Below are 108010 nucleotides of genomic sequence, written 5' to 3'. Positions count from 1 at the left end.
GGTTCGTCCGCGGCACGATGGATGTGAGCGAGATCCTCCGCCCTGCGGCAGACCTCCGCCATTACGCCCTCGAACCTGGCAAAGAATGCGGCGGCGACGTCCTCCCCCATCACTTCGACGAGGAAGGCGGCGGCCAGGCCGGTTTCCGCGGCACGCGTCTCCGATTCCGTTGCTGCGTCCCGTCGCCGATGGTCGAAGCCGGACGAATCCGAGCCATCGACACGCTGAGGTCGTTTCATCGCGCTGTTTCCCGGGCCGGTAGAGAATTTGGGCGCCCCTGAAGGGCAACATCTCCTGTTAGGTCCTGTCGCGCTAGCGCCCGCAACGCCGACCGCCCCATCGGCCAAGGCATGAGCCGCGCCTCCAAGCCAAGCCGACAAGTCCACCCACGGACGGTGTCCGGACAGCGTCGGTGGCAATTTGCGGCTTGGATGACGACCAAGGCGCGGGCCCGCTCGGGTGGCTCCACGGCCTGAATGCGAAGAGATGCCGTGTCGTCCTGCCATACCGATTCGATCCCGGGCGCCTGTGTCCGGCGTCCTCGGCAGGCACGCGGTCTGGTTCGGTGCAGTCCGCACGGGGATTTCTCCGGGTGGCGGGGCGCGGCTCCCCGGGAGGGCGCCAAACGGTGCACAAGGTCTGCTCGACAATCGTGCACGCCCCCTCTTGCATCGTGTCGTCGATTGTTGACAATCGATCACCAGCGAGGCCGCATGACTGCTCGACCTGCGAAAACTCCCATGGACGGCTTCTCGCGCGTGGCGAAGCACACGTTTCGCAGCCGCATCGCCGACACTCTGCGCGACGCGATCCTGAGCGGGAACATCGAGCCCGGGTCGCAGCTCGTCGAAACCGCACTCGCCGAGCAGTTCGGTGTCAGCCGCGGTCCTTTGCGCGAAGCGATCCGGCAATTGATCGAAGAGGGAATCCTCGAGACGGTCCCTTATACCGGGACCTACGTGATCGATATCACGGTCAAGGATGTCGACGAGATCTACTCGATCCGCCGCAATCTGGAAACGTTCGCGTTCGAGCAGCTTTGGGACCGGCGCGGCGAGGGTTTCCGGAGCGAGCTCCTTCGCCGGCACGAGGCCCTGACGGCGACGATCGATGCTGGCGACGACAAAGCCAGCATCCTCGCCGAACTCAGCTTCCACGGCGCCGTGTACGAAGCCACCGGGCATTCGTTTCTGCTGCGCATCTGGCAGAGCCTTCGCGGCCGGCTGCAGCTCTACTGGGCCGCGCATCACCGTGCCCATGGCATTCGCGGACCCCGGCGGGACGGTCACGACGCGTATCTCCGTCTCGCTCTCGGCGACGACCTCCAGGCGATGCGCGGCGAGATCGAGAGCCACATGCGCCGCGGCGCCGAGCAGACGAAGGCGTTCCTCGAAGGACGCGAGCCGAGGCCGGGGAGACGGGCGTAACCGTCGCCGCGCACCGAAAACACCGATCAGCATCAGGAGAACTTCCATGACCCGTCGACGCGACGTTCTCGCCCTCGCTCTCATCTCGGCGGCGACGGCCGCCGGCCTGCGCCCCGTGGGGGCGCAAGGCCGGACGTCGCTCGATCGCGTCAAGCAGAGCGGAAAGCTGCGCATCGGGGTCACTTCGGCCGAGCCGTGGTTCTTCAAGGATCCGATGGCCGGGACCTGGAGCGGCGTCGGCATCGATCTCGGAACCCAGCTGGCGAGCGACCTCGGCGTCGCGATGGTGCCGGTGGAGACGAGCTGGGCGAACTGCGTCGCCGCGATCCAGGCCGACCAGATCGACGTGATGTTCGTGCTCGATCCGACCGAGGAGCGTCGCAAGGCGATCGACTTCCCGGACAGCCCGCTCTTCTACTACGCGGCCGGGGCGCTGGTACGGCCCGATCAGGCGGCCACGTCCTGGAGCGACCTCGACAAGCCCGGCATCCGCATCGGCGTGACGCTCGGCACCTCGGTCGACCGCACGGTGACCGAGACCCTGAAGAGCCCCAGCATCAGCCGTTTCTCGAACAACGACGAGGCGGTGGCCGCCTTCGTGGCCAAGCGCGTGGATGTCGTCGCGCAGTTCCACCCGGCACTCGTCGTCCAGTATGCCCGGCTCAAGCTCGGCAAGGTGGTGCTGCTCAAGCCGGTGAACCCGGTCGCCACGAGCGCCGGCATCCGCCGGGACGCCGATCCGGCGTTCAAGGTCTGGCTCGGCGAGCGCTTCGCCGCCCTCTACGCCGCGGGCAAGCCGCAGGAATATTTCGCGAAGTACCTCCAGGCCCGCGGCATCGACCCGGCGACCGTACCCGGCCTCGTGCGGGAGAAATGGGCCTGACGCCCTGACCCGAGGAGGACGGTCATGACTTATGCCTGGGACTTCATGCCCGTCCTGCGCCATCTCGACATGCTGGCGCTCGGGCTCGTCAACACCGTCAAGATCGCGGCGGCGTCGATCGTGCTCGGCGTCGCCATCGGGCTCGTCCTCGCCCTGATGCGGCTGTCCCCGTCCCGGCTCGCGCGCGCGCCTGCCACGGCGTTCATCGAGTTCTACCGGAACACGCCGCCGATCGTGCATTTCTTCTGGTTCTTCTATGCGCTGCCGGTCCTGGCCGACATCAGCCTCGATCCCCTCGCCGCGGCGATCCTCGCGCTCTCGACCCAGTCGGGAGCCTTCTACGCCGAGGTGTTTCGCGGCGGCATCGTCTCGATCGAGAAGGGGCAGTGGGAGGGCGCCAGGGCGCTCGGGATGAGCCGGGCGCAGCTCATGCGCCGGGTCGTCCTGCCGCAGGCGATCGGCCGGATGGTGCCGCCCTTCGTCGAGCGCTCCTTCGAGCTGACGAAGACCACGGCGCTCGCCTCGACCCTCGCCTATGGCGAGCTTCTCTACCAGGCGATGCAGGTCAACAGCCAGACCTTCCGACCGCTCGAGGTCTACACCGTGGTGGCGCTTCTGTACCTGGTTCTGCTGATCACGGCGAGCGCGCTGGCGCGCCTGGCCGAGCAGCGCCTCACCGCCTATCGCTGAGGTCCCGGACATGACCTACGACTGGGATTTCAGCCTGCTGGCGCAGAACTGGCCGGTGCTGCTGCGCGGCCTCCTCGTCACGGTGGAACTCTGGATTCCCGCCATGGCGGCCGGGCTCGCGCTCGGCTTCGCCCTCGGCCTCGCCCGCCTGTCCCGCTCGGGCTGGGTCGCCAAGCCGGCGCTGGGCGCCATCGAGGTGTTTCGCGGCACGCCGGTCCTGATCCAGCTGATCTGGTTCTTCTACGCCTTTCCGATCGTCATCGGCGTCCAGCTGTCGCCCTTCGTGGCGGCCCTGCTCGGGCTCGCCCTCAACACCGCGGCCTATTGTGCCGAGATCTTCCGCGGCGGGATCCAGTCGGTCCCGAAGGGGCAGTTCGAGGGCGCGCGGGCGCTCGGCATGACCCGTGCGCAGGCGATGCGGCGGGTGATCCTGCCCCAGGTCCTGCGTCGCATGCTCCCGGCCTTCACCAATCGCGCCATCGAACTGGCAAAAGTCACCTCGCTCGCTTCCGTGCTTTCGGTGCATGAATTGATGTATCAGGGCCGTCTCCTGAGCGCGACCTATTATCGACCGCTCGAGATCCTGACCACGGTGGCGATCGTCTACTTCGTCCTCATCTATCCCGGCAGCTACCTCTCCGCCCGCCTCGAGCGGCGCCTCGCCGCCCGCAGCTGAAGGGTTTCACCCATGACGACCACTCCCCTGCTCGAGGTCGAAGGCCTCCACAAGGCGTTCGGCCCGCACGAGGTCCTGCGCGGCATCGACCTCGCCGTGATGCCGGGCGAGCGCGTGGCGATCATCGGCGGCTCGGGGTCGGGCAAGAGCACGCTCCTGCGCTGCCTGAACTTCATGGAGGTCCCGACGGCGGGCCGGATCGCCCTCGACGGCCGGACGCTAGGCCGGCGGGGGCGGGACGGCGGAACCGTCTATCCCGAGAGCGAGCTGTGTGGGGTCCGCCGGCGCGTCGGCATGGTCTTCCAGCAGTTCAATCTCTTCCCGCACAGGACGGCGATCGAGAACGTCATGGAAGCCCTCGTCACCGTGAAGGGCACGCCGCGGGCCGAGGCCCGCGCCCGGGCGGAGGCCGAACTCGGCAAGGTGGGCCTCTCCGAGAAGCGCGACGCCTATCCGAGCCGGCTCTCGGGGGGACAGCAGCAGCGGGTGGCGATCGCCCGGGCGCTCGCGATGGACCCCGAGATCCTGCTCTTCGACGAGCCCACCTCCTCGCTCGATCCCGAGCTCGTTGGGGAGGTGCTGCGGGTCATCCGCGGCCTCGCCGGGGAGGGGCGCACCATGCTCCTCGTCACCCACGAGCTCGGTTTTGCCTACCACTTCGCCACGAAGGTCGTCTTCCTGGCCGACGGTCGGTTCTACGAGGTCGGGACCCCCGACGAGGTCCTGAAGCACCCGCGCGGCGAGCGGACCCGCAACTTCCTCGCGCGCCACAGCGAGTTCGCGTTCTGACGCCATCGTCCGGCAGCTCCCGACACCACCGAGGAACCACCCCCTTGTCCGGCACACAGACCACCAGCGCGTCGAGCGCGCAGGGCTATCTCGACGATCCCCGCAACGAGGACGTTCTCGTCTACGTGAACGGCGATTTCGTCCCCCGCGACCAGGCCTCCGTCTCGGTCTTCGATGCCGGCTTCGTGCTCGGCGACGGGGTGTGGGAGGGGTTGCGTCTCGTCGACGGCAAGCTGCTCGCCCTCGCCGATCACATGGACCGGCTCTACGAGGGCGCGGGCTCGATCGCCCTCGATATCGGGCTCACCCGGGAGGAGATGGTCGCCGCCATCCGGGCAACGCTCGCGCGCAACGGGATGCAGGACGGCGCCCATATCCGCCTGATGGTCACCCGCGGCCGCAAGCGCACGCCGAACCAGGATCCCCGCTTCGCGCTCGGCCGGGCCACGATCGTCATCATCGCCGAGTACAAGACGCCGCGGCCCGAGGCCAAGGCCGCCGGCCTCACGCTGATGACCTCGACCATCCGGTGCAGCACGCCCGACGTGTTCGACCTGCGGCTCAACTCGCACAGCCGCCTGAACTTCATTCAGGCGCTGATCCAGGCGATCAACTGCGGGGCCGACGAGGCCTTGATGCTGGATCAATCGGGCTTCGTGGCGAGCTGCAATTCCACCAACTTCTTCATCGTCCGCAAGGGCGAGCTGTGGACCTCGACGGGACGATGCAACTTCAAGGGCATCACCCATCGCAAGGTGATGGAGATCTGGCGCGAGAGCGGCGGCACGGTGCGCGAACTCGACTTCACCCTGGCCGAGACCTACGCCGCCGACGAGGCCTTCGTGACGGGGACGCTGGGCGGGATCACCCCGGTGACCCGGATCGACGGCCGCCGCATCGGCACCGGCAGGCCCGGTCCCGTGACCGCCGACGTCGCCCGTCTCTACCAGGCCTACACACTCCGCTAGGATCCGCCCGATGCGGCTTCGCCGAGTGGCTGCGTGGCGGCCCTCCTTCGTCCTGCGCCGCCTGGTCCGGCAGGAGGAGATCCTCGTCGTGGCTCTGTCGGGCCTCGTCGGCGTCCTCGCCGGGCTCGTCGTCGCGGCGATGATCCTGGCGGCCCGGGAGGCGCATGTCCGGCTCTTCGGCCTGCCGAGCGAGGCGCTGAGCGGGGCCGAGGCGGTCGCGCCGTGGCGGGCGCTCCTGGTCCCGGCGGCAGGCGGCCTCCTCCTCGGGGCCTTCGGCGTGCTGCTCGCTCGCTGGCGCCGGGCCGGGCGCATCGTCGATCCGATCGAGGCCAACGCCCTCTATGGCGGGCAGATCTCGGGCCGCGACAGCCTGATCGTCGTCGCGCAGACCCTGGTGTCGAACGGCTGCGGCGCCTCCGTGGGGATGGAGGCGGGCTACACCCAAGCCGCGGCCGCCATCGCCTCGAAGCTCGGCCGGGCGTTCAAGCTCCGGCGCAGCGACCTGCGGGTCATCGTCGGCGCGGGTACGGCGGGGGCGATCGCGGCGGCCTTCGACGCGCCGCTGACCGGCGCGTTCTACGCATTCGAGCTGGTGATCGGGGCCTACGCCATCGGCTCGCTGGCACCCGTCGTCGTCGCGGCGATCTGCGCGGTCGGTGCCATGCGGCTCGTGGTCGAGCCGTCCTCGTTCCAGGTCGGCTTCGCCGGGACCCTCGCCCTGCGCGACTATGCGCCGATCGTCGTCATGGGCTTCGTCTGTGCCGCGGTGGCGATCGCGGTGATGCGCGGCGTGCCCCTCGTCGAGGCCGCCTTCCGGCGCAGCCGGATGCCGCTCCCGTTGCAGCCAGCCCTCGGCGGATTCGCGGTGGGCGGCCTGGCGCTGGTCACCCCGGCGGTGCTCTCCTCCGGCCACAGCGCCCTGCATGTCGGCTTCGAGGCCTTCTACACCCCCGGCATGCTGGTCATGCTCATCGCCCTGAAGGCGGTCGCCTCCGCCGTCTCGATCGGGTCGGGCTTTCGCGGCGGGCTGTTCTTCGCCTCGCTGTTCCTCGGCGCGATGCTGGGCAAGCTCGTCGCCTTCGCGTGGATGTCGCTGTTCTCGCTGCAGATTCCCGCAGTGGTGCTGGGGATCGTCGGGATGAGCGCGATGGCGACGGCGATCCTGGGCGGTCCCCTCACCATGGCGTTCCTCGCCCTCGAGACGACGGGCAGCCTCCCGCTCACCATCGCGGTGCTGGCGGCCTCGGTGGTGGCCTCGCTCACCGTGCGCCGGACCTTCGGCTATTCCTTCGCGACGTGGCGCTTCCACCTGCGCGGCGAAGCGATCCGCAGCGCGCTCGACATCGGCTGGATCCGGAGCCTCACCGTCGGACGGACCATGCGCGCCGACATCCGCACCGTGCGGGTGGACATGCCGGTCAAGGGCTTCCGGCGCGAATTCCCGCTCGGCTCGACCCAGCGCGTCGTGGTCCTGGGAGGCGACGGCCTCTACGCCGGCATGGCCTATGTCCAGGAACTCCACGACGGGACCCGAGAGGTCGGGAGCCTCGACGAGGTCCTGCATCTGCGCGACGACATCCTGACGCCGGAGATGAACGTCAAGGACGCGCTCGCCGTCTTCGAGCGGGCGGAGGCCGACGCGCTGGCCGTGGTGGCCGGAGCGAACGACCGGCGGGTCGTCGGCCTCCTCACCGAGCAGCACGCGCTGCGCCGCTACAGCGAGGAACTGGACCGCACGAGCCGCGATCTGGCGCCGACGTGACCGGTTGCCCCCCATCCCCGCTCCGCCCCCGGGCCAGCCCGCACGATGCCGCGACCCCGCGCACATCCCTGCGCATCGGACTCCGCCCCGTGGACAGCGACGAACCCCTCGACATCGTATCCCGGCCGACTGACGCGGGAGGTCGAGCACAGGGCGCCCGTTCGAATCCGGGGCGGGGATTCTCAGTCGCGTCTGATCAGGCGCAAGCGATTGAATAATATATAAAAATATCGCAGCTTGAGCGTTTCATGTTGGACCCTTTGTTGGACGCTGTTGGGTCATCCCTGTGCGGTTTTTTGGCCGCTAAGCCGATCGAAGGATGGGAGGAAGCATCTGCAAAAAGTGGGGTGCGAGCGGTTGTTCGTGCGAGACTGGCAGTGTCGTCGATGGAGCAATTGCCTTCTACGCTCAATCTTGATGAGAAAAGTCGATAATAGTTTCGATAACTTTGCGACCGCTGGGAACATAAATTGAGCGACGTCGTTATCGTGCTTGTCGCTCACAGGAGGAGCCATGAGCCACATAACGGTGCCAGCAGCCAATCAGCTGGATGTCAATTTCTGGCTGCAGCAAACCTACCCGCAAGTGTTGATGATGAGCGGCCCGACTCACAAGCAGGGCAGCGTTCGCATCACATTCCTGCCTTCGGCAAAGGCCGGGGTTTCCGTTGCCGATGTGGCTTTCCACGCCAAACTCGTGTTCGGCTAAGTCGCACGTTTGCGCCGCATATGCCAGTGACCGGTCGCAAGCCGGTCGCTGGCATAAGAAAATATAGAGATAGTTAGAGCATTTTCCGACGAAGTGGATGCCGGTTCGTCGAAGAAAGTGCGGCAAAACAAAGACTTAGAGAGCTTCGCGATTGCAGCGCGATCGTGAATCTCTCCAGTCATCCATGCGCCATTATCAAGCAAATATAAGATTTTTTATCGATAAAAATAATATTTGTTAAGACAATTGCATGTCGATAATCATTCAGTAATATCTGCGTCCCTATAAATGAAATCGCTCAGACACTTAGCGCCGCGGAGCAGGGCGGATCTCCTGCCGGATCTCGCGCAGGAGGTCTGTTGCGATCCGCACCTGCTCCTCCAGGCGCACCAGCCGGTCGCGGTCACGTTCCAGGCTTTCGAGGCGGCCGATCACGAGGCCGTAGCGCTCGTCGTCCCGCTTGGCCTGCCGCTGATCGGAGGCGGCCAGATCCTCGAGCCGGGCGTCGATCCGGGCGGCGTAGGAGCCGATCCAGAGGAGTTGCCCGGCAAGACCCACCACCAGGGTCGCCATGGCCCAGAACGAGGTCCGCCGCGGTAGGATGATGACGCCCTCGGCGTCTTCGGGGAGAGGCACTGCTCTATTCCGCCGGCTGGACCTTGGTGCTCGGGACCGCGTTCGCGGTTGCCGGCTCGGCCAGGATCGCCTTGACGGTCGGCAGCGCGGCCGCGGAGGCGACGAGGCCGGCGTTGCGCCGCACGTACAGGCCTCACACGGTGACGAGGAGCGTGACCAAGGCGCCGGTCAACGCGGTGGCCGTATCGGCATCGATCCAGCCGCGCCCGACGGCGATCCCGCCACCGAACTGCAGCAGGGTGCGCAGCAACGTAGTGAGCTGTTCCTGGTTCATGGCGATCTCCTTTTGAAGGCGGAGGGACAGGAATGTGCGGTCAGGCTGCAACGGGCTTGCCGCAGGCGGGACAGGTGGATGGCGCTGCGGGCCGGTCCGGGGCGGTGTGGAACGCGAGGGCGGCGGTCCGCACTTCCTCGACCCGCCGGCCCCAGCCGCGGCCGAAGCGCGGCCAGGTCGAGAGCGCCCGTAGGAACGACAGCCGCCCGTCGCTCACGGCGTTGACCAGCGCCGGCACGTCCCGGCCCTGGAGTGCCGCCAGCGTCACCGGCCCGAGCCGGCCATCGTCGGCGATCCCGAGCACCCGTTGCAGCCAGATCACCGCCCGGCGCGGTCCGCTGTTCACCGCGAAGTCGAACAGCGCGTAGTCCAGGCCGGTCGGCAGCGCGTCGCCCTAGATCGCGTCCCAGAACCGGCGCCGGTAGATCGGGGCGACGGTCGCAGGCGTCAGCGCCTTCACCTCCGTCTTGGTCGCTGGCCGGCCGAGCCACAGGCTCAGCGTGCCGATCGTCACCCCGAGGTTCGTCGCCCCCCGGGTCGGCCGGGTCGTCGGACCATCCGCCCTCGTGGGCCAGGACGAGCGGCATCGCCCGCTCGAACGTCGTCGCGGTCATCGGTCTCTCCAGGTTGTGCAGAGGGGGGCGGCGCGCCGGCCCGCAGGCCCGGGCGTCGGGCCGCGATCAGAGGCAGCCGATCAGAGGGCGGCGGCCTGGCGCCACAGCGCGTCCAGCGCCGCCGCGTCGTAGCCGATCGCCGCGCCGAGCTGCGCCACCATCGGGTGGCCGCGCTCGAACGCCGTGGCGCCCGACAGCAGCATCCGGGCGGCGAAGCGCTCCGCCGCCGGCAGCGCCGTCACCGCCGCCTCGATCGGCGCCGGAAGACGGCCGGTCATCACCGCCGCCAGCGCCGCGTCGGGCGTGATCGCCCCGGCCAGCGCCAGCGCTTGGAAGAACTGCCGGTCCGAGATCGCCGGCAGCACGTCGGCCGCCGGCGCCTCCCGCGCGGCGAGCTGCGCCGCCAGGCCGTCGCGCTCCCCGGCCAGGGCGTCGCGCTCGCGCCGCAGCGCCGCCGCCTCGGCCACGGCGGCATCCCGCCCCGCCAGCGCCGCCGCGTCGATCCCCGCCAGCACCGCCGAGAGCGGGAACCCCGCGGCCTCGGCTTGCGCCGGGCTCAGCGCCCCGCTCGCCACGAACTGCGCCTCCGTCGCGCCCAGCGGGGTGACGTGCCGGCCGAGCACGACGTGCCAGGCCGGCGCCTCGGCCGAGCCCGCCGGACGGCCGCGATACAGGAACTCGTAGAGGTAGGGTTCGCTCATCGTCGTCCTCACGCCGCAACCGCGCTGTCGTCCGACAGCCGCCGCCAGGCCCCATTGGAGTAGGTGGCCGTCACGCCGGTGCCCGCGCCGGCCGCCTCCGTGACCTTGCGGCCGTTCGAGACGTAGACCTGAGCCCCGACCACCCCGGCCGGCAGCGTCTCCACCGTGTAGGAGCCCGGCCGGATCGGGCCGCCGACATCGAGCTTGGTCGCGGGGTAGGCCCCGACCCCGATCCCGACATCGCCACCGTCTTTGATCGCCATCAGCACCGAACTGCCGGCGGAGCTGAAGAAAGCGTGCGCCGCCGCCTGTCCCGCCACGCGCGGGTAGAACAGGAAACCCCATCCGGGATCCGAGTAGATCGCCCCGGGCGTGAACGCGCCGCCGCCCCCGATCATCACCCCGGCGAAGCTCGGCTGATTGGTCGCGCCGAGCCCGAGCGCCGTCGCGCCCTGCGCCGCGGTGCCGGTGAGCACGCTGCGGCCGGAGGCGCTGGCGTCGGTGATCTCGGCCGCGGCCGGGCCGGTGACCGGCTTGCCGGAGGCACGCGTATAGGTGAGCACCCGCCAGGCCCCGGCGGCGTCCGATACCGCCAGGGCCGTGTCGCCGGCGGCGGTGACCAGGTTCGCCCCGCCCGGCAGCACCAGGCTCGCGGCGTTGTGGGTGAGCGTCGCGGCGTCGGTGAAGCGCAGGAACCGGAGCCGGTTCGGGGCGGTGCCGAAGCTCGTGACCATGCCGGTGCCGGTGAGCACCACCTTGACCGCCCCGAGCCCGCCGAGGTCGACCGTGCCGGCGATCGGCGCCGAGACCTCGGCCGCGGCGAAGTCGAGACCGCCGGTATTCCGGTCGACCCGTAGGGCCTCGCGCCAGGTGCCGCCGTCGCCCGAGACCTTCAGGCGAAGGTCGTCGTCACCGGTCAAGCCGATCTCGGCGCGGCCCGAGAAGCCGGATTGGAACAGCAGCGACAGGGTGTTGCCGGGAGCCTGCTTTTGAGGGTGTAGCGCAGGTCCCCGGTCCCGCCCTCGGCCGCCGTCAGCGCGGTCCAGAGCGCCTTGTTCAGCTTGGCGGCGAAGGGGTTCTGTGCGTCGGCGGTGGTACCCAGGCCGAGGAGCGTCACGTTCTGAAGGGTCTTAAGGTCCGCCGCGGTCACGGTCGGGAATCCGCCCGGGGTCGTACCGTCATGGATGGCGAGACGGTTGTTCGTCGAGTCGACGACGATCTCGCCGGGGCGGCCCACGAAGGTCGAGAGGAACGACCATGCTTCGCGCAGGAACTACCGTCGGCGAGGCGATAGGTGATCGTCTCGCGAGCCTCATCGACGTCGACCTGCTCGCCGGGCACGAGGCTGGGCACGTAGCGGTGCTGGTGGCAGCCGCGGCGCTGCTCGTCCGGGGTCAGGTGGATGTCGTGGCGGGCGCAATGCTAGCGGCCGGCATCGCTCTCGTCCACCACCGGCGTCGCGTGCAGGCAGGTCCGGCAGTTCACACGCGCCCAGGCGCCGTCGTGGCAGACCGTCCTGGCCGGGCACCAACCGCAGGCGAAGGCGGCCTTCGCCGACGGGTCGTCATGCAGCTTTGCCGGGGGCTGGTCTGCCCGGATGATGCGCTCCGCCCGGGCGACCAGCTGCAGCGCGGCCGTCGCGTCGTAGCGCACCCGCTCCGCATAGAGCTGGTCGTCGTTCTTGTTCACGGCGACGTAGAGCGCCCGCGTCAGTCCCGTGAAATGCATGTAGAACTGCATCTGCGAGACGTGGCCCGGCTTCGACTTCGCGACGCCGTCCTTCAGCAGCGCCTTGAAGCTCCTGTCGTTGTGCGTCTTGCATTCGAGGACGTGCATCGTCTTCGGCGCGTCCGGCACGCCATCGATCTGGCCGTCGAGGTGCCCGCGCAGGTGGCCGCCGATCGACCACACGCCGAACTGCCGCCCGGTCCGGGGATCGGCGTCGGCGACCACCATGCCGGCGCTCCGCAGGTCGCCGATGAGGCGGCCCTCCTCAAGGTGGCCGGTCTCGAACAGACGGATGCGCCGGCCGTCGAGCGGCTCCGGGTCGTGCACCTTGCGCCAGCCGTACCAGAGCGCGCGGTCGCACTCGGTGCCGAACTGCGACATGCCGAGATAGCCGCGATCCTCGTCGCGGCGGTTGTGCTGGAGCGCGGCGTAGACGGCCGACACGGTCGGCGCCTCGATCGGCGGGAGCTCAGCCATGGCGGCGGACCCCCACGGCGCCGTTGCCGGCCTCGGGCAGCGCGAGCGGGTCGCCGTGGCAGCACAGGCGCCGCAGGCGCACCGCGCCCGGGCGCAGTTCGATCACCGCCGCGGTCGACCCGCAGGCGCGGCAGGGTTGAAGTCCGAACGGCTGCGGGCATAGCTCCGCTCTGCGCGCGAATCGCATCGTGCGTCTCCGTATCCTTGAGGGGTGCGGGGTGGAGCGGCCGGCTCCAGATCTTCGTGTTCCTTGGCGTCCCTTCCGAGCGCCGGCCGCTCCGGCTTCCTCAGGCCGCGCGGTTGCCCCAGGGCCGCCCGCCGGCGGTGCCGGGGCGCGACGTGGCCGCCGTGCCGCCGGTCTGCGCCCGGCGCGGCGACGAGGCTTCGCCCTGGGCCTTGCCGGGCGGCGGGGCGCCGCCTGCCATGGCCGAGAACTTCTTCATCTCGTTGCGCGGGCCGTATTCGGGATCCTGCTTGACGGTCAGGCGCACGCGCAGCGGCTTGTAGTGCAGCACCTCGCTGTCGGTGAGGTGCCCGGCGAAGCCGACCGCGTCGCAGATCTGCTTGATCTGCTCGTGCGCGATGCGCTGCGCGGTGGCGTTCGGGTTCTTGTAGTTGAGGTTCAGCCAGACCTTGCGGCCGGCGCTCGGCCCGTCCATTACCTCGAAGGTGAGCTTCAGGATCAGGCCCGTGCCGGCCTTGGTCTCGACCACGTCGCTGTCGGCGACCTGGGCCATGTACTCGCCGGCCGGCAGCGGCTCGTAGTTGTTATCGATCTCGATGGTGTCGACGTCGATGCTCTCGCCGAGGTTCGCCATCCTGTTCGTCTCCTTCTGTCGGACTCGGGTGGGGATCAGGCCGCGTCGGCGGCCGGCAACTGGCGGGCCGCATCCGGCAGGTACTTCAACAGCTCGGCGAAGCCTTTGCTTAGCTGGAACATCACCTTCTCGGGCATCCCGAAGTGGTTCTTCGCCACGAAGGCGGGCCGGCCCTCGGTGTAGATCCAGCGCTGCCCGCCGCCGTCGGCCTGGGCGCGCTTCTTGCCGAAGCCCTGGTCCTCGTTCTTGATCGAGGCGTCCTGCTTCACGAGCAGGATGGCGTCGGCCTCGTCCTTGACGATGGCGCTGGCCCGCTGGTGCAGGCGCAGGTCGTAGCGCGAGTAGCTGGCGGTCTGGGGATCGTCGAAGCGGTCGATCGCCGAGTGGGCGAGCAGCACGACCGTCATGCCGAGCTGCGTGCGCAGCGCGTTCAGGCCGTCGAGGAAGTCGCGCCAGAGGTAGTCGGCCTCCTTGTAGCCCTTGCCGTAGCCGGGCGCCTCGATCGAGCGCCACTGGTGCAACTCGCAGACCCGGGTCCAGACCAGCGGCTCAAGGCGGTCCAGGCCGTCGACCACCACGGTCCGGAAGGAATGCTCCTCCTGGTAGAGCGAGCCGATCGCCTCCATCACCTGCTCGAACGTAGTGAGCACGCCGAACGAATCGATGGTGACGCCGGACGGCGTGCCGTCCTCGACCTGGATGAACACGGCCTCCGGGAACTCCGCCGCCAGCGTCGTCTTCCCGATACCCTCCGGGCCATAGATCACGATGCGCGCGGCGCTCTCGTTGGTGCGCTTGCGCAGGCTCTTGAGCGAGATCGATATGGGGTTCCTTTCGTCTGCGCCTGCTCCTGGAGGATCCGGGGAGGCCGGAGCGGAGACCAGGCATCGCGCCTCGGGCCGGGCGTCAGCCCGACACTCCGGCCGCCCTCGGTGAAGGGAGGGGTTGGCCGGGGGCCGCCACGCCCCCGGCCGTCGCCACGCCCCCGACCCGGTCCGGATCGGGAAGCGAGCCCGCGGGCAGGAGCCGCTCGGCGCCGTAGAGCGCCAGCAGGGCCGCCTCCGCCCGGTTGTGGTCCTTCTTGCGCGCGAACAGCTTCGCGCTCGCCGGGAAGCGCCGGAGGGCGAGGGCGCGCCCCGCTTCCTTACCCTCGGGGCCGCCGCGCAGGCGGAAGTGGCCCTTCCAGGCCTGCGGGCGCACGAGGTGGAGCGGGATCTCCAGCATCAGCGCGACGGTACGCGCCGTGGCGTAGGACTGCCCGAAGCTGAAGGCCTGGCGCACGCCGTCGCGCGGCTGCGGGCCGACCTGCTCGAGCACGATGAAGTCGGGACGCGGCCAGTGGCGGATCAGGTCCGCGAGCGCCGCCGCGTCGATGGTCTTGTGGACCTCCGGCATGTCCGCGACGGCGAGCGACGGGCCGGAGGGCATCAGGCTGAGGAGCGCGAGGGCCCCGGTGAGGCCGGGATCAATCCCGAGGAGGCGGACCTCCGGCGTCATCGGCGCCCTCCCCGATCCAGGGGGCGATCTTGAGCGCCAGCCAGCCCGAGCTCCGCATGATCCACCCGGCCAGCAGCGTCCGCGGCCGGAACGCGAAGGGCCTCTTGCCGGGAGGTCTCCTGCCCGACGGCCCCGTGTCCGAGGATCTCCCGGCAGGCCCGGAGCCGGGCAAGGTGGGCACGGTACGCACGATCGACATCCTCTAGGGTGCTGGCATCGAGGGCCGCCCGGCGCAGCCGGTCCATCTCCTCGGCCTCGATGCGACGGGCCTCGCCGTTCCAGATACCACGCACGCGGCGATCGCCGAGGCCCGTGAGCCGTGCGACCCGCGCGAGCGCGGCCTTCACGTTCTCGCCGAGCCGGACCGGCCCGGCGATCAGCTCGACGAGCTGGCGCGCCTCTGCCTGAGCAGTCATGCTACCCTCGTGACGCTCGGGAGATCGTCCCGAGAGCTTGGGTGAGAATCCCGACACCTTGGGCCGCTCCTGTGTTCCTCTGTGCTCGCCGGGGAGAGCACGGAGGCATGAGCAGCAGGGCCGGAGGACTTGCGGTGTCCCTTACGCGCGGAGTCGAGGAGACGCGACCAGGGCTTTGGCGGCTGGACGGTCGCGTGGAGAGGAGCGCCGGCGGCGGCCCTGGCAGGCCGTCGTCCGGTGCCGGCTTCCGCGATCACCGCCTCGCCACGTTCCAGCGCGGCGAGAAGCGGCAGGAGCGCGGGCTGGGCCGCGCACCGGAGGACGAAGGCGTGGGCGTCGGCCAGGACCCGGGCCTGCTCGGCATGGTGCTGCACCGCCTCGTCAAGGCCGGCGCACGGCGTACCTGTCGGCAGGCCGACCTGCATCCGGGCCGCCAGGATCTCGGTGCCGCGCGCGACCACGCCGGCATGGGAGGCTGCCGCGTGGAGCCTGGCGGCGAGCGAGGACAGGCTGCCGTCGCTCATCGCGCGACCCGCACGAGCGTCACCCACCCGTCGGCGAGGCAGACCTCGCACCGGCCGTCGGCGCGGAGGCGGTAGCGGATCTTGCGACGGCTCGTCCTCATGGCTGCCTCCGGTATCGACGAGGGTGCGCCCGGCTGGGCGGATGGGGGCGGAAGGGTCCGGCCGGGCGCGATCCGGGACCGGCATCGCCGAGACCCGGAACACGGGTGGAGCGCCGGCCTCAGCCGGCCTCCGGTCTCGCGTGGAGCGGTGGCTGCGAGGCGTGCTTCGACCAGCAGCTGGCCGTCCCCGTGCCCCAGGCGAGCAGGCAGAGCAGGATCGCGGCTGCGGCCCGGGTGACGGGACGCGCCGGCGCCGTGGATCTCCGGGACGTCATGCGGCCACTCCGTGGGCTTCGGCCGGGCCGCTGGCTGGCGGCTCCCACAGATCCGGTCGCAGCCGGTGCTTCGGGATGGCGCCGTCGGTCGCCCGGTCGATCCGGACGGCCAGCTCGCCGGACACCCGCCCGGCCTTCTTCGCTTTCCAGATCGCGCTCTGGGAGACGCCACAGGCGTCGCCCAGCTTCGCTTCCGAGCCGGCCAGCGTGATCGCGGCCTGAATGAGGGATCGCACGGTCATGACCGTGGACATAACCATCTTGGTTGTTGGTTGTCAACAACCGGAATATGCGAGCGTCGCCACAACCGAGGTTTTAGAATGCCCCCCATGGACTGGCAGGACATCATCCGCGAGGGGCGGCTCGCCAAGAAGCTCAGTCAGGCGCGGCTGGCGAGGGAGGTCGGCACCTCCCAGGCGACGATCGCCAAGATCGAGCTCAAGCAGGTCGAGAGCACCGCGCATCTCGCCCGGCTGATCGAGGTGCTCGGCCTCGACCCGGCGCTGTTCCCGGAGGGCGCCCAGGACGACCGGCCGGCTCCGGCCCCGAGGCAGGCGCCGATGCCGGTCCCGGATTTCGCGAGGGGTCCCGCCTACTGGGCGGCCGCGGCGGGGCTCGTCGGCGACGTGCCGCTCTTCGCCTCGGCGGAGGGCGGGGAAGGTTCGCTCCTCATCGAGCGCGAGCCGATCGGGACGGTGAAGCGCCCGCCCGCCCTGCAGGGCGTCAAGGATGGCTACGCGATCTACCTTGTCGGCGAATCGATGTCGCCGGAGTTCGAGCCCGGCGACACCCTGATGGTCAACCCTCGCCTCCCCGGCCTGTCCGCGACGCCCTGCGTGTTCTACTCGGGCGCCGAGGACGAGCCGCGGGCGATGGTCAAGCGTCTCGTCGGCTCCAGCGCGGAGGCGTGGCGGGTCCAGCAATTCAACCCGGCGCGGACTTTCGAGTTGTCCCGCGATGCATGGCCGACCTGCCATCGCATTGTGTCGAAGGACTTCAGGAAATAGCCAGATGCTGGGGCTGAAACAGCGCAGACTTCCGAAAAAATTGTCCCAACCTGATAGCGATTTCAACTATCTAAGATTTGTGTTTCGTGCTCTTGAATTGGGATAAAGTAGTTTATCCAGAAGATTGAAGCGCGATTGTTATTTCCTATAATTGATGTTAAGTACAATAGATTATAAAATTAGGAATAGTGTCATTGGCCGAAGAGAGGAAGGCTCGCTGGAAGCGCGCTTTGACGACCTGAATTTCCAATAGAAATGGCATACTCCGTCGAAAAATGCTGACTTAAAGCGATATTCGGAGAATTTGGTTTAAATTTTGGGCCAAATGTCAGCAATATATCATGTGTCCTCGTGCGATTAACACTAGCCAAAGCTGCCCCATTGCCGCTATTGAATCTTATAAGTTTCCAAGTAGGATTCAAACTACCAGTTGTTATTATTATGAACTTTGCATGGTATGTAAGACTATCTTGATTGAATACATTGCCTTGTGATATTGGCGAGGAAGGAAAATATTTTACAGACGCGAGAGCGTCAGTGAGCCATTGCGTTAAACCTAAATCACTTGTAATAAGCGGAGAGCTGCCTTTTATCTCTCCTACGTTGTCGCATTCATCTGTTTTATATTTTCTTAAACGATCCAAATCCCAATAGCTTCCAATCTTATCCTCTCTTGTGGCTTGTGAGGATAACGTTGCGCCCAAGCCAAGCGTGAAATTTTCGGCGGCATTGAAAGGAACTATGTATGATAATCCCGGATTTACACTTCCTATATGATCAACTTGTAGATCAAGGGTCGATTGTACTGCCCATCCCTCTGGAAATACTCTTTGAGACTTTACAGCCAAATAAATCGCGCAGTAAATTTTCTCTTTGACATTGGCTTCAAGAATACCGTTTGCCGAAATTTCCTGCGACCGATTAACATCCCATGGCTCTCTAATCTCAGGAAGGTATGTTCCACAGGCTGAGTTGAGTGCCAACAAGGGGTATAGCATGTATTTGATTTTCTGATATATCATCGGATATACTCACTTATCAGACAAATTGATCGGGTTGAAAGCAGGATTTGAAAATGGGCAGACGTATCCGCTGCCCTCCTTGAAGGCTGGGCCAACCTGGCAGAAATTTTTTGACACTCGAACTGGCCCTTTGCGAGATCTCGAAACATCAGGATAATGAGTATATCTGACGCAATTCACACCTGCAGGCTCAAGATCATCTGGACACCATACCTGTTGAGCGTATGACTCAGAATTTATTGAAAAAAATGCAGCAGCTACGAAAGGTGCGATCAAATAACGCATAGTTCATCTCTTGATTTATATTGGCGCTGCGAAATTATCGTACCTTGGGTTTATTTAGGCGTCATCACTGAAATGCCTTAAGACTGAACTGCTGTGGGCATGTGCGATATATATGCAACATGGGAATATATAATTCCATCTTACGCCTCGAATTGTGTATTTTTTAATTAATCCTGAAGCCTAAGCTTCAATTATAAAATCGAAAGAGTTGAAAAACTTTTAATTAAATAAATTATACGTGTCGATTTAATCCATATATACATAATTGATATTATATGTAATGTGTTTTTACATCTGTAAATGAGCCTTATCTCGGAAATTGCTCATTCAGACTGTACGTTGCGGTTACAAACCGACGTCAGGCTGCCCACGCCTTTCCCTTCGTTGGCCTTCGTCAGTCAGGCGGCCGCGTGCCGGACCTTCTACGGTTCGGCACAGGAAAGAGGCGGTCGTTCACATTGCCAAGCTCGTCGAGTTTCGGGCTCAGGCGCAGACGGTCATGGCCACGTACTCCGGCAATTCCCCATTGCTGAAGATCAGCACCATGTCGTCGAACTCGCCGGTCTCGGGGTCGCCGGTGCGCGAGAACGCGAGGGTCGCGGCCTTGGTTGGAGCTAGCCGGCGGGCGACCGCGAGGGCGGCCTCCTCGGACCGCGCCTCGATCGGCTCGTCCATGACGTAGCCCCCATCGGCTAGAGAGAACGACTGCACCACATAATAGGTGTGGCGTCCGCCATGCACCGTCACCACCGGTTGCTCCCCATGCTGAACCCGTGGTGGAAATGTTCCCTTTTTGTTCACGTAACGTCAAGCGGGCAAGCCGAGACGAACCTGTGGGGCAACAACCGACATTGTGCGCGTAAGGTCGATAATTGACAACCAACAACTTGGGTTTTAGGTTGTCGCCATCCTCTTACGGATAACCCCATGCCGAACTCCCCCGACCTCCACCTGGACGGCCCGAGCTACCTGCCGGCCCTGCGGGCCCGCCTCGCCGAGTTTCCGCCGCCCACCGACGAGGACGCATCCGCGGCGCCCTCCCCGGCCTTAATGGCCGGCCGCCTCACGCTCCGCGAGGCCATCGCCCACGCCGTCGTGCTGATCCTCGCCACCGCCATAGGTCTCCTCATCGGGACGCTGGCCGGCGTGCTGATACGCGGAGCCGCGTGATGGCCGGCATCGATCCCGCGAGCGCGGGCGCCTACGCCCAGTACGAGGCCGCCAAGGCCACCGGCCGGTCCTCGCGGCGGCCGTCGCTGGAATGGTTCTCGGACCGGCACAAGCGGCGGGCCGCCGAGCGCGACCGCCGCCTGGCCGAGGCGCGGGCTGCGCGCGGTCCGGCCGGCCACGAGGCGGTCGACGCGGCCCGCGAGCACATCCGCACCGAGGCTTCCGCTGCGGCCGAAGCCGCGCGGAACGGCGGCGAGCGCGCCGACATCGCCCGGTAGACCGTGGAGGCGCTCGCCCGGAGGGACGCACGATGAGCGCTGCCGTCCCGGCCCTCACCCCTGCCCTGTGCCGCGTCCTGCGCGCTCTCGCGCGCTCCGGCGAGCCGCACGGCTACGCCAGCCTCGCCGCCGCCCTGGAGCGCTCGCCGAAGGCGCTCGAGAAGACGGTGCGGGCGCTCCGCCATGCGCTCGCCGATACGGGCGTCACGATCACGCGCCGGCGGCTCCCGGGCGAGACCGCCTCGCGCCTCTACGTCGCGGGCGATGCCGCCCTGATCGGTCAGTTGCTCGGCGAGCCGCCGGCCACCGTCCGGCCCGCCTCGCGGCGCATCGAGACCATCACGCTGCCGAGCGTCGCGGGGATCACCCACGCCTTCTCCGCCGAGGGCCGGCTGATCGTCGGCGGCGTGGTGCAGCAGGCGCGGGCGGCGTGCTGATGTCTGTGCCAAGGGGCGCTATCGCTGCCGACCCGCTCGCGGAAAACGATGCCGTGAGCAGGGCCGGTCCCTTCGCCCGGCACGGCATCCGCCTGCCCCTCGCCCTGAGCGAGGCCCCGGACGAGGCTGGCGTGGTCCGCGACGCGGACGGCCACGAGGTCTTCACGGTGAACACCGAGGGCACGTGGCCGGACCCGACCGCGCATGCGGTGGCCGCCCTTCTCCTCGGCCGCGCCAACGTCGCCGCGCCGCGGGCAACAGCCGAGGCCGTCGAATTCCTCGCCTCCGCGCTCGACGGCGTCCGGACGCTCCTCGCTCCCATCGCCGAGGAGTGTGACGCCGCCCTCGCGGCTCTCCAGATCGCCGACGATGCACTCGCGGATCTTCGCGACCGAGCCGGAGCGGTGCCGTGACCGCGCCCCGCCGTCCGAACGCCGTCCTCCGGGCAGGTGTCGCTTGGCGGACCGCGCTGCCTTGCGTCCAGCCTTCCCGCGCGGCCTCCGGAAGCGCCGCTCAGGCGTCTCGGCGACCATCGGCGGTGGTGCCACTCGAGCCGTCGAGCCTGCGCGCCGCGCTGCCGCGCCGGGATCGGCAATGAGACCTGCCACGCGCCTCCCCTCGCCCGAGCCGGTCACGCCCGAGCGCATCGAGCAGGCGCTGGTGCGGCTCGCGTCCATCGTGGTCCAGGACGGGACCGAGGTCTATCTGCCGATCCTGGAGCGACTGGAGGCCGAGCTGATCGAGGCGCGCCGGATCGGGACGCCACGGCAGAGGGCCGAGCGCGTGTTGAAGGATTACGGTACTGGCTGGATTCGGGCTTGAACCCGAGCGATGCCGCTCATCGTGCAGATTGGCCGTGCGTCCGCCGTGCATCCATTTCTACACCCGCCCGGGCGGCTTGAACGCGATCCGCTGAAGCCACTCGCGCTTTTGCGACAAGCTCGGCCCCGAGCCGTAGCGCGGCCTCTGGTACTTGTGGCCCATCATTGCCGCGATCAGCTTCTCGGGCGCCTCCACGGCCGTCAGCCGGTCCTCGAAGCAGTGCCGGAACGAGTAGGCCGACTGCCCGGGCAAGGGCAGCAGGCCCGCCGTGCGCATCACCTTGTTGGTGATCGCCGAGAGCGACGCCGCCTTGTCCCGGTAGCGCGGGAAGCCCTCCGGCTGCGCCTGCGCCGCCATCAGCGCGACGCCGACCAGCGGCAGTTCCCAGGCCGACTGCTCCGTCTTCATCCGCCAGCCGTCCGCCCGCACCCGACATGCGGCACCGCATGGTCCAGCCGGATCGTCTCGGCCGTCAGGTTGCAGATCTCCGACAGCCGCATCCCCGTCTCGGCCATGATGTAGAGGATGCGCCGGGCCTCGGGGTTGAGGGCGTCGAGGGCGCCGTCCGCCAGGATGCGAGTCTGCACCCACTCGGCCGTGAAGGCCACGCGCTGGCCCTGTGTTTCGCCCTCCAGCCGCAACTCGGCGAAGACCGGCCCCATGCCGAGCCGGTGGCTGCGCTCGATCTGCCGGAGCATGCGGTTGATGTGGCTGACGTCCTTGTTGGCCGTGCCGATCTCGATTCCCTCGGCGAGCACGCGCTCCTGCCACCAGGCCCGGAAGTCGAGGGCGTCGTTGCGGGGGAGCTCCGTGACGGGCTTGTCGCCGATAACCTTCAGCAGATTGGCGAGCGCCCGCTTCTTCGGGTTGCCCCACTTGCGAAGCTGGTCGGGCGAGAGGTCCTGGCGCGAGGACTTAGTCAGGGTCTCGTACTGCTCAAACAGTTGCGACAGCATCACAGCCGGCACCGGCTCCTTGCCGAGCACCGCCGCACGGGTCGCCGGGTCGTCGGCCGCGTTGCGCGCGGACAGGGCCTCGATCCGGGCCAGGATCTCGGCGAGCGGCTGCGCCGCCACCTCAGCGGCCGGCATGTAGCTGAAGCCGAGCTGCCGGGCGCGCTTGCGCGCGGCCTCTTAGCGCGCCTTCGCCTCCGCGCTCTGGCCGCCGGCGAGGCCTTGCCAGTAGGCCTCGAGCTCGCCGTTCATCAGCGCCGCAGCGCGCGCAGCGCGCAGACCACGCGGGTCGTCCGCGATCCGGATGTGGGTCGTGCGCTTGACGATCCCGCGTCGGTCGAGGGCTGCGAACGTCTCTGGCACGCGCCGGACGAAGTGCCAGAAGCCCTGGCGTCGCGTGAGGAACTCCGGCATCGGCGGGCAGTGATGTTGGACGTTGCGTTGGACGAAATGGTGCCCTGCCGCAGGAGCATTCGTCAAGAAAATGCGCTAAGTGCTTTATTATACTGTGGAAATTGCAAACTGCATTGGCGGAAGGGGTGGCTGACCGGCGCCCGGATCGTGTCTCGCGACGCTATCGCCATCGTTGAGCGCGAGCCGGCCGGGCACGCGCGTCGCCCGTCGGACACGTCGGTGCGCATCCTGCCGGCGTCTCGTCGCCGCGGCCGGTCCGCGGGGGATCGCCGCTCAGGCCCGTTGCACTCGTGCCCGACACGCCCGTGGTCCTCCACCTCCTGCACGCCGCCCTCCTGGCGGCGTGCAGGATGCTCACCCGGCAGGTCTCCCGGCTCCAGCGGCGGCTGCCGCGTCCGTCGCCTCGGGCCGGAAGAACAGGCCGGCCTCGAGGCTGGCGCCGATCCGCTCGGCCCGTTCCTGCAGCAGGGCGGCCTCGTCCGGGGGGAAGTGCGCGACCGCCGTGTCCCGGAACAGGTCGAGCCAACGGGCGAAGTGCTCCGGCCGCAGCACGCCGAGCGCCTGGTGGCGGCCGAAGGGGTTGCCCTTGTAGCGCCCCGTCCGAAAGAGGACCGACGACCAGAACGCCGCGATGGTCTCCATGTGCCGCGGCCAGTCGGCCTCCGGGATCGCCGCGGCGAAGATCGGGCCGATGAGCGGGTCGGTACGCACGCGGGCGTAGAACGCCGCCAGGAAGGGGGCGAGGCTGTCGTCGTGGAGGGTGGTCCGGGTCATGCCGGTCAGATGCCCACCCGACGCAGCCGCCGCAAGGCGGTTCGCCGCCGGGGAGGAGCGGCCGGGACCTATCGGACCGGCTCAGGCGGGCTTCAGGCCGAAATCGTAGGCGAGATGGCGGTAGGATCGGTCCATCGCCCGCCCGTCCGGTGCGGTGCCGGCCGGACGTTTGGCGAAGTCGGCGATGAGCGAGGTCTTCACCCCGAACACGGCGTCGGATTCGAGCCACGGGCTATCGGCGGCGAAGATGTGGGTGATCAGTGTCTCGCAGCCTGCCGCCGCGATCATGACGTGCAGGTGGGCCGGACGGTTCGGGTGGCGGCCGGTGGCCGTGAGGAGGTCGCCGACCGGGCCGTCGTCGGGGATCGGGTACCAGGCCGGCATGACGGTCCAGAAGTGGAAGCGGCCCTGCGCATCGGTGCGGAACCGCGCCCGCCCGGCGAGACCGCCGAGCGCGTCGAGCTGCTGCACGTCGTAGGCGCCGTCGTCGTCGGCATGCCAGACATCGACGGTGGCCCCGGCAAGCACCTGGCCGCCGACGGTGGCGACCGAGCCGGTGACGAGGAGCGGCGTGCCCTCGAGCGGCCCGGCGATATCGGCGCCGTTCTGACGCTCGGGGGCCGCCTCGACGTAGAACGGCCCGAGCACGGTGGTCTCGGTCGCGCCCTCCGGCATGCGGTGGTTGAGGGCGTCGACCAGCATCGAGACACCGAGGATGTCGGAGAGCAGGATGAATTCCTGCCGGTGCTGGTCGCAGGTCTGTCCGGTCCGGGTCAGGAAGGCGATGGCCGCCTGCCACTCCGCGAAGGTCGGCTCGACGTCGCGCACGAAGTCGTGCAGGTGGCGCACCAAGCTCGTCACCACCGTCTTGAGGCGCGGATCCGGCGTGTCGGCCAGGCGATCGACGACCGCCTGGGTGATGGTGTGCTCGTTGACGTCGCGCATCGGCGAATCTCCCCTCGTGCCGATCTCGACCGTCGCGCGGGCCCGCGCGCCCGATCCTCGCCTCACCCCGCTGTCGGCCGGCGGCCGCGACAGGGCTCGGCGGAGATGATCATACGACACGTGCGGATGTGGGGAGCCGTTCGCCGGCGCCGCAGCGATGGAGAGCATCTCGACCGTCCGGGCCGGTGGCGCGGCGGACCGGCCCCGCCTCTCCGGCCCACGGTGAGCGGGACGGTGGCGCGGGGCACGGGGAGGTCACGTCCCCGGCCCCCTCCCCGCACGGTGTCAGCGCAGGCGCTCGGCGGCCCAGGCGATGTGGTCGTCCATGAAGGTCGAGATGAAGAAGTAGGAGTGGTCGTAGCCCTCGCGCATGTTGAGGGTCAGTCCGATCCCCGCCTTCTTGCACGCCTCCTCCAGGAGCCAGGGGCGCAGGCCCTCGTCGAGGAACGAGTCGGCCGTGCCCTGGTCGACCAGGAATTCCGGGAAGCGGCGGCCGTCCTCGATCAAGGCGGTCGCGTCGTGGCGCCGCCAGGCGGCCTCGTCCGCGCCGAGATACTTGGTCAGCGCCGGCTTCGACCAGCCGGCGGTCGAGGGCTGGACGATCGGCGCGAAGGCGCTGCAGGAGCGGAAGCGCTCGGGATGGTTGAGCGCGATGGTGAGCGCGCCGTGGCCGCCCATCGAATGGCCGAAGATGCCCTGGCGCCCCATGTCGACCGGAAACTCGCGGGCGACGAGGGCCGGCAGCTCCTCGGTGACGTAGGACCACATGCGGTAGTTGCGGTCGTAGGGCGCCTGCGTGGCGTCGACGTAGAAGCCCGCGCCGCAGCCGAACTGCCAGTTGTCGGGCTCGTCCGGCACGTCCGGCCCGCGCGGGCTGGTATCCGGGGCCACGATGGCGATGCCGTGGCGCGCGGCCGCCCGCCGGTACTCGCCCTTGTCCATCACGTTGGCATGGGTGCAGGTGAGCCCCGACAGGTACCAGAGGACCGGCACCGTCCCGTCCTTCGCCTGCGGCGGCAGGTAGACCGCGAAGGTCATCGGGCAGCGCGTGGTCTCGGCCTCGTGCCGGTACACGCCCTGGATGCCGCCATGCGAGAGAGCCTGCGAGACCTTTTCCATGAAGCCGTTCCCTCTTGACAGACGATGCGCCGCGAACGGTGCGCGAGACCGGTCCGTCGCGGGGCGATGCGGCATGAACGAAGAGAGCGGCCTCCCGGTCGCGCGACGAGCGAGAGGCTGCTCCGGCCCGGCCGGCGGCGAAGCCGGCCGGGAGGCACTTCCTTAGAACACCACGACCGAGCGGATCGACTTGCCCTCGTGCATCAGGTCGAAGCCGTGGTTGATGTCTTCGAGCGGCATGGTGTGGGTGATCAGATCGTCGATGTTGATCTTCCCCTCCATGTACCAGTCGACGATCTTCGGCACGTCGGTGCGGCCGCGGGCACCGCCGAAGGCCGAGCCCTTCCAGACCCGCCCGGTGACGAGCTGGAACGGACGGGTCGAGATCTCGCGACCGGCCTCGGCCACGCCGATGACGATCGACTCGCCCCAGCCGCGATGGCAGCATTCCAGCGCCTGGCGCATCACGTTGACGTTGCCGGTGCAGTCGAACGAGAAGTCCGCGCCGCCGCCGGTGACGTCGAGGATCGCCTGCACGACCTTGTCGGTGCCGACCTCGTTCGGGTTGATGAAGTGCGTCATGCCGAACTTCTCGGCCATGGCGCGCTTGTCGGGGTTGATGTCGACGCCGATGATCTTGTCGGCGCCGACCATGCGGGCACCCTGGATCACGTTGAGGCCGATGCCGCCGAGACCGAACACCACCACGTTGGCGCCCGGCCACACCTTGGCGGTATAGATGACGGCGCCGAGGCCCGTGGTCACGCCGCAGCCGATGTAGCAGATCTTGTCGAAGGGCGCGTCCTCGCGCACCTTGGCGAGCGCGATCTCCGGCAGCACGGTGAAGTTCGAGAAGGTCGAGCAGCCCATGTAGTGGTACACGGCGTTCGACCCCGGGCTGCCGCCGGTGGAGTCGCAACGGAAGCGGCTGGTGCCGTCCGGCATGACGCCCTGGCCCTGCGTGCTCCGGATCGCCGTGCAGAGGTTCGTGCGCTGCGACAGGCACGACTTACAATTGCGGCACTCCGGCGTGTAGAGCGGGATGACGTGGTCGCCCGGCTTCAGCGTCGTCACGCCGGCGCCGACCTCGCGCACGATGCCCGCGCCCTCGTGGCCGAGGATCGCCGGGAACTTGCCCTCGGAATCGAGGCCCGACAGGGTGTAGGCGTCGGTGTGGCAGATGCCGGTGGCCATCACCTCGACCAGGACCTCGCCGGCCTTGGGACCTTCGAGGTCGATGGTCTCGATGGTGAGGGGCTTCTTGGCTTCCCAGGCAACCGCGGCGCGCGTCTTCATGTGGTCTCCAGCTGGATCGTTTCGCGTGGGGGGCGAGGCGCCGCGCATCGGCGCTGAGAAGGGGGAGCGCACCCGGGCTGCCCGCTGATTGGCCCGATCTCTGCTGCGAATTGGTAAAGGTCGCAACGGCGCGGCACGGCAGACTTTAGTCCACTGTCCGCCGGATGTCCGCCCCCGTCGTCATATCCTGGCGCCGGGTCGGGACCGGGACGCAGCGGGGACGAGGCGGTGCCGGATCGGCTCCGACGCGGGCGATCAGCGCAGCGGCAGGAGCCGAATCCGACGATGGTCGACCGACCGCGACGGGCTCGCGAGGAGTTCGGCGAGGGCGAGATCCTGCAGGGTGGCGAGGGCCGCCGCGATCTTGACGTGGCTGGTATGGGTGAGGCTCGACGCGGCATCGATGTCGAGCGAGACGACGCCCTCCGGGTCGCTCCCGGTGGCGCAGAGCAGCAGATAGGTCTTCAACGCGGCGAGGTTCGGGGCCTTCCGGCAGGTGAGGCCGTGCAGGGCGGCGATCCGGGCGTCGCCCTGCGACGCATGGAGGAGGCGGGCCGCAGCGCTCGACGGGCGAAGGCCGGTCAGCCGGTAGGCGATCGTCCCCCCCGGCCGTTCTCCGGCGGTGGTGACGAGGCCCTGGTCGAGGAGCACCTTCTTGCCCGCGCAGATCAGCGGGTCCGACAGGCCCGACAGGGCGGCGATCCGTTCGTAGGACATCGGGATCGGTGCCGGATCGCCGGCGTCCGACGCCGCCTCCTGGCTGACGACGAGGGTCACGTAGAGCTTGAGCGCCGCGATCGAGCGGCCGAGATATCCGGCATCGCCCCGGAAGGCGCGCAGGCCTCCGTCGTGGATCCAGTCCGCCGGCAGGCACGCCATCCGGCCCTGCTGCCCCCGCGCCGCCCCCTCGGACGGGGCAACCCTCGGCCGGTCGGGCCGGAGGCGGGCTTGAGCCGGGGTGAGGAGTTCCGGATGCATGGTGCGGTCCTCGAACGTCCCGTGCGGGTCTCTCGCCCGGATTGGGCGCTCGCCCGGGCGGCGATACAGGCTGCGGCGGGCTTGGTGCATCGGCGGTACAATGCCATTTTCCGGGCCTCAATATGATGATGACGTCCGATGATGCCCCGGGGCTGGGAGCGGGAGGTCGCATCCCGGCCACCGGAGCGGTCGACGGCGGAACATCCGTGCCCCCAAGACCATCCGGTCCTGGTGGCGCTCCGCTCGCCTGCGCATCGTCCGGACCGGAGGCCCGGCGAACCCGGTTTTTCCATGCTAGACCGGCATCCTCGGCGTGCGACACGGTCTGCGGAACGAGGAGGCGCATCGGTACGGCGCGCCGACGCATCGGCCAGCGACGTCGACGGCGCGAGGCGGGCCTGGATCGCCGCCGAGGCGAGAGCGGTGGCGCCCTCGATCCTGCGAGGCGTGATCCTGCAAGGCGCGATCCTGCGAGGGACGACGAGAGGACGGGGCGGCGCGCGGTATGACGACACCTGCCGATGAGACACCCCTGGTCGAGCTCGGGCTCGGCGGCTCGCTGCGGATCGGGCGGGCGCGCATCGCCGTCGCCGACACCGTCGCGCTGTTGCAGGCCATCGCCCGGACCCGCTCGGTGCAGGGCGCGGCGACCGAGATCGGCCTGTCCTATCGCGCTGCCTGGGAGCGCGTCCGGACGCTCGAGGCGGGGATCGGCCATCAGCTCGTGCGCAAGACCCGCGGCCACGGCACGACGCTGACGGAGACCGGCGCGGCCCTGCACGAGGCCCTGTCGATCGCGGCCGAAGGCCTCGCCCTGCCGCTCGCCCGGGAGGCGCGGGCGCTGCAATCCCGCCTGTCCACCCTGCTCGCCGTGCCGGGCCGCCTCACCCTGGCGGCGAGCCACGACCCCCTGCTGATGGAGGTGCTGTCGGCATGGGGTGGGGCCGACATCGCCGTGATGGGCAGCCGTGACGCCGTGGTCCGGCTCATGGACGGGCGTGCCGACGCCGCCGGCTTCCATTGCGGCGCGATCGGCCCGGCCGCCGCCGGGCCGCCCTTCGCCGATCTCGTCGCCGACCCGGCCTTCCGGGTCCGTCCGCTGTTCGAGCGCGAGCAGGGACTCCTCGTCGCCGCCGGCAATCCGCTCGGGCTCGTCACCCCGATGGACCTGCGGGCCAGGAAGGCCCGCTTCGTCAACCGGCAGAAGGGATCCGGCACCCGGGCCTGGTTCGACCGGCTCCTCGCCGAGGCCGGGATCGCACCCGGCGAGATCGTCGGCTACGGCCTCGAGGAATTCACCCACCAGGCCGTGGCGGCGGTGATCGCCTCGGGCGCGGCCGATGCGGGCCTGGGCGCCCGCGCGGCGGCGGAGCGCTTCGGCCTCGGGTTCGTCTCGGTCGGCTGGGAGGTCTACTGCCTCGCCACCGGCGCGTCGCTGCCGGGCGACGGGCTCGACCGCGTGCAGGCGATGCTGGCGGCGCGGGTGGGAGAGCCGGCGGGGTATCGGCTGCCGGGCACCGGCGGGTAGAGGCCGCGCACGAGCGGGTCGTGCCCGGGCGCTGAACCAACCGGTGGCCGGCCGGATCCCCCCTCCGCCGGGTCGGGGCGGTGCTCGCGCTCGTCCCGACCCTGCCCCACTCGAAGTTCGTCCTCGGCCTCTACCGCTCCCTCGTCCGCGACGCGCAGGAGCGCGCCCACCATGCCGGCGCGCCGGCTGCCGAACCGGTCGCCGTCGCGGCGACGACCGGCCAGGGTGGGCAACGCCGATAGGGCGGGCAGCGCCGGGAAGCCGGATCCCACCCGGTCCGCGCGCGGCGGACCGGGTGGGGCCTGCCGTCAGGAACAGACCCGGGTCAGGGCGCCGTCGATCGCCTCGACGATCCGGTCGATGTCGTCCGGGGTCGCGATCAGCGCCGGGCTCAGGCACAGCGTGTTGTTGAGCCCGGCGAGCGAGCGGTTGGTGGCGCCGATGATGACGCCGTGCGCCATGCAGTCGGCCACCACCGCCTGGACCCGCTTCTCGTCCATCGGCTCGCGGGTGGCGCGGTCGGCGACGAGCTCGGCGCCGCAAAACAGGCCCTTGCCGCGCACGTCGCCGATCGCCGCGTGGCGCTCGGCGAGGCCGTGCAGGCCCGCCATCAGCCGCTCGCCCATCGCGACCGTGTTGTCGATCAGGCCCTCGTCCTCGATGATCCGCATGTTCTCGAGCGCGGCCGCCGGGCCGGCGGTGCAGCCGCCGAAGGTCGAGATATCGCGAAAATACGACATCGGGTCGGCGGCGTCGTCCTTGAACAGCGCGAACACCGCCTCGGTCGTCACCGTGCAGGCGATCGCCGCGTAGCCCGACGCCACCCCCTTGGCCATGGTGACGAAATCGGGCTGCACGCCGTAGTTCTGGTAGCCGAACCACGCACCTGTGCGGCCCATGCCGCAGACCACCTCGTCGATGTGGATCAGGATCTCGTGCCGGCGGCAGATGTCCTGCACCTTCTCCCAGTAGCCCCTGGGCGGCGTGATCACGCCGCCCCCGGCGGTGACGGGTTCGAGGCAGATCGCCCCGATGCTGTCGGGCCCCTCGCGCAGGATCACCGCCTCGATCGCGTCGGCGGCCATCTCGCCGTAATTCTCCACCCTCCCCCACTGGCTGCGGTATTCGAGGCAGTGGGGCACCGGCACGAAGCCGTCCGGGAACGGGCCGTACTGGTCGCGGCGCTGGTCCTGGCCGGCGGCGGCGAGCGCGCCGATCGTGGTGCCGTGGTAGTCGCGCTCGCGGTAGAGGATCTTGGATTTCCGCCCGCCATGGTGCCGGTGCGCGATCTGGCGCACCATCTTGAAGACCTTCTCGTTCGCCTCCGATCCCGAATTCGCATAGTAGACCCGGGCCATGCCCGGCATCTTGGCGATCAGCCGCTCGGAGAACAGCGCCGCGGGAATCGAGCCGGCCGAGCCCGCGAAGTAGTTGAGCTTGACCAATTGGTCGCGCACCGCGTCGGCGATGCTGGTGCGCCCGTAGCCGACATTGACGGTCCAGACCCCGCCCGAGACCGCGTCGAGATATTCGCGCCCGGTGGCGTCCCAGACCCGCATCCCCCTCCCCTCGACCATCACCCGCGGGTCGACGGTCTCGTAGGGCTTGTGCTGCGAGAGGTGGTGCCAGACATGGGCCCGGTCGGCCTCGATGACGTGACGCAGGTCGTTGGTGCGGGAGAGGTCGTTCATGGCCGAGTTTCCTGGCGGCGTTTCCTGATGGCGGGGGATGAGCGGACGACCCGTCAGGCCGCCGGGTCGCGCTGGATCGCGAAGGGGGCCCAGGACTGGGTCACCGGCATGATCTCCAGGCTGTTGACGTTGACGTGGGGCGGCAGCGAGGCGACCCAGCCGACGGTCTCGGCGATGTCCTCGGGCCGGAGCGGGTGCGCGCCCTTGTAGAGGGCGTCGGAGGCCGCCCGGTCGCCGCCGGTGCGCACCAGCGTGAACTCGCTCTCGGACAGGCCGGGCTCGATCGAGGTGACCCTGACGCCCTTGGCCGAGAGGTCGCAGCGCAGCCCCAGCGAGAACTGCCGGACGAAGGCCTTCGTCCCGCCATAGACGTTGCCGCCCGGATAAGGCCAGTGGGAGGCGATCGAGGCCAGGTTCACGACGAGGCCGCGATGGGCGATCAGCCGGTCGAGCAGCAGCCGGGTGATCGTGACGAGGCCGACGACGTTGGTGTCGATCATCGTCCGCCACTGGGCGAGGTCGCTCTCCTGCGCCGGCCCGGTGCCGAGCGCCAGCCCCGCATTGTTGACGAGGAGCGAGACCTCCGCGAAGGCCGGCGGCAGCGACGCGAGCGCCTCCCGGGTCGCCGCCTCGTCGCGGATGTCGAAGGCGAGCGGATGGGCGCGCTCGCTGCCGCCGAGCGCCGCCACCAGGGCGTCGAGCCGGTCGCGGCGGCGCCCGGTCACCACGAGGCGCCAGCCGTCGCGGGCGAGCCGGCGGGCGATGGCGTCGCCGAAGCCCGCGGTGGCTCCGGTGACGAGGGCGATCTTGGACATGCGGGTCTCCGGAGAAGGGCATCGTGCGGGGGACGGCGTCCCCCGATGCTACAGGAACGGCGCGGCGGCCGGGCGGCCTATCCGTGCCCGTGGGCGACGAAGGCTTTGCCGAGAGCCTGGACGAGCGCCTGGACGAGGCCCGTCGCCGCGATGCCGGCGAGGCCCCCGGAGGCGAGGCGGCGCCACGCCTCCGGCGAGAGGCGGGCCGAGAGGAGCGTGCCGGTGGCAAAGCCCAGCAGCGTCGGCACCCCGTAGAGGAGGACGAGGTCCCAGAGTCCGGGCTCGATCGCCCCGAGGAGGCCGCGGCCGGCAAGGCCGAGGATGTCCGCCGCGCCGAAGAAGACCGCGAGGGTCCCCTTGAGGCGGTGGCGCTCGGCGCCGCTCGCCAGGAGCTAGGCCGAGATCAGTGGGCCGCCGACCGCGAAGGCGCTGATCAGTCCCCCGACCAGGGCCGCGACGGCGATGCCTATGCGCCGGTCGGCGAGCCAGGCCGGCGGCCGGCGCACCAGGGCGACACCGGCCGCTCCCAGCACCGCCACGGTCACGACGAGCCGCGCCGTGGTCTCGTCGAGGCCGACCGCCAGGGGGCCGCCGCAGGCCGCGCCGAGCAGGCCGGCGGCGAGGAGCGGGCGCAGGACCCGCCAATCGACCGAGACGCCGCGTCGGTCCAAGCAGATTTCGCCGAAGTGGACACCGGTTCGGCGGCAAAAATCTGCGACACAGCAAGAACCTAAGCAGGCGAAGCGTTGGCCTGCCAACGCAAGTCTGCTGAAGAGGAGGAGCGCCGTGAGGACGAGATCGGCCCCGAGGAGGAACGGGATGCCGACCTGCGCCGAGGGGAGAAGCCCGAGGCCGAGGGCCGCGATGAGGCTGTAGCCGAAGCCGGTGACGCCCCGGAACGCGGCAGCCAGGAAGGTCACGCCGATGAAGGCGAGGACGGACAGCGCGGGAAGGGCCATGGTGGGGACGGGCTCACGCCTTGACCGGGGAGAGGCTCACGCCTTGCCCTTCCAGGGCGTGAGGCGGCGCTCCAGCCGGCGCATGCCGAGTTCGAAGGCGCCGGCGAGCGCGCCGATCACCAGGATGCCCATGATCACGATGTCGGTGCGCAGGAAGTTCGAGGCGTTGAGCACCATCTGGCCGATGCCGGTCGAGGCCGCCACCATCTCGGCCGCGACCAGCGTGGTCCAGCCGACGCCCATGCCGATGCGCAGGCCCACCAGGATGTCGGGCAGGGCCGCCGGCAGGACGACGTGGCGCACCACCTGGAGGCGGCTCGCGCCGAGCGCCCGGGCGGCGTTGATCTGGTCGGCGCTCGCCGCCGCGACGCCGGCGCGCGCCGCGAGCGCCACGGGGGCGAAGCAGGCGAGGAAGATCAGCAGGATCTTGGAGGTCTCGCCGATGCCGAACCAGATGATGACGAGCGGCAGGTAGGCAAGCGGCGGCAGCGGCCGGTAGAACTCGATGAAGGGATCGAGCACGGCGCGCAAGGTCGGGCTCAGGCCCGTGGCGAGGCCGACCGGGATTCCCACCAGGGCGGCGAGCAGGAAGGCGCCGGCGACGCGCCCGAGGCTCATGACGACGTGCTCGAGGAGCGGCGCTCCGTCGATGCGGCCCTCCACCGCGTCGGCGAAGGCCTTCAGCACGCTCTCGGGCCGGGGCAGGAACAGCGGCTTGACGAGTCCGGTCTGCGTGGCGACGCCCCAGGCGGCGAGCGCGACGGCGATCGTCGCGAGGCTGATCAGCAGGGTCTTGGGGGCGCGGCCGCGCATCGCGGCCCGGCGGCGGCCGAGCGAGGACAGGGCGCGCATCGCCGAATCGGACGAGTCGGTCACGGGCTGGCCCGGAGCGGCGGGAAGGGTGTGGGTCGCGGCGGGTCTCATGCGGCGGCTCCATGTCCGGGGTCGGTTCTGCCGGGGTCGGTTCTGCCGGGATCCATCTTGCCAGGGTCGCTCCCGGCCCCGCCATGGTCGTGGATGAAGCGCAGCACCCGCTCGCGCATGGCGATGAAGTCGGGGCTGGACTTCACCGCCCGCGCCTCCGCGCCCGCGAGGAAGCGGCGGCAGAAATCGAGCGGGATGATCTCGGCGATGCGGCCCGGGCGCGGGGTCATGATCACCAGCTTGGTCGCGAGGAAGATCGCCTCCTCGACCTCGTGGGTGATGAAGAACGCCATCTTCTGCGTGCGGGCCCAGATCGACAGGATCAGCTCCTGCACCTGCTCGCGGGTGAAGGCGTCGAGCGCGCCGAGCGGCTCGTCCATCAGCAGCATGCGCGGGTCGGCGGTGAGCGCCCGGGCGATGCCGACGCGCTGCTGCATGCCGCCGGAGAGCTCGTAGATCCGCTTGCCCGCGAAGTCGGCGAGGCCGACGAGGTCGAGCATGGCGCGGGCCCGCGCCTCGCGCTCGAGCTTGGGCATGCCCTGCATCCTGAGCCCGAAGGCGACGTTGTCCAGCACGCTGAGCCAGGGCATCAGGGCGTGGCGCTGGAAGACGACGCCGCGGTCCGCCCCCGGCCCGGTGACCGGCCGGCCGTCGAGGAGGATCTGCCCCTCCGTCGCCGGCTGGAACCCGGCGATGCAGTTGAGCAGGGTCGTCTTCCCGCAGCCCGAGGCGCCCAGCGCGACCACGAACTCCCCCGGCTCGATCGTGAGATCGACCCAGGACAGGGCGATCGTGGCGCTCTCGCCCTCCCCGTACTGGACGCTGAGCTTGCGGATCTCCAGCATGGCGGTCTCCTGGCTGTCGGGGGCGTTCGCCCGATCAGGGCTTGGCGGCTGCCTTGGCAGTGTCCTTGGCCGCGTCCTTGGCGAACTCGGCGGTGACGAAGGCGCCGTAATCGGGCGCGAGCTCGGGCACGCGCCCTTGCGCCTTCAGGAACTCCGCCGTGGCCTTGAGCGCGTCGGCCGCCCCGCCGCCGAGCCAGCGCGGCGAGACCTGCTCGGTGAGCGTCGGGAACCGATAGGCCCCGAGCCCCGCCGGCACGTCGTCCGGGGCGGCGCCGGTCCACTTGGCGATGGCGGCCACCTGCGGCGTGCCCGCCTTCCAGGATTCGCCGGACCGGGCGTAATCCGCATCCGCTGCGGCGAGCAGCCGGACGAAGGCCTTGAGGAACTCGGGATGGGCGGCCATGAAGGCGTTCGTCGCCACGATCCCGTCGAAGGTCGCCCTCCCCTTTCCGGCGAAGTCGCCGGCCGAGGCCAGCACCGTGCCGGTCTTCTTGATGCCCGTCAGGGCCGGCGCCCAGACGAAGGCGGCGTCGATGTCGCCGCGCTCCCAGGCGGCGGCGATCTCCGGCGGGCGCATGTTGAGCACCCGGACGTCCTTCGCGCCCAGACCCGCCTCCTGCAGGGCGAAGGTCAGCTGGTAATGAGCGGTGGAGACGAACGGCACCGCGACCGTCTTGCCCTTCAGGTCCTTGATCGACGCGATTCCCGTGCCCTTGCGGGCGACGAGCTGCTCGGCGTCGCCGATGTCGTCGAGGATCCAGAACAGCGTGATCGGCAGGCCCTGCGAGGCCGCCGCCGCGACCGGCGAGGAGCCCGCCTCGCCGATATCGACATTGCCCGAGGCCATCGCCCGGATCACGTCGCCCCCGCCGCCGAACTTGACCCACTTCACCTTGGTGCCGGTCTTCTTTTCCAGTTCGCCGCTCTCCATCAGGACCCGGATCGGGGTCATCATGTCCTGGTAGGCGACGGTGACGGTCTTCTCGGCGGCGACGGCTGGGGCCAGGGGGGCGAACACCGCGCCGGCCGCGCCGACGAGGGCGGACAGCCAGATCGCCCTGCGGGTGATCGTCTTGCGGTTGACCGCCCTGCGGGTCTTCTCGATGGTCATGCGCGGTCCTCGTGGAAGCCTCGACCCTTGCGAACGCCCGCATTGAAGGACAGGCGGGCCCGGGGCCGTAAGATCCAGTCCGGCATCGTTTGGTCCCGGTCTGGACCAGTCCCGTCCCCCTCGCCGCTTGCGCGGGCACCTGCTGCCATTTTCCGGGATCGGCGCCTCTCAATTCGGCAGCAGCGCCGGTCCCGACGCTTTCCCGTCCCGCGCGGCTTGGCGATACTGTGCGCCATGCCGACCGACATTGCCTGGCGGATGCTGTTCGGGGGCCGGTCCGGCGACGAGCCGGCTTTGCGCGCCCAGATCGGCCGGATGGTTTCCGAGGCCATCGCGGCGGGGCTGCTGGCGCCCGGCGCCCGGCTGCCGTCGAGCCGCGGCCTCGCGGCCGAGCTCGGCCTGGCGCGCAACACCGTCGTGGCGGCCTACGACGCCCTGATCGATGCCGGCGTCCTCGTCTCGCGCGACCGCAGCGGCTGCTTCGTCGCCTCCCCCGGGGCCGATGCCGCACGGAGCGCGGATCCGGAGCCGTCGGCGGCCGGGGCCTGGCCGGGCCGCTTCGCCATCCGCCCCTCGCGCCTGCCCCAGATCACCAAGCCGCGGGACTGGACGCGCTACCCCTACCCGTTCCTGTTCGGGCAGTTCGACGCGAGCCTGTTTCCCGTCGCGGCCTGGCGCGAGAGCGTCAAGGCGGCCTCCAGCGTCAAGGAGATCAACGGCTGGAGCCTGGACCAGGTCGACGACGACGACCGCGACCTGATCGAGCAGCTCCGCATGAGGGTGCTGCCGCGCCGCGGCATCCTCGCCGCCCCGGGCGAGATCATGGTGACGATCGGCTCGCAGCACGCCCTGTCGCTCCTGGTCCAGCTCCTCGTCGCCCGCCGCACGGTCGTCGGCCTGGAGGATCCGGGCTACACCGACACGCGCAACATGGTCGGCCTCGCGAGCGACCGGATCCGGCCCCTCGCCCGCGACGGACGGGGCATCGTGCCGGACGCGGCGTTTCGTGCCTGCGACGTCGCCTTCGTGACGATCGGCCACCAATGCCCGACGACCGCCGTGACGCCGCTGTCGCGCCGCCGCGAGCTTCTCGCCGCCGCGGCGGAGGGCGACGTCGTCCTGGTCGAGGACGATTACGAGGCCGATCTCTCGACCGAGGAGGAGGTCGGCCTGCCGAGCCTCAAGAGCCTCGACGCCGACGGGCGGGTGATCCATGTCGGCTCGTTCTCGAAGGTCCTCGCGCCGGGGCTGCGCGTCGGTTACGTCGTCGCCCCGTCCCCGGTCGTCGACGAGTTGCGGGCGCTGCGCCGCCTCATGCTGCGTCATCCGCCCACCAACAACCAGCGCAGCCTCGCCGCCTTCGTCGCGCTCGGGCATTACCGCGCCCACCTCGCACGCACGGCCGCCGTCCTGCGCCAGCGCGCCGACCTCATCGCCGCACTGGCGCCGCAGCTGATGCCGGGCTGCACCTTTCGCCGGGGCTTCGGCGCGAAGAGCTTCTGGGCCGAGGGACCGGCGGGGCTCGACGCTCGGGCACTCGGCCGGGCGCTTCAGCGCGAGGGCGTCCTGATCGAGCCGGGCGACATCTTCTTCATGGATCCGGAGCAGGGGCGCCGCTTCTTCCGGCTCGGCTTCACGGCGATCCCGCTGCAGCAGATCGAGCCGGGCCTGCGGCGGCTCGCGGCGGTCCTCGCCGCTCGTTCCCGGTGAGGCGCCCTCCCCTCCCGGGCTTCCGCAGCGGGGGCTGCACGGGCACGGCCGCCCATCGTCAGAACCCGCCGGACCGTTCGTCGGCGGCCGCGGATCAGGATTCCTCGGCGGTGACGTGATCCCGGTTCAGGGGGTTCGATCCGGCGTCGCGAGGGGCGGCCGTGAGCCCGCGGGCGCACGCCGCGATCTGCCGCCGCAGCCAGGCATGGCCGGGATGGCGCTCGACGCGCCGGGCCCAGACCAGGACCGAGCGGGTGACCGGCAGGTCGGGATCCGCAGGCAGGTCCGCGCAGGTCACCGGATGCGTCGTCGCGAGAGTCCGGGCGATCCGCCCGCCCAGTACCGCCACCATCTCGGAGCGCGCCAGGATGGCCGCCGCCGACAGGAACGGGGCGGCCATCGCGACACGGCGCGGCGGCAGGCCCCGGCGGCTCAGGATCGCGTCGAGGAAGCCGACATCGTCGCCGGTGGAGGAGACCACGAGGTGAGGCAGGCCGGCGAGGCGCTCGTAGGTGAGCGGCCCCGCGAGCGCCGGGTGTCCGCACCGGCCGACGACCGCGAATCCATCGCGGAACAGCGTCGTGGTGCCGAAGCGCTCGCCCTCGATCCGGCCGCTCCCGACGACCGCGAGATCGACGTCGCCGCGATCGAGGAGATCGTCGAGGCGCACGGTGCCGCTCGGGCTCATGTGCAGGCGCAGGGACGGCGCCCGGCTCCCGATCCACTCGGCGATCGGCGCGGCGAGCACCACCGCGGCAGTGTTGTTGAGCACCAGGCGGAAGCTCGCGGTGGACGAGGCCGGATCGAAATGGTCCTGGTGGAGCGCCCCCTCGATCTCGGCGAGCGCCCGCCGCACCGGCTCGGCCAGGTCGAGGGCGCGGGGCGTCGGCGCCATGCCCTCGGGGCCGCGCACGAACAACTCGTCGTCGAAGGCCCGGCGCAGCCGCTGCAACGCGTGGCTCACGGCCGACTGGCTCAAGCCCAGCCGTTCGCCCGCACGGGTCACGTGGCGTTCGCGCATGATCGCGTCGAACACGATGAGCAGCTTGAAGTCGAATGCGTCCCAGTTCACGGCCCGGGCTTGTAGCCGAGCGGCGCCGGGCCGGATAGGCGGGAGCGCACCGCTGCGTGGGAGCCCTCCCTCGTGGCGAGGGAGGGGTCCCACGCGGGTCGAACGCGCCTGCGCCTTATCCCTGCTTCAGCTTCGTGACCGTCTCGCCCGGCACGCCGGAAAAATTGTTCGACAGAAGGTAGCGCGGGCTCGACTTGATCCAGGTGTCGAGGTCGATCTCCTCGAACTTGCCGTTGTCCCAGGTCTGGACGATCTCGAGGTCCTCGTCGCCGATATTCTTGATCGCGTGGCCGAACCCCATCGGAATGTAGGCGACGTCGCCGGGCTTGAACTCGGCCACCTTGCCGCGCCCGCCCGAGCCGAACAGGGCTACCTGGCCCCGGCCCTTCAGGTAGTAGTGCCACTCGTTGGCGTTGACGTTCCAGTGCAGCTTGCGCATCTGCCCCGGCCGGATCGTCATCACCCCGCCCGACATCGTCTTCTGGATCGGCCACTCGTCGACGGTGGCGAGCCGGAAGGTGCCGCCGTCGAACTCGCGCACCGCGCGCGGGTCCTTGAGCAGGCGGAACTTGTGGGTCGATTCCTTCGGCCAGGGGGCGTCGAGCGCGTCCGAGATCGGCACGACGGGGCCGGCCTGGATGTAGGCCTCGCCCTTCGGAAAGGCGTCGAAGGCCTCCTTCGGCAGGCCGAAATCGAGGGCCAGCATGTCCTTCGGCGTCACGTCGATCCAGTCGGTGATCGAGAAGGTGCCGTGCTCCGAGAAGGCGCCGTTGTCGAACGACAGGATGAAGTGGCAGGGCTTGTCGCCGATCGTCTGGATCGAGTGGCCGTGGCCTTTCGGGAAGTACCAGAGGTCGCCGGGCTCGTAATTGTTGATCTCGCTGGCGCCGGAAGGATCGAGAACCACGGTCTGGCAGCGCCCGTCGATGACGTAGGCCCATTCGGCCGCGATGGCGTGCCAGTGCAATTCGCGCGAGGCGCCGGGCTCGAGGAACATGTGCACGCCCGCGATCCCCTTGCTGATGGGGAACTGGTGCACCGTGGCCTCCTTGGCCCAGCCGCCGGAGGTCACCTTCGGGCGGTTGCCGTCGAGGGAGAAGCGGAAATCGGGCATCGCGCCGACATCCTGCGGATCGTGGTAGGCGACCTTGGCGCCCGGCGGCAGCGAGACCGACTGGCGGCCGAAGCCGCCGTCGCCCGGGTTGCCGTGGTCGTGCTCGAGCGCCTGTGCGCCCGTGGCCATCAGGGTGCCGGCGCCGAGCGCCGCCGTGCCGAGAAACAGTCGCCGCGACTGGTCCATGGTGGCTCCCCCCTTGTGCAGGACGGGTCGGCCGCGCCGCCCGCCGGGCCCGTCGGGCCGCGTCCGCGGGAAGCTGGGCCAGCCTGGTGCGCCAGTGAAACGCATTGTCGGCATCGGCGCATGGCCGGCATTCATGATGCGGTGCGGGCAAAACGAGGGAGGAATCGCAGGATGTCCTGGCAGCTCTGGGCGCTGGTCTCGGCCGTGTTCACCGCGGCGACGGCCGTGCTGGCCCGGGCCGGCAGCGCCGGGGCCGAATCGGACGCCGCCGCCTTCATGCGCTCGGTGGTGATCCTCCTGGCCCTCGGGGCGATCTGCCTCGCCACCGGCCAGTGGCAGGCCCTGCGCAATCTCACCGGGCGCAATCTCGGCCTGCTCGGCCTGTCGGGTCTCGCCACCGCGGGATCCTGGGCCTGCTACTTCCGGGCGCTCAAGACCGGAGGGGCGGCACAGGTGGCGACGCTCAACAAGCTGTCGATCGTGCTGGTCGCCGTGCTCGGCACGACGCTCCTCGGCGAACGACTGTCGGGGGTCAACTGGCTCGGGATCGGTTTCGTCACCCTCGGGGCCTACCTGCTCACCCATCGCGGCTGAGTGGCATCCGGGCCGGGGCCTCCGCCCTGACCGGCTCCCGGGAGTACCTCTCCCCGTCCGGGGCGACCGATGCGGCCGTATCGGGCACGACGGGCGTCTGCAGCGCGATTCCGAGAGGTTCGCGAACGGTGCTCCCATGTTCGTCTGCGGAATGCAAGGCGGGCCGAACTACGGCGCTGTCGAAGCCTTCGAAAGATTCGATCATTCTGGCGGATCCTGTTCGACTGTTTGAATCAGTTACGCGTCGAGGCCGGCAGGAGGAGCCGATTGGGACGCGATCGGCTCGCGGCGTCGTTCGACGTTCGAGCCCCACGCGTCCGACCGACGAAACCGTCTCCGGATTCGGTGGCGGCGATGGGGACAATCCCGATCTCGACGCCGCCGCGGGCATCACGGAACGGGTCACCGACGCGCGAGAGCGCTCCGACGGACCGTCCCCCAGCGCTCCGAACCGCGATATTCCACACCATCGCAGCAAGCACGGAGAGGGCTTTTGACAGCCGTGCAGAACGCCAAATAAGGCTGTCAGATGAGCGCCTTACCGAGATCAAGCCTCGACTCGGGGCCAATCCTGCCGTTAACCACTCATCAACCGAAAAAACATTGCCGCAGCCTGGGAATCGAACATAATAACGCTTGGGACGAGCGTAGCCCGGAAAAAGCGTTACTCGGGGATCAGCGCGGATGGACGTGTCGGTGCCAGCAGAGGGAATGGAGGTTGCCAACTTCCATGACACCATCCTGCGTCAGGGTGGTCTCATCTCTGACAAGTTGAGCATGCTCCGGATGGAGCACTATCCACCTAACGCCACCAAGGGCCTCCGGCCCTTCTCGTTGGCGGAGGTTGCGTATTTTCTGGGCGTCACGCCGTCGAACATCAAGAAGCTCCACCTCGAAGGCAAGGGCCCCATTCCGGCGACCTCGCCGTCCGGGCGGCGCTCATACACCGCCGACCAGATGCTCGAGCTCAGGAAATACCTCGATCGTCACGGACGATCCGACCTCAAGCAATACGTGCCCCACCGCCGGGCCGGCGAGAAGATGCAGATCATCTCGGCGGTCAACTTCAAGGGCGGCAGCGGCAAGACGACGACGGCCGCGCACCTGGCTCAGTTCCTCGCCCTGACGGGCCATCGCGTTTTGGCGATCGATCTCGATCCGCAGGCTTCTCTCTCCGCTCTGCACGGAATCCAGCCGGAACTCGATAAGGCCCCGTCCATTTACGAGGCCCTGCGCTACGACGACATGAAGCTCCCGCTGTCGGAGATCATCCGGCCGACCAATTTCCCCGGTCTCGACATTGTCCCCGCCAGCCTGGACCTGCAGGAATACGAGTACGACACGCCGCTGGCAGCCTCGAACAGGAACGCCGAAGGTCGGACGTTCTTCACGCGCATCTCCAACGCGCTGAGGGAGGTCGACGACCGCTACGACGTGGTCGTCATCGATTGTCCGCCGCAACTCGGCTACCTCACGCTGACGGCGCTGACGGCCTCGACCTCCGTGCTCGTCACCATCCACCCTCAGATGCTCGACGTGATGTCGATGAGCCAGTTCCTGCTGATGCTCGGCGGGATTCTGAAGTCGATTGCGGATGCGGGAGCGACCGTGAATCTGAAGTGGTTCCGCTACCTCGTGACCCGCTACGAGCCGACGGACGGTCCGCAAGCCCAGATGGTCGGGTTCATGCACGTCCTGTTTCCGAAGAACATGCTGGCGCATCAGATGGTGAAATCCACCGCGATCTCGGATGCGGGGATCACCAACCAGTCCCTGTACGAGGTCGATCGCAGCCAGATGATCCGATCGACGTATGACCGCGCCTTGGAAGCGGTCAACGCCGTCAACGAAGAGATCGCCAGCCTCATCCATCACGCCTGGGGGAGGCGGGTTTGACAGCCGTGCAGAACGCCGAATTCCACCGCTCTACCAGGCGGATAGGAGCCTGACGCAATGCGTAAGAACCTTCTCGCCAACGTGCTCGGGGCCCCTGTCGGGGAGCCCATTACCGACTTCGCCCGGCGCGGCGCCGCCCGGTCGATGACGCGGTCGATCGAGGAGATGGCCGAGAACACCAAGCGCATGGCCGACGGCGAGGCGATCGTCAGCCTCGATACCGCGCTGGTCGACGATTCCTTCGTCGCCGATCGCCTCGATCAGGATGACGAGGACTACGTCCGGCTGCGCGATGCGATCGCTGAGCACGGTCAGTCGACCCCGATTCTGGTCCGCCCCCATCCAAGCCGGGAGGGGCGGTACATGATCGTCTATGGACACCGCCGCGTTCGCGTGGCGCGCGAGCTCGGGCGTGACGTGCGGGCGGTCGTGAAGTCCATCGAGGACATTGCTCACATCGTCGCGCAGGGACAGGAGAACGCTGCCCGCGCCGACCTGTCCTTCATCGAGAAGGCGCTGTTCGCCAAGAAGCTGCTTGGCATGGGTCAGGCCAAGGCGACGATCAAGGCGGCCCTCGCGATCGACGACACGCTCCTATCCCGGATGCTGTCGGTGGCCGAGACCGTACCAGCCGGCATCATCGATGCCGTCGGCGCCGCGAAAGGCGTCGGACGTGATCGATGGGAAGAGCTGAAGAAGCTGGTAGCCGTTCCGGCGAAAGCCGAGATCGCGTTCGACGCGATCCTATCCGAGGAGTTCCTGGCGAAGGACGGCCCGGAACGCTTCAGCCATCTCCTCGCGGCGATCAAGGCGGGTCGCCGAGCACCGGCTCGCCGACAGGTCCCGCAGCAGACATCCTACTGGGCCCCACCCGGCAAGGCCGTAGAAGCGACATGCCGCCGCTCCGGCAAGACATTCAGCCTGTCCCTGACATCGAAGGATGCCGGGGAGTTCGGCGACTATATTTCATCCCAGCTGGAACAGCTTTACGGTGCGTTCCTGGAGGCGAAGACCCGCAACGTCCAGGGAGACTGACGCGACCCGTGCACCGTCGGCTGGGTGATCCCGCCCAGCCGGCTTCAATCGTAAAAGCACGCGGCAAAAGAAAAAGGCCCCCGGAACGGTTGTCCCGGACGCCCTTCTCGGGCTCGGCGACTCGAGACCCTCACTTTCGTCCATGGCCGTCAAGCGTCGGACTCCGGTTTGGCGAGCGGATTTCCTGTGCCTGATGACGGGCAAGGAACAGGGCATGCCCCGCGATGCCCACCGGGTGGCGAACAGTCCCGCTCGGCCGGGCGACGGCACGAGCGAATACGCATGCATGCCCGTTCTCCCGCTCGCGGTCCAAGCGGCCCCCCAACGAGACAGCGTTCCTCGTCGAAGGAACGCCCGATATCCCGCGCCGTGAAACGCCGACCCTGCCGCGGATCGATGCGCCGCGCATGGTTACCCGTTTCCTCCACCGGCCCGTGCGTTCTCGCGGCCTCTCCTTCGCCGTCGGCACCCGGCCGAGCGCGAGACCCTCCCGGGCTCGCGTCCCGGACGTTCCTGGCGACGCGTCCGGGGGAGGGGCCTATGATCCGTTGGGCCACATCCCTGCTGGTGCGCGACCATCTCCTGCGCGCTGCGGACAAGAATCTCCGGGCATGGGTGGTAGCCGCTTCTCGACGCCCTCATTGCGCACGCGATCCAGGCGAACGGCGCCGGTCGGATTCTCGACGAGCGCGCCGAGGAGGTCTTCCAGGCGGTCCACGCGCGGCGCACGCGCATGGCGCCCGCAGCCGCTCTACACCGGGCCAAGACCAGGGCCGGGTCGCCCAAGGGCTGCGTGACGCCGCTCGGCGCCTGTCACCACGACCAACGACCTCCGAAGGAGAGCGCCGCCCCGGATCCGATCGACGAGCCGCCGCGACCAGCCTGCAGGCCGCATTCGAGCGCGCAGACACCGACCACCGGCCGGGATGGGGACGAATCGGGCGCCGACGCGCCTCTGCCGTCGCGCCTCGATGCCACCATTGCCCTGTGTCGCCGAAAATTGCGTCTCGCCGGGGCCCATGGCCGCCAGGGGAGGGCGGCCCACCCATGTCCTGGCCCGCCATGTGCCTCGTCCGGGGTGAGCCGGACAGGCTCGCGTCGGATGCCTCCAGATCTCGGCGAGACCGGCCGCGTTGGCGCGTCGTGCGGTGCGGCTGGTCGCTTCCCCAAGTCCGGACGCAACGCCGGTCGCGTTGCGCCCCGCTGGCTCGACGAGATTCGACCGGAGGTGTCTCGCGCCGGGCGTTCCTCCGCGGCGTGCCGGATGCCCGATTGTCCATGCTCGGAACCTCGCCGGCCGGCGGGGGAGCTTGCCGATGATCCGGGCGGCCCGGCTGTCGCTCGAAGCCGGTCATCACGATCGATGAGGCCCCCCGTCCCTTGAGGCGCTGCGTTCCCTCGGTTCCGCAGCCGCGGCGTAGGCGGGGCCCCCATCCAGACCAAATGGGGCACGAGAGCGTCACATCGGGCGTGACCATGCTGCTGCGCCGCCACGCTTGGCCGGGAGGAGGGGAGGGGGGAAGAGGGGAGGGGGCTCGACCCATGCGCCGCGGCGCCACGGCCTCGATCGGATCGACGAGGATGGCCGATGTGGCTGCCGGCAGGACGCGAGCGGGGCCCGGACAGTCCGGCGAGGTCTTCGCACCGATCCGCGCCTCCACTGCCGGAGGCGACCGCGATGGAATCCAGCCGTCCGGAGAGGCTGACGGCCGAGATGACGTGCGGCTGCGGTATGAGCTGCTGGCGCCGGCTGCGCGACTGGCAGGCGGCCGGCGTGTGGCGGCGCCTGCATCAGGTGCTGCTCGAACGCCTGCACGCGGCGGGCGAGATCGAGGGGAGCCGGGCGAGCGTCGACGGCGCGAGCGTGCCGGCGAAGAAAGGGGGGCTGCCACCGGCTCGAACCCGACGGATTGGGGTAAGGCGGGGACCAGGCGCCACCTCGTCACCGACGCGCGCGGCACGCCGCTCGGCCTCGTTCTGACCGGCGCCCACTGCCACGACAGCCCGCCGATGGCCCCGACGCTGGACGCGATCCCGCCTGTGCGCAGCGGGCGGCGGGGAGGCCGCGCCGGCGGCCCGACACGCTGCACGCCGACAAGGCCCACGATGCCAAGGTGCGGCGGCAGGAGTGCCGGGTGCGCGGGATCACGCCGCGGATTGCCCGGCGCGGCATCGAGCGGAGCGACGGGCTCGGGCGGCATCGCTGGGTGATCGAGCGCAGCCATGCCTGGTTCAGCCGCGCCCGCCGCTTGCCCGTCCGCGACGAACGCCGCGCCGACATCCACGAGGCCTTCACGTTCCTCCAGGCCAGCCTCATCACCCTCCGCCAGATCCAGAGGTTCTGTCAGGCGCTCTGAGCGTCCGCCGTCACGTCGAGGTCCGCTTGCCGGGCAGCCGAAGATCGCGGGAGGCCGCTGTCGCTGGCAAACCTCAGGCCTCGTGGAAGAGATCGTCCGCCGCCGGGAGACGACGGTTCAGCTCCATCAACGATCCGGAGCGGATGGCGGCATAGAGAAGTGTCTGGTCGCCGGGATCGGCGCAGACGAGATCGCGCGGATCCTCCGGCCTTCCGAAGCGCCCGAGCGCCGGGATGAGATCGGCTGGCGGATACTTCCAGAGATAGTCGCAGTTCACCGTCCGGGTGCGGCCCTCGATCGGGAAGGCGACCCGAGCCGTTCCCTGATTGCCCCCCGGCGGCAGCGTGACCGTGATGTCGCGCGGCTGCACGGCATGGCCGAGCGAGGCGAGTGTGCAGGCTGTGATCTCGGCGAGAAGGGGGGCGTCGTACTCGGTGTGAGCCGGAACGAATATCAGGCGTCCGATGCGCCGATGTCCATCGTCGTGAAGCGCCGCGAACGAACCGACGGCCTCCTCGATGCCGATGGCCCGGCCGGGATCGAGCCGCTGGGCCGCCCTCCAGAGCGAGCCTGCATCGATCTCGCCGCGCTCCAGGCCGCCGACGGCCTCGAGCGCGGCGATCGTGGTCTCGAGGATGCGCAGTTCGTCCGGCGACGGATCGCCGATCGGGATGTCATCGAGCGGAGCGTCGCCGATCGTCCACGGCAACTCGGGTGTCGCGGGATCGTCGATTTCCCGCCGTCCGACCCGGTTGCCCGGCTTCACGAGGCCGTAGCCGGCGAGGACCACGAAGGCGATACAGCCGGCAAGGCCTGCCCAGCCGACGACGTCGAACGGGCGCCGGAAGAGGACGAGTGCGCCCGCCGCAAGCGCGAAGAACGCCAGACCCGCCCAAAGCTCACGCTTCGAGGGCATGATGGCCTCCCCGCTTTGGCGAACCGATCAGGGTCTGCGCGACCCGCGTCGAGCATTCCGCGACGGACGAGTGATACCCCGTCGAGGGCAACACGCTCGAACGCGTCGGCGCCGATGAGGACGACCGAGCGCGGCGCGATCCTCGCGCCGGACGATGGATCGGACAGCCTTCTCGTGATCGACGAATTGACCTTCCTGACGCAGGAATGACGGCTGGACTCAGCGCTTGGGCACGGCGCGCGTCTCCAGCGCCCGGAGTGCAGCGGCCGTGCCCCATGGGTCGTCGTCCAGTCCGGGCAGTTCGTCCTCGCGAAGCGGTGTCGCCTCGATGAGGCTCACCGGCCCGAACGGCAGCCCCTCGATCGAGCGCAAGGCCATGCGGAGAGCCATCCGCGTCATTGGCCGGCAATCCCCGGCGAGGCGGCAGAACAGGATCGCGCCGTTGGTCTGGACGTCCCGCGAGACGCGGTCGCCGACGCCGATCAGCACGTCGGACCAGAGCGCCATCGAGGCCTCGTCCGCGACGACCGGATTGCCGGCCCCGCCGAGCCGCATGAAGATCTCGCATTCGACCCCGTTCTCCTGCGTCGTCACGCCCGCCCAAGGGGTCGGGAGGCCGTCGGTCGCCAGCAGCACCGCGTCGCCGTCCTCGATTCGCAGGATGCGGCGATGGGGCTGGAACCACTTCGCCCGTCCGTGGATGTTGGCCGTCTCGCGTTCGGCGGCAAAGCCCGGTTTGACGGTTCAGACCGAGTACCAGAAGCGGCGGCGCGCATCGGCCGCGGCGGCGTAGACCGGATCGTCGGGACCACGCGGAACCAGCGCGGCATCGAAGGCCGTTTCAACGGTGACCCTGCTTGGTTGCCAAGGCAGCGTCGCCCGGGTCCAGTGGACGCTCACGACGTTGAACGGCGTCGCGGCGTTCGTGCCGAGTCGCTCGATGACCTCTTCGAAACTATCGAACCGTGGTTCGTCCAAAGGGACGGCCGAGCCGTCGCGGCGGTGATAGCCGCCGCTCCAGCTGGAGTGGCCGGCTTGCAGGGTCGTCACCGTCCAGTCTCCTCGGACGGCGTCTGCCGGCGCCTCGTCCAGCGCAGTCCGGAGTTCGCGTTCGGCATCGTCGAGGGAATAGCTCGCCATCGCATTCTTCATGCTACGCCGGGCTTTGCCCCGCAGCCCGAGGGGGCCATGCCCTGAATCCGGGTTCGGGAACACGCTGCCGCCGATGAAGGCCATCTCGCGGTCCGGCTGTGGGGGATCCTTCTGCGAGCCGTAGGCGAAGAACAGGCGGCGGCTGCGGCCGTCGGGGCCGGTCAGCGTCAGCGTGTACCGGTCGAGACCGTAGCGCCCGCTCTCCGGCGGGCGCCGGCGGCTGATCGCGGAGCTCACGCCGCTGGTCGCGCCCGAATTCGTCGCCCCGGTCGACCCGCCGCGGCCGTAGGTGCCGTCGGAGCGGAAGTCGTAGCGGTTCGAGACGGCGACCATCACGTCGCCGCCCATCGCCGTGTTGCCGCCGCCCGACATGCGGCGGGAGGAGCGGGCGATCATCCGCTCGCCGGCCTTACGCCGGGTAGGCCTTGAAGAACGAGCCGTCCTGGAGCTTGTAGTCCTGCGGCTTGCCCCCCGTGCCGGTCAGGACGTACGAGTCGCCTGAGCGGGTCCAGCGGCCGAACCGGCGCGGCGTGGCGGCACGCTCGGCAGCGAGGTCGACATCCTCGAGGGCGGCATCGTCGATCTCGTAGGAGCTGCCGTCCCGAAACAGGATCAGCGGCTCGAACTCGATGACGACCATGCCGCCGACCCCGACGCCGGTCGTCGAGCGGAAATACACGCCCTCGACTTCGGCCCAGTTCGCGGCGTGGCGCGGTTCCGCCGGCGCCTCGGGCAACGCGCCGCCCGCCGCGGTCCGGGCCGCCGGAGACTTCCGGCCGTCCTTGCCCACCAGCCCGTCATCGGTGAGGGCGACCGCCCGCAGCTTCGCCGGGGGGATGAAGTCCTTCGACAGGGCGGCTTGTCAGCCATCGGCGCCACCATCTGGCGCCGCACCGCCCGGAGCGCGGCAGGGCTCGGCTCGGCCTTGGTGTCGTTGGCGACCATCCATTGCAGGACGATGAAGGCGGTGAGCACGTCGCCGGCATCGTCCGGCCGCAAGGCGGTGTCTGAGAGCCTGTTTGACTATGGTGATCTTTATTGATTCCGCTCATAGGCCTGCATGAGCCTGTGGCAGTTGGCGATACTGATGCTGTCCTCGGCTGCCGCTGGGCGTTGCTCCCGGTGGCGGGTCAGGCGGCGGTAGCGGGTCGAGAGCGTGCCGAAGGCCGCCTCGATGCGCCAACGCAGGGGTAGTGGCTGGAAGCCTTTGGCCTGCGCCTCACGAGTGGAGATCTGCACCTCCACGTCGTGGCGGGCGGCCGCCTCGTCCATCCGCGCCCCGGTGTAGATCCCATCCGCCTTCACCCGCACCGGCGCCCAGCCCGCCTGCGCGGCACGATCCAGCAGCCAGCCCGCCGCTTGCGTGTCGTGGACGTTGGCCGCCGTCACCAGCGCAGCCAGAACAAAGCCGCGCGCGCAGGTCAGCACGTGGCGCTTGATGCCCCGCACCTTCTACTTGCCGTCGGTGCCGCGGATCCCTGCCTGCGGGCCGGATACGACACTCTGCGAGTCCAGGATCACCGTCGAGGGCTCGGCGGGGCGACCGCGCTGGCGCCGCACCGCCCGCGTCAGCAGGGCAGCGACCTCCGACCAGATCCCGTCGGCGCGGAACCGGTCGTGCCAGGTGCGCACCGTCGCCCACGGCCCGAAGTCGCTCGGGAGGTGGCGCCATGGGCAGCCAGTCTTCTCCAAGTACAGGCAGGCGTTGACCATGTCGCGCAGGCCGACCTTGAGCGGGTCGTAGCTCGACAGCAGGGGCGCGATCAGCGCCCATTGCGCATCCGTCAGGTCGCTCGGGTCGCGACGTCCGTCGTCTTTATACAGATCGCGGTCTGCCTGCGTCCACATCGGCCCCTCCTGCCAACGACAACGCGAGACTGTCGCAATCAGTCAAACAGTCTCTCAGACCTTCCTCAAGGCCGACGACAAGGACGTGGCGCTGACGCCCGGCATGACCGCGACGGTCGAGATCCGGACCGGGCGCCGCCGGGTGATCGACGATCTGCTCTCGCCGGTGCGGGAGACCACCTCGACGGCGGGGTACGAACGGTGAGGGGGCGTATCGGCGAACCATCCTGGATAAATTCTAAAGTGGTTCGCAGACACGCCTGGCATAAGGGGGCGTATGGAACCCGAGCCCATCGCAGCGAGAAGAGGCGCAGCCGTCGACCTGCGGCTCGCCGCCACTCCGCTTCCGGACGGGTACAGTCGGGCTCGCTGCCTCTCCGTCCCGCACTGCGATGCTGGCGGCCCGGGCGGACGATGTCCAACGGGACGCCATCCGCCGGACGGCGCCGTGTTCGTGCTTGACCGCGCCGGCTATACGATCCGACATCAGGAGATCGCAGCCCGCACCCGGCGGATCCTCCTCGGATTTGCCGCGAACCGCCGGGTTGATCCCTCCGATCTCGCGCCATAGACTATAGATTACGTCGTTGAACTCAAGGGCAGGCGATGAACGAGCACGTGCGCTACACCCAGGCCGGGCGCCTGATGGCGATCGACACCGTGCTCGGCCCCGACGCTCTGCTGCTCGAGCGACTGGAGGTCGAGGAGGGCATCAACCGCCTCTTCACCATCCAGGCCCGTGTCCGCGCGCAGCGTGACGAGGTCCGCCCCGACGAGATCGTCGGCACCGCCGCCGACCTCTCCCTCACGCTGGCCGACGGCTCGCAGCGGGTCTGGAACGGGCTGGTCACCGAGCTGCACGAGGGGCCCATCGTCACCCGCGGTGCCCGTCAATACGCGCTCACCCTGCGCCCGCGGCTGTGGCTGATGAGCCAGCGTAGCGACTGCCGCATCTTCCTCACCCAGTCGACGCTCGAGGTACTGGAGACCCTGTGCGCCGAGCACCGCATCCGCGACTACACTCTCGCCGGCGTCACCCGCCCGCCGCCGAAGCGCGACTACGTCGTGCAGTGGAACGAGACCGATCTCGCCTACCTCATCCGCAGGCTCGAAGAAGAAGGGCTGTTCTACTGGTTTCGCCATGAGCGCGGCAAGCATACGCTCGCCGTCGGCGACCATCCCTCGGCCTATGACGGCGGGACCGAGACCCGGGTTCGTCTCGCCTTCGGCTCGTCGGATGCCGAGCATATCCACGACTGGCGCCGGCAACTCTCGTTCACGCCGGGAAGAAGATCTGGAAACGATTACGAGTTCTTGACGCCAAATCTCGATCTTACTTCCGATACGCCGTCGATCGACCGTGTTCCCGAGAATACGGCCTACGAACTCTACGAGTATCCGGCACGCGCATTGACCCGCGAGGCCGGCGAGCGCGCCACGCGGCTGCGCATCCAGGCGACCGAGACCGGCTTCGACCGGGTCGAGGGCCGCTCCAGCGTGAGGACGCTCGCGGCGGGCGGGCGCTTCACTCCCTACGAGGTGGCGCATCCCGAGCACGTCTACCCGGCGCAGGTGGTCACGCAGATCCTGCACCGGGCCGAGGACCCGACCTACGAGTCGGGCGCGGGCACGCCGCATTACGAGAATGCCTTCACCACCCTGCCGGCCGACCGGCCGGCGACGCCGCATCGGACAGTGCCGCGCCCGCGCATCGACGGGTTGCAGATCGCCAGGATCGCCGGCCCGCCGGGCGAGGAGATCCACACCGACGCGTTCGGGCGGGTGAAGCTGACCCTGCCTTGGGACCGGAGGGCGCGGGGTGACGGGACGGATACCGGCTGGGTGCGGGTGACGCAGTCCTGGGGTGGGACCAACTGGGGCCAGCAGATCATCCCGCGGGTCGGGATGGAGGCGCTGGTGGCCTACCAGGAGGGCGATCCCGACCGGCCGATCGTGGTCGGCATCGCGCCCAACCCCAACAACCCGGTGCCCTACGACCTGCCGGCGCACAAGACCAAGCTCGTGGTGCGGTCCAACACCTATAAGGGGCGGGGCTACAACGAGATCTCGATGGAGGACGTGGCCGGCGCCGAGAACCTGTTCACCCACGCGCAGAAGGACATGACGACGAAGGTCCTGAACGACGCGACGGCGCGGGTGGACGCCAACCAGGTGGGCAGCGTGGGGGCGAACCACTCGTTCGAGGTGGGGCACAACCAGAACCAGGCGATCGGCGGCTCGCGGTCGCTCACCGTGGGGGCGGTGGGGGGCGTGGCGACGGCGGCTCTGGGGGCGGCGATGGCGGGCCTGTCGGGTCAGACGGCGGGTCTGCTGGGCCAGGCGATGCAGGTCGCCATGCAGGCGGCGAGCGCGGCCGGTGCGGATAGCGGCGGTGAGGCGCCAGCCGGCGGCGCGGCCGGCGCGCCCGGCGGGGCGCTGCCGCCGGGCGTCGATGCGGCGGCCCTGGCCGGGACGGCGGCGAGCCTCGCCGGGCTGATCGGCGGCGGCGGGGTCGGGGGGCTTCTCGGGGCCGGGGTCGATGCGGCGCGGGGCGCGGTGAACGACGCCAGCGTGCGGAGCCTGCGCAGTGCGGGCGGTGCCGGGATGGCGGGGGGCGGGTCGCAGGTCGCCGGGATGGTGCAGCAGATGATGGGCGGGCTTGGCGGCGTGATGAACACGATGGTGTCCACCATGCGCCACGACAGCACCGGCATCGCCGCCACCGAGCAGGTCGGGCAGTCGAAGGTGGTCAATGTCGGCCAGACCGCGATCGAGAACGTCGGCAAGGCCAAGAAGGTGGTAGTCGGCGAGGAACTGCTGGTCCAGGTCGGCCAGGCCTCGCTGCTGATGAAGAAGGACGGGACCATCCTGCTCAAGGGCGTGACCGTCTACGTCGACGGCTCGGAGCAGGTCCAGCTCACCGGCAAGGTCGTCGACCACAATTGAGGGCCGGACGATGGAGATGCTGAACCTCAGCCCGTTCCCGAACCTGCGCTTCTTCAACACCGACAACCAGGGCCGGGAGTTCGGGGTGCTCCTGGTCAAGGGCACCTACGACATCGCCGCGGATGGCCGCCTCGTCGTCGCCGACGAGCAGGAGCCGCTGGTGCTGACCGACACCTATCACGGCGCGCTCAACACCTCGTCGCTGCGCGTGCCCTCGGACCTCGTCCCGAGGAAGCCGCGGGCCGACATCATCCTGAACGCGATGGCGCGGGCGCCCGGCGGGATCGCCCGGCCGTCCTGGACCTGCGGCGTGCGGGTCGAGGGCGAGCACGTGCTGGAGCGGCACCTGCGGGTGACCGGGCCAAGGCTCTGGGAGCCGGTCTGGGGTGTGTCGGAGCGGGCGCGGGCCTCAATGACCGAGGCGGAGAGGCGGCGGGTGTTCGGCGGCTGGCGCCTCGGCGAGCCGGAGCCGGTGAGCGAGGTGCCGATCCGCTACGAACTCGCCTATGGCGGGCTGTTGGCGCGCCCGCAGGAGGGTGCGGACGAGCCTTTTCTGGAGGCCGACGAGCGCAATCCGCTCGGCTGCGGCTGGATCGACCCCGCGCTGACGCCGATCGAGGCGCCCGTGCCCGCGCCGCGGATCGAGGCGGCGGACGATCCGGTCCGCGAGCCGCACCGCCGCTACGCCCCGGCCGGGTTCGGGCCGATCCCGCCGGCCTGGCTGCCGCGCCGGTCGCTCGGGGGCACCTACGACGCGCACTGGAAGGCGAATGTCTGGCCGAACTGGCCGGCCGACTACGACTTCGCCTACCACAACAGCGCCCATCCGGACCTCGTCTATCCCGACCTCTTGATCGGGGACGAGACCGTGCGGCTGTTCGGGCTCGGCGGGGAGGCCGGGGAGCGGGTGATCCGGTTGCCCGCGCACATGATCGTTCTCCACGTCGCCTACGCGGACCGCGAGCCGCTGATCGCGACCCTCGACCTCGACACGCTGTTCATCGACGTCGCCGATCCCGACCCCGATTGGCATCGGGTCTTTCTGAGTTGGCGAACGACCTTCGACCCGGGACGGGCCGAAAGCCTCAGCTTCGGGCTGGTGCCGTACGTCCCGGATGCGGATGACCCGGCTTCCACGGAAGGACTATGACATGGGCAGACCCGTCTCGGCGCGCCGCGAAGGCAGCAACCTGATGGTCACGACCGGCCCGGACGTGTGCTGGACGCCGATGGGCGGCGCCATGGTGCCGGTCGCCTATTCCTGCGTCGTCGAGCTCGACGGGTCGGAGCGGGTCTCGCCGGACGTGCGCAACAACGCGCTCAAGGACTTCCAGCTCAACACGCGCGCCGTGCGCATCACCGGCCACGAGCCGGGCACCGGCAAGGGTGTCGTGGTGCCGGGCTACAAGAAGTACTCGCACGTGAGGACCGCCTGTTCGAGCGTGTTCTCGCACGGCCATGCGGTGGTGCGAGACGGGGACCCGTGCTGGATCAACCACCCCGATCTCGGCCCGACCGAGCCGCAGCGCACGATGCGCTCCGTCGAGATCCCCTCGGTCTGGGCCTCGACGCCCGGCTCGGACGCGGGGACGTGACGCCATGGCGGCTCCTCATCCCTTCGATCGGACGACCGGGGAGGCCGGCGCGTGAGCGGTGACACCGGATCCGGCGGCAGCATGAGATTGGAAACGATCGACGCCTCCAAGCGCGACACGACGCCCAGCCCGAATACCACACAGGCACGCGACGGAGGCCGGCCCAACGAGTCGGGCCAGAACGCCAATGCCGGTGGCAAGGCCATCATGGGAGCGAGCGCGAAGAAGGCGCAACTCCAGGAGATGATCGATGCCTTCGATCGATCGATCGCCGAGAAGGACAAGCAGATCGCGGGTGAAAAGGCGTTCGAGCAGAACGTCCGGGACAACCTCGGGGCCGACCAGCAGGGCACCTCCCGCATTCCGGACCTCGAACGCGAGCGGGCCGGGCTCGTGGCGCAGCGAGACGTCCTCGTCGATGCCCGCGACAACATCGGACCGGCGGCGGAAGAATTCCAGAAGGGCAATCCCTGGCCGATGCTCGGGCTGTTCGCCGAGCGCGAGCCGCTGGTGCAGGTCGCGGGCGAGGGCGCGGCCGGCAAGGTGGCCGGCGCGCTGGCCCGTCCCGTCGGGAAGCTAGCCGAGACCGCCGGCAAGCTCGTCGGCAGGGTGGGCACGAAGCTCGGCGAGCTCGGAGAGAAGGTCGGCCTCCGAAAGCCGCGCCCGGCCTCCCGCCCCTCGCCCGGAGCCGAGGGCGAGTCGATCCAGGGGCGGCAAGGACGCCAGAACGGCACCGGTACGCGCTGCACCTGGCCCTGCACCAAGAAGCCGGTCGCCCTCGCCGACGGCGCGAAGGTGACCTTCGACGTCGAGTTCACGCTGCCGGGCGTGCTGCCGCTCGAGCTCGCCCGCAGCTACGCCTCCGACCTGGGCCATGACGGGCCGCTCGGGCGCAACCGCATCGGCAGCCTCGACGAGGTCCTGGTGCGCGAGCCCGACGGCAGCCTGCTCTACCGCATGGGCTCGGGCCTCACCGCCGGCTTCGACCGCCCGACCGGCAATATCGGCGAGGTCAGCCGCAACGCCCGGCACCCACACCTCGCTCTGTCGGCCGCCGGGAACCGGGCCTACGCCGTGCGCGACCGCGGTCTCACCAAGCGCTTCGACAAGGGGAAGGACGGCGTCTGGCGCCTGGCCGAGATCCAGGACCCGAACGGCCGCCACGCCACGTTCCGGCGCGACGCCGCGGGCCTGCTCCTGCGGCTCGACCGCTCGGACGGTTTCGCGTTCGTGTTCGAGAACGGCGCAAGCGGCCTGCGCGAAGCCGTGACCCTGCAGGCCCCCGGGGGCGAGACGCGCCTGCTCATCCGCTACGCCTACGACGCGCACGGTAACCTGACGCAGGCGCGCAACGCCTACGGCCCCTCGTTCCGCTACGAGTATGATGCCGCCGGCCGCTTCTGCGCCTACGAGGACGGGGTCCACACCCGCAACACCTACGCCTACGACGAGGCCGGCCGGGTGGTCGCCGTCACGACGCCCGGTGGCCGGTTCGACTACCGGCTCACCTACGGGGCGGACGGGCGCACGACGACCCTCGCCCATGCCGACCGGCCGGATGGGGCCCGGCGCTACACCTTCGACGCCAACGGGCGGGCGCTCACCGAGACCGACGCGCTCGGCCGGGTGCGCCGCTTCGAGCGCGACGCGCTCGGCACGCTGCTGGCCGAGACCGATGCCGAGGGCCAGCGCACGGCTTACGCCTACGACGCCTTCGGCACCTTGAGCGCGGTCACCGATCCGGAGGGCCGGCGCACCGCGTATCACCACGACGAGGACGGTCGCCTCGAGCGCCTGATCGACCCGGCCGGCCAGGCCTGGACATGGACCTATGACGGCCGCGGCAACCTCGTCGCGGCGGTCGACCCGCTCGGCACCCGTACCGACTACGTCACCAACCACGCCGGCCTGCCCACCGCGATCATGCGCCACGACGGCCTGATCGAGCGGCGCGACTACGATGCGCAGAACAACCTCGTGCGCCTCGTCGATTATCGCGGCGGCACCACCCTGTTCACGCGCGACGCCTTCGGCCGGCTTACCGCCCGCACCGACCCCCTCGGCCACGTCACCCGCTTCAGCTACGACGAGCGCCCGGGCGCCGACTTCTGGACCCCCACTGCCCTCACCCGTCCCGACGGCGTCAGCGTTCGACGCGAGCCCGAGCCGCACCGGGCCACCCTGACGCTGACCGACGGCGAGGGCCGGCGCACCCTCTACCGCTACGGGCCCTTCGACCTCCTGGAGGCGATCGAGGATCCCAAGGGCGGGTCCTTGCGCTTTTCCTACGACGCCGAGGAGCGCCTGGTGCGGGTCGAGAACCAGCTCGGCCGGCACTGGACCTTCGCCCGCGACGCCGCCGGGCGGGTGGTGGTGGAGACCGACTTCGACGGCATGACCCTGGCCTACGCCTATGACGGGGCCGACCGGGTGAGCGAGACGCGCCATGCCGACGGGGCGCGGATCGCCCATGCCTACGACCGCACCGGGCTGCTGCTGCGCCAGGAGGCTTTCGCGCCGGGGGCCACGAACCCGCAGGTCACCCGCTTCGCCTACGACCGGACCGGCCGGGTGGTCGAGGCCGAGACCCCCGCCGCGCTGGTGCGGCTGGAGCGCGACGCGCTCGGGCGGGTGATCGCCGAGACGCAGGGCGGGCGGCGGATCGAGAGCGCCTACGATTGCTGCGGCAACCGGACCGGGCGGCGCATCGGCGATCGGCTGGTGGCGACGGCCTACGACCCGCTCGGGGCGCTGTCGGGGCTGGCGATCGGGGAGCGGGCGCCGTTGCGCATCACCCGCGACGCCGCCGGCCGGGAGGTGCTGCGCGAGAGTGCGGCGGGGTTCCGGCTGGCGCAGGCCTGGGATGCGGTGGGCCAGCTGACGCGGCAGCGGGGCGGGCGCGAGCCGGGCCTCGTGGGGATGCCGCCGGGGCCGGGGGTGGAGCGGGCCTATGCGTGGTCGCGCGACGTCGCCCCGCGGGTGATCCGGGACGCGCGCTGGGGCGAGACGGCCTACGACACCGACGTGGCCGGACAGATCGTCGAGACGCGGTTCGGCGACGGCGAGGCGGAGCGGTTCGCCTACGACCCGGCGCTGAACCTGTGCGGGTTCGGCGATGCGACCGCGCGGGTGCAGGCCTGGCAGCTCGCCGCTGGCGGCCGGGTGGAGCGGGCGCGCGGTCCGCACGGGGAGACGATCCAGCTTGCCTACGACGCGCGCCGCCGGGTGGTGGAGCGTCGGGTCGAGCGGGACGGGTTCCGGCCGAGGACGTGGCGCTACGGCTGGGACGCGCAGGACCGTCTGGTCGCCTGCGAGACGCCGGAAGGGGAGCGGTGGGCGTACGGCTACGACGCGTTCGGGCGTCGGGTGTGGAAGCGGCGTCTTCTGGAAGAGGCGGAGGAAGCGTGGGTGCGGGGGAAGTTCCCGCATCTGGTGCGCAGCGTGGCGGCGGGGGGCCGCAGCGCGCTGGACGTGTGGCCGCGGCGTCCTGCGGGGGCGAGCGAGGTGGACGCGGCGCCGCCGGTGGTGGGGGTGGCGTATCTGTGGGACGGGGACGTGGTGGCGCAGGAGGCGGCGCTGCGGCTCGACGGGTCTGTGGAGTGGGAGCGGGCGACGAGCTGGCACTTCGCGCCGGGGACGTTCGTTCCTGTGGCGAAGGAGGAGGCGGACGGGCGGCTGCGCTACGTGGTGACGGACCACCTGGGCACGCCGCGGGAGGTGTTCGCGGAGGATGGCGGGCTGGTCTGGGCGGCGGAGTACCGGACGTGGGGGGCTGTGCGGCGTCTGTGGCTGGCGCAAGCCGACAACGACAACCGTGGCGGGGGTGGCTGGGGGCCCCGCCGGACGTTGGGCCGGGTCTGGGGTGGCCTGGCGCTGGAGGAGACGCCGGCTGCGGCCGAGGCGATGCTGGTATGCCCAATCCGGTTCCAGGGGCAGTGGGCCGATGCCGAGACGGGGCTCGTCTACAATCGGTTCCGGTACTACGATCCGCTGGCGGGGCAGTATGCTAGCTCTGATCCAATAAGATTATATGGTGGAATTAGACCAAATGCATACACTTCAAATTCGACATCGATTATAGATCCTCTCGGATTAGCCCCATGCTGCACCGCCTCTCCACTCGATTGGAGTAGAACCAACAAGGATGGAACGGCGGTTGATCATGTCAATAAATCACATGGCGATTTACGCTTAAGTAAGCCGCAGCAGGGTGTATTTTATGGAAATCCCAAGAATGCGATCGATGACGCTTGGGCAAAAGCAGATGCACAGCAAATTCGGCCAACGACCATCGGAAATCGCGATTATTATATTGTACCGAGAGACAACTCTGGATATGCTGGTGGTGCTGGCGGGCAAAGGCAAAATTATGATTTTGTGACAATCATAACAGAAACGAGTACTAACAGGCTGGTAACAGGGTTTCCAAGTGGGAACGGATTGCCAAGAGGTATTGATAATGTCAAACCCTGAATTTCATATCGCAGAATGCCCATGTTGCGGGATCGGTCAAGTAGTAATAACAAAAATATTAGATGATATATATTTTATTTGCGATGAATGTCAAACAATATGGTCTAAACCACAGGACTGTCGAGAATGTTCGAACATGGTATCCGATATTAACATCAATAATATGACATACCCCACAATAGAAGAGATAAAGAAACTTGGACTTTGGGAGTTTGTATCAGATAAGGGATGGTATTGATTTCAATATTGTGATAATTTTGTAGTAGTCGGCTCGACGGATGGTCGAGTAGTGGAGAGATGCAGCGAACGGTGAGACGGGGATCTTCCGAGGCTAGAGCCCTCTCTTCGGGCGGGTAAACCAGCCTACGATCCTATGTGAGAAGACGATGGGTGCTGGGGCGAGACGGTCTACGACACCGACGTGGCCGGACAGATCGTCGAGACGCGGTTCGGCGACGGCGAGGCGGAGCGGTTCGCCTACGACCCGGCGCTGAACCTGTGCGGGTTCGGCGACGCGACCGCGCGGGTGCAGGCCTGGCAGCTCGCTGCCGGCGGACGGGTGGAGCGGGCGCGCGGTCCGCACGGCGAGACGATCGCGCTGACCTACGACGCGCGCCGCCGGGTGGTGGAGCGTCGGGTCGAGCGCGACGGGTTCCGGCCGACGACGTGGCGCTACGGCTGGGACGCGCAGGACCGCCTGGTGGCGTGCGAGACGCCGTCGGGAGAGCGGTGGGCGTACGGCTACGACGCGTTCGGGCGTCGGGTGTGGAAGCGGCGGACCGATGCGGCGGGCGGGTCGGCCGGGACGGGGACCTCCTGAGCGCGGAGACGCCGCTGCGGGCGGACGGATCGGCGGGGTACCGTCCGTGGGGGCGGTGCGACCGGCCAGGCTCATCGTGCCGCCCGAGATCCGCCGCTCGGTGACGCAGGCGCGGATGTGTTCTCCGATCCGTTGGTGTGCAATGGAATCTCCGGCCGCTCCAGCACCCTCAGCAGGCCCGCCTCGTTGCGGTGCAGCCGCCCCCCTGCCGCTTGGAAGATCGGGACGCCCACCCCCGCCAACAGCGCACGCAGCCGCTCGGTCGTGACCTGACCCTGGACGTGGGCGGCGAGCAGCAACCGGCGCAGGTGCGGTCCGAGGCCGCCGGCCACGCCCGCCGGCAGAGCAGCCACCAGCGTCTCGCCCGAGGGCGTGTGCCAGCGCTCGCGCCGGTCGCGCGTCACGCAGGCCTCCAGCACCAAGTCGCGCACCACCACGTCCTGGTAGCCCATGAACGGCGAGCCGGGCGGCGCGGCCACCGACGGCACGACCTCGCGCGTGAGGGCGCAGCGCTCCTGTGCAGGGCCGCGCCGACGCACGGGGCTCTGGGGCTCGGCACCGCCGCCCGTCGCCTTCTCCATCCCGGACGGCGTCCGACGCGTCGGCGGGAGGCCCGTGAGCCGCGCGATCTCGTCGCGCAACGCCCGGTTCTCGGCGGTCAGGCGCTGCGTCCGCTCAATCGGCGTCCCGACAAGGCCTCGCAGGTCCGACAACCCGAGTGTCTCGACGGAAGCGGGATCAGGCTGCGCCGCGCCAATCCTGAATCACATCGGCACAGCCGGAGCAAACCCGAAACCCGCGATGTTGCTCCGGCTACGTCAGGCGGCCGCGACCCGGGCCGGCACCGGCGGCGGAGCGTCGGCCGGCACCTCGCGGGGCAGGGCCGGGACCCGGGCCCAGGGCTCGATCAGCGCGGGCAGGTCGCGCAGGCGGGCCGCCGCCGAGACGCCGACCGCCACGATGTCGTCCCAGCGCGACAGGAAGGCGGCGACGCAGGCCGGATCGAAGTGTCGGCCGCTCTCGGCCTCGATGCAGGCGCGCGCCTCGGGCAGCGGCATCGCCCGCTTGTAGGGCCGCTCGGTGGTCAGCGCGTCGAACACGTCCGCCACCGCGACGATGCGGGCGGCCAGCGGGATCGCCTCGCCGGACAGCCCCCTTGGATAGCCGCTGCCGTCCCAGCGTTCGTGATGCGCTTCCGCGATCTCGGCCGCGAGCCCGATGAGCGCGCAATGGCTGCCGCCGAGAATGCGCTTCCCGATCTCCGCATGGGTGCGGATCAGGGCGAACTCCTCCTCATCGAGGCGGCCGGGCTTGAGCAGCACGCCGTCCGGGATCCCCACCTTGCCGACGTCGTGGAGCGGTGCAGCGAGATAGACCCGGCGGCACAGCTCCGCGTCGAGTCCCAAGGCCTCGGCCATGATCTGGCTGTAGCGCGCGACGCGCCAGGTGTGGTCGCCGGTGTCGTTGTCCCGGTACTCGACCGCGAGCGACAGGCGAAAGATGATCTCGGCCTCCCGCTCCCGCAGGATGCGCACCGCCTTCTCGACCTCGCCGGCGAGCCACGAGGCCTGGTCGTCGAGCCGGCGCACCGCCGTGGCGAGCCGCACCACGTTGCGCAGCCGCACCTTCAGCTCGATGCGACCCATGCGCTTGTCGAGGAAGTCGGTGGCGCCCGCGTCGAGAGCGGCGAGGCGGACCTGGTCCTTCACCTCGCTGGTGATCATCACGATCGGCACCTGGGCATAGTGCTCGATCGCCCGCAACTGGCGGATCACCGAGATGCCGTCCATGTCGGGCATGGTGTAGTCGACGAGCACCAGGTCGTAGGCACGCATCCGCGCCTCGTCGAGTGCCACGAGAGGGTTGTTGATGGCAGAGACGTAGATCTGCTGGTCGTGCTCGAGCAGGCGTTTCAGCCGCATCAATACCGTCTGGCTGTCGTCGATGACGAGTACGTCCATCTGTCTTCTCCCGCGGCGCACAGCGTTCGACCTTCGGCCGACCCCGCGGCGTGGGAAGCCCTCGTAGGCTGCCCAGGTGCGAAACCAGGATTCGATCTCCCTAGCGGCAGTTTGGAATTTTACAACTTAACTGGGAGTAAACAAGCCTGGAAAAGAGGCCAAGCAGTGTCGGCAACGTGGCTCTCACTGTGGTCGACCTTGGTCTGGCGCAGCCAGGACCGCGTCCGCGATCGTCCGCATCGATCGGCGAGTGCAAAGTCAATGTGCAGGAGATCGATAATTCGACAAAGTTCTGGTAATTACTCTAGGGAGTGAACCCGTCGCGAAGATTTCGCGCGTCACGCCTGGCGGCGACGGCTGCAGGCTTACGATCATCCATCGCCCGGATGCACCGTAAGCCGCAGCCGGGCCGATGGCCGTCCCGGGCCTCGGAGCATCGCCGGCCGAGAGGGACCCGGCCGGCGACGAACGGCGTCGACGAGTTAGAGCACTTCACGATCGTGCTGCAATCGCGACGTTCTCTGGTTCCTTGATTTTGCCGGATTTTCTGCGACGAACCGGCATCCACCTCGTCGGTAGAAAACGATCTAGAAGTAGAAGCGCGGGCCGTAGATCCGACGGTAGTATGGCCGGTAATACGGACGATAGTAGCGGCGGTAATACGGGCGATAGGCACGCCGATAATACGGCCGGTAGTAGTAGCGCCGGTACGGACGGTGGCCGTAGTAGCGGCGATACGGGCGGTAGCGGTAGTGGCGACGGTAGTAATAGGCCTTGTCGACGAGCGGTGCGGCCGGATTGGCCTCGGCGGCAAGGGCGCCGGCGGTCGGCAGGGCGGCAGCCGAGCTGCGGCCGGTGCCAAGCCCGATCCCGGCGACCAGAAGAGTCAGGACCAGGCCGATCCATCGTAGGGCGCGCATGATGTCGGTCTCCCTCGGGCGGCGCGACGCTCATCGCCGGCGCCCCGTCTAGCGAATGGACAACGAGACACGGAAAGACCCGCCGGATGCGGCGGGACGCCCGCCCGACGACCGAGGGGCGCTCCCGTCACACCTAGACCCCGACGGCTCCGCTTCAATCGACGGCGTCCGCAAACGTGAGAATCGGGTGAGAGACCGGCGGCCCCTGCGGCAACGACGGTTGCTTGCCGGGGGCGGGCGGCCCGCATACCTCTCGGGTTGCCCCGTTCGGAGATCTCACGCCTCATGCCGTTCCGGCCCTTCGGCGCCCTGCGCGCCCTCCTGCCCGAGCGCTGGGCCCGTCGCCATCCGGTGGTGCCGGTCGTGCGCCTGAGCGGTGCGATCGGGGCGGTCTCGCCGCTGCGCGCCGGCCTGTCGCTGGGGGCCTGCGCGCCCGCGCTCGAGCGCGCCTTCGGCATGAAGGGCATCCGGGCGGTGGCGATCGTCATCAACTCGCCCGGCGGCTCGGCGGCGCAGTCGCATCTGATCTTCCACCGCATCCGGGCGCTCGCTGCGGAGGCCGAGGTGCCGGTTCTGGCCTTCGTCGAGGACGTGGCGGCCTCGGGCGGCTACATGATCGCCTGTGCGGCCGACGAGATCTTCTGCGATCCGGCCTCCCTCGTCGGATCGATCGGGGTGGTCTCGGCGGGCTTCGGCTTCACCGGCCTGATCGAGCGCCTCGGCGTCGAGCGCCGGGTCCACACCGCCGGCAAGGCCAAGGCGATGCTCGATCCGTTCCGGCCCGAGAACCCCGACGACGTCGCCCGTCTCAAGACCATCCAGGCCGACGTGCAGGCGATGTTCACCGACCTCGTCCGCAGCCGCCGGCCGGCCCTGACGGGCGATCCCGACGAGCTGTTTTCCGGCGCGGTCTGGACCGGGCGCCAGGGTCTCGCGCTCGGCCTCGTCGACGGCCACGGCGACGTGCGCTCGATATTGCGGGCGCGCTTCGGCGACACGGTGCGGCTGCCGCTGATCGAGCAGGCCCGCGGGGGGCTCCTCGCCCGGCTGCTGCGCCGGCGCGAGCCGGGCGCGGTCGGCATCGCGGCGATCGAGGGCGCGCTCGCCACCCTCGACGAGCGCGCCGCCTTCGCGCGCTACGGGCTGTAGGGATCAGGGCGAAGCCGGTTCCCGCAGGCTCGCGGGCAGCAGCGTCAGGCACAGGATCTGGTCCTGGCGCTCGTAGGTCTCGCGCTCGCGGATCGCCCGCTCGACCTCGTCGGTCTCGGCGGTGGAGTAGCGCAGGCCGAAGGGGATCGAGCCGTCCTTCGGGTAGGTGGCGAGCTTGCGCCGGGTCTCGGCCCGGCAATAGGCGACCCAGTCCGGCGCCAGGCCGAGCCGGCGGGCGGCGTCCGCCACGGCGGTGCCGACCCGGATCTCGGCCTCGCGCTCGCTGCGGGCGAGCGCCCGGTCGTCGAGACCGTTGATCAGCCCCGTGACCACGAAGCCCAGGGCGACCACGATGCTGACGAGGACGAACAGGCTGCGCATCGCTGAAGGACTGCTCCCACGCGGCGTTTCTGCGTCGCAGGCTAGGGCACTTCACGATCGCGTTGCAATCGCGAAGCACTCTAGGTCTTTGATTTAGCCGCATTTTCGACAACGAACCGGCATCCGCTTCGTCGTCGAAAATGCTCTCGGTGTCGCGCCGGGCCGCCTCGGCCACCCGGCGCGCGGGATGATCCTCAGTTGCCGCGCAGGAGCGCTTCGAGCACCTTCGCGCCGGGGCGTCCGGTCTGGGGCATGCCGAGGCGGCGCTCGACATCCTTGATCGCGTCGCGGGTCTTCGCGCCGACCTTGCCGTCCGGCTCGCCGACATCGTAGCCGCGGGCCGTGAGCGCGCTCTGGAGGCTGCGGCGCTCGGCGCGGGACAGGGGCGGGTCGTCGGTCGGCCAGGCGGTCTGCACGCCGGCCTTGCCGCGAAGCCGGTCGGACAGGACCGCGATGGCGAGCCCGTAGGACTCGGCGGCGTTGTAGGAGTAGATCGCGTCGAAGTTCTTGGTCACCAGGAAGGCCGGGCCGTTGGCGCCGGCGGGGGCCAGGATACCGACCGGCCCCTCGGCCGAGAGCGGCCGCCCGTCGAGCCGTGTGACGCCGAGCGAGGCCCAATGCGCCGCCGGCTTCTTGTTCTTGCGGCCCGCGGCCGAGACGTTGAAGCCGGGGGGCAGCCGCACCTCGTAGCCCCAGGGCTGGCCGTTGTGCCACTTGGCGACCCGCAGGAAGTTGGCGGTGGAGCCGACCGCGTCCGGCACCGAATCGACCACGTCGCGCCGTCCGTCGCCGTCGAGGTCGACGGCGAGGCGCTGGTAGGTCGTCGGCATGAACTGGGTCTGGCCGAAGGCGCCGGCCCAGGAGCCGGTCAGGCGCTCGGGCGCGATGTCGCCCCGGTCGATGATCTTGAGGGTGGCGATCAGCTCGCCCTTGAAGAAGTCGCGCCGGCGGGTGCCGCCGCAGGCCAGCGTCGCCAGGGACTGGACCAGCGGCATCTTGCCGAGGTTCTTGCCGAAATTCGATTCGACGCCCCACACCGCCGCGATGGTGTAGCGGTCGACCCCGTAGCGCGATTCGGCGAGCGCCAGGGCGCTGGCGTGCTGGCGCATGGCGGCGCGGCCGTCATCGACCCGCTCGTCGTCGACGAGGGCGGCCATGTAGTCCCAAACCGGCGTCTTGAACTCGGGCTGGGCCTGGGACAGCTCGATGACCTTGTCGTCGAAGCTGATCCCGGCGGTGGCGGCCTGGAACGCCGCCGGCGACACGCCGGCCGCCGCGGCCTCCTGGCCGAGTCCGGCGAGGCAGGAGCGGAAATCCGCCAGCGCCGCCTGGGGCAGGCCGAGGCCGGCGAGGCAGAGCAGGGTGGCGGCCTTGAGGGTCGCGCGCCGCGTCATGCAGAAATCTCTCCCGTTTCGCCGATCCAAGCACCGGAATAGGGCGTCATCAGGGTTAAGGAAAACCTGACGAACCCGGCGACCGACGGGAGATCGGCCGCGACGAACGGCCCACCGGCCGGGCGGGATTATTTTTCCGAGGCAAGTCGCTGGTCACCCGGCCGGCGTCGGCCGTTGCCTCTCGATGTCAGCCCGGGTTCCGCAGCGCGGCCCCGGGATGACAGGGAGAGTTGCAAGGCGGTCAGCCCACCCGCGTGGGCGCTCAGGCCCAGGGCCGCTCGGCGAGTTTCTGCTCGTAGGCGTCGATCGACGAGGCCTTCTCGAGGGTCAGGCCGATATCGTCGAGGCCGTTGATGAGGTTGTGCTTGCGCGCCGGATCGATGTCGAAGTGCAGCGTGCCGCCGTCCGGCCCCTTGATCAGCTGGTTCTCGAGGTCGATCGTCAGCGTCGCGTTCGCGCCGCGGCCCGCGTCGTCGAGGAGCTTTTCCAGGTCTTCCGGCGACACCGTGATCAGCAGGATGCCGTTCTTGGCGCTGTTGTTGAAGAAGATGTCGGCGAAGCTGGTCGAGATGATGCAGCGAATGCCGAAATCGGCCAGCGCCCAGGGGGCGTGCTCGCGCGAGGAGCCGCAGCCGAAATTGTCGCCGGCGACCAGGATCTTGGCGTTGCGGTAGGCCGGCTGGTTGAGGACGAAGTCCGGGTTCTCGGAGCCGTCGTCGCGGTAGCGCATCTCGGAGAAGAGGCCCTTGCCGAGGCCGGTGCGCTTGATCGTCTTGAGATACTGCTTGGGGATGATGCGGTCGGTGTCGACGTTGACGATCGGCAGCGGCGCCGCGACGCCCTCCAGAACGGTGAACTTTTCCATGGGTCGCTTCGTCCGAGATGCGCGCCGCGCGGGAGGGACCTGCGCGGCGCCAGTTCGGAGGTGTTCTAGCAACTCGCCGGTGCGGCGGGAAGCGCGCCCAGCGTCAGAGCGAGCGGGTCGCTATCGCGACCCCGACAGCTCCAGCACGTCGTCGAAGGTGCGCAGGCCCGGACGCGGCGAGTTGACCAGCACCGCCATGTTGCCCGGCGCGTGCTGGTTCTTCCACATCTTGGTATGGGCCTCGGGGATCTTGTCCCAGGGGAAGAGCTCGCTCATGCACGGGTCGACGCGGCGGTCGATCACGAACTGGTTGGCGGCGGCGGCCTGCTTCAGATGGGCGAAGTGCGAGCCCTGGATGCGCTTCTGGCGCATCCAGACGTAGCGGGCGTCGAAGGTGATGTTGAAGCCGGTCGTACCGGCGCAGAACACCACCATGCCGCCGCGCTTCACCACCAGGGCCGAGACCGGGAAGGTCGCCTCGCCCGGATGCTCGAACACGATGTCGACGTCGTTGCCCTTGCCGGTGATGTCCCAGATCGCCTTGCCGAACTTGCGGGCTTCCTTGGTCCACTCGTTGAATTCGGGCGAGTTGACCTTGGGCAGCTGGCCCCAGCAGTTGAAGTCCTTGCGGTTGATGACGCCCTTGGCGCCCAGGCTCATGACGTAGTCGCGCTTCGAATCGTCCGAGATCACCGCGATGGCGTTGGCGCCTGCCGCCGCGCAGAGCTGCACGCCGAACACGCCGAGGCCGCCCGAGGCGCCCCAGATCAGCACGTTCTGGCCCGGCTTGATCGTGTGCGGCGCGTGGCCGAACAGCATCCGGTAGGCGGTGGCGAGGGTGAGCGTGTAGCAGGCGCTCTCCTCCCAGGTCAGGTGCTGCGGCCGCTTCATCAGCTGGCGCGACTGCACCCGGCAGAACTGGCCGAAGGAGCCGTCCGGCGTCTCGTAGCCCCAGATGCGCTGGGTCGAGGAGAACATCGGGTCGCCGCCGTTGCACTCCTCGTCGTCGCCGTCGTCCTGGTTGCAGTGGACGATGACCTCGTCGCCGACCTTCCAGCGCTTCACCTTGGCGCCGACCGCCCAGACGATGCCCGAGGCGTCCGATCCGGCGATATGGAACGCCGCCTTGTGGACGTCGAACGGCGAGATCGGCTCGCCGAGGCCGGCCCAGACGCCGTTATAGTTGACGCCGGCGGCCATCACGAGGACGAGCACCTCGTCGTCGCCGATGGACCAGGTCGGCAGGACCTCGATCTGCATCGAGGTTTCCGGCGGCCCGTGCCGTTCGCGCCGGATCGCCCAGGCATACATCTTCGACGGGACGTGGCCGAGCGGCGGAATCTCCCCGATCTCGTAGAGATCCTTGATTTCGGTCCCGCCCTTCGGGGACCCACTCTTCGACACCGGATCCAGAGCGGCGCTCGCAGCCATCGTGGTCCCTCCCTTGCAATATTGCACTGCACCGTGAATTCTAGCGTCGTTCCAGGGGGCGTCCATAGCCCTTTTGGCGGGCGCCCGGACTTGTCAGCCTTAGGTCAAGGGTGACGATGAACCCGGGCGTGTCTACCATCCGGGAACGAGTGGGCGTCGCCCACGGGGCCGGTCAACGAGGGCGAGGGCGGATATGGGCGAACCGGAGGTCAAGCGCGACAAGCCGTGGATCATCCGCACCTATGCGGGGCATTCCACGGCCGCCGAATCGAACGCGCTCTACCGCGGCAACCTCGCCAAGGGGCAGACCGGCCTCTCGGTCGCCTTCGACCTGCCGACCCAGACCGGCTACGATCCCGACCACGAGCTCGCCCGCGGCGAGGTCGGCAAGGTGGGCGTCTCGATCGCCCATCTCGGCGACATGCGGACCCTGTTCCAGGACATTCCGCTGTCGCAGATGAACACCTCGATGACCATCAACGCCACGGCCCCGTGGCTGCTGGCGCTCTACCTCGCGGTGGCCGAGGAGCAGGGCGCCCCGTTCTCGGCGCTGCAGGGCACCACCCAGAACGACATCATCAAGGAATACCTGTCGCGGGGCACCTACGTCTTCCCGCCCGGCCCGTCGCTCCGGCTCACCAAGGACGTGATCCTGTTCACGACGAGCCAGGTTCCGAAGTGGAACCCGATGAACGTCTGCTCCTACCACCTGCAGGAGGCGGGAGCGACGCCGGTCCAGGAGCTGTCCTACGCGCTGGCGGTCGCCATCGCGGTCCTCGACACGGTGCGGGACGACCCCGCCTTCGACGAGGCGAGCTTCGCCGACGTGGTCGGGCGCATCTCGTTCTTCGTCAATGCCGGCATGCGGTTCGTCACCGAGATCTGCAAGATGCGGGCGTTCTGCGACCTCTGGGACGAGATCACCCGCGACCGCTACGGCATCGACGACCCGCGCAAGCGCATCTTCCGCTACGGCGTCCAGGTGAACTCGCTCGGCCTCACCGAGCAGCAGCCCGAGAACAACGTCCACCGCATCCTGATCGAGATGCTGGCCGTCACCCTCTCGAAGCGCGCCCGCGCCCGCGCCGTGCAGCTGCCGGCCTGGAACGAGGCGCTCGGCCTGCCGCGCCCCTGGGACCAGCAATGGTCGATGCGGATGCAGCAGATCCTCGCCTTCGAGACCGACCTCCTCGAATACGACGACATCTTCGACGGCTCGGTCGCCATCGACGCCAAGGTCGAGGCGCTGAAGACCGAGACCCGGGCGGAGCTCGCCCGCATCGGCGCGCTCGGCGGCGCGGTCACGGCGATCGAGACCGGCCTGATGAAGCGGGCGCTCGTCGAATCGAATGCCCGGCGCATCGCCGCGATCGAGCGCGGCGAGCAGGTCGTGGTCGGCGTCAACAAGTTCCAGAACGGCGAGCCCTCGCCGCTCACCTCCGGCGACGGGTCGATCTTCACCGTCTCCGAGACGGTCGAGATGGAGGCCCAGAGCCGCATCAAGGCCTGGCGCGCGCAGCGCGACGCCGCCGCGGTGGCGGCGGCGCTCGACAAGCTCGAGGCCTCGGCCCGCGAGGGCCGCAACGTGATGCCGGCCTCGATCGCCTGCGCCAAGGCGGGCGTCACCACCGGCGAGTGGGGCGAGCGCCTGCGCCAGGTCTTCGGCGAGTACCGCGCGCCGACCGGCGTGACGCCCGAGACCGCGACCTCCGGGGCGGCCGAGGAGGCGCGCCTCCTCGTCGCCGATCTCGGCGAGCGGCTGGGCGAGGCGCCGAAGCTCGTCGTCGGCAAGCCCGGCCTCGACGGCCACTCGAACGGCGCCGAGCAGATCGCGCTGCGCGCCCGCGATGTCGGCTTCGACGTGACCTACGACGGCATTCGCCAGACCCCGGCCGAGATCGTCGCCAAGGCGCGGGAGCGCAACGCCCACATCATCGGCCTGTCGATCCTGTCGGGCTCGCATGTCCCGCTGGTGCGCGAGGTCCGGGCCCGCCTGCGCCAGGAGGGTCTCGACCACATCCCGGTCGTCGTCGGCGGCATCATCTCGTCGGAGGACGAGCTGGTGCTGAAGAACATGGGAGTCGCGGCGGTCTACACCCCGAAGGACTATGCCCTCGACACGATCATGGTCGGCCTCGCCAAGGTGGTGGAGCGCGCCATCGCCCGCCGGGACGCGGAAGCCGCGGAGCCGCGGCGCGAGGAGGTGTTCTGAGGCAGCGCGTCGGGTCCGCTCTTGCCCGATGCGGCCTCCAGAGATCGATGCGTCGTCTGGAGGCCTTCTTCGAGGTTGGTCGATCTGTAATCGACCGATGATTCGGGATGAGATCGCCGATGGGAGAAATATATTCGGCAGCGGGTGCGTCTGTCAGAGTCTGTTTGACTTGCAACGACATAAGCGCGAGGGGATTTTCTATCTTACCCTCCACCTCAGGATGAGGTTGCTGGTGGGATAGGGTATGTCGATCGGCCGAACTGGCTCTCGGAGTCTGGCCGACGCACTTGATAGTCTTGATACATTCCTGGTCGTCCCCTGCCGCGCAGCGGAGCTCGAGATCCGGCATCGCCGACGATTCAGGAGAGGGCTGATCGCGTTCCCCCTGGTCCATTCCCGCCTGAAATTCTGGATTCCGGGCTCCGCCGTCGCGGCCCCGGAACGAGGCGGCAGGCTTCAGCTCCGCGAATGGACGGTCAGCCGGGCTCTCGATTCGTCGGAGATGGACCGACCTCGCGGGCGGCCTCCAGGGATCGCTGGCTGCGAAAATCGACGGCCACGACTCGAACGGCCGTGCGGGTACTCGGACCGCGCGACCGCCGTCAGAGAACGATCCGCATCAGGACCGTGACCACCACCGACGCCGCCGCGGCGATGCCGAGGGCCAGCGGGCTGTCGATCGTGCGATAGCGCGAGATGTCCTCGACCGGGGCCGCGGCCCGGGATGCGGGGAGCGGGCGGGCCTCGTTCTTCAATAGAGTCAGGGCGGGGTGCCCGGTCACGCTCGCGCTGGTCACGGCCGTCGTCATCGCGGTTTCTCCTCGTGGACGGCCACCATGATGACCGGGCCAGGGGAGGGGGCCTTGATCCAGCGCAAGCGCCCTCACCCGGGACCGGTGATCTCGCGGGCGGGCGCGGGCGGCCCGCCTCAGCGCAGCGTCAGGATGTCGGCGAACACTTCGTCCCAGGCGGCCCCGTCCATCGCCACGAGGCCGAGGCTGCGCAGGAAGAACGCGCCCTCCGCGGCGAAGAAGGCGGTGCGGGCGCGGCGCTCGGCATCGCAGGTCGGGTCGAACTTCGCGATCCAGCTGGCATACCAGTCGCGGACGCGCTGCAGATGCGCGGGGGATTGCAGCAGCGTCACCAGCATTCCGACCATCCGGGTCTGGGTCGCCTCGTCGATCCGGCCGGCCGCCGCGATGTAGTGGCGGGTCTGCGCCAGGGTGTCGGCCCCCGGCGGCAGGCTCTCGGCGAGTTCGGCATCCATCGCCGTCATCCAGCGCTCGACCAAAGCCGCCACCAGATCGTCCTTGGTGCCGAAGCAGTATTGCAGGCCGCCCTTGGTGATGCCCGAGGCCTTGGCGACCGCCTCGAAGGTCAGGGCCGTGGCGCCCTCGCGCAGCACGATCGCCTCGGCGGCCTCCAAAACCTTGTCCCGGTCGATCGTCCGCGGACGTCCCATCCCTCACCCCCTTTTCAATCCATACGTATGGAATTAAACGCGAGCCTCGTACAGCGCAACCGACCGGAGGCCAGATGCCGTCCCCGCGCCGAACTCCTCGGCTCCTACCGTTCGCCGCTTTGTTCTGCCTGTCCGCGGCCGCCTGCAAGCCCGCGGGCGACGACCATGCGACGGCCGCCGCGGCTCCGGCGCCGGAGGTCGCGGTGGTGCGCGCCGAGGCCGCGAGCGTGCCGCGCCTCGTCGACCTGCCGGGACGACTCGTCCCGACCCGCGTCGCCGAGGTCAGGGCCCAGGTCGCCGGCATCATCCAGGAGCGGACCTTCGCGGAGGGAAGTCTCGTGCGGAAGGGCGACGTGCTGTTTCGCATCGACCCGGCGGTCTACCGGGCCGAGGTCGACGCGAAGACCGCCGCCCTCGACCGAGCCGAGGCGACCCGGATCCAGGCCTTGCGCCAATCCGAGCGCACCGGGACGCTTTTGGAGAAGCAGGCCGCCAGCACGGCTCAAGCCGACATCGCCACCGCGACCCTGCGGCAGGCCGAGGCCGACGTGGCGAGCGCCCGGGCCCAGCTCGCCCGCGCCCGGATCGACCTCGATTTCGCCACCGTGCGGGCCCCGATCTCCGGCCGCATCGGCCGGGCGCTGGTCACCGAGGGCGCTCTCGTCAGCCAGAGCGAGGCGACGAAGCTGGCGCTGATCCAGCAGGTCGACCCGATCTTCGCCGACTTCAACGCCGCGGCCTCCGAGGCCGGCCTCCTCGCCGAGCGGGCGGCCGGCGGGGACGGCCCGGAGGTGCGGCTCCTGATGCCCGACGGGTCGCTCCACGGCGATGCCGGACGGCTCGTCTTCACCGATGTCGGCGTCGATCCCGGCACCGGGCAGGTCTCCCTGCGGGCGACCTTCCCGAACCCTCACGTCGCGCTCCTGCCGGGCACCTACGTCCGGGTGCGGCTGGCACTCGGCCTACGGCCCGGGGCGGTGGTGGTGCCGGCCCAGGCGATCCAGCGCTCGAGCGCCGGCGTGGCCCAGGTCTTCGTCGTCGGCGCCGAGCGGACGGCGACCCTGCGGCCGGTGCGCGTCGGTGCCCTCACCGATGCCGGCTGGATCGTCGAGGAGGGCCTGCGGCCGGCCGAGACCGTGATCGTCGAGGGCTTCCAGAGGATCCAGCCCGGCCTGGCGGTGAACCCGCTGCCCTGGCGCAGTGCCCGCAGCGCCGCCGCGAAGCCCTGACGGAGAGGACGACCGGCCATGACGCGCTTCTTCATCACGCGCCCGATCTTCGCCTGGGCGATCTCGATCTTCATCATGCTGGTGGGCGCGATCGCGATCGTCTTCCTGCCGGTCTCGCAGTACCCGGACGTCGCCCCGGTCACGATCCAGGTGACGGCGACCTTTCCGGGCGCCCCGCCCGAGCGGCTCTACGACGGCGTCACCCGGATCGTCGAGGAGGAGCTGAACGGCATCCCGGGGCTGATGTACTTCGAATCGACCAGCGACACCTCGGGCCAGGCCCAGATCATGGCCTCCTTCGCGCCGGGCTCGGACCCGTCCAAGGCGACCGTCGCGGTGCAGAACCGGATCAAGCGGGTCGAGGCGCGGCTGCCCCGTGCCGTGACCCAGCAGGGCGTGATCGTCGAGGAGGCGAGCACCAGCTTCCTGCAATTCGTCGTGGTGACCTCCCGCGACGGCAGCTTGAGCGAGAGCGACCTCGGCGACCTCGCGGCGCGGCGCCTGCTCGGCGAGTTGCGCCGGGTGCCGGGGGTCGGGCGCGCCACCCTGTTCTCGTCCGAGAAGGCCCTGCGGATCTGGATCGATCCGGCCAAGCTCGTCGGCTTCAACCTGACGCCCGGGGACGTGACGGCGGCGGTGGGGGCGCAGAATGCGCAAGTCGCCTCCGGCCTCGTCGGCGCCCAGCCGGCCCGGGACGACCAGCGCATCGCCGCGAGCGTGCTGGTGAAGGGCCAGCTCACCGACGTCGCCGAGTTCGAGGAGATCGTGCTGCGGGCCAACCCGGACGGCTCGCTGGTGCGCCTGCGCGACGTCGCCGAGGTACGCCTCGGCGCCCAGTCCTACGCGATGCAGACGCGCCAGGACGGCCGCCCGGCCGCCGGCATCGGCATCCAGCTCGCGCCCGGCGGCAACGCGCTCGCGGCCGCCACCGGCGTCAAGGCGAAGATCGCCCAGCTCCAGCGCACGCTGCCGGCGAATGTCAGCGTCACCGTGCCCTACGACACCACGCCCTTCGTCGAGGTCTCGATCCGGAAGGTCCTGATGACGCTCGCCGAGGCGATGGCGCTCGTCTTCGCGGTGATGTTCCTGTTTCTGCAAAATCTCCGCTACACCCTGATCCCGACGATCGTGGTGCCGGTGGCGCTCGCCGGCACCTGCGGCGCGCTGCTGGCGGCCGGTTTCTCGATCAACGTGCTCACCATGTTCGGCATGGTGCTGGCCATCGGCATCCTGGTCGACGACGCGATCGTGGTGGTCGAGAACGTCGAGCGGATCATGGCCGAGGAGGGGCTGGCGCCGAAGGACGCCACCGCCAAGGCGATGGGCCAGATCACCGGGGCGATCGTCGGCATCACCGCGGTCCTCGTCGCGGTGTTCGTGCCGCTCGCCTTCTTCCCCGGCTCGGTCGGGGTAATCTACCGCCAGTTCGCCGTCAGCATGGCGACCTCGATCGCGTTCTCGGCCTTCCTGGCATTGTCGCTAACGCCCGCGCTCTGCGCCACGCTGCTGAAGCCCGTCGCTCCCGGGCACGGGGGCACGGGCTTCTTCGGCTGGTTCAACCGGCGCTTCCGGGCCGGGACGCGCGCCTACCGGGCCGGCGTCGCCGGGATGCTGCGGCGGCCGATCCGGTCGCTCCTCGTCTACGCCGCCCTCGTCGCGGCCCTGGGCTGGGGCTACGCCCGGATGCCGTCGAGCTTCCTGCCGATCGAGGACCAGGGCTACGTCATCGTCGACGCGCAGACTCCGCCGGAATCCGCCACCGCCCGCACCCGAGACGTGGTCGAGCGGATCGAGGCGCATTTCGGCGCCGAGCCGGCGGTGGCGGGGCGCACCACGCTCCTCGGCTTCGGCTTCTCGGGCCAGGGCCAGAACGCCGCCATCGCCTTCGTGACGCTCACGGACTGGGCCGAGCGCGGCCCGGGCGACGGCGCCGAGGCGGTGAGCGCGCGGGCGAACGCCGCGCTGGGCGGCCTGCCCGACGCCATCGCCATGTCGCTGTCGCCGCCGGCGATCGAGGCGCTCGGCAATTCGAGCGGCTTTTCCTTCCGCCTCCAGGACAAGGCACAGCAGGGCTACGCCGCCCTCGCCGCCGCCCGCGACCAGCTCCTGGCCGCGGCGAGCCGGAGCCCGGTCCTGGCCGGAACCTACGTCGAGGGCCTGCCGACCGCCCCGCAGATCGAGCTCGTCCTCGACCGGCAGAAGGCGAGCGCGCTGGGCGTCACCTTCGCGGACATCAACGACGCGCTCTCGACGAGCCTCGGCTCGGCCTATGTGAACGACTTCCCCAATCAGGCCCGGATGCAGCGGGTGATCGTGCAGGCCGAGGCCTCGGCCCGGATGAAGGCGGAGGACCTGCTCGACCTCTTCGTGCGCAACGCCGCCGGCCAGATGGTGCCGCTGCGCTCCTTCGCCCGGGTCTCCTGGACCATGGGGCCGTCGCAGGTCGTCGGCTTCAACGGCTATCCGAGCATCAAGATCTCGGGCAGCGCCGCGCCCGGATACGCCAGCGGCGACGCCATGGCCGAGATGGAGCGCCTGGCCGCCCAGCTGCCCCCGGGCTTCGACTACGCCTGGACCGGGCAATCGCTGCAGGAGAAGCTGTCGGGCTCGCAGGCGGTCTACCTGCTGGCGCTCGCCCTGTTCTGCGTCTTCCTGTGCCTCGCGGCGCTCTACGAGAGCTGGTCGATCCCGCTCGCCGTGCTGCTCGTCGTGCCGACCGGCGTGGTCGGGGCCGTCTTCGCCATGCTGGCGCGGGACATGCCGAACGACGTCTATTTCAAGGTCGGGCTGATCACGGTGATCGGCCTCACCGCCAAGAACGCGATCCTGATCATCGAGGTGGCGAAGGAACTCACGGCCCGGGGGCGTCCCTTGCGCGAGGCGGCACTCGAGGCCTGCGCGCTGCGCTTCCGGCCGATCGTGATGACCTCCTTCGCCTTCATCCTCGGCGTGGTGCCGCTCGCTGTCGCCACGGGGGCCAGCATGAACAGCCAGCGGGCGATCGGCACCGGCGTGCTCGGCGGGATGATCACCGCGACGGTGCTGGCGGTGTTCGCGACGCCGCTCTTCTACGTGCTGGTCGCGTCCGCCCTCCGGCGGCGGGACGACGCGGCCCCGCGACCCGATCGGGCGGAAGCGGGTCGGACGGAGGCCGCGGCCGCGGAGCGGTGACGGCGAGCCGAGATCGTCGGCACGAACGGGTCATCGAGGAGCGCGACCGGACGGTCCGGTCGCGCCCGGCACCGCCTACATGCCCCGCTTCGGGGTGGCTTGCAGGAAATCCTGGATCTGCTGCTTGTAGAACCGGGCGAATCCCGTGGTCCCGTGGCCGCTGGTCTCGGTGCTGGCCGGGATGAGGTACAGGCGCCCGTTCTTCAGGCGCTTCATCTCGCGCTCCATGATCCCGGTCTCGGGCGGGTTGCGCTCGTCGTCGGCGGAATTGATCGCCAGGACGGCCGCGTCGATCTTTTCGAGACCCGGGGAGGGATTGTAGCCGCGCGACGAGTCCCACTGGTAGATGTAGTCGTTGGCATCGGCGTTGAACGGCGCGGCCAAGCGCGCGTCCACGAGCTTGTCGGCCGACTCGCCCGTCGGCCCCTGCTTCTGCAGGGCCAGCGTGCCGCCGCTGGTCGCGAGCGCGAAGAAGACGTTCGCGACCCGCAACGCGGGCGGCTGGGCCGTGTACTCGCCGCCGGCATAGGTCGGGTCGCGCCGGATGGTCTCGGTCAGGAGCCGGCGCAGCATCCAGTTGCGGCTTCCCATCTCGCTCGGCTGCGACGCCATCGGGATCAGGGCGTCCATGAACCCGGGATGCGCCACGCCCAGCACCCAGGCATGCATGCCGCCCATCGAGTTGCCGATGACGAGCCGGACGTGCTTGAGGCCGAGATGCTCGGTGAGCAGCCGATACTGCGCCTCGGCCATGTCGTCGTAGTTGTACTTCGGGAATTTCGCCTTCAACCCGTCCGACGGCTTGGACGACTTGCCGTGGCCGATCGCGTCCGGAAGGACGATGTAATACTTGCTGGCGTCGAGCGGCTGACCGGCACCGAACAGCTCGCCGGCAAAGCCGGGCGTCAGCATGCTGGCCGCGGAACCGGTCGTGCCGTGCAGGACGACCACCGGTTCGCCCTTCGGATCTCCCACGGTGGTGTAGTGCAGCCGCAGCTCCGGCAGGACGTCGCCGGTATGGAACTTGAAGTCCTTGACCGTCCAGTCGCCCTCCCGGGGCGCCGGGTAGTCGGCGGCCACCGCCGCGAGAGCGATCAGCGACAGGGCCGCGCCCGCCGCGGCGGTCCGCAGCAGGGTCATGACGCGCATTCCGGTATCCTCCCGAGCATCGTTTTCTTATGCGTCCGGCCCGTCTTGTCTGTCCGGCCAAGCCAGTATCGCGCCCGCGGCGGGCGCGGGCAACCGCCGCGGCGGGGGCGGACGTCCTGTACGGAGAATCGCGACAGCGCTCCCCTCGCGCCGTCGATCCGACGCCGCAGTGGTCCGATGGGTTCGCGCTGGCCGGCCTCCTGACGCATCCTGCGTCCCGCCGGGGCCTGTCGCCCCGGCGCGGCCTCGCGCACCGATCAGCGCTGCCCGTCCCACTTGGCGATGGCGTCCTTCTCGAGCCCGCCGACCCGGGCATGCGGGCGTCCGCCGGTGGTCATGGCGAGCGCGAACAGGATCTCGTCGGTCCGGGGGCCGTCCGCCACCGCCACGGTGATCCCGTCGAAATGGGAGCGGACATAGGCCGCGTCCTTGTGGTGGATCGGCACGTCGAGGCTGGCGCCCATGCCGCCGACCTTGGTCATCGACGGCACGATGGCGAGAGCCTGGCCGAGCAACTCGCGCATCGCGTAGCCGCCGGGGACGTGCCAGAGCGCGCCGTGCTCCAGTTCGCCGGACGCGCCCACGAGCGAGCCCTTGCCGTAGGCCTCGATCCGGCCGGGATCGCCGCCGAGCGCGTCGAGGAGCTTGCGGGCGCATTCGACGCCGAGCGGCTTCAGGGCGTCCATCATGGGGGTGATCTCGGCCTCGTAGCGGCCGGCGAAGGGGTTCCTCACCAGGCAGGCGACGGAGCCCTTGAGGATCGGGGCGTCGAGCGCCGGCCCGCCGTCGTGACGGACCTCCTCGACGGTGACGACGATCTTGCGGACCTCGATCATGGGCGAATCTCCCTTGAGTCGTGAAGGACGATGGATCGGCCCTGCAGCATCAGGGCGGCGGAACGGATCAGGCCGGCGGCGCGCATCGCGGCGGCCCGGCTTCGGCCGGCCTCCAGGGCGGCGGCGATCTCGTCCGGCGACAAAGCCGGCACCGCGACGGTGACGAGACGCGGCCCGAGGTCGGAATCGGGGTCGAGATCGGTCGCCGGCGCCCGCTCGACGCCCGGATGCCCGGGCAGGTCGACGGCGTTGGCGATCAGCGTCGCCGCGGCATCCGCCGTGGCGGCGTCGCGGGCGAGCACGGTCACCGAATCGGCGAGCCCGAGGGAGAACGAGCGGCCCTGCCGCCCCGAGGTGGCGATGCCGCCGATCCCGTCCTGGTGGCGCAAGGTCACCCGGCCGTTCACCGCGGGCACCGGGCCGCGGGAGAAATCCGCGGCGACGCCGATCGCCAGGGTCTCGCCCTCGGTGAGGTGGAGCGCGATGTCGCCACCGTCGTTGACGAAGGCCTTGTCGAGGGGCGCGGCCTCGCACATCGCCGCGAGGATCTCGTCGGCGACGGCGCCCGCCACCGCGGCCATCGGGGTGACGAACTCCTTGTGCGGGCGGCACGCCGCGACCATCCGGCGGGCGATCCTGCCCTCGACCCGCGGCCGCCCGCTCATGGGTTTGCGCAACTCCGGCAACTCGCCGACGAGCTCGCCCAGGACCGTCGCGAAGCGCGCGACGGCGGCCCGGTGCGCCTCGGCCACCGCGGCGTCGGCCCCGAAGCCGCGCAGCACCAGGTCGATCGGGCCGTGCTGCAGGTGCAGCCGCCCATCCGCCAGGAGCTGGTGCGCCGGCCCGTCCATGCGCTCAGCCGAGCCGGGCGAGGAGGCGGACGAGGTCCGCCGCCTCGTCGGGGGAGAGGGGATCGAGGGTGCGGGCCGTCACCTCGGCGCCGCGGCTCTTCATCGCCTCGATCACCCCGACACCCTCGTGGGTGAGCGCCAGCACCACCAGGCGGGCGTCGGATTCGTCCGCCTTCGGCTGCACGAAGCCGCGGGCGGCGAGGCGGCGGGCGACGCCGAACATCGTCGCCGGATCGACCCCGACATGGCGCCCGACCTGGTTCTGCGAGGTCGGCCCGAGGTCGTGGAGCTTGCACAGCACGGCGTATTGCACCGGCGTGACGCCGAAGTCGCGCATCACCGTCTCGAAGATCGCGGAGGCGCGCTGGTGCGCCCGCCGGATCAGGTAGCCGATCTGGTCCTCGACCCGGTAGAGGCGGACCGCCTCGGCGTCGATCTCGGGCGGCGTCTCGCGCCGCTGGGGAGCGGTCATGCGACCTCCGCGGCGGGCCAGGGATGGTCGGGATTCCACGGGTCGATCCGGGCTTCCGGCCCGACCTCGCGCAGGACGTCCGTCATCGCCACCACGTCGCCGTCATGGCCGCCGAGCCGGGCATAGAGGTCGCGCGGCAGGGTGAACTCGATCGGGGCGACGATCGCGGGCGTCGGTACCGCGCCGAAGGCGTTCCTCGGCAGCCGCGTCACGTCGGCCATCACCGTGATGCCGCCGCCGGGCCAGACCGTGACCGGCGCGCCGCCCATCGTCACCCGCGTCTCGCCGGCGGCGACCGAGCGGGTGAGCAGCACCGGATTCTCGGTGACCCCGGCCCGCAGGGACCCGCCGGCCCCGGCCATGAACAGGACCGTGCAGAGCGAGGGCTCGCAATTCTCGCCGATCCGGTCGACCACCTGGCGGACGGGGGCCGGCATCTCGGCCGGCACGGGCTTCAAATCGTCGTCGAGGACGAGCCAGAGGGCGTGCTCGCCGGTGGTCGAGGTCATCAGGAGCCGCAGGCCCGGCCAGGCGGTGGCGGGGTCGATCGCCTGGATGATCCCGAGCGGATCGGCGATGTCGGTCCCGCCCCAGCCGATGCCGGGATTCGCCACCTGGAAGTAGCGCCCCGGCGTCGAGCGGCGGCCCTTCACCCGGATGCCGGCCGGGCGCATCCCCAGCACCTTGCCGGCCTGGTGCTCGGTCAGCACGCCGGTGATGTGGTCGTCGACGACGATCACCTCGTCGGCGTGGCCGAGCCACTGCCGGGCGAAGATGCCGACCGTCGCCGAGCCGCAGCCGACCCGCATGCGTTGTTCCGGCACGCCGTCGACGATCGGGGCACGGCCGGCCTGGACGACGACCTCGTGGCCGCCCTCGATCGTCATCGTGACGGCATCGCCGGAGCAGAGGCGGAGTAGCGTGTCGCAGGTGACGGTGCCTTCCTTCTTCGAGCCGCCGGTGAGGTGGCGCACGCCGCCGACCGACAGCATCTGCGAGCCGTATTCGGCGGTGGTGACGTGGCCGACCTCCTCGCCGTTGACGCGAATGGCGGCGCGCTCGGGACCGAGATGGCGGTCGGTGTCGATCTTCACCTTCACGCCGCAATAGCTGAAGATGCCCTCGGTCACGACCGTGACGGTCTCGACGCCGTCATGCTCGCTCGCCACGATGAAGGGGGCGGGCTTGTAGTCCGGGTAGGTGGTCCCGGCGCCGATGCCGGTGACGAAGGTGCGCGAGGGATCGAGCACGCGTCCGTCCCATTCCGCCGCCCCGAACGGCACCAGCTTCCGGCCTGATTCCGCCGCATCGTGCAGCAGCACGACCGGATCGGTGCGCACGAGGTGGCCGTTCTCGTTGGCGTAGCGCGAGCAGGCGCCCGAGCGGCCGGGGCGGATGCGGCACAGGACCGGGCAGGCATCGCAGCGCACGATGCCGTCGGCCTCCGCCGCGCCGAATTTCTTGGAGCGGGCTTCCGTGGAGAGGGTGTCGGCGCTCATGATCGGCTCTCCCTCGGGTCGTTCGCCGCGTCGTCACGGTAATAGCCCCGGCGCAGGTCGCGGGCGACGAGGGCGGGGTCGCGGGTCTCAGGATTGCCGTAGCCGCCGCCCCCCGGCGTCATCACCTCGACCCGGTCGCCGGCTTTGATGGCGATGTTCTGGTCCTTGGAGAGGTGGAGCGGGACGATCGTCTCCCCGTCGCGGTGGATGCGCACCACGTTCGGCGCCCCGTCGCCACCGCCGAGCACGCCCGGCGGGCCGAACCGGCCGTGATCCATCACGAAGGAGGCCCGGGCCTCGCCGCGCAGCAATTCCACCTCGTAATGCACGCCGAAGCCGCCGCGATGGGCGCCGGCTCCCCCGGAGCCTTCGCGCAACGCGAAGCGGCGGAAGAGGACGGGGTAGTATTGCTCCATCACCTCGACCGGCGCGGTCTTCGAGATGCCGATGGTCGAGCAGCCGTTGGACAGCCCGTCATGGGCGGCGTTGCCGCCATAGCCGCCGCCGGTGATCTGGTACATCACGTAAGAGGCATTCTTCGCCGGATCGAAGCCGCCCAGCGCGAAGTTGCCGGAAGTGCCGGCGGGCGCCGCCGTGACACGCTCGGGGATCGCCTGGACGAGGGCGAGGAACACCGCCTCCGCGATGCGCTGGCTCACCTCCGCGGCGCAGCCCGAGACGGGTTTCGGATAGCGCGCATCGAGGAAGGTGCCCTCGGGCCGATGGATCGTCAGCGGCTCGAAGGTGCCGGCATTGATCGGCACGTCCGGGAAGACGTGCTTCACCGCGAGGTAGACCGAGGAATAGGTCGTCGCCACCACCGAGTTCATCGGGCCGCGGCAGGGCGGCGAGGAGCCCGAGAAATTGAAGGTCAGACCGTCGCCGGCCTTGGTCATCGTGAGCGCGATGCGGAGCGGTTCGTTCACCACGCCGTCGGAATCGACGAAGGCCTCCGAGGTATAGGTGCCGTCCGGGATCTGGCGGATCTCGGCCCGCATCCGCTCGGCCGAACGGGCGCGGATCTCTCTGATTGCCGCGTCCAGGGTCTCGGGCCCGTACTTCGCCAGGAGGTCGGAGAGCCGGCTCTCACCCACCATCAGCGCTGCGGCTTGCGCCTTGATGTCGCCGATGCGCTGATCGGCGACGCGAATGTTGGACGCGATGATCGAAAAGATCTCCTGGTCCATCGTGCCGCGCTTGAACAGCTTGACCGGCGGCAGGCGCAGGCCCTCCTGCTCGACCTCCGTGGCGTGGGCCGAGAACCCGCCCGGCACCATGCCGCCGATATCGGGCCAATGGCCGGTATTCTGCAACCAGCAGAAGAGTTTGCCCTCGACGAAGACGGGCTTCACGAACCGCACGTCCATCAGGTGCGTGCCGCCGAGATAGGGGTCGTTGACGATGTAGATGTCGCCGGGTTCCGGCGCCCCGACCCGTCCCTCGCGGATCAGCCGGATCAGCTCCCCGGTCGAATACTGCATCGTGCCGACGAAGACCGGCAGGCCGTACTCCCCTTGTGAGATCAGCGCGCCGGTGTCGCGGTCGTAGATCCCGTCCGAGCGGTCGTCGGCCTCGGCGATGACCGGCGAGAAGGCCGAGCGCGAGAAGGCGATGTCCATCTCGTTGCAGACCTGCTGCAACCCGGCCTGGATCACCGCAAGGGTGAGGGCGTCGAGCTGGGTCATACCCGGATCCTCAGGTTGCCGATGGCGTCGACCCGCGCGGTGGCGCCGGGCTCGATCACGGTGGTGGCGTCGATCTGCTGGATGACGGCCGGCCCGGAAATCTCGGCCCCGAGCGGCAGGGCCTCGCGGGCATAGATCGCGGCCTCGTGCCAGGCGCCGCCGGCATAGACCGGGCGGGTGCCGAGACGTGCGCCCGCCAGATCGGTCCGGCCGGCCTCGTCGATCAGCGCCGCGAGAGGGAAGGGCCTGCGCCGCCCGATCACCGAGGTGACGAGGTTGACCACCACCGCCCGGATCTCCGGCAGCCGCACCTGGAAGCGGCGGAAGTAGGCCGCCTCGAACAGCTCTTGCAGCGTCGCGCGGTCGATCTCCGGGGAGGGCAGGGCGACGCGGATCAGGTGGGTCTGGCCGCGGAACTGCATGTCGGCACCGAAGGTGACCGTGGTCTCCTCGATCTCCGACTGCTCCTCGGCGACCATCGCCAGGGCCTCCGCCGCCTGCTCCTCGAGGATGCTGCGCAGATCCGCCATGTCGAGCCCGTCGAGGGGGCGGTTGAGGGTGCGCACCCGGTCCTGGCGCAGATCCGCAACGAGGCAGCCGAGCGCGTTGGTGAGGCCGGGGCGGGCCGGCACCAGCACCTCCGGGATGCCGAGTTCGCGGGCGAGCGCCACGGCGTGGAGCGGCCCGGCGCCGCCGAAGGCGAAGAGCACGAAGTCGCGCGGGTCGTAGCCGCGCGACAGCGACACCATGCGGATGGCCCCGGTCATGTGGACGTTGCCGAGGCGGATCACCGCTTCCGCCGCCGCCTCGACGCTCATGCCGAGCGGACCGGCGAGGTCGCGGGCGAAAGCCTCCCGGATCGCCTCGATCGAGATTCCGGCCCGTACGGCGGTGAGCCTTGCCGGATCGAGGCGGCCGAGCACCAGGTTGGCGTCGGTGATGGTCGGCCGCGTACCGCCGCGGCCGTAGCCGATCGGACCCGGCTCGGAGCCGGCGCTCTCGGGGCCGACCTGGAGCATCGCGGCCCGGTTGACGGAGGCGATCGAGCCGCCGCCGGCCCCGACCGTGTGGACGTCGACCATCGGCAGGTGGATCGGCAGCCCGTAATCGATGGTGAGCTCGGCCGAGACCTCGGGCACGCCGCCGGCGATCAGCGCCACGTCGGTCGAGGTGCCGCCCATGTCGTACGTGACGGCGTTGGTGAGCCCCGACTGGGCGAGGGTCGCGGCGGCGGCCATCACGCCCGAGGCCGGGCCCGACATCACTGTCTTGGCCGCGGCCTCGACCACCAGTCCCGCCGGCACGGTGCCGCCATTGCCGTTCATCACCAGCAGGTCGCGGGCGAAGCCTTGCGCCCGCAGCTCGTCCTGGAGGCGGCGGATGTAGCGGTCGAGGATCGGCTGCACGGCCGCGTTGACCGAGGCGGTGGTGCCGCGCTCGTATTCGCGGAACTCGGACAGGAGGGCGTGGCCGAGGGTGACGTAGGAATTCGGCCAGATCGCGCGGGCGATGGCACCGGCGCGCAGCTCGTGCTCCGGGTTGGCATAGGCGTGCAGGAAATGGATCACCAGGGCCTCGCAGCCCTCCGCCAGCAGATCGCGCACGGCTTGCGCCACCGCCGCCTCGTCGAGGGGCGTGCGCACCGCGCCGTCGGCCATCACGCGTTCGGGGACCTCGCGGCGCCACTCGCGCGGGATCAGCGGCTCGAAGGTGCCGAACAGCCCGTAGGGCTTGGGCCGGGTGCGGCGCCCGAGTTCGAGCACGTCGCGAAAGCCTTCGGTGGTGATGAGCCCGACCTTGGCGGTCTTGCGCTCCAGCACCGCGTTGGTGGTGGCGGTGGTGCCGTGGATGACGAGATCGAGAGCGGCGGGCGCCACCTCGGCGGCCCGGATCGCCGCCAGCACGCCCTCGGCCTGGTTGCGGACCGTCGTCGGCACCTTGGCGAGGCGCACCCGCACGCCCGAGGAATCCGCCTCCGTCAGGAGAAGGTCGGTGAAGGTGCCGCCGACATCGATGCCTGCCACGCGTCTCACGTCACACCTCGATCATTCGTCTACGAACGGTTTCGTTGGGGGCCGATGGGGGGCTGGCGCCGTTTCGACGCTCTACGCTTTGAAATCAGAACGCCTCTCCTCCCCCCTGTAGGGAGGAGCTGGAGGTGGGGGTGGTGCAGAAGGCACCGCTGAGGTCCATTCGGCACCACCCCCACCCCTGGCCCCTCCCCACAAGGGGGAGGGGAAAACCCGCGCCATACTCGGGCTTCTCGCTCCTCACACCGTCAGGTACGCCTCCCGCACCGCCTCGTCCGCCTCGAGCGCCGCCATCGTCCCCTCGAAATGGATCGCGCCCTTCTCGATCACGTAGGCCCGGTCCGAGACCGCACCGGCGAAGCTCAGGTTCTGCTCCGAGAGCAGCACCGCGATGCCCTCGCGCTTCATCCGGAGCACCGCATCCGCCATCTGCTCGACGATGACCGGGGCGAGGCCCTCCGACGGCTCGTCGAGCAGGACCGCATGGGGATTGCCCATCAGGGTGCGGGCGATGGTGAGCATCTGCTGCTCGCCGCCCGACATCGCGGCGGCGCGGCGCCCGCGCATCTCGGCGAGGTTGGGGAAGATCGAGAAGAGCTTCTCGGGCGTCCAGGCGGCGCGGCCATCCGCCGGCACCTTCCGGCCGACCTCCAGGTTCTCCATCACCGTGAGGTCGGTGAAGATGCGCCGCTCCTCCGGCACGTAGCCGAGGCCGCGGCGGGCGACGCGAAACGGCTCCCAGCCGGTGACCGCCCGGCCCTCGAACCACACCGTGCCGCCGGTCGGCGGCAGCACGCCCATGATCGCCTTGAGCGTCGTCGACTTGCCGGCGCCGTTGCGGCCCATCAGGGCCACGACCTCGCCGGGGCGAAGCCGCAGCGTCACGCCGAACAGCACCTGGGCCCGGCCATAGGCCGCCGTGAGGCCGGAGACGTCGAGAAGCGCGTTCATGCCACCGCCTTCCGGCGTGCGCGCATCGCCGCCTCGGTGCCGGCCTCGCCGAGATAGACCTGCTTGACCCGTGGGTTGGCCCGGATCTCCTCCGGCGTGCCGGCGGCGATGATCTCACCGCGCACCAGCACCAGCACCCGGTCGGCATGGGCGAAGACCGCCTCCATGTCGTGCTCGGTGTACAGAACCCCGATGCGATTGGTCCGCGCCACCTCGGCGGTCAGGGCCATCAGGCTCGATCGTTCCCGCGGCGCCATGCCGGCGGTGGGCTCGTCCATCAGAAGCAGTTTCGGGCGCGAGGCGAGGGCCACCGCGAGTTCGACCCGCTTCACGTCGCCATAGGCCAGTTCCGAGACCGGTCGCTCGGCGTCCGTCCGCATCCCGACCCCGGCGAGCAGGGACAACGCCTCGTCGCGGTAGAGGGCGCTGGCGTCCCGAAAGAGGCCGCGCGAGCGGCCGTGATGCGACAGGAGCGCCATCTGGACGTTCTCGGCCACCGTCATCGACACGAAGGTCTGGGCGACTTGGAAGGTGCGCCCGACCCCCGCCTTCCAGATCGCGCGGGCCGGCAGGCCGGCGATCGAGGCGCCGTCGAGGGTGATGGAGCCGGAATCGGGCTTCAGCTGCCCGCCCACCATGTTGAAGGTGGTCGACTTGCCCGCGCCGTTCGGGCCGATGATCGCCAGCATCTCGCCGGCTTGAAGCGTGAACGACACGTCCTTGGCGGCGGCGACGCCGCCGAAGCGCTTCGTCAGGCCCTCGACGACGAGGAGCGTCATGCCGAGGCCTCCACGGTTTTCGGCGTCGCGGCGCGCCGTCCCCGCAGCGCCTCGGCGGCCCCGGCGAGCCCGCGCGGGAAGGCCAGCACGGTGGCGATGATCGCGATGCCCAGGAGCAGGCGCCAGAACTCGGTGAGCGGCATCACCGCGTCCTTCAGCGCGTGGAAGAAGGCGGCGCCGACGAGCGGGCCCATCACGGTCTGGATGCCGCCGACCAGCACCATCACCAGGAAGTCGATCGAGAGCGGGATGCCGGTGAGCGTCGGGTCGATCGAGCCCTTCATGAAGGCATAGAGGCCCCCGGCGAGCCCGGCCGCGGCGCCGGCGAGCGTGAAGGCGAGCCAGCGATGGGTGCGCACGTCGAGCCCGATCGCCTCGGCCCGGGTGGCGGAATCGCGGGCCGCCCGCAAGGTGTAGCCGAAGGGCGCGTAGATCACCCGGCGCAAGAGGACGATCGCGGTGAGCGACAGGGCGGCGACGAGGTAGAAGTAGGTGCTGCGGCCCGACGCCCAGGAGGACGGCCAGACCCCGACGACGCCGTTGTCGCCCCCCGTCACCTCGACCCACTGGAAGCAGACCGCGTAGACGATCTGCCCGAAGGCGAGCGTCAGCATGGCGAGGTAGATGCCCGACAGCCGCACGATGAAGAAGCCGAACAGGGCCGCGCCGAGGCCGGCGGCAAGCGGCGCGGCGACGAGGGCCAGCTCCATCGGTGCCTTGAACGGCCCGGTGACGAGGAGCCCGGCCGCGTAGGCGCCGATCCCGAAATAGGCCGCGTGCCCGAACGACACCAGCCCGCCGACCCCGACCAGGAATTGCAGCGAGAAGGCGGCGAGCGCGAAGATCAGGATCTCGGTCGCGACCTTCACCTTGTAGGCGTCGCCGACGAGCGGAACGGCCAGCAGGGCGAGGATGGCGAGGCATGCCAGCGCGGTTTCGGCCGGGCGGAAGCGGCGCAAGGCGGGAATTCCCTCGGGCGGCATCACCCGGCCGGACGCCGCCTCCGGACGGCCGAACAGGCCCCAGGGCTTGACCACCAGCACCACCGCCATCAGGGCGAAGACGAGGACCAGGGTCACCTTCGGGAAGATCAGGATGCCGAAGGCCTGGAGCTGGCCGATGATCAGCGCCGCCACGAAGGCGCCCGGCACCGAGCCCATGCCGCCGATCACCGTGACCACGAAGGCGTCGGTGATGACCGAGAGGTCCATATGGGCGTTGGCCGGGATGCGCGGGATCTGGAGCGCGCCGCCGAGCCCCGCGAGGCTGGCGCCGAGAAACAGCGTCAGGGTGAAGAGCCGGGCCTGGTTGACGCCGAGCGCGCCGACCATCTCGCGGTCCTGGGTCGCGGCCCGGATCAGCACCCCGAAACGGGTGCGGTGCATGAGGAGCCAGAGGAGCCCCAGCACCAGGGGACCGACCGCGATCAGCACCAGTTCGTAGGCCGGGAAGCGCTGGCCTAAGATCTCGACGCCGTGGCGCAGCGAGGGCGCCCGGGGGCCGGCGATGTCGACCGGGCCCCAGACCTTCAGAACCAGATCCTCGACGATCAGCACGATGCCGAAGGTGGCGAGCAGCTGGAAGAGTTCCGGCACCCGGTAGATGCGGCGGAGCAGCAGGACCTCGACCGCGACGCCGATCAGCCCGACGAGGAGGGCCGAGAGCAGCACCCCGAGGAAGAACGCGGCCGGCGAATACGACAGGTCGAGGAGCCGCGGCACGATCGTGACCGCGATGTAGGCCCCCAGCATGTAGAACGAGCCGTGGGCGAAGTTCACGATCCGGGTGACGCCGAACACGATCGTCAGCCCGGAGGCGATGATGAACAGCGACGAGGCGCTCGCAAAGCCCGAGAGCGCCTGGATGACGAGGAAGGACGGGTCCATGGCCTTACGCTCCCGCGCGTTGTCGGGGGGTCAGGCCTTGCGGGCCGCCTTCACCTCGGCCTCGGGGAACATGTAGTTCGCCCCGTCGGCGTAGCGCACGTTCTTCATCGTGCCCTGGCGGCCGTTCAGCGCCGTCTCGCCGATCCAGGCGCCCAGTGTCGATTGATGGTCGAGGGCCCGCATCGTCACCGGGCCGGCGATGGTCTGGGAGGTCAGGCCTTCCAGCGCCGCGATCATCGCCTCGGTCTCGGTCGAGCCGGCCTTCTCCAGCATGTCGCGGATCATGCCGACGACGACGTAGCCCAAGAGCGAGCCCAGCCGCGGCGTGTCGGTGAACCGGGCCCGGTAGGCGGCCACGAACTCCTTGTGGCCGTTGGTATCGATCGTCTCCCACGGATAGCCGGTGGTGACCCAGCCCTCCGGCGTCTCGTCGCCGAGCGGGATCATATATTCCGGCTCGCCGGTGAGCAGGCTCGCCACCGTGCGCTTCTCGAACAGCCCGCGGGTGTTGCCCTCGCGCACGAAGGCGGTGAGGTCGGCCCCGAACAGCACGTTGAACAGCCCGTCGGCCTTCATCTGCGACAGGGCGCCGACGGTGGCGCCGGCATCGACCTTGCCGAGCGCCGGGAACTGCTCGCCCACCACCTCGAAGCCCGGCACGGCGGCGGCCATCAGCTTCTTGAAGTTGGCGGCGGCGGACTGGCCGTATTCGTAGTTCGGCGCCACGATCGCCCAGCGCTTGATCCCGCGGTCCTTGACCGCCTCCACCAGCATGCGGGTCTGCATGTAGGTGTTGGGCCGCACCCGGAACGTGTAGCGGTTGCCGCTGCCCATGGTGAGCGCGTCGGTGAGCGGCTCGGTGGCGAGGAAGAGCGCCTTGCGCTGGTTGGCGAAATCCGCCACCGCGAGCCCGACGTTGGACAGGAAGGTGCCGCACAGGAAGGCGACGTTCTCGCGGGTCAGCAATTCCTCGGCGACCCGGGTCGCATCGCCGGGGGTCGAGCCGTCGTCGCGAAACACGATCTCGATCGGTCGGCCGCCGAGCGCCTTGATGCCGCCCGCCTTGTTGACGGCATCCTGCGCGAGCTGCATGGCGTTGCGGTAGGGGACCGCGAAGGCGGCCATGCGGCCGTAGGAGTTCAATTCGCCGATGCGGATCGGCCCGGAGCCTGGTTGCCCTTGCGCGACCGCCCGGGAGGCGGCGAGGCCGAGCGGTGCCGCGGCGAGCCCGCCGAGCAGGGTGCGGCGGGACAGAGGGCGGAACGTCTCGTCGCGGGTCGACATCGGGGCGAACCTCCGGCGGATCCCGCCGCGACTTCGCGCGAGCGGGATACAAACTCGTTCGTAGACGAACGATACTGTGCCTGAGCCCGGAGGCAAGAGCCAATGCTGCAGAAAATCAGGGCGGCATCTGCCTTCGGCCTGAGCAGGGCGAAGGAGTTGCCCCCGCGCGGCAACGGCGCTTCGTCAGAAGCCGGCCTCGCGAGCGAGGCAGGCATCGAGGGCGCGCTCCCGCTCCGCCTCGATCATCGCGGCGGTCCAGGCTGCCTGCTCGATGCGGGCGGTCTCGGCGGCATCCTCGTCGCGTTCGTGGGTCGTCGCCATCCTGTCCTCCTCGTCCGGCGGTGTCGGCGGCGCCGACACAGGTTGATGAGAACAAAATAGGAACAAGCAGCAGGGCCGGCAAGCCGACGCGGCGGTGGAAAACGGGGACCTCGGAATACGGGGGACCTTGGGAAATCGGGGGACCTTGGCCGGTGCCCTGTGCGTTGCCGCCTCACGAGACCTCGGAAAAGGATACCGACCATGCGGACCACCCTCCTCGCCCTCGCCACGACCGTCGCGCTCACCGGTGCCGCTTTGGCGCAAACCGGCGTTCCTGGCTCGTCGGAGAACAACCTGAACAATCCCGCCAGCGTGAAGAGCAACGCCGAGAAGGGCATGCCCGAGCGCGACCTGACTACCGGCACCGTGGCGCCGGCCGCCCCGGGTACGATGGCGCCCGGCACGATGGCCCCCGGCGCCGCCCGCGCCGACGACCTGCCGAGCCACAGCGGCGGCAACGCTGCGGCCACGAGCCCGGCCAACCGGGCTCGCTGAGCCTCGATCCGACATCCGGGCCGGCTCCCCTGAGGGGCCGGCCCGTTCGCGGGTCGCGCGTCCTCGCGCCGATGCTGAGTGCCGCCGGGGCGTCGGGATACCCGTCAGGCCTTCGACACCGCGACCCTACCGTCGTCCGTCGCGACGAAGCGGATCCCGGCCGCCCGCAGGGCGGCCAGAGTCTTGATGCGGGAGCCGGCCTTGCGGGCCTCGGCTCCGTCCTCGATTGCGCGTACCGTCGAGAGCGACGGGCCGCTGGCGGCGGCGAGCTGCGCCATCGAGCCAGTCGAGCAGGCCGCGGGCCGCTCTCAGGTGAGGGCTTTCCCCTGCTCCAGGGCGTGCCGGACCTCACCATCGAGAGGGGGCTGACCTCGGCCAGAAACCCGTCCGAGGCGTCGATCGGGTATTTCATTCCGGCCCGGCCGAGATGGTGCCCGGCCGGGTCCCGGAGCGGGACGCCACCGATCCGGAAGCGGCGGATCTCCCCGTCGGCGGGCCGTTCGCTGGCCGTCCCCTGGAATCGGGTTTCCCGGGTGCGGACGCCCTTCGCCCGGTCGCGGAATGCCCCTCGCTCCGGCACGACCATCGTGAACGGATCGGCGCGAATCTCGTGCAGCTCCAATCCAGGGACCAGCGCCATCTCGGACGGAAAATCGTCGAAGCCATCCACCCCGACCGTGCAGGAGGTCGCATACGTCGCCCGGTGCAGAGCTTGCCGCTTTCGCTGCTCCCGGCGATGCATCCATCTCAGCCGTTCACGTCGAGGGCGACGCCGCTCGGGGCGAGAGGACGTCCGTCCGGTAAGAGCCGGAGTTCGGACAGGTCCGAGAGACTGCGCAACTCGCCACTCGGCCGGATCGGCCGGAGGAGGGCCCGCGGCAGCACGTGGCCTCGCAACGCGGCGCTCGGACGCGCGATCGGCCCCCGATCCCCCGGGTCCACGAGGTCGACGAACAGGGCGTAGCTCGGCGTAGCGGAACGCGGCGCGAGGCCGAGGAGCCGCGGGAATCCCGGCGACCAGCGCTGCTGGCCCGACGCGCAGAACCAATGCCAGTCGCCCGACAATCCGCCCGCGACAACGCGACGGATTCGACAAGAGCCGGAGACGAACGGCTCCGGGCGATGCTGCGGTCCCGCATCGTTCTACGCAAACGCAGAACGCTCCGAAGCGTGTCGCCGGCATGGCGTTCGATCGGGTTGTCGATGAACGGCATTCTGACATCAAAATCATATGGCGATCGATTTAGCAATGATTATTACGTATATAGTATAATTAATGAAATATTTGATTCGACTTGCAGATCTTAAATCTAGTGCGTCGCTCCACGGCTGCGCAGCGGAACCCCGGGGTGCCGAAGGTACGCCCAGACCCGCACGTGAGAAAGGATCAGGGGGAACGCGATCCGCCGTTTCCTCAATCATCCTCGGTTCTGGATCCCAGGATCCACTTTCGCGGCCCCGGAATGGCGTCGAGAATGTCAAATTCGTGAGATGCAATCCAGCAGGCCGTGAGAGACCGTATCCAGCTTGACCCAACACATTCCCCGATTTATTCCCGATTATACTCCACTCATCGGAGAAAATAAATGGAAAAAAATCAAAAATGAGCTGTTAGGAGTGCTGAAAGCCAAATTCATATGCTATTCATAACTAAATGATTGGTGTCATATCTCTCTGATTTATCATTTTCAACAAATATCTACATCCAATCCTCCAGAAAATGCCCTATGTCTTGACCACCGCGATGGTGCCGTCATCCATCGCGATGAACCGGATCCCGGCTCGGCGCAGGGCGTCGACGGCCTTGTGGCGGGACCGCGAGCTCCGGCCCTCGGCATCGTCCTCGAGACGGCGCACCGTCGAGAGCGACAATCCCCCGGCCTCGGCGAGTGTCGACATCGACCAGTCCAGCAGGCCGCGGGCCGCCCGCAGATGGCGACCGCGCACGGCCTGCTCGAGGCCGAATCGCAGGGCGGCATCCTTGGGCGCCAGGATGCCGTGCACGGGCGCGCCGGATTCGTGGACCGGGTACTTCATGCCGGTCCAGCCGAGATAGTCGCCCGCCGCGTTCCAGGCCGGCGCGCCGACGAGGCGGAACCGCCATAGCTCGCCGTTGGCCAGGCGTTCGTGAGAGATGGCCTGGAAGCGCTGATGGTCGTCGTACATGGCCCAGCCGCGGTCGCGCAGGGCCGTGCGCGCCTCGGGCACGACCATCAGGAACGGGTCGGTCTCGATCTCCTCCAGGGACAGGCCGTGCACCTGCGCCACCTCGGCCGGGAACCGGTGAACGAGGTCGGGACCGAGCGAGTAGGTCGCCGTATAGGAGGTCAGGTAGAGGGCCCGGCGCCGACGCTGTTCGGCCTCCTGCAGGTGCCGGAGGCGCTCCCTGTCGCTGACATCGAGGGCGACGCCGCCGACCGAGAGCGGCCGGCCCTCCGGCGAGACGCGCAACTCGGACAGGATCGACAGGATACGCAGCTCTCCGCTCGGCCGGATCACCCGGACGAGCGCCATCGGCACGACGTCGCCCTGGCGAATCTGGCCGGGGCTCGCCAGCCGCGCTCGGTCGTCCGGGTGCAGGAGGTCGATCAGAAGGTCGTAGCGGGATGCCGTGGTGAACGGGTCCAGACCCAGGAGCCGAAAGAATCCAGGCGACCAGCGCTGCTCATCCGACGCGAACGACCAGTGCCAGTTCCCCGCGAACCCGTATTCCTCGATCATGCGCAAGAACGTGTCGGAACACGATCTGAGATCGCCAGCATCCATACACGCACGACCGCTTGAGATCACCCCGGCCGGGGAGAAACACAATTCCAACGGCCATAGGGTCGGCAGCCCCACGTGGTGTCAAGGCCGGTCGCGGGCGCGGGTTCGAGCCGCGCGGGAGGGTTCAGGCTCGGGTCCCGCCTTCCACCCGAGCCGCGGACAGCCGGGCGCGGTCGATCACCTGCTCGGGCGTCGGCGGGTTGGCCGGATGGTGGCTCAGGCAGAGCGGCGTGCGCAGCTTCGCCGGCTTCCCCGAGCCCTCCGTGGCGAAGTAGAATTCTCCCGCCCCGAGCCGGCCGATATCGGGAGCCGCGCCGCCGTTCGCCGCCATGATCTCCTGGGCCGCCGCGATGGTGGCAGGGGCGCTCTGGCGGCCGAAGAACTGGGTGGTGCAGTTCGACACGACCTGGTTGTGGATGCCTTTCGGCACCTGCGTCGCCACGATCATCCCGAGCCCGTACTTGCGGCCCTGCGCCACGAGCTTGATGCCGCTGCCGAGGCTCGGCGGCGTCCGGCCCGAGGGCAGGAAGGTCTGCGCCTCGTCCAGCACGTAGAGCCGGCCCCGGGGCGAGGGGTTCGCCTTGATCCAGCTAAACAGCGCCATCTGGAGCCGGTTGACGAAATCCTCCCGCGCCGCCTCCGAGGCGAGGCCCGACAGGTTGACGACGGAGATCCGGGTGCGGGCCGGATCGGGGCCGTGGAACAGGCGCGCGGGATCGAGCACTGCGCCCTCCACCCGCAAGAGCGGGTTGGTGGCGACCGCGGCGAGCAGCTGGTTCGCCATGTCGGCGGCGAGCTTCGTCGCGCTGCCGATCTGGCTGGTGCCGTCGGGCAGGTCGGCCAGCAGGTCGGTGAAGGCCGACAGCGTGCCGCCGCCCCGGCCCGCGAACCCCCGCAGCGCGTCGGCCAGCACCCCGCGCTGCAAGGTCTTTCCCGCGCCCGCGAGCGGCCCGAGCGTCTCGGCCGCCATCTCGATCGCCTGCGCGCGCTCGTCGCGGTCCTCGCTCGCGGCGAGGTCCGGCATCACCGAGAGAAAGAGCGGGTTGCCGGCATGCACGCCCGGCGTCCACACCACCACCTCGGCCTGCCCGGCATAGAGCGCGGCCTTGCGGTCGTCCTCCGGGGCGAACCGGTCCGGCCGCTCCGGCCAGGCATCGCCGAGGCGCGAGAGGTCGTTGTTGGGATCGACGACGATCGCCGGGATGCCGGCGAGCGCCGCCTCCTCGACGAGGCGGCGCAGCAGCACGGTCTTGCCCGAGCCCGAACCGGCGATGATCGCGGTGTGGCGCGGCAAAAGCCGCAGCGGCAGCACGACGGGCGGCGCGTCGGGCGTCAGGCGGTGTCCGACCGGGATCGCGTCCGGGATGGGGCTCGGGGGCGGCACGACGGGGGTGGGCGTGCGGCGCGGCGCGGCGTCGGGGGGTGCCGGGGCGGGCTCCCGCGTCCGGACGGGGCCGGGCCCTTCGAAGCCGGCCGCGGGACCCGCTTCCTCGGGCCGGTCGAGGTCGCCGCGCGGCCGTCGCGGTGGGAGCGGAGGCAGGGGCGCGCGACCGGTCCGTACCGGCGCACGGCCCCGGGATGGCGGGCGCTCGCCGGAGATGTCGGCGGTCGCGTCGCCGGACAGGCCGATCGTGCGGAAGAACCCGGTCGCGCGCACCGGTAGGGTCTCGCGCATCCAGCCGGCGAAGCGGTCGATCTCGCCGTCGCGCACCGCCCGGTCGCGCAGGGCGCGCAGGGCGACGAAGGTGCGCAGGTCGTCGTCGGACGGATCGATCAGCCGGCCGCCGGCGGCGAGGAACCGGTCGACCAGGGCATTCGTCTTGGCACCGGGCGGTACCGGGCCCCGACGCACCAGCAGCAGTTCCCGGCCGGGGATCTTCGTCGAGATGCCCGAGGCGGTCAGCGCCGCCCGCAGCCGGGCCTGGAAGGCGATCGGATGGGTCTGCAGCAGGGCGCGGTAGCAGACGTGGCGCTCGCGGTCGTTCTCGTCGCGGTGCAGGAAGGTCAGCCGGCCGTGGAGCGGCGGCAGCCTCTGCTCGGGCTCGCCCTTGCTCACCACGTCGATCGCGTCGTGGGGATCGTCCTCCAGGGCGTAGAGGTCGAAGGCGGCCCGCAGCAGCTCGCCGAGCCCGGCCTCCTCGTCGTCGAGGATGCCGGCGAGGTCGGCCTCGCGCCGGGCCGCGTCGAGGTCGAAGGGCGGCGCGACGGGCTCGCGGCGTTCGGGCGCCTGTCCGGTGAGGTCGCGGCAGAGCGTCACCGCCCCGTCCGCCAGGCAGGCGCGCCGAACGGCGTCGCAGCGCATCAGCAGGGTGCGGGGCCGCACCGCGCCGGCGGCGGCAGCGGCGATCGCCGCCTCGTCGAACGGCCAGGTCGGGAAGGGTGGGGCGAAGCCCGCCTCGGCATAGGCGGGGGCCAGCCGACCGCGGATCAGCGCCGCCGCGGCGGCCGGCCGGTTCAGGCCCTCCAGCAGCACCGGGGGATCGAACCGGTCGAGAGCGGATTTGAGCCCCCGCGCCTCGAGCCTCTGCCAGGATTCCGGCAGGCAGGTGATCAGCGTCATGCCGCGCCCGCCGCCCTCGTGCAGCTCCATCAGGCCGGCGGCCAGCATCTCGGCGAGGCCCGGGCCTGAGTCGAAGTCGTCCTCCGCGCTGAGCCGGCTCGCATCGACCACGCCGTCGATCTGGTCGACGGCGATCAGCGTCGGGCCGCTGAGCCCCATGATCCAGGCCATGCCGCGCACCAGCTCGATCGGCGAGGGTGGCGGCGTGGTGAAGCCCAGCGCGGTGCGCGCGACCGGATCGGCCTCGTAGCCCTGCAGCCAGGCATGGGCGAGACCGACCGTGGCGAGATCCTGGGCCCGCAGCAGGCAGAGGGCGCGAAACACGTCCTGGTGCTTGAGCGCCCGCCCGGTATCGACGTGCATCAGGGCCCGCACCAGCAGGTCGACGATCCGGCGGGCGTCGATGTTGGGGGTGTTGAACGCCTGCTCGACCTGCGCCTCGACCCGGAACCGCCGGGCGATGCCGGCCAGCACCGCGTCGGACTGGCGCCGCCCGTCCGGCATCGGCTGCATCAGGGCGGTGAGGTAGCTCAGCGCCGCGCTGCGCCAGAAATCGGTGAGGCCGAGGACGTCGAGGAGCACGAACCAGCCGCCCGAAGCCCAGACCTCGCGGCGGATCTGGCCGACGAGATGGGTCTTGCCGATGCCGGCCTCGCCGATGAGCACCCGGCCCCGCGGGCGGGGACCCGCCCCCTGCGCGTGGAGATCGGCAACCAGCCCCGGCACCCGCGCCTCGTTGGGCGCGCCCGTCGGCTCGGCGTCGAGCCAGATGCTGTCGAGTGTGCGCACCCAGTCGAAGTTGACGCGGCGCAGGGCGTCGAGGGCGTCGCTCATGCCTGGATCCAGATCTCGTGGAAGGGCTCGCCCGCCGGGTCGAAGGCGGCGGCGCGCTCGGCGGCGTCGAGGGCCTTCGGGTCGCCGATCCGGGTGAGCCGGATGGTCGGGTCGCCGCGAAGGATCGCCGCCAGACCGGCATCGACGGTCGCGCGGTCGAGGTCGGGAAGCGCCGCCCGCAGAGCGCTGAGGCGCACGCCCCGCGCCCTGCGCCCCGCCGTGCAGGCGAGATAGGCCCGCTCGATCCGGGTGCGGATCTCGCCGGGATCGGGCGCAGACGGCGGCCGAGACCTTCGGGGGGCCTTCGGCGTCGGGGCCCTGCGGGGCTTGGCGGGAGCCCTGCGGGGCTTGGCGGGGGCTGGTGCCGTGGGTTCGGGAGCGGGCCCGACGAACTCGGCCAGCGTCGCGCCCGACGCCGCGAGGTGGTGGTGGAGCCGCGTCAGCCAGTCCTGGAGCACCCGCATGGTCGGCGGCAGGGGGTCGCGCAGGTGGTCGCCGGCCCAGTTCCAGCCCTTGTCGGTCACGGTCAGGCGCGAGGAGCGGCCCGCCTTCTCGACATCCAGGAAGCCTGCCCGCAGCAGGGCGTCGCGCTCCGCCTTCTTCGGCGCGATCTCGCTGTTGAGCGCGGTCCCCTGCCGGCCGAGCAGGCGCCAGAGGATCAGCGCCTGGACGGGGGTCGGTGTCTCGCTCATCGGGTCGCGTCTCCTGGTCCGGGGCCCGCGCGCCGCAGCCGGACGACGGCGCGGATCTTCTCGATCGCCCGCTGCAGGTCGTCCGCCACCTGCGCGTTGGTGAGGCGCAGCACGAGGTAGCCGGCGACCGTCAGCTCGTAGTCGCGGTGGCGGTCCTCGCCGAATCGGGGCTCGGCCTGATGCTCGGGCCCGTCGAGCTCGACGACGATCCGGTGCTCGCGGCACAGGAAATCGACCCGGGGCTGCCGGCCGTGGCCCGCCACCGCCACGACCTCGTTGCCGGAGAAGAGGCCGGCGAGCTCCGGGTCGCCCGCGAGCGCCGCCTCGACCCGTCGCTCGACCGCGCTCGCCGGGTGGGCGCGCGAGCGCGCCGGGATGAAGCGGGACGCGGCCGGGGTGGCCGGATGGCCGAGCCTGCAGGCGCCGTAGAGGATGCGGTCGTAGGGTGGGGTATCGGGTGGCGCGGCCGGCAGGGCGGCGATGCAGGACGCGCCGTGCCCGGCGCACCATTCGAGCGCCTCGATCACCGGGGCGGCCCGCGTCGCCGAGGCCGGATCGACCTCCGCCACCAGGATCACGCTGCCGGGATCGACCGCCCGCAGGAGCTGGGCGAATTCGAGCGCCCGCGCGGCCCGCCGGAACCGGGGCGGGCGCCCGGCGACCGCCAGGGTCGCGGCCGCTTTCAGCCACGGCCCCGAGACGTCGGGCACGGTGCCGTCCGGCCAGTCGGGCCAGCGGGCGAGGGCCAGTTCGGCAAGGTCGTCGAGCACGCGGTCCACCACCGTCGCCGCGCTGCGGGGCTCCTCGGCGGCGACGAGCAGCGCCCCCCGGCCGATCCCCGCCCCCGCCAGCAGATGACCGACGCCGTCCCGGGTGAGGCCGAGGACGGCGAGCCGGGCGCCGCCCGCGAGCCCCGCGATGCGCCCGGCGAGCTCGACCGGCGTCAGGGGCGGCGAACCGGTCGTCTCTCGGGACCTGGGCAAGGCCAAACTGCGTCCCCGGGGACCGGCCGGCGACACCCCGTGCATCGCCTGGCCGGCATGGAGGGATATCCAGCACAGGTTGCCAGGCCTTGCCAAGGGGTTGTGGCCAAGGGGTTGTGGCCGAGTGGTCGCGGCCGAGGGGTTGGGTGGGCGGCGGCGGAACCGGCCGCCCGCTTCCTCACCGTGCCGGCGCGATCCCCGTCGATCCCGCGGCCGGACCCGTGCGGATCGCCCACAACTCCGTCGGCAGGCTGATCGGCGCGCCGGGCTTGTAGTCGGCCGAATCCTGGATGTGCGAGGTGGTGACGTAGATCGTCCCGTCCGGGCCCTCGCCGAAGGTATCGGGCCAGCGCAGCTGCGGATCCTGGACCAGGGTCGTCAGCCCGGCGCCGTTATTGGCGAGGTCGCGGACCTTCACGGCATTGTCCTGGGGCGAGGTCACGTACATCCGGCCGTCCTTGCGGCCGATCAGCAGGCCGTCCGCCGGCCCGTTCTCGCCGACCGTGACGATCTTGCCCCCGAGCGTCCGGTCGGTGAGCATCTCGGGCACCACCGTGGCGGTCGCCCAGCCCGTCAGGGCGTCGGTCGGCAGGCTGTAGAGCGTCTTGCCCTTGATCGCCTGCCAGTAGAGCGTCTTGCCGTCGGGCGAGAGCGCGATGCCGTCGGCGGAGAACTCGACGCCGCGGCCGTCCGGACGGCGCAGGGTCTGGCCGTCGGCGGTCACGGTCACGCTCTTGTCCGGCATGGTCGTGGGATGGCCCGACAGCACCCGCTTGGCCGAGCCGCTGTCGAGATCGACGACGATCAGGGCACCCTCGGCGCCGGAATCGGTCAGGTAGGCGGTCTTGCCGTCGGGCGAGATCCGCACGTCGTTGAGGTAGGAGGCCTGCAGCACGGTGGGCGCGTCGAACGGGATCGTCTTGATCACCTGGTTGGTCTTCAGGTCGATGCCGACGAGCTTCGGCCCGTCCTTCACCACTGCGCCCATCGCGGGCGCGGCGGCGTCCACCACCCAGAGCCGGTCCTGGCCATCCGCCACCACGCTCTGCACGCAGACGAAGTGGGTCTTGGGGTCGATCTCGTCCTTCCTGGCGTTGCGCCAGGAATTCCAGCCGGCATCCGGGTAGGGCACCGGCTTGCCGTCCTTGAGTTCGGCCACCGAGACCGGGGCGTCCTCGCTCCAGCGCGGGAAGTTCACGAAGATCCGCCCGTCGCGGGCCACCGTGACGCCGGTGACCTGGTGGTCGAAGCTCGCGACCTTGTCGAGGCGGGGGGAGGCGCCCTGCGCCAGCGCAGGCGCGGCGCCGGCGAGGAGGAGGCAGGCGAGCGCGAGGTGGGCGCCGTGGTGATGCATCATGGGAAGGGAAACTCTCGGTCCGGGCACGCGCCCGGACGGAGAACGCAACGGCACCCGGCAAAGGTCCCTGGGAGTATCTTTAACGAGCCGGCCCGTAACCGCCGGGCGGGCGCGAGCCGAGATGGGAGCGCAGGGTGGTGCCTTCGTACTCGGTGCGGAAGAGACCGCGGCGGCGCAGTTCGGGAAGCACCAGCGCGATGAAGTCGTCGAGCCCGCCCGGCAGGGTCGGCGGCATGATGTTGAAGCCGTCCGCCCCCCCGGCCCGGAACCGCGCCTCCATCTCGTCGACGATCTGGGCCGGCGTGCCGACGATCTGCGAGTGGCCCCGGGCCCCGGCGATGCGCAGGTAGAGCCGGCGCAGGGTCAGGCCCTCACGGCGGGCGAGGTCGAACATGAGCTGCTGGCGCGACTTCAGCCCTTCGGTCGCCGGCAGTTCCGGTACCGCGCCGTCCGGGTCGTGCTCCGAGAGGTCGTGGCCGACCATGCGGCTGAGCAGTGCCAGCCCCACCACCGGGTCGATCAGCGCCTGCAACTCCTCGAACTTGTCCCGCGCCTCCGATTCGGTGCGGCCGACGACCGGGAAGAGGCCCGGCATCACCTTCAGATCGTCCGGGGAGCGGCCGAACCGGGCCATGCGGCCCTTGAGGTCGCGGGAGAACTCGACCGCCTCCTCGAGGGTCTGGTTGGCGGTGAACACGATCTCGGCGGTGCGCGCCGCCAAGTCCTTGCCGGGACCCGACGAGCCGGCCTGGACCAGCACCGGCTGGCCTTGCGGCGTGCGCGACAGGTTGAGGGGGCCGCGGACCTCGAAATGCTTGCCCTTGTGGTCGAGGGGCCGGAAACCGTCGGGCTTCGAGAACTGGCCCGAGGCCTTGTCGATCACGACCGCATCGTCGTCCCAGGTGTTCCACAACCCCAGGACCACATCGACGAACTCCTCCGCCCGCTCGTAGCGGTCGGCGTGGCGGGCGATCTTGTCGTTGCCGAAATTCGCCGCCTCCAGATCGGTGGCGGAGGTCACGAGGTTCCAGCCGGCCCGGCCGCCACTCAGGTGATCGAGGGAGGCGAAGCGGCGGGCGACGTTGTAGGGCTCGTTGAAGCTCGTCGAGGTGGTGGCGACGAGGCCGATCCGGTGGGTGACGGCGGCCAGCGCCGACAGCAGGGTGACGGGCTCGAAATGCGTCGAGCGGGCGGTGCGCTCGCTCGAGCGCAGGTCGGCGTCGCGGATGCCGGTGCCGTCTTCCAGGAAGATCAGGTCGAACTTCGCGGCCTCCGCGGCTTTCGCCCAGCCGACATAGCGGTCGAGGTTGATCCCGCCATCGGCCTCGCTCGACGGGTGGCGCCAGCCGGCGACGTGGTGGCCGGTGGCGTAGAAGAAGGCGCCGAGGCGCATCGTCCCGTGTGTCATCGCGTCCTCGCTCGGCCGGCATCCCGGATTGTCACGTACCCGATCGGATCTAGGGCGCCGGCGCCGCGGGGCCGTCAGCCCTTGGCGACGGTATCGAGAGCCTTGGCCAGGTCGTCCAGCAGGTCGGCCTCCGCTTCCAGGCCGACCGAGAGCCGCACCAGCCCGTCGCCGACGCCCGCCCGCGCGCGGGCCTCGGGGTCCATGGCGGCGTGGGTCATGGTCACCGGATGGGCGATCAGGCTCTCGACCCCGCCGAGGGACTCGGCCAGGCTGAAGATCGTGAGCGCCCCGACGAGCCGGCGCACCGCCTCGCGCCCGCCCGACAGTTCGGCGCTCAGCATCGCCCCGAAGCCCGCCTGCTGCGCCTTCGCCAGGGTGTGGCCCGGATGGGCGGGCAGGCCCGGATAATGGACGCGGGCCACCGCCGGATGGCGATCGAGGAAGGCCGCGACCGCGGCGGCGTTGCGCTCCTGGCGCTCGATCCGGGCGAACAGCGTGCGCACGCCGCGCAGGGTGAGGTAGGCGTCGAAGGGCGAGCCGGTGACCCCGACGGTGTTCGCCCAGGCGGCGAGCTCGTCGCCCAGCGCCGCGTCCGCGGCGATCACCGCGCCGCCGATCACGTCGGAATGGCCGTTGAGGAACTTGGTGGTCGAGTGGACGACGAGGTCGGCCCCGAGGGAGAGCGGCCGCTGCAGGGCCGGCGACAGGAAGGTGTTGTCGACGACGAACAGGGCGCCGGCGGCCTTGGCGAGCGCTCCGACCCGGCGGATGTCGGTGATCCGCATCAGGGGGTTGCTCGGCGTCTCGGTCAGCACGACCCGGGCCCCCTCGGCGAGGGCGGCCGTGAGCGCCGCCTCGTCGCCCTGGTCGACGAAGGCGACCCGGTAATGGCCGCGCGCCGCCCGCATCGAGAGCAGCCGGTGGGTGCCGCCGTAACAATCGTGCGGCGCCACCAGGAGGTCGCCGGGGCGCAGGGGCGACAGGGCAAGATCGAGGGCCGCCATGCCGCTCGACACCACGACGGCCCGGGCGCCGCCTTCGAGCTTCGCCAGGGTGTCGGCGAGCTGATCGCGGGTCGGGTTGCCGAGGCGGGCGTAGTCGTAGGCCCGGGGCTGCTCGAACTCCGCGAAGGTGTAGGTCGTCGAGAGATAGAGCGGCGGGGTCACCGCCCCGAAGGCGGTGTCGGTGCCGATCCCGTTCGCGGCCGCGATCGTCTCCGCCCGCCGCCGCTCGTGCACCACGCTCTCGTCCGACACGCCGCTCTCCCATTCCGCTGCGCGGGAGACGCCCCGCGTTTCGTTCTGTATGACGAACGAAACGGACGATCAACGGGATATCGTTCGGCGCGGCGTACGGCGCGAACTTTATTTCAGGCCGAAGCCCCGGCGCTCCAGGATCTCCCGCAGCCGGTCGCGGCCGCTCAGGGATTCGGGACCGCGCACCCGGTCGAGGGCGGCGTCGCTCCAGCCGACCTGCGGCATTCCCTGTCCGGCCTGGAAATCGCGCATCGCCGCGTCGTAGGCGGCGACCGCCCCATCGGCGAGGGCGGGGTCGTAGCGGCCGCGATGCAGCACGACGCCCTGCGGCAGCCGCGGCTTCACGGCGGCCGGGCGGGCCGGATCGGGATGGCCGACGCAGAGGCCGAACACCGCCAGCACGTTCGGCGGCAGGCCAAGCAGCGCTGCCACCGCCTCGGGGTCGTTGCGCAGCGCCCCGATATAGACCGTGCCGAGGCCGAGGGATTCGAGCGCCACCGCGGCGTTCTGCGCGGCGAGCGCGGCATCGACCACGCCGACCATCAGCATCTCGAGGTAGGCGAGCCCGTCCGTCGGCTTCCCCCGGTCGCGCCCGAGCGCGTCGAGGCGCGAGAGGTCGGCGAGCCAGACCAGCACCAGGGGCGCCTCGGCGACGTGGCGCTGCCCGCCGGCGATCCCCGACAGGCGCTTGCGGGTCGCCGGATCCTCGACGGCGACGACGCTCCAGGTCTGGAGGTTGGAGGAGGAGGCGGCCGATTGCGCGGCGGCGACGAGCGTGTCCAGGGTCCCCTCCGGCAGGGGATCGGGCCGGAACGCCCGCACGGTGCGGTGGGCCAGAAGCGCCGCGATCACGTCGTTCCAGGGACCCTCGGCGACGGCGCGGGCGGCCTCCCCGCCGTACCGCGCCGTCACGGCCTCCCGTCGTTCGGTCCCGCTCATCCCCACCTCGTCGTTCCGATCCAGCCTGGCTGGAGCGGAGTCGTACACGGTTTCCGTTGACCGGCCAGGGCGGCGGATCCAGATCCGGCCCGCGCCGCTCGCACGCGGCCCAGCACAGGAGCCCGACCATGGCGCGACCCCGCAGGCTTCATCTCGGCGCCTTCATGCGCCCGGTCGGCATCCACACCGCCTGGTGGCGCTATCCCGGCGGCCTGCCCGACGCCAATTTCGACATCCGCCACCTCGCGCGCTTCGCCCGGGAACTGGAGGCGGCGAAGTTCGACGCCTTCTTCATGGCCGACCATCTGGCGGTGCTGAACATGCCCGTGGAAGCGCTCAAGCGCTCGGCGACCGTCACGTCGTTCGACCCCGCCACGCTGCTGCCGGCGCTCGCCATGGTGACCGAGCGGATCGGGCTCATCGCCACGGCCTCGACCACCTACGACCAGCCGTTCCACGTCGCCCGGCGCTTCGCCTCCCTCGACCACCTGAGCGGCGGCCGCGCCGGGTGGAACGTCGTGACGACCTCGAACCCCGACGCGGCGAAGAATTTCGGGCTGGAGCACCATCCCGAGCACGCCGACCGCTACGACCGCGCCCGCGAATTCGTCGAGGTGGTGAAGGGCCTGTGGGATTCCTTCGCCGATGACGCCTTCCTGCGCGACGTCGAGAGCGGGATCTTCTTCGATCCCGACCGGATGCACGTCCTCGACCACCAGGGACCGCATCTGTCGGTGCGCGGGCCCCTCAACGTCGCGCGGCCGGTCCAGGGCTGGCCGGTGATCGTCCAGGCCGGCGCCTCGGAGGCCGGGCGCCAGCTCGCCGCCGAGACGGCCGAGGTGATCTTCGGCGCCGCCGGCAGCCTCGAGGACGGGCGCCGTTTCGCCGAGGACGTGCGCGGGCGCATGGCGGCGATCGGGCGCGATCCCGACCATCTCAAGATCCTGCCGGCCTGCTTCGTGGTGGTCGGCGACACGGTCGAGGAGGCGCGGGCGCGACGCGCCCATCTCGACGGTCTGGTGCACGAGGCGAGCGCCGTCGCCGCCCTGTCGATCGCGCTCGGCGTCGATGCCGGGGCCTTCGACCCCGACGGGCCGCTCCCCGAAATTCCGGAGACCAACCAGTCGAAGACCGGGCGCGAACGGGCGATCGCCCTCGCCCGCCGGGACAACCTGACCGTCCGGCAGCTGGCCCAACGCCTCGGCGGCTATGCCGGCCTGGCGATGGTCGGCACACCGGCCACCATCGCCGACGAGATGCAGGCCTGGCTGGAGGCCGGCGCCAGCGACGGCTTCAACATCATGGTCTCGGACCTGCCGCAGGGGCTGGAGGACTTCACCCGGAAGGTGGTGCCGGAGCTGCAGGCCCGCGGCCTGTTCCGGCGAGACTACGAGGGCACGACCCTGCGCGAGCATCTCGGGCTCCCACGGCCGGAGAACCGGTTCTTCGCGTGACCGGTTCTCCGCGCGCGCGGGCCTACTTCATGCTGAAGACCTGCACCATGGCGGGGGTGAGGATCACCACGAACAGCACCGGCAGGAAGAACAGGATCATCGGCACGGTGAGCTTCGGCGGCAGGGCGGCGGCCTTCTTCTCGGCCTCGTTCATGCGCTGGTCGCGGCTCTCCTGGGAGAGCACCCGCAGGGCCTGGCCGACCGGGGTGCCGTAGCGCTCGGCCTGGATCAGCGCGGTGGTGATGTTCTTCACCGATTCGAGGCCGGTGCGCAGGGCGAGGTTCTCGTAGGCGGTGCGCCGGTCCGACAGGTAGGACAGTTCGGCGGTGGTGAGCGCCATCTCCTCGGCCAGCGTCATCGACTGGTTGGCGATCTCGACGCCGACGCGCCGGAACGCCGCCTCGATCGCCATGCCGGATTCGACGCAGATCAGCAGCAGGTCGAGGGCGTCCGGCCAGTTGCGGGTGATCTCGGCCTGGCGCTTCGAGGTCTTGTTGCGCAAAAAGAGCTCCGGCGCCTTGATGCCGAGATAGAGCGCCACGACCACGATGCCGAAGCGCACCAGCACCGGCTGGTCGAGCACCTCCAGCACGAACAGGTAGAACACCGCCAGGACGAAGAAGGCGATCGGCATCACCAGGCGGAAGAACAGGAACGCCACCTCGGCCTGCGGGCCGCGGTAGCCGGCCATGACCAGGCTGTTCTTGGCGTTGTCGGCACCGAGCCAGTCGCCGAGATGAAGGCGTTCGACCACCCGCTTCATGTAGGCCTTGGGCTCCTGGCGCAGGGACGCCTTCTGGTTCAGCCGCTCGCGCTCGCGCAGGCGGATGCGGTCGCGCTCCTTGCCGACGCTCTTCATGCGCCCGGCGAGCCGGTCGGGCTCGAGGAGCGGCTGGACCAGGGTGAAGACCGTGGCCGCCGCCGCCACTGCGGCGAGCATCGCGCCGGCGAAGTGGGGGTCGATCAGCTGGGACAGGAACTGCACGCGCCGTCTCCCGGGAGCGGTGGCGCCGGCCGCGTGGGGGCCGGGCGTGGAACGAGGCGGCGGGGCCGCGAGGACCCCGGCGCGATCAGATGTCGAAGCGGATCATCCGGCTCATCACCACCACGCCGATGATCATCCACAGGGCCGAGCCGACGAGGGCGACGTGACCGATCGAGGTGGTCCAGAGCAGCGAGATGTAGTCGGGGCTGGTGAGGTAGGCCAGCGAGGCGACGACGAAGGGCAGGGAGGCGATGATCGCCGCCGAGGCCTTGGCCTCCATGCTCATCGCCTGCACCTTCTCGGCCATCTTGCGCCGGTCGCGCAGCACCTTCGACAGGTTGCCGAGCGCCTCCGAGAGATTGCCGCCGGACTTCTGCTGGATGCCGACCACGATGGCGAAGAAGTTCGCCTCGGAGACCGGCATCCGCTCGTAGAGGCGGGCGACCGCCTCGGAGAGCGAGATGCCGAGCGCCTGGGCCTCGACCATCGCCCGGAACTCGCTCTTGACCGGCTCCTGCGCCTCGCGGGCGATGATGCGCAGGCAATCGCCGACCGGGAGTCCCGAGCGGATGCCGCGCACGATCACGTCCATGGCGTTGGGCAGTTCGAGGATGAAGCGGGCCATCCGGCGCTTGCGCAGGTAGGACAGGACCCAGCGCGGCAGGCCGAACCCCGCCGCGAAGGCGAGGCCGAGGGCGATCAGCGGGTCGCCGCCGAACAGGAAGCCGAACACGCCGACGACGGCGCCCGCGACCGCGCTGAAGATGTAGAACTGGCGCGTGCCGATGGACAGGCCGGCCTGGGTCAGCCGCATGTCGAGGCTGATCTTGGCCTTCTTCTCCTTGTCCTCGATCTCCTTCAGGCTCTTGGCGACCTGGTCGCGGCGGCTGACCGCCTGCACCCGCTCCACGGCCTGGCGCTGGCCGACGAGGGCCCGCTGGCGCTTGGCCGCCCGCGCCTCGCCCGGCAGCATCGGCACCACCACGGCGGCGGCGATGCAGACCGCGCAGACGACGAGGAGGCCCGCCCCGAGGGTGGCGTCGAACTCGATCACGGGCGGGCTCCGGCGTCCGGACCGGATCCGGAGGGCAGGCGGCGTCGGCGTGGAGCGGCGGTCATGCCGTCTCCTCCACGCGGACCTCGGCGGCATCGAGGGCGGCGGCCAGCGCCCGGTCCTCGCCGTAGTACCGCGCCCGCTCCCAGAACCGAGGCCGTCCGACGCCGGTCGAGCGGTGGCGGCCGATCAGCTTGCCGTTCGGGTCCTCGCCGACCACGTCGTAGACGAACAGGTCCTGGGTGGTGATGACGTCGCCCTCCATCCCCATCACCTCGGTGATGTGGGTGATGCGCCGCGAGCCGTCGCGCAGGCGCGCGGCCTGGACCACGACGTCGATCGAGCCGGCGATCATCTCGCGCAGGGTCTTCGAGGGCAGGCTGAAGCCGCCCATCGCGATCATCGATTCGATACGCGCCAGGCACTCGCGCGGGGAGTTGGCGTGCAGCGTGCCCATCGAGCCGTCGTGGCCGGTATTCATCGCCTGGAGGAGGTCGAAGGCCTCGGGCCCGCGCACCTCGCCGACGATGATCCGCTCGGGCCGCATGCGCAGGCAGTTCTTGATCAGGTCGCGCATCGTGACCTGGCCCTGGCCCTCGAGGTTGGGGGGCCGCGTCTCGAGGCGCACGACGTGCGGCTGCTGCAATTGCAGCTCGGCCGCGTCCTCGCAGGTGATGACGCGCTCGTCGTCGTCGATGTAGCGGGTCAGGCAGTTCAGGAGCGTGGTCTTGCCCGAGCCGGTACCGCCCGAGACCACCACGTTGCAGCGCACCCGCCCGATGATCTGGAGGATCTTGGCGCCCTCGGGCGAGATCGAGCCGAAGCGGGTGAGCTGGTCGAGGGTGAGCTTGTCCTTCTTGAACTTGCGGATGGTGAGCGCCGGGCCGTCGATGGCGAGCGGGGGGGCGATCACGTTGACGCGCGAGCCGTCGGGCAGGCGCGCGTCGCAGATCGGCGAGGCCTCGTCGACCCGGCGGCCGACCTGGCTGACGATCCGCTGGCAGATGTTCATCAGCTGCTGGTTGTCGCGGAAGCGCACGCCCGTCAGCTGGATCTTGCCGCCGACCTCGATGTAGGTCCGGTTGGCGCCGTTCACCATCACGTCGGCGATGTCGTCGCGGGCGAGCAGCGGCTCCAGCGGGCCGTAGCCGAGCACGTCGTTGCAGATGTCGTCGAGCAGCTCCTCCTGCTCGGCGATCGACATCACGACGTTCTTGAGGCCGATGATCTCGATGACGATGTCGCGGATCTCTTCCCGCGCCGCGTCCGGCTCGAGGCGGGCGAGCTGGGTGAGGTCGATCGCCTCGATCAGGGCGCCGAAGATCATGCTCTTCGTGCGGTAATACTCGTCCGAGCGGGTGTTCTCGACCGGAACCGGGACCTCGCGGGGGGGAGCGGGCTCGGCCCGCCGCCCGTCCTGGAAGACCGGCGCCACCGCCTCGACCGGCACCGGTGCGGGGCCGGCCGGGCGCGGGGCCGGACTCTTCTGCGCCGTCGCTCCGGGTCTCCTGCCGAACATGGGATCAGCGGCCTTCTCGTGAAAACGCGACCCCGCCGCGCGGGAGTCGGAGGCGAGGGGACGCGGCGGGAGGAGACTCGCCCCGCCGGAGCGGCGCCCTCACGCCGCGTCGTGCTGCCGGTCGTCGCCGCCGGCGCTCGGCCGCCCGCTCAGGACGCCTTGCGGCGGCCGAGCCGGGCGAGGAGCGGCTCGAGCAGGTTCGGCCGGCCGCGGCGGGCCTCGGCGCGCCCGGTGAGGCTGCCGGCGAGCTCGGTCAGGATCTCGGTGACCTTGGCGCTGGCCTGCACCTCGGCCAGCATCTGGCCGTTATTGGCGGCGGTACCGAACAGGGCGGGATCGAACGGCAGGGCGGCGGCGACCGGCGCGTCGAGGGCCTTGGCGAATTCCGCCGTGGCGATCTCGGGGCGCTTGGGCATCCCGACCCCGTTGAGGACGAGGCGCGGCATCCGGTCGTGCGGGCGGGCGCTCTTGAGGATCTCGAACAGGTTGCGGGCGTTGCGCAGGGAGGCGAGGTCGGGGGCGGCCACCACCACGATCTCGTCGGCGCCGATCAGCATGCGGCGGCACCAGGCCGACCAGGCATGGGGCACGTCGAGCACGATGCAGGGCACGCTCGCCCGCAGCACGTCGATCACGCCGTCGAAGGCCCCTTCCGCGAAGTCGGTCGGGCGGTCGAGGGTGGCGGGCGCGGCGAGCAGGCTCAGGTTGTCGGTGCACTTCGACAGGAGCCGGTCGACGA

Annotated in this window: 105 protein-coding genes and 2 pseudogenes (2 of these 107 running past the window's edge); 34 read left to right on the top strand and 73 right to left on the bottom strand. The window is 70.0% G+C overall.

The features are described from left to right. A protein-coding gene (locus miv_RS26855) for a hypothetical protein (RefSeq protein WP_048430154.1) crosses the window boundary here: on the bottom strand, positions 1-239 show its start. Its footprint begins 289 nt before the window's first position; only the first 239 of its 528 coding nucleotides appear in the window; its start codon is at positions 237-239; its stop codon lies beyond the left edge, outside the window. A 501-nt stretch (positions 240-740) separates the two neighbouring features. Between miv_RS26855 and miv_RS26850 the strand changes: the two genes are divergently transcribed. From miv_RS26850 to miv_RS26815, 8 genes are all read left to right on the top strand, one after another. Then, a complete protein-coding gene (locus miv_RS26850; protein WP_207179921.1) occupies positions 741-1427 on the top strand; it encodes a GntR family transcriptional regulator in 687 nt (228 codons plus the stop codon). Positions 1428-1473: 46 nt separating this feature from the next. Further along, a complete protein-coding gene (locus miv_RS26845; RefSeq protein ID WP_207179919.1) occupies positions 1474-2310 on the top strand; it encodes a transporter substrate-binding domain-containing protein in 837 nt (278 codons plus the stop codon). A gap of 24 nt (positions 2311-2334) precedes the next feature. Further along, positions 2335-3000 (top strand): amino acid ABC transporter permease, encoded by a 666-nt coding sequence (locus tag miv_RS26840; RefSeq protein WP_048430156.1) that lies wholly within the window; start codon positions 2335-2337, stop codon positions 2998-3000. A 10-nt stretch (positions 3001-3010) separates the two neighbouring features. Then, positions 3011-3676 carry an amino acid ABC transporter permease gene (locus miv_RS26835; RefSeq protein WP_207179917.1) on the top strand — a complete coding sequence of 222 codons (666 nt, stop codon included), beginning with the start codon at positions 3011-3013 and terminating at the stop codon, positions 3674-3676. Between the two features lie 12 nt (positions 3677-3688). Beyond that, entirely contained in the window at positions 3689-4465 is a 777-nt protein-coding gene (locus miv_RS26830; RefSeq protein WP_244748723.1) for an amino acid ABC transporter ATP-binding protein, read from the top strand. A gap of 44 nt (positions 4466-4509) precedes the next feature. Continuing rightward, complete coding sequence (locus miv_RS26825; RefSeq protein ID WP_207179915.1) at positions 4510-5433, top strand: aminotransferase class IV; 924 nt, start codon at positions 4510-4512, stop codon at positions 5431-5433. Between the two features lie 10 nt (positions 5434-5443). Then, positions 5444-7195 (top strand): chloride channel protein, encoded by a 1752-nt coding sequence (locus miv_RS26820; protein WP_207179912.1) that lies wholly within the window; start codon positions 5444-5446, stop codon positions 7193-7195. 513 nt (positions 7196-7708) lie between these two features. After that, positions 7709-7903: a hypothetical protein gene (locus miv_RS26815; protein WP_207179911.1), complete on the top strand. Its 195-nt coding sequence runs from the start codon at positions 7709-7711 to the stop codon at positions 7901-7903. 306 nt (positions 7904-8209) lie between these two features. Here miv_RS26815 and miv_RS26810 read toward each other — a convergent pair whose 3' ends face one another. From miv_RS26810 to miv_RS26760, 12 genes are all read right to left on the bottom strand, one after another. Then, positions 8210-8539, bottom strand: coding sequence for a hypothetical protein (locus miv_RS26810; protein ID WP_207179910.1), 330 nt, complete (start codon positions 8537-8539; stop codon positions 8210-8212). A gap of 133 nt (positions 8540-8672) precedes the next feature. After that, complete coding sequence (locus miv_RS33500) at positions 8673-8813, bottom strand: Pam3-gp28 family putative phage holin (protein WP_244748722.1); 141 nt, start codon at positions 8811-8813, stop codon at positions 8673-8675. Between the two features lie 40 nt (positions 8814-8853). Next, positions 8854-9159: a putative peptidoglycan-binding domain-containing protein gene (locus tag miv_RS33855; protein WP_342345223.1), complete on the bottom strand. Its 306-nt coding sequence runs from the start codon at positions 9157-9159 to the stop codon at positions 8854-8856. Positions 9160-9207: 48 nt separating this feature from the next. Continuing rightward, positions 9208-9327, bottom strand: coding sequence for a glycosyl hydrolase 108 family protein (locus tag miv_RS33850; RefSeq protein WP_342345222.1), 120 nt, complete (start codon positions 9325-9327; stop codon positions 9208-9210). A 180-nt stretch (positions 9328-9507) separates the two neighbouring features. Then, positions 9508-10128 (bottom strand): hypothetical protein, encoded by a 621-nt coding sequence (locus miv_RS26795; protein WP_207179909.1) that lies wholly within the window; start codon positions 10126-10128, stop codon positions 9508-9510. An 8-nt stretch (positions 10129-10136) separates the two neighbouring features. After that, a complete protein-coding gene (locus miv_RS33495; RefSeq protein ID WP_244748721.1) occupies positions 10137-11048 on the bottom strand; it encodes a hypothetical protein in 912 nt (303 codons plus the stop codon). Then, a complete protein-coding gene (locus miv_RS33490; RefSeq protein ID WP_244748720.1) occupies positions 11045-11365 on the bottom strand; it encodes a hypothetical protein in 321 nt (106 codons plus the stop codon). Before miv_RS33490 ends, miv_RS33495 begins: the two co-directional genes overlap by 4 nt. Before the next feature lie 185 nt (positions 11366-11550). Then, complete coding sequence (locus miv_RS26780; protein ID WP_207179908.1) at positions 11551-12333, bottom strand: PD-(D/E)XK nuclease family protein; 783 nt, start codon at positions 12331-12333, stop codon at positions 11551-11553. Positions 12334-12620: 287 nt separating this feature from the next. Beyond that, complete coding sequence (locus miv_RS26775) at positions 12621-13151, bottom strand: DUF669 domain-containing protein (RefSeq protein ID WP_207179907.1); 531 nt, start codon at positions 13149-13151, stop codon at positions 12621-12623. Positions 13152-13186: 35 nt separating this feature from the next. Continuing rightward, the gene (locus miv_RS26770; protein WP_207179906.1) at positions 13187-13918 is read right to left on the bottom strand and encodes an ATP-binding protein; all 732 of its coding nucleotides are present in this window, start codon (positions 13916-13918) and stop codon (positions 13187-13189) included. Between the two features lie 139 nt (positions 13919-14057). After that, on the bottom strand, positions 14058-14648 hold the full coding sequence (locus miv_RS26765) for a RuvC family protein (protein WP_207179904.1): 591 nt from the start codon (positions 14646-14648) through the stop codon (positions 14058-14060). Then, on the bottom strand, positions 14645-15064 hold the full coding sequence (locus tag miv_RS26760; RefSeq protein ID WP_207179902.1) for a hypothetical protein: 420 nt from the start codon (positions 15062-15064) through the stop codon (positions 14645-14647). The genes miv_RS26765 and miv_RS26760 overlap by 4 nt, the downstream gene beginning before the upstream one ends. A 194-nt stretch (positions 15065-15258) precedes the next feature. Here miv_RS26760 and miv_RS26755 point away from each other — a divergent pair, with 194 nt between their 5' ends. Next, positions 15259-15663, top strand: coding sequence for a hypothetical protein (locus tag miv_RS26755; protein WP_207179900.1), 405 nt, complete (start codon positions 15259-15261; stop codon positions 15661-15663). Positions 15664-15808: 145 nt separating this feature from the next. Here miv_RS26755 and miv_RS26750 read toward each other — a convergent pair whose 3' ends face one another. Then, the gene (locus miv_RS26750; RefSeq protein ID WP_207179898.1) at positions 15809-15964 is read right to left on the bottom strand and encodes a hypothetical protein; all 156 of its coding nucleotides are present in this window, start codon (positions 15962-15964) and stop codon (positions 15809-15811) included. After that, entirely contained in the window at positions 15961-16218 is a 258-nt protein-coding gene (locus tag miv_RS26745) for a transcriptional regulator (RefSeq protein WP_207179896.1), read from the bottom strand. The genes miv_RS26750 and miv_RS26745 overlap by 4 nt, the downstream gene beginning before the upstream one ends. Positions 16219-16293: 75 nt before the next feature. Between miv_RS26745 and miv_RS26740 the strand changes: the two genes are divergently transcribed. Continuing rightward, positions 16294-16971 carry an XRE family transcriptional regulator gene (locus tag miv_RS26740; protein WP_207179894.1) on the top strand — a complete coding sequence of 226 codons (678 nt, stop codon included), beginning with the start codon at positions 16294-16296 and terminating at the stop codon, positions 16969-16971. A 191-nt stretch (positions 16972-17162) separates the two neighbouring features. Here the strand turns inward: miv_RS26740 and miv_RS26735 are convergent, their stop codons facing one another. Both miv_RS26735 and miv_RS26730 read right to left on the bottom strand, forming a co-directional pair. After that, entirely contained in the window at positions 17163-17993 is an 831-nt protein-coding gene (locus miv_RS26735) for a hypothetical protein (RefSeq protein ID WP_207179892.1), read from the bottom strand. A gap of 768 nt (positions 17994-18761) precedes the next feature. Then, complete coding sequence (locus miv_RS26730) at positions 18762-19028, bottom strand: hypothetical protein (protein ID WP_244748719.1); 267 nt, start codon at positions 19026-19028, stop codon at positions 18762-18764. A gap of 177 nt (positions 19029-19205) precedes the next feature. Between miv_RS26730 and miv_RS26725 the strand changes: the two genes are divergently transcribed. The 5 genes from miv_RS26725 to miv_RS26705 all read left to right on the top strand — a co-directional run bounded on the left by miv_RS26725 (position 19206) and on the right by miv_RS26705 (position 20985). After that, complete coding sequence (locus miv_RS26725) at positions 19206-19448, top strand: hypothetical protein (protein ID WP_207179890.1); 243 nt, start codon at positions 19206-19208, stop codon at positions 19446-19448. Continuing rightward, on the top strand, positions 19448-19726 hold the full coding sequence (locus miv_RS26720) for a hypothetical protein (protein ID WP_207179887.1): 279 nt from the start codon (positions 19448-19450) through the stop codon (positions 19724-19726). The genes miv_RS26725 and miv_RS26720 overlap by 1 nt, the downstream gene beginning before the upstream one ends. 32 nt (positions 19727-19758) lie before the next feature. Next, positions 19759-20163, top strand: coding sequence for a hypothetical protein (locus tag miv_RS26715; RefSeq protein WP_207179885.1), 405 nt, complete (start codon positions 19759-19761; stop codon positions 20161-20163). 53 nt (positions 20164-20216) lie between these two features. After that, entirely contained in the window at positions 20217-20576 is a 360-nt protein-coding gene (locus tag miv_RS26710) for a hypothetical protein (protein ID WP_207179883.1), read from the top strand. 181 nt (positions 20577-20757) lie between these two features. Continuing rightward, complete coding sequence (locus tag miv_RS26705) at positions 20758-20985, top strand: vWA domain-containing protein (protein ID WP_139039329.1); 228 nt, start codon at positions 20758-20760, stop codon at positions 20983-20985. 57 nt (positions 20986-21042) lie between these two features. On the opposite strand, the gene miv_RS33485 is transcribed toward miv_RS26705, so the two are convergent. The 8 genes from miv_RS33485 to miv_RS26670 form a co-directional block, all read right to left on the bottom strand. Beyond that, positions 21043-21393: a site-specific integrase gene (locus tag miv_RS33485; protein ID WP_244748718.1), complete on the bottom strand. Its 351-nt coding sequence runs from the start codon at positions 21391-21393 to the stop codon at positions 21043-21045. Then, positions 21390-22076, bottom strand: a complete 687-nt coding sequence (locus tag miv_RS26700; RefSeq protein ID WP_244748717.1) for a site-specific integrase — start codon at positions 22074-22076, stop codon at positions 21390-21392. Before miv_RS26700 ends, miv_RS33485 begins: the two co-directional genes overlap by 4 nt. 42 nt (positions 22077-22118) lie before the next feature. Continuing rightward, positions 22119-22352, bottom strand: a complete 234-nt coding sequence (locus tag miv_RS26695) for a hypothetical protein (protein WP_207179880.1) — start codon at positions 22350-22352, stop codon at positions 22119-22121. Positions 22353-22706: 354 nt separating this feature from the next. After that, on the bottom strand, positions 22707-23126 hold the full coding sequence (locus miv_RS26690; RefSeq protein ID WP_207179878.1) for a group III truncated hemoglobin: 420 nt from the start codon (positions 23124-23126) through the stop codon (positions 22707-22709). 81 nt (positions 23127-23207) lie between these two features. Further along, a complete protein-coding gene (locus miv_RS26685) occupies positions 23208-24071 on the bottom strand; it encodes an intradiol ring-cleavage dioxygenase (RefSeq protein WP_207179876.1) in 864 nt (287 codons plus the stop codon). A gap of 285 nt (positions 24072-24356) precedes the next feature. Continuing rightward, a complete protein-coding gene (gene fghA, locus miv_RS26680) occupies positions 24357-25190 on the bottom strand; it encodes an S-formylglutathione hydrolase (RefSeq protein ID WP_048425608.1) in 834 nt (277 codons plus the stop codon). 162 nt (positions 25191-25352) lie between these two features. Then, positions 25353-26486: an S-(hydroxymethyl)glutathione dehydrogenase/class III alcohol dehydrogenase gene (locus tag miv_RS26675; RefSeq protein WP_048425607.1), complete on the bottom strand. Its 1134-nt coding sequence runs from the start codon at positions 26484-26486 to the stop codon at positions 25353-25355. 255 nt (positions 26487-26741) lie between these two features. Further along, complete coding sequence (locus miv_RS26670; RefSeq protein ID WP_207179873.1) at positions 26742-27464, bottom strand: hypothetical protein; 723 nt, start codon at positions 27462-27464, stop codon at positions 26742-26744. Between the two features lie 505 nt (positions 27465-27969). Here miv_RS26670 and miv_RS26665 point away from each other — a divergent pair. Continuing rightward, positions 27970-28992, top strand: coding sequence for a substrate-binding domain-containing protein (locus miv_RS26665; protein ID WP_207179871.1), 1023 nt, complete (start codon positions 27970-27972; stop codon positions 28990-28992). Positions 28993-29072: 80 nt separating this feature from the next. Then, positions 29073-29234 (top strand): hypothetical protein, encoded by a 162-nt coding sequence (locus tag miv_RS26660; protein WP_158004002.1) that lies wholly within the window; start codon positions 29073-29075, stop codon positions 29232-29234. Positions 29235-29300: 66 nt separating this feature from the next. Here miv_RS26660 and miv_RS26655 read toward each other — a convergent pair whose 3' ends face one another. The 7 genes from miv_RS26655 to tauA form a co-directional block, all read right to left on the bottom strand. Beyond that, complete coding sequence (locus miv_RS26655) at positions 29301-30683, bottom strand: aminotransferase family protein (protein WP_048425605.1); 1383 nt, start codon at positions 30681-30683, stop codon at positions 29301-29303. 53 nt (positions 30684-30736) lie between these two features. Next, on the bottom strand, positions 30737-31498 hold the full coding sequence (locus miv_RS26650) for an SDR family NAD(P)-dependent oxidoreductase (RefSeq protein WP_207179869.1): 762 nt from the start codon (positions 31496-31498) through the stop codon (positions 30737-30739). A gap of 77 nt (positions 31499-31575) precedes the next feature. Continuing rightward, positions 31576-31746, bottom strand: a complete 171-nt coding sequence (locus miv_RS26645; protein WP_207179867.1) for a hypothetical protein — start codon at positions 31744-31746, stop codon at positions 31576-31578. Positions 31747-31890: 144 nt separating this feature from the next. After that, on the bottom strand, positions 31891-32457 hold the full coding sequence (locus miv_RS26640) for a TSUP family transporter (RefSeq protein ID WP_207179865.1): 567 nt from the start codon (positions 32455-32457) through the stop codon (positions 31891-31893). 36 nt (positions 32458-32493) lie between these two features. Beyond that, complete coding sequence (locus miv_RS26635) at positions 32494-33270, bottom strand: ABC transporter permease subunit (RefSeq protein WP_244496571.1); 777 nt, start codon at positions 33268-33270, stop codon at positions 32494-32496. Between the two features lie 107 nt (positions 33271-33377). Continuing rightward, complete coding sequence (locus miv_RS26630) at positions 33378-34226, bottom strand: taurine ABC transporter ATP-binding protein (RefSeq protein WP_207179863.1); 849 nt, start codon at positions 34224-34226, stop codon at positions 33378-33380. Positions 34227-34260: 34 nt separating this feature from the next. Then, positions 34261-35337: a taurine ABC transporter substrate-binding protein gene (gene tauA, locus miv_RS26625; protein ID WP_207179855.1), complete on the bottom strand. Its 1077-nt coding sequence runs from the start codon at positions 35335-35337 to the stop codon at positions 34261-34263. Positions 35338-35571: 234 nt separating this feature from the next. Between tauA and miv_RS26620 the strand changes: the two genes are divergently transcribed. Then, positions 35572-37047: an aminotransferase-like domain-containing protein gene (locus tag miv_RS26620; protein ID WP_207179853.1), complete on the top strand. Its 1476-nt coding sequence runs from the start codon at positions 35572-35574 to the stop codon at positions 37045-37047. Positions 37048-37141: 94 nt separating this feature from the next. On the opposite strand, the gene miv_RS26615 is transcribed toward miv_RS26620, so the two are convergent. Beyond that, positions 37142-38119, bottom strand: a complete 978-nt coding sequence (locus tag miv_RS26615) for a LysR family transcriptional regulator (RefSeq protein WP_244748716.1) — start codon at positions 38117-38119, stop codon at positions 37142-37144. Positions 38120-38234: 115 nt separating this feature from the next. After that, entirely contained in the window at positions 38235-39419 is a 1185-nt protein-coding gene (locus miv_RS26610) for a cupin domain-containing protein (protein WP_053220750.1), read from the bottom strand. 171 nt (positions 39420-39590) lie between these two features. Between miv_RS26610 and miv_RS26605 the strand changes: the two genes are divergently transcribed. The 4 genes and pseudogenes from miv_RS26605 to miv_RS26590 form a co-directional block, all read left to right on the top strand. After that, entirely contained in the window at positions 39591-40013 is a 423-nt protein-coding gene (locus miv_RS26605) for an EamA family transporter (RefSeq protein ID WP_048425600.1), read from the top strand. A 684-nt stretch (positions 40014-40697) separates the two neighbouring features. Further along, entirely contained in the window at positions 40698-41909 is a 1212-nt protein-coding gene (repA, locus tag miv_RS26600) for a plasmid partitioning protein RepA (protein WP_048425599.1), read from the top strand. A gap of 57 nt (positions 41910-41966) precedes the next feature. After that, complete coding sequence (repB, locus tag miv_RS26595; RefSeq protein ID WP_207179850.1) at positions 41967-42944, top strand: plasmid partitioning protein RepB; 978 nt, start codon at positions 41967-41969, stop codon at positions 42942-42944. A gap of 1696 nt (positions 42945-44640) precedes the next feature. Beyond that, positions 44641-45301: pseudogene (locus miv_RS26590) on the top strand (IS5 family transposase); the annotation flags it as partial. Positions 45302-45374: 73 nt separating this feature from the next. Here the strand turns inward: miv_RS26590 and miv_RS26585 are convergent. The 4 genes from miv_RS26585 to miv_RS26575 all read right to left on the bottom strand — a co-directional run bounded on the left by miv_RS26585 (position 45375) and on the right by miv_RS26575 (position 48159). Further along, positions 45375-46217 (bottom strand): hypothetical protein, encoded by an 843-nt coding sequence (locus miv_RS26585; protein ID WP_207179848.1) that lies wholly within the window; start codon positions 46215-46217, stop codon positions 45375-45377. A 219-nt stretch (positions 46218-46436) separates the two neighbouring features. Further along, entirely contained in the window at positions 46437-46853 is a 417-nt protein-coding gene (locus tag miv_RS33845; protein ID WP_342345221.1) for a hypothetical protein, read from the bottom strand. 108 nt (positions 46854-46961) lie between these two features. Further along, on the bottom strand, positions 46962-47765 hold the full coding sequence (locus miv_RS33840) for a hypothetical protein (RefSeq protein ID WP_342345220.1): 804 nt from the start codon (positions 47763-47765) through the stop codon (positions 46962-46964). Positions 47766-47778: 13 nt separating this feature from the next. Then, entirely contained in the window at positions 47779-48159 is a 381-nt protein-coding gene (locus miv_RS26575) for a hypothetical protein (protein WP_207179846.1), read from the bottom strand. A gap of 69 nt (positions 48160-48228) precedes the next feature. On the opposite strand from miv_RS26575, the gene miv_RS26570 reads away from it, so the two are divergent. After that, positions 48229-48411, top strand: a complete 183-nt coding sequence (locus tag miv_RS26570; RefSeq protein WP_207179844.1) for a hypothetical protein — start codon at positions 48229-48231, stop codon at positions 48409-48411. Here miv_RS26570 and miv_RS26565 read toward each other — a convergent pair. Beyond that, positions 48405-49217: pseudogene (locus miv_RS26565) on the bottom strand (IS5 family transposase). The gene miv_RS26570 and the pseudogene miv_RS26565 sit on opposite strands and share 7 nt — an antisense overlap. Positions 49218-49823: 606 nt before the next feature. Here miv_RS26565 and tssI point away from each other — a divergent pair. The 5 genes from tssI (at position 49824) to miv_RS26540 (ending at position 59051) form a co-directional block, all read left to right on the top strand. Next, the gene (gene tssI, locus miv_RS26560; RefSeq protein ID WP_207179843.1) at positions 49824-52163 is read left to right on the top strand and encodes a type VI secretion system tip protein TssI/VgrG; all 2340 of its coding nucleotides are present in this window, start codon (positions 49824-49826) and stop codon (positions 52161-52163) included. A gap of 16 nt (positions 52164-52179) precedes the next feature. After that, positions 52180-53313, top strand: coding sequence for a DUF2169 family type VI secretion system accessory protein (locus miv_RS26555; RefSeq protein WP_207179841.1), 1134 nt, complete (start codon positions 52180-52182; stop codon positions 53311-53313). Position 53314: 1 nt separating this feature from the next. Next, positions 53315-53758, top strand: a complete 444-nt coding sequence (locus miv_RS26550) for a PAAR-like domain-containing protein (protein ID WP_048430765.1) — start codon at positions 53315-53317, stop codon at positions 53756-53758. A gap of 81 nt (positions 53759-53839) precedes the next feature. Further along, positions 53840-58231: an RHS repeat-associated core domain-containing protein gene (locus miv_RS26545; protein ID WP_207179840.1), complete on the top strand. Its 4392-nt coding sequence runs from the start codon at positions 53840-53842 to the stop codon at positions 58229-58231. A gap of 421 nt (positions 58232-58652) precedes the next feature. Continuing rightward, on the top strand, positions 58653-59051 hold the full coding sequence (locus miv_RS26540) for an RHS repeat domain-containing protein (RefSeq protein ID WP_207179839.1): 399 nt from the start codon (positions 58653-58655) through the stop codon (positions 59049-59051). A gap of 71 nt (positions 59052-59122) precedes the next feature. Here the strand turns inward: miv_RS26540 and miv_RS26535 are convergent, their stop codons facing one another. The 3 genes from miv_RS26535 to miv_RS26525 all read right to left on the bottom strand — a co-directional run bounded on the left by miv_RS26535 (position 59123) and on the right by miv_RS26525 (position 61932). Next, positions 59123-59764 carry a hypothetical protein gene (locus miv_RS26535; protein ID WP_207179838.1) on the bottom strand — a complete coding sequence of 214 codons (642 nt, stop codon included), beginning with the start codon at positions 59762-59764 and terminating at the stop codon, positions 59123-59125. A 105-nt stretch (positions 59765-59869) separates the two neighbouring features. Beyond that, positions 59870-61012, bottom strand: coding sequence for an HD domain-containing phosphohydrolase (locus tag miv_RS26530; protein ID WP_207179837.1), 1143 nt, complete (start codon positions 61010-61012; stop codon positions 59870-59872). 587 nt (positions 61013-61599) lie between these two features. Next, positions 61600-61932 (bottom strand): hypothetical protein, encoded by a 333-nt coding sequence (locus tag miv_RS26525; protein ID WP_244748715.1) that lies wholly within the window; start codon positions 61930-61932, stop codon positions 61600-61602. Between the two features lie 285 nt (positions 61933-62217). On the opposite strand from miv_RS26525, the gene miv_RS26520 reads away from it, so the two are divergent. Next, positions 62218-63081: a S49 family peptidase gene (locus miv_RS26520; RefSeq protein WP_207179836.1), complete on the top strand. Its 864-nt coding sequence runs from the start codon at positions 62218-62220 to the stop codon at positions 63079-63081. A 3-nt stretch (positions 63082-63084) separates the two neighbouring features. Here miv_RS26520 and miv_RS26515 read toward each other — a convergent pair whose 3' ends face one another. The 4 genes from miv_RS26515 to ccrA all read right to left on the bottom strand — a co-directional run bounded on the left by miv_RS26515 (position 63085) and on the right by ccrA (position 67152). Continuing rightward, positions 63085-63462, bottom strand: coding sequence for a hypothetical protein (locus miv_RS26515; protein ID WP_048429958.1), 378 nt, complete (start codon positions 63460-63462; stop codon positions 63085-63087). A 194-nt stretch (positions 63463-63656) separates the two neighbouring features. Beyond that, a complete protein-coding gene (locus tag miv_RS26510) occupies positions 63657-64856 on the bottom strand; it encodes a lytic murein transglycosylase (RefSeq protein ID WP_207179834.1) in 1200 nt (399 codons plus the stop codon). A 262-nt stretch (positions 64857-65118) separates the two neighbouring features. Further along, positions 65119-65721 (bottom strand): 3-isopropylmalate dehydratase small subunit, encoded by a 603-nt coding sequence (gene leuD, locus miv_RS26505; RefSeq protein WP_058618335.1) that lies wholly within the window; start codon positions 65719-65721, stop codon positions 65119-65121. A gap of 120 nt (positions 65722-65841) precedes the next feature. Next, positions 65842-67152: a crotonyl-CoA carboxylase/reductase gene (gene ccrA / locus miv_RS26500; protein WP_048429955.1), complete on the bottom strand. Its 1311-nt coding sequence runs from the start codon at positions 67150-67152 to the stop codon at positions 65842-65844. 193 nt (positions 67153-67345) lie between these two features. Here ccrA and miv_RS26495 point away from each other — a divergent pair, with 193 nt between their 5' ends. Continuing rightward, complete coding sequence (locus miv_RS26495) at positions 67346-69364, top strand: protein meaA (RefSeq protein WP_207179831.1); 2019 nt, start codon at positions 67346-67348, stop codon at positions 69362-69364. Between the two features lie 602 nt (positions 69365-69966). Here the strand turns inward: miv_RS26495 and miv_RS26490 are convergent. Together miv_RS26490 and miv_RS26485 are read right to left on the bottom strand one after the other, a co-directional pair. Continuing rightward, entirely contained in the window at positions 69967-70173 is a 207-nt protein-coding gene (locus miv_RS26490) for a hypothetical protein (protein WP_207179829.1), read from the bottom strand. A 119-nt stretch (positions 70174-70292) separates the two neighbouring features. Continuing rightward, positions 70293-70826: a TetR/AcrR family transcriptional regulator gene (locus tag miv_RS26485; protein ID WP_207179826.1), complete on the bottom strand. Its 534-nt coding sequence runs from the start codon at positions 70824-70826 to the stop codon at positions 70293-70295. Positions 70827-70900: 74 nt separating this feature from the next. Between miv_RS26485 and miv_RS26480 the strand changes: the two genes are divergently transcribed. Together miv_RS26480 and miv_RS26475 are read left to right on the top strand one after the other, a co-directional pair. Further along, positions 70901-72055 (top strand): efflux RND transporter periplasmic adaptor subunit, encoded by a 1155-nt coding sequence (locus miv_RS26480; RefSeq protein ID WP_207179823.1) that lies wholly within the window; start codon positions 70901-70903, stop codon positions 72053-72055. A gap of 18 nt (positions 72056-72073) precedes the next feature. Next, positions 72074-75226, top strand: coding sequence for an efflux RND transporter permease subunit (locus miv_RS26475; RefSeq protein WP_207179822.1), 3153 nt, complete (start codon positions 72074-72076; stop codon positions 75224-75226). A 75-nt stretch (positions 75227-75301) separates the two neighbouring features. Here the strand turns inward: miv_RS26475 and miv_RS26470 are convergent, their stop codons facing one another. The 12 genes from miv_RS26470 to miv_RS26415 all read right to left on the bottom strand — a co-directional run bounded on the left by miv_RS26470 (position 75302) and on the right by miv_RS26415 (position 88969). Next, on the bottom strand, positions 75302-76366 hold the full coding sequence (locus miv_RS26470) for an alpha/beta fold hydrolase (protein ID WP_207183640.1): 1065 nt from the start codon (positions 76364-76366) through the stop codon (positions 75302-75304). 266 nt (positions 76367-76632) lie between these two features. Next, complete coding sequence (locus tag miv_RS26465; RefSeq protein ID WP_207179821.1) at positions 76633-77211, bottom strand: amino acid synthesis family protein; 579 nt, start codon at positions 77209-77211, stop codon at positions 76633-76635. Continuing rightward, the gene (locus miv_RS26460; protein ID WP_207179820.1) at positions 77208-78062 is read right to left on the bottom strand and encodes a UPF0280 family protein; all 855 of its coding nucleotides are present in this window, start codon (positions 78060-78062) and stop codon (positions 77208-77210) included. The genes miv_RS26465 and miv_RS26460 overlap by 4 nt, the downstream gene beginning before the upstream one ends. Positions 78063-78066: 4 nt before the next feature. After that, positions 78067-78534 (bottom strand): MarR family winged helix-turn-helix transcriptional regulator, encoded by a 468-nt coding sequence (locus tag miv_RS26455; RefSeq protein ID WP_207179819.1) that lies wholly within the window; start codon positions 78532-78534, stop codon positions 78067-78069. After that, positions 78531-80033: a 6-hydroxynicotinate reductase gene (locus miv_RS26450; RefSeq protein WP_207179818.1), complete on the bottom strand. Its 1503-nt coding sequence runs from the start codon at positions 80031-80033 to the stop codon at positions 78531-78533. Before miv_RS26450 ends, miv_RS26455 begins: the two co-directional genes overlap by 4 nt. Continuing rightward, on the bottom strand, positions 80030-81718 hold the full coding sequence (locus tag miv_RS26445) for a hydantoinase B/oxoprolinase family protein (protein WP_207179817.1): 1689 nt from the start codon (positions 81716-81718) through the stop codon (positions 80030-80032). The genes miv_RS26450 and miv_RS26445 overlap by 4 nt, the downstream gene beginning before the upstream one ends. Beyond that, a complete protein-coding gene (locus tag miv_RS26440) occupies positions 81715-83751 on the bottom strand; it encodes a hydantoinase/oxoprolinase family protein (protein ID WP_207179814.1) in 2037 nt (678 codons plus the stop codon). The genes miv_RS26445 and miv_RS26440 overlap by 4 nt, the downstream gene beginning before the upstream one ends. 237 nt (positions 83752-83988) lie before the next feature. Beyond that, a complete protein-coding gene (locus miv_RS26435) occupies positions 83989-84699 on the bottom strand; it encodes an ABC transporter ATP-binding protein (protein ID WP_058618348.1) in 711 nt (236 codons plus the stop codon). Next, positions 84696-85478 (bottom strand): ABC transporter ATP-binding protein, encoded by a 783-nt coding sequence (locus miv_RS26430; RefSeq protein ID WP_207179812.1) that lies wholly within the window; start codon positions 85476-85478, stop codon positions 84696-84698. The genes miv_RS26435 and miv_RS26430 overlap by 4 nt, the downstream gene beginning before the upstream one ends. Beyond that, positions 85475-87364 carry an ABC transporter permease gene (locus miv_RS26425; protein ID WP_207179810.1) on the bottom strand — a complete coding sequence of 630 codons (1890 nt, stop codon included), beginning with the start codon at positions 87362-87364 and terminating at the stop codon, positions 85475-85477. Before miv_RS26425 ends, miv_RS26430 begins: the two co-directional genes overlap by 4 nt. Before the next feature lie 30 nt (positions 87365-87394). Next, positions 87395-88648 carry an ABC transporter substrate-binding protein gene (locus miv_RS26420; protein ID WP_207179807.1) on the bottom strand — a complete coding sequence of 418 codons (1254 nt, stop codon included), beginning with the start codon at positions 88646-88648 and terminating at the stop codon, positions 87395-87397. A gap of 183 nt (positions 88649-88831) precedes the next feature. Then, positions 88832-88969, bottom strand: coding sequence for a hypothetical protein (locus tag miv_RS26415; protein WP_158004067.1), 138 nt, complete (start codon positions 88967-88969; stop codon positions 88832-88834). A gap of 201 nt (positions 88970-89170) precedes the next feature. On the opposite strand from miv_RS26415, the gene miv_RS26410 reads away from it, so the two are divergent. Continuing rightward, complete coding sequence (locus miv_RS26410) at positions 89171-89464, top strand: hypothetical protein (RefSeq protein WP_082711408.1); 294 nt, start codon at positions 89171-89173, stop codon at positions 89462-89464. Between the two features lie 104 nt (positions 89465-89568). On the opposite strand, the gene miv_RS26405 is transcribed toward miv_RS26410, so the two are convergent. The 9 genes from miv_RS26405 to miv_RS26365 all read right to left on the bottom strand — a co-directional run bounded on the left by miv_RS26405 (position 89569) and on the right by miv_RS26365 (position 102259). After that, positions 89569-89742: a hypothetical protein gene (locus miv_RS26405; RefSeq protein WP_207179805.1), complete on the bottom strand. Its 174-nt coding sequence runs from the start codon at positions 89740-89742 to the stop codon at positions 89569-89571. 1447 nt (positions 89743-91189) lie between these two features. After that, a complete protein-coding gene (locus miv_RS26400) occupies positions 91190-92185 on the bottom strand; it encodes a PAS domain-containing protein (RefSeq protein WP_244748714.1) in 996 nt (331 codons plus the stop codon). A gap of 169 nt (positions 92186-92354) precedes the next feature. Continuing rightward, positions 92355-95624, bottom strand: coding sequence for an ATP-binding protein (locus miv_RS26395; RefSeq protein WP_207179801.1), 3270 nt, complete (start codon positions 95622-95624; stop codon positions 92355-92357). Then, positions 95621-96316 (bottom strand): hypothetical protein, encoded by a 696-nt coding sequence (locus miv_RS26390; protein ID WP_207179799.1) that lies wholly within the window; start codon positions 96314-96316, stop codon positions 95621-95623. The genes miv_RS26395 and miv_RS26390 overlap by 4 nt, the downstream gene beginning before the upstream one ends. Then, the gene (locus tag miv_RS26385; RefSeq protein WP_244748713.1) at positions 96313-97299 is read right to left on the bottom strand and encodes an endonuclease domain-containing protein; all 987 of its coding nucleotides are present in this window, start codon (positions 97297-97299) and stop codon (positions 96313-96315) included. Before miv_RS26385 ends, miv_RS26390 begins: the two co-directional genes overlap by 4 nt. Before the next feature lie 178 nt (positions 97300-97477). Beyond that, positions 97478-98656, bottom strand: coding sequence for an L-dopachrome tautomerase-related protein (locus miv_RS26380; protein WP_207179795.1), 1179 nt, complete (start codon positions 98654-98656; stop codon positions 97478-97480). 79 nt (positions 98657-98735) lie between these two features. Then, a complete protein-coding gene (locus miv_RS26375; RefSeq protein WP_207179793.1) occupies positions 98736-100064 on the bottom strand; it encodes an LLM class flavin-dependent oxidoreductase in 1329 nt (442 codons plus the stop codon). A 74-nt stretch (positions 100065-100138) separates the two neighbouring features. Then, the gene (gene metB / locus miv_RS26370; protein ID WP_425312943.1) at positions 100139-101320 is read right to left on the bottom strand and encodes a cystathionine gamma-synthase; all 1182 of its coding nucleotides are present in this window, start codon (positions 101318-101320) and stop codon (positions 100139-100141) included. 108 nt (positions 101321-101428) lie between these two features. Then, a complete protein-coding gene (locus miv_RS26365; protein ID WP_207179790.1) occupies positions 101429-102259 on the bottom strand; it encodes an NADPH-dependent oxidoreductase in 831 nt (276 codons plus the stop codon). Positions 102260-102387: 128 nt separating this feature from the next. Between miv_RS26365 and miv_RS26360 the strand changes: the two genes are divergently transcribed. Beyond that, positions 102388-103713, top strand: a complete 1326-nt coding sequence (locus tag miv_RS26360; protein WP_207179788.1) for an LLM class flavin-dependent oxidoreductase — start codon at positions 102388-102390, stop codon at positions 103711-103713. A gap of 22 nt (positions 103714-103735) precedes the next feature. Here the strand turns inward: miv_RS26360 and miv_RS26355 are convergent, their stop codons facing one another. The 4 genes from miv_RS26355 to miv_RS26340 form a co-directional block, all read right to left on the bottom strand. Next, the gene (locus tag miv_RS26355) at positions 103736-104653 is read right to left on the bottom strand and encodes a type II secretion system F family protein (RefSeq protein ID WP_048429292.1); all 918 of its coding nucleotides are present in this window, start codon (positions 104651-104653) and stop codon (positions 103736-103738) included. A 130-nt stretch (positions 104654-104783) separates the two neighbouring features. Continuing rightward, positions 104784-105752, bottom strand: coding sequence for a type II secretion system F family protein (locus miv_RS26350; protein WP_089504288.1), 969 nt, complete (start codon positions 105750-105752; stop codon positions 104784-104786). A gap of 61 nt (positions 105753-105813) precedes the next feature. Next, on the bottom strand, positions 105814-107271 hold the full coding sequence (locus tag miv_RS26345; protein WP_207179786.1) for a TadA family conjugal transfer-associated ATPase: 1458 nt from the start codon (positions 107269-107271) through the stop codon (positions 105814-105816). Positions 107272-107420: 149 nt separating this feature from the next. Then, on the bottom strand, positions 107421-108010 hold the 3' end of the coding sequence (locus miv_RS26340) for a CpaE/TadZ family protein (protein ID WP_207179784.1). The gene runs 655 nt beyond the window's last position; only the last 590 of its 1245 coding nucleotides appear in the window; its start codon lies beyond the right edge, outside the window — the gene reads right to left on this strand; it ends in the stop codon at positions 107421-107423.

Source organism: Methylobacterium indicum (assembly GCF_017347565.1).
GTDB lineage: Bacteria > Pseudomonadota > Alphaproteobacteria > Rhizobiales > Beijerinckiaceae > Methylobacterium > Methylobacterium indicum.
The sequence above is the reverse complement of the archived record's forward strand: the minus strand, read 5'-3'. Positions and strand labels throughout refer to the sequence as shown.

Coding starts and splice junctions, on each gene's coding strand:
- miv_RS26850 (WP_207179921.1), top strand. CDS start 741: ATGGACGGCTTCTCGCGCGTGGCGAAGCACACGTTTCGCAGCCGCATC.
- miv_RS26845 (WP_207179919.1), top strand. CDS start 1,474: ATGACCCGTCGACGCGACGTTCTCGCCCTCGCTCTCATCTCGGCGGCG.
- miv_RS26840 (WP_048430156.1), top strand. CDS start 2,335: ATGACTTATGCCTGGGACTTCATGCCCGTCCTGCGCCATCTCGACATG.
- miv_RS26835 (WP_207179917.1), top strand. CDS start 3,011: ATGACCTACGACTGGGATTTCAGCCTGCTGGCGCAGAACTGGCCGGTG.
- miv_RS26830 (WP_244748723.1), top strand. CDS start 3,689: ATGACGACCACTCCCCTGCTCGAGGTCGAAGGCCTCCACAAGGCGTTC.
- miv_RS26820 (WP_207179912.1), top strand. CDS start 5,444: ATGCGGCTTCGCCGAGTGGCTGCGTGGCGGCCCTCCTTCGTCCTGCGC.
- miv_RS26815 (WP_207179911.1), top strand. CDS start 7,709: ATGAGCCACATAACGGTGCCAGCAGCCAATCAGCTGGATGTCAATTTC.
- miv_RS33500 (WP_244748722.1), bottom strand. CDS start 8,813: ATGAACCAGGAACAGCTCACTACGTTGCTGCGCACCCTGCTGCAGTTC.
- miv_RS26795 (WP_207179909.1), bottom strand. CDS start 10,128: ATGAGCGAACCCTACCTCTACGAGTTCCTGTATCGCGGCCGTCCGGCG.
- miv_RS26780 (WP_207179908.1), bottom strand. CDS start 12,333: ATGGCTGAGCTCCCGCCGATCGAGGCGCCGACCGTGTCGGCCGTCTAC.
- miv_RS26775 (WP_207179907.1), bottom strand. CDS start 13,151: ATGGCGAACCTCGGCGAGAGCATCGACGTCGACACCATCGAGATCGAT.
- miv_RS26765 (WP_207179904.1), bottom strand. CDS start 14,648: ATGACGCCGGAGGTCCGCCTCCTCGGGATTGATCCCGGCCTCACCGGG.
- miv_RS26760 (WP_207179902.1), bottom strand. CDS start 15,064: ATGACTGCTCAGGCAGAGGCGCGCCAGCTCGTCGAGCTGATCGCCGGG.
- miv_RS26750 (WP_207179898.1), bottom strand. CDS start 15,964: ATGACGTCCCGGAGATCCACGGCGCCGGCGCGTCCCGTCACCCGGGCC.
- miv_RS26745 (WP_207179896.1), bottom strand. CDS start 16,218: ATGTCCACGGTCATGACCGTGCGATCCCTCATTCAGGCCGCGATCACG.
- miv_RS26740 (WP_207179894.1), top strand. CDS start 16,294: ATGGACTGGCAGGACATCATCCGCGAGGGGCGGCTCGCCAAGAAGCTC.
- miv_RS26735 (WP_207179892.1), bottom strand. CDS start 17,993: ATGATATATCAGAAAATCAAATACATGCTATACCCCTTGTTGGCACTC.
- miv_RS26725 (WP_207179890.1), top strand. CDS start 19,206: ATGCCGAACTCCCCCGACCTCCACCTGGACGGCCCGAGCTACCTGCCG.
- miv_RS26720 (WP_207179887.1), top strand. CDS start 19,448: ATGGCCGGCATCGATCCCGCGAGCGCGGGCGCCTACGCCCAGTACGAG.
- miv_RS26715 (WP_207179885.1), top strand. CDS start 19,759: ATGAGCGCTGCCGTCCCGGCCCTCACCCCTGCCCTGTGCCGCGTCCTG.
- miv_RS26705 (WP_139039329.1), top strand. CDS start 20,758: ATGAGACCTGCCACGCGCCTCCCCTCGCCCGAGCCGGTCACGCCCGAG.
- miv_RS33485 (WP_244748718.1), bottom strand. CDS start 21,393: ATGAAGACGGAGCAGTCGGCCTGGGAACTGCCGCTGGTCGGCGTCGCG.
- miv_RS26700 (WP_244748717.1), bottom strand. CDS start 22,076: ATGCCGGCCGCTGAGGTGGCGGCGCAGCCGCTCGCCGAGATCCTGGCC.
- miv_RS26695 (WP_207179880.1), bottom strand. CDS start 22,352: ATGCCGGAGTTCCTCACGCGACGCCAGGGCTTCTGGCACTTCGTCCGG.
- miv_RS26690 (WP_207179878.1), bottom strand. CDS start 23,126: ATGACCCGGACCACCCTCCACGACGACAGCCTCGCCCCCTTCCTGGCG.
- miv_RS26685 (WP_207179876.1), bottom strand. CDS start 24,071: ATGCGCGACGTCAACGAGCACACCATCACCCAGGCGGTCGTCGATCGC.
- fghA (WP_048425608.1), bottom strand. CDS start 25,190: ATGGAAAAGGTCTCGCAGGCTCTCTCGCATGGCGGCATCCAGGGCGTG.
- miv_RS26675 (WP_048425607.1), bottom strand. CDS start 26,486: ATGAAGACGCGCGCCGCGGTTGCCTGGGAAGCCAAGAAGCCCCTCACC.
- miv_RS26670 (WP_207179873.1), bottom strand. CDS start 27,464: ATGCATCCGGAACTCCTCACCCCGGCTCAAGCCCGCCTCCGGCCCGAC.
- miv_RS26665 (WP_207179871.1), top strand. CDS start 27,970: ATGACGACACCTGCCGATGAGACACCCCTGGTCGAGCTCGGGCTCGGC.
- miv_RS26655 (WP_048425605.1), bottom strand. CDS start 30,683: ATGAACGACCTCTCCCGCACCAACGACCTGCGTCACGTCATCGAGGCC.
- miv_RS26650 (WP_207179869.1), bottom strand. CDS start 31,498: ATGTCCAAGATCGCCCTCGTCACCGGAGCCACCGCGGGCTTCGGCGAC.
- miv_RS26640 (WP_207179865.1), bottom strand. CDS start 32,457: ATGGCCCTTCCCGCGCTGTCCGTCCTCGCCTTCATCGGCGTGACCTTC.
- miv_RS26635 (WP_244496571.1), bottom strand. CDS start 33,270: ATGCGCGGCCGCGCCCCCAAGACCCTGCTGATCAGCCTCGCGACGATC.
- miv_RS26630 (WP_207179863.1), bottom strand. CDS start 34,226: ATGCTGGAGATCCGCAAGCTCAGCGTCCAGTACGGGGAGGGCGAGAGC.
- tauA (WP_207179855.1), bottom strand. CDS start 35,337: ATGACCATCGAGAAGACCCGCAGGGCGGTCAACCGCAAGACGATCACC.
- miv_RS26620 (WP_207179853.1), top strand. CDS start 35,572: ATGCCGACCGACATTGCCTGGCGGATGCTGTTCGGGGGCCGGTCCGGC.
- miv_RS26610 (WP_053220750.1), bottom strand. CDS start 39,419: ATGGACCAGTCGCGGCGACTGTTTCTCGGCACGGCGGCGCTCGGCGCC.
- miv_RS26605 (WP_048425600.1), top strand. CDS start 39,591: ATGTCCTGGCAGCTCTGGGCGCTGGTCTCGGCCGTGTTCACCGCGGCG.
- repA (WP_048425599.1), top strand. CDS start 40,698: ATGGACGTGTCGGTGCCAGCAGAGGGAATGGAGGTTGCCAACTTCCAT.
- repB (WP_207179850.1), top strand. CDS start 41,967: ATGCGTAAGAACCTTCTCGCCAACGTGCTCGGGGCCCCTGTCGGGGAG.
- miv_RS26585 (WP_207179848.1), bottom strand. CDS start 46,217: ATGCCCTCGAAGCGTGAGCTTTGGGCGGGTCTGGCGTTCTTCGCGCTT.
- miv_RS33840 (WP_342345220.1), bottom strand. CDS start 47,765: ATGATCGCCCGCTCCTCCCGCCGCATGTCGGGCGGCGGCAACACGGCG.
- tssI (WP_207179843.1), top strand. CDS start 49,824: ATGAACGAGCACGTGCGCTACACCCAGGCCGGGCGCCTGATGGCGATC.
- miv_RS26555 (WP_207179841.1), top strand. CDS start 52,180: ATGCTGAACCTCAGCCCGTTCCCGAACCTGCGCTTCTTCAACACCGAC.
- miv_RS26550 (WP_048430765.1), top strand. CDS start 53,315: ATGGGCAGACCCGTCTCGGCGCGCCGCGAAGGCAGCAACCTGATGGTC.
- miv_RS26545 (WP_207179840.1), top strand. CDS start 53,840: ATGAGATTGGAAACGATCGACGCCTCCAAGCGCGACACGACGCCCAGC.
- miv_RS26530 (WP_207179837.1), bottom strand. CDS start 61,012: ATGGACGTACTCGTCATCGACGACAGCCAGACGGTATTGATGCGGCTG.
- miv_RS26525 (WP_244748715.1), bottom strand. CDS start 61,932: ATGCGCGCCCTACGATGGATCGGCCTGGTCCTGACTCTTCTGGTCGCC.
- miv_RS26520 (WP_207179836.1), top strand. CDS start 62,218: ATGCCGTTCCGGCCCTTCGGCGCCCTGCGCGCCCTCCTGCCCGAGCGC.
- miv_RS26515 (WP_048429958.1), bottom strand. CDS start 63,462: ATGCGCAGCCTGTTCGTCCTCGTCAGCATCGTGGTCGCCCTGGGCTTC.
- miv_RS26510 (WP_207179834.1), bottom strand. CDS start 64,856: ATGACGCGGCGCGCGACCCTCAAGGCCGCCACCCTGCTCTGCCTCGCC.
- leuD (WP_058618335.1), bottom strand. CDS start 65,721: ATGGAAAAGTTCACCGTTCTGGAGGGCGTCGCGGCGCCGCTGCCGATC.
- ccrA (WP_048429955.1), bottom strand. CDS start 67,152: ATGGCTGCGAGCGCCGCTCTGGATCCGGTGTCGAAGAGTGGGTCCCCG.
- miv_RS26495 (WP_207179831.1), top strand. CDS start 67,346: ATGGGCGAACCGGAGGTCAAGCGCGACAAGCCGTGGATCATCCGCACC.
- miv_RS26490 (WP_207179829.1), bottom strand. CDS start 70,173: ATGACGACGGCCGTGACCAGCGCGAGCGTGACCGGGCACCCCGCCCTG.
- miv_RS26485 (WP_207179826.1), bottom strand. CDS start 70,826: ATGGGACGTCCGCGGACGATCGACCGGGACAAGGTTTTGGAGGCCGCC.
- miv_RS26480 (WP_207179823.1), top strand. CDS start 70,901: ATGCCGTCCCCGCGCCGAACTCCTCGGCTCCTACCGTTCGCCGCTTTG.
- miv_RS26475 (WP_207179822.1), top strand. CDS start 72,074: ATGACGCGCTTCTTCATCACGCGCCCGATCTTCGCCTGGGCGATCTCG.
- miv_RS26470 (WP_207183640.1), bottom strand. CDS start 76,366: ATGACCCTGCTGCGGACCGCCGCGGCGGGCGCGGCCCTGTCGCTGATC.
- miv_RS26465 (WP_207179821.1), bottom strand. CDS start 77,211: ATGATCGAGGTCCGCAAGATCGTCGTCACCGTCGAGGAGGTCCGTCAC.
- miv_RS26460 (WP_207179820.1), bottom strand. CDS start 78,062: ATGGACGGGCCGGCGCACCAGCTCCTGGCGGATGGGCGGCTGCACCTG.
- miv_RS26455 (WP_207179819.1), bottom strand. CDS start 78,534: ATGACCGCTCCCCAGCGGCGCGAGACGCCGCCCGAGATCGACGCCGAG.
- miv_RS26450 (WP_207179818.1), bottom strand. CDS start 80,033: ATGAGCGCCGACACCCTCTCCACGGAAGCCCGCTCCAAGAAATTCGGC.
- miv_RS26445 (WP_207179817.1), bottom strand. CDS start 81,718: ATGACCCAGCTCGACGCCCTCACCCTTGCGGTGATCCAGGCCGGGTTG.
- miv_RS26435 (WP_058618348.1), bottom strand. CDS start 84,699: ATGAACGCGCTTCTCGACGTCTCCGGCCTCACGGCGGCCTATGGCCGG.
- miv_RS26430 (WP_207179812.1), bottom strand. CDS start 85,478: ATGACGCTCCTCGTCGTCGAGGGCCTGACGAAGCGCTTCGGCGGCGTC.
- miv_RS26425 (WP_207179810.1), bottom strand. CDS start 87,364: ATGGACCCGTCCTTCCTCGTCATCCAGGCGCTCTCGGGCTTTGCGAGC.
- miv_RS26420 (WP_207179807.1), bottom strand. CDS start 88,648: ATGTCGACCCGCGACGAGACGTTCCGCCCTCTGTCCCGCCGCACCCTG.
- miv_RS26415 (WP_158004067.1), bottom strand. CDS start 88,969: ATGGCGACGACCCACGAACGCGACGAGGATGCCGCCGAGACCGCCCGC.
- miv_RS26410 (WP_082711408.1), top strand. CDS start 89,171: ATGCGGACCACCCTCCTCGCCCTCGCCACGACCGTCGCGCTCACCGGT.
- miv_RS26405 (WP_207179805.1), bottom strand. CDS start 89,742: ATGGCGCAGCTCGCCGCCGCCAGCGGCCCGTCGCTCTCGACGGTACGC.
- miv_RS26400 (WP_244748714.1), bottom strand. CDS start 92,185: ATGATCGAGGAATACGGGTTCGCGGGGAACTGGCACTGGTCGTTCGCG.
- miv_RS26395 (WP_207179801.1), bottom strand. CDS start 95,624: ATGAGCGACGCCCTCGACGCCCTGCGCCGCGTCAACTTCGACTGGGTG.
- miv_RS26390 (WP_207179799.1), bottom strand. CDS start 96,316: ATGAGCGAGACACCGACCCCCGTCCAGGCGCTGATCCTCTGGCGCCTG.
- miv_RS26380 (WP_207179795.1), bottom strand. CDS start 98,656: ATGATGCATCACCACGGCGCCCACCTCGCGCTCGCCTGCCTCCTCCTC.
- miv_RS26375 (WP_207179793.1), bottom strand. CDS start 100,064: ATGACACACGGGACGATGCGCCTCGGCGCCTTCTTCTACGCCACCGGC.
- miv_RS26365 (WP_207179790.1), bottom strand. CDS start 102,259: ATGAGCGGGACCGAACGACGGGAGGCCGTGACGGCGCGGTACGGCGGG.
- miv_RS26360 (WP_207179788.1), top strand. CDS start 102,388: ATGGCGCGACCCCGCAGGCTTCATCTCGGCGCCTTCATGCGCCCGGTC.
- miv_RS26355 (WP_048429292.1), bottom strand. CDS start 104,653: ATGCTCGCCGCAGTGGCGGCGGCGGCCACGGTCTTCACCCTGGTCCAG.
- miv_RS26345 (WP_207179786.1), bottom strand. CDS start 107,271: ATGTTCGGCAGGAGACCCGGAGCGACGGCGCAGAAGAGTCCGGCCCCG.